Annotated in this window: 98 protein-coding genes (1 of these 98 running past the window's edge); 49 read left to right on the plus strand and 49 right to left on the minus strand. The window is 39.0% G+C overall.

Going from position 1 to position 115,343, the window contains the following annotated elements:
* The first annotated feature begins 1,611 nt into the window (after positions 1–1,611).
* The 9 genes from ND2E_RS12665 (at position 1,612) to ND2E_RS12625 (ending at position 8,693) form a co-directional block, all read left to right on the plus strand.
* Positions 1,612–1,935: an ATP synthase subunit I gene (locus ND2E_RS12665; protein ID WP_033093528.1), complete on the plus strand. Its 324-nt coding sequence runs from the start codon at positions 1,612–1,614 to the stop codon at positions 1,933–1,935.
* Positions 1,936–1,984: 49 nt separating this feature from the next.
* Positions 1,985–2,770 carry a F0F1 ATP synthase subunit A gene (gene atpB / locus ND2E_RS12660; RefSeq protein ID WP_033093529.1) on the plus strand — a complete coding sequence of 262 codons (786 nt, stop codon included), beginning with the start codon at positions 1,985–1,987 and terminating at the stop codon, positions 2,768–2,770.
* Between the two features lie 210 nt (positions 2,771–2,980).
* Positions 2,981–3,208 (plus strand): F0F1 ATP synthase subunit C, encoded by a 228-nt coding sequence (gene atpE / locus ND2E_RS12655; protein WP_033093530.1) that lies wholly within the window; start codon positions 2,981–2,983, stop codon positions 3,206–3,208.
* A gap of 43 nt (positions 3,209–3,251) precedes the next feature.
* Complete coding sequence (gene atpF, locus ND2E_RS12650; protein WP_033093531.1) at positions 3,252–3,722, plus strand: F0F1 ATP synthase subunit B; 471 nt, start codon at positions 3,252–3,254, stop codon at positions 3,720–3,722.
* A gap of 12 nt (positions 3,723–3,734) precedes the next feature.
* A complete protein-coding gene (atpH, locus tag ND2E_RS12645) occupies positions 3,735–4,268 on the plus strand; it encodes a F0F1 ATP synthase subunit delta (protein WP_033093532.1) in 534 nt (177 codons plus the stop codon).
* Between the two features lie 15 nt (positions 4,269–4,283).
* Positions 4,284–5,825: a F0F1 ATP synthase subunit alpha gene (atpA, locus tag ND2E_RS12640; RefSeq protein WP_033093533.1), complete on the plus strand. Its 1,542-nt coding sequence runs from the start codon at positions 4,284–4,286 to the stop codon at positions 5,823–5,825.
* A 37-nt stretch (positions 5,826–5,862) separates the two neighbouring features.
* Positions 5,863–6,726, plus strand: coding sequence for a F0F1 ATP synthase subunit gamma (gene atpG / locus ND2E_RS12635; RefSeq protein ID WP_033093534.1), 864 nt, complete (start codon positions 5,863–5,865; stop codon positions 6,724–6,726).
* A 99-nt stretch (positions 6,727–6,825) separates the two neighbouring features.
* A complete protein-coding gene (gene atpD, locus ND2E_RS12630) occupies positions 6,826–8,211 on the plus strand; it encodes a F0F1 ATP synthase subunit beta (protein WP_033093535.1) in 1,386 nt (461 codons plus the stop codon).
* A gap of 59 nt (positions 8,212–8,270) precedes the next feature.
* Positions 8,271–8,693: a F0F1 ATP synthase subunit epsilon gene (locus tag ND2E_RS12625; RefSeq protein WP_033093536.1), complete on the plus strand. Its 423-nt coding sequence runs from the start codon at positions 8,271–8,273 to the stop codon at positions 8,691–8,693.
* Between the two features lie 146 nt (positions 8,694–8,839).
* Here the strand turns inward: ND2E_RS12625 and ND2E_RS12620 are convergent, their stop codons facing one another.
* The 4 genes from ND2E_RS12620 to ND2E_RS12605 all read right to left on the minus strand — a co-directional run bounded on the left by ND2E_RS12620 (position 8,840) and on the right by ND2E_RS12605 (position 12,908).
* Positions 8,840–9,664 carry a phosphotransferase gene (locus tag ND2E_RS12620; protein ID WP_190277822.1) on the minus strand — a complete coding sequence of 275 codons (825 nt, stop codon included), beginning with the start codon at positions 9,662–9,664 and terminating at the stop codon, positions 8,840–8,842.
* 94 nt (positions 9,665–9,758) lie between these two features.
* The gene (pnuC, locus tag ND2E_RS12615; RefSeq protein ID WP_033093538.1) at positions 9,759–10,409 is read right to left on the minus strand and encodes a nicotinamide riboside transporter PnuC; all 651 of its coding nucleotides are present in this window, start codon (positions 10,407–10,409) and stop codon (positions 9,759–9,761) included.
* The gene (locus ND2E_RS12610) at positions 10,409–10,675 is read right to left on the minus strand and encodes a hypothetical protein (protein ID WP_033093539.1); all 267 of its coding nucleotides are present in this window, start codon (positions 10,673–10,675) and stop codon (positions 10,409–10,411) included. Before ND2E_RS12610 ends, pnuC begins: the two co-directional genes overlap by 1 nt.
* Positions 10,676–10,727: 52 nt before the next feature.
* Complete coding sequence (locus ND2E_RS12605) at positions 10,728–12,908, minus strand: TonB-dependent receptor (protein ID WP_033093540.1); 2,181 nt, start codon at positions 12,906–12,908, stop codon at positions 10,728–10,730.
* Between the two features lie 341 nt (positions 12,909–13,249).
* Here ND2E_RS12605 and ND2E_RS12600 point away from each other — a divergent pair, with 341 nt between their 5' ends.
* The 3 genes from ND2E_RS12600 (at position 13,250) to ND2E_RS12590 (ending at position 18,772) form a co-directional block, all read left to right on the plus strand.
* Positions 13,250–16,717: a hybrid sensor histidine kinase/response regulator gene (locus ND2E_RS12600; protein WP_033093541.1), complete on the plus strand. Its 3,468-nt coding sequence runs from the start codon at positions 13,250–13,252 to the stop codon at positions 16,715–16,717.
* 257 nt (positions 16,718–16,974) lie between these two features.
* Positions 16,975–18,498 carry an FG-GAP repeat domain-containing protein gene (locus ND2E_RS12595; protein ID WP_223303582.1) on the plus strand — a complete coding sequence of 508 codons (1,524 nt, stop codon included), beginning with the start codon at positions 16,975–16,977 and terminating at the stop codon, positions 18,496–18,498.
* A 67-nt stretch (positions 18,499–18,565) separates the two neighbouring features.
* Entirely contained in the window at positions 18,566–18,772 is a 207-nt protein-coding gene (locus tag ND2E_RS12590) for a DUF3565 domain-containing protein (RefSeq protein WP_033093543.1), read from the plus strand.
* Between the two features lie 65 nt (positions 18,773–18,837).
* On the opposite strand, the gene ND2E_RS12585 is transcribed toward ND2E_RS12590, so the two are convergent.
* The 5 genes from ND2E_RS12585 to cyaY all read right to left on the minus strand — a co-directional run bounded on the left by ND2E_RS12585 (position 18,838) and on the right by cyaY (position 23,767).
* Complete coding sequence (locus ND2E_RS12585; protein WP_033093544.1) at positions 18,838–20,049, minus strand: heme biosynthesis protein HemY; 1,212 nt, start codon at positions 20,047–20,049, stop codon at positions 18,838–18,840.
* Positions 20,046–21,443 carry a uroporphyrinogen-III C-methyltransferase gene (locus tag ND2E_RS12580; protein WP_223303583.1) on the minus strand — a complete coding sequence of 466 codons (1,398 nt, stop codon included), beginning with the start codon at positions 21,441–21,443 and terminating at the stop codon, positions 20,046–20,048. The genes ND2E_RS12585 and ND2E_RS12580 overlap by 4 nt, the downstream gene beginning before the upstream one ends.
* 39 nt (positions 21,444–21,482) lie before the next feature.
* Positions 21,483–22,328 (minus strand): uroporphyrinogen-III synthase, encoded by an 846-nt coding sequence (locus ND2E_RS12575; RefSeq protein ID WP_081962017.1) that lies wholly within the window; start codon positions 22,326–22,328, stop codon positions 21,483–21,485.
* Positions 22,309–23,262 (minus strand): hydroxymethylbilane synthase, encoded by a 954-nt coding sequence (hemC, locus tag ND2E_RS12570; protein ID WP_033093546.1) that lies wholly within the window; start codon positions 23,260–23,262, stop codon positions 22,309–22,311. Before hemC ends, ND2E_RS12575 begins: the two co-directional genes overlap by 20 nt.
* Positions 23,263–23,446: 184 nt before the next feature.
* Positions 23,447–23,767, minus strand: coding sequence for an iron donor protein CyaY (gene cyaY, locus ND2E_RS12565; RefSeq protein WP_033093547.1), 321 nt, complete (start codon positions 23,765–23,767; stop codon positions 23,447–23,449).
* Positions 23,768–24,184: 417 nt separating this feature from the next.
* Here cyaY and lptM point away from each other — a divergent pair, with 417 nt between their 5' ends.
* From lptM to ND2E_RS12535, 6 genes are all read left to right on the plus strand, one after another.
* A complete protein-coding gene (gene lptM, locus ND2E_RS12560) occupies positions 24,185–24,517 on the plus strand; it encodes an LPS translocon maturation chaperone LptM (protein ID WP_033093548.1) in 333 nt (110 codons plus the stop codon).
* The gene (gene dapF, locus ND2E_RS12555; protein WP_033093549.1) at positions 24,517–25,347 is read left to right on the plus strand and encodes a diaminopimelate epimerase; all 831 of its coding nucleotides are present in this window, start codon (positions 24,517–24,519) and stop codon (positions 25,345–25,347) included. Before lptM ends, dapF begins: the two co-directional genes overlap by 1 nt.
* Positions 25,348–25,386: 39 nt before the next feature.
* Entirely contained in the window at positions 25,387–26,100 is a 714-nt protein-coding gene (locus ND2E_RS12550) for a DUF484 family protein (protein ID WP_223303584.1), read from the plus strand.
* Positions 26,101–26,201: 101 nt separating this feature from the next.
* Positions 26,202–26,975: an HAD-IA family hydrolase gene (locus ND2E_RS12545; protein ID WP_033093550.1), complete on the plus strand. Its 774-nt coding sequence runs from the start codon at positions 26,202–26,204 to the stop codon at positions 26,973–26,975.
* 152 nt (positions 26,976–27,127) lie between these two features.
* Positions 27,128–29,302, plus strand: a complete 2,175-nt coding sequence (gene uvrD / locus ND2E_RS12540) for a DNA helicase II (protein ID WP_033093551.1) — start codon at positions 27,128–27,130, stop codon at positions 29,300–29,302.
* 109 nt (positions 29,303–29,411) lie between these two features.
* Positions 29,412–30,671 carry a diguanylate cyclase gene (locus ND2E_RS12535; RefSeq protein ID WP_033093552.1) on the plus strand — a complete coding sequence of 420 codons (1,260 nt, stop codon included), beginning with the start codon at positions 29,412–29,414 and terminating at the stop codon, positions 30,669–30,671.
* Positions 30,672–30,753: 82 nt separating this feature from the next.
* Here the strand turns inward: ND2E_RS12535 and rarD are convergent, their stop codons facing one another.
* A complete protein-coding gene (rarD, locus tag ND2E_RS12530) occupies positions 30,754–31,656 on the minus strand; it encodes an EamA family transporter RarD (protein ID WP_033093553.1) in 903 nt (300 codons plus the stop codon).
* A gap of 245 nt (positions 31,657–31,901) precedes the next feature.
* On the opposite strand from rarD, the gene recQ reads away from it, so the two are divergent.
* On the plus strand, positions 31,902–33,737 hold the full coding sequence (gene recQ, locus ND2E_RS12525; protein WP_223303585.1) for a DNA helicase RecQ: 1,836 nt from the start codon (positions 31,902–31,904) through the stop codon (positions 33,735–33,737).
* A 324-nt stretch (positions 33,738–34,061) separates the two neighbouring features.
* Here the strand turns inward: recQ and ND2E_RS12520 are convergent, their stop codons facing one another.
* From ND2E_RS12520 to ND2E_RS12500, 5 genes are all read right to left on the minus strand, one after another.
* Positions 34,062–36,233 (minus strand): prolyl oligopeptidase family serine peptidase, encoded by a 2,172-nt coding sequence (locus ND2E_RS12520; protein WP_033093554.1) that lies wholly within the window; start codon positions 36,231–36,233, stop codon positions 34,062–34,064.
* 188 nt (positions 36,234–36,421) lie between these two features.
* Complete coding sequence (locus tag ND2E_RS12515; protein WP_033093555.1) at positions 36,422–38,809, minus strand: fatty acid cis/trans isomerase; 2,388 nt, start codon at positions 38,807–38,809, stop codon at positions 36,422–36,424.
* 120 nt (positions 38,810–38,929) lie between these two features.
* Positions 38,930–39,346, minus strand: coding sequence for a VOC family protein (locus tag ND2E_RS12510; protein ID WP_033093556.1), 417 nt, complete (start codon positions 39,344–39,346; stop codon positions 38,930–38,932).
* Between the two features lie 51 nt (positions 39,347–39,397).
* Positions 39,398–39,808 carry a VOC family protein gene (locus tag ND2E_RS12505; RefSeq protein WP_033093557.1) on the minus strand — a complete coding sequence of 137 codons (411 nt, stop codon included), beginning with the start codon at positions 39,806–39,808 and terminating at the stop codon, positions 39,398–39,400.
* A 68-nt stretch (positions 39,809–39,876) separates the two neighbouring features.
* The gene (locus ND2E_RS12500) at positions 39,877–40,509 is read right to left on the minus strand and encodes an NAD(P)H-dependent oxidoreductase (RefSeq protein WP_033093558.1); all 633 of its coding nucleotides are present in this window, start codon (positions 40,507–40,509) and stop codon (positions 39,877–39,879) included.
* A 180-nt stretch (positions 40,510–40,689) separates the two neighbouring features.
* Between ND2E_RS12500 and ND2E_RS12495 the strand changes: the two genes are divergently transcribed.
* Positions 40,690–41,307, plus strand: a complete 618-nt coding sequence (locus ND2E_RS12495) for a helix-turn-helix transcriptional regulator (protein WP_033093559.1) — start codon at positions 40,690–40,692, stop codon at positions 41,305–41,307.
* A gap of 29 nt (positions 41,308–41,336) precedes the next feature.
* Here the strand turns inward: ND2E_RS12495 and nrdD are convergent, their stop codons facing one another.
* The 8 genes from nrdD to ND2E_RS12455 form a co-directional block, all read right to left on the minus strand.
* Positions 41,337–43,118 (minus strand): anaerobic ribonucleoside-triphosphate reductase, encoded by a 1,782-nt coding sequence (nrdD, locus tag ND2E_RS12490; RefSeq protein WP_033093560.1) that lies wholly within the window; start codon positions 43,116–43,118, stop codon positions 41,337–41,339.
* Positions 43,105–43,737 carry an anaerobic ribonucleoside-triphosphate reductase activating protein gene (gene nrdG / locus ND2E_RS12485; RefSeq protein WP_033093561.1) on the minus strand — a complete coding sequence of 211 codons (633 nt, stop codon included), beginning with the start codon at positions 43,735–43,737 and terminating at the stop codon, positions 43,105–43,107. The genes nrdD and nrdG overlap by 14 nt, the downstream gene beginning before the upstream one ends.
* 251 nt (positions 43,738–43,988) lie before the next feature.
* Positions 43,989–44,957, minus strand: coding sequence for a DMT family transporter (locus ND2E_RS12480; RefSeq protein WP_033093562.1), 969 nt, complete (start codon positions 44,955–44,957; stop codon positions 43,989–43,991).
* Between the two features lie 333 nt (positions 44,958–45,290).
* Positions 45,291–46,703 carry an NAD(P)/FAD-dependent oxidoreductase gene (locus ND2E_RS12475; protein ID WP_052056438.1) on the minus strand — a complete coding sequence of 471 codons (1,413 nt, stop codon included), beginning with the start codon at positions 46,701–46,703 and terminating at the stop codon, positions 45,291–45,293.
* A 46-nt stretch (positions 46,704–46,749) separates the two neighbouring features.
* Positions 46,750–48,225 carry an aldehyde dehydrogenase family protein gene (locus tag ND2E_RS12470; protein ID WP_033093564.1) on the minus strand — a complete coding sequence of 492 codons (1,476 nt, stop codon included), beginning with the start codon at positions 48,223–48,225 and terminating at the stop codon, positions 46,750–46,752.
* Positions 48,226–48,280: 55 nt separating this feature from the next.
* Complete coding sequence (locus ND2E_RS12465) at positions 48,281–49,057, minus strand: cupin domain-containing protein (RefSeq protein ID WP_033093565.1); 777 nt, start codon at positions 49,055–49,057, stop codon at positions 48,281–48,283.
* Positions 49,058–49,140: 83 nt separating this feature from the next.
* Positions 49,141–50,631 (minus strand): CoA-acylating methylmalonate-semialdehyde dehydrogenase, encoded by a 1,491-nt coding sequence (locus ND2E_RS12460; RefSeq protein ID WP_033093735.1) that lies wholly within the window; start codon positions 50,629–50,631, stop codon positions 49,141–49,143.
* Between the two features lie 65 nt (positions 50,632–50,696).
* A complete protein-coding gene (locus ND2E_RS12455; protein WP_033093566.1) occupies positions 50,697–52,031 on the minus strand; it encodes an aspartate aminotransferase family protein in 1,335 nt (444 codons plus the stop codon).
* A 119-nt stretch (positions 52,032–52,150) separates the two neighbouring features.
* On the opposite strand from ND2E_RS12455, the gene ND2E_RS12450 reads away from it, so the two are divergent.
* Entirely contained in the window at positions 52,151–53,071 is a 921-nt protein-coding gene (locus tag ND2E_RS12450; RefSeq protein WP_033093567.1) for a LysR family transcriptional regulator, read from the plus strand.
* A 309-nt stretch (positions 53,072–53,380) separates the two neighbouring features.
* Positions 53,381–54,493, plus strand: a complete 1,113-nt coding sequence (locus ND2E_RS12445) for a polyamine ABC transporter substrate-binding protein (RefSeq protein WP_033093568.1) — start codon at positions 53,381–53,383, stop codon at positions 54,491–54,493.
* 65 nt (positions 54,494–54,558) lie between these two features.
* Here the strand turns inward: ND2E_RS12445 and ND2E_RS12440 are convergent, their stop codons facing one another.
* The 8 genes from ND2E_RS12440 to ND2E_RS12410 all read right to left on the minus strand — a co-directional run bounded on the left by ND2E_RS12440 (position 54,559) and on the right by ND2E_RS12410 (position 62,822).
* Positions 54,559–55,488, minus strand: a complete 930-nt coding sequence (locus ND2E_RS12440; RefSeq protein WP_081962018.1) for a mechanosensitive ion channel family protein — start codon at positions 55,486–55,488, stop codon at positions 54,559–54,561.
* 51 nt (positions 55,489–55,539) lie between these two features.
* Complete coding sequence (locus ND2E_RS12435; RefSeq protein ID WP_033093569.1) at positions 55,540–56,709, minus strand: hypothetical protein; 1,170 nt, start codon at positions 56,707–56,709, stop codon at positions 55,540–55,542.
* Positions 56,710–56,827: 118 nt separating this feature from the next.
* A complete protein-coding gene (locus ND2E_RS12430; protein ID WP_081962019.1) occupies positions 56,828–57,493 on the minus strand; it encodes a YceH family protein in 666 nt (221 codons plus the stop codon).
* 148 nt (positions 57,494–57,641) lie between these two features.
* On the minus strand, positions 57,642–58,505 hold the full coding sequence (locus ND2E_RS12425; RefSeq protein WP_033093571.1) for a YicC/YloC family endoribonuclease: 864 nt from the start codon (positions 58,503–58,505) through the stop codon (positions 57,642–57,644).
* Between the two features lie 112 nt (positions 58,506–58,617).
* Positions 58,618–59,547, minus strand: a complete 930-nt coding sequence (locus ND2E_RS22380) for a DM13 domain-containing protein (protein ID WP_052056440.1) — start codon at positions 59,545–59,547, stop codon at positions 58,618–58,620.
* A gap of 131 nt (positions 59,548–59,678) precedes the next feature.
* The gene (locus tag ND2E_RS12420) at positions 59,679–61,400 is read right to left on the minus strand and encodes a GMC family oxidoreductase (RefSeq protein ID WP_033093572.1); all 1,722 of its coding nucleotides are present in this window, start codon (positions 61,398–61,400) and stop codon (positions 59,679–59,681) included.
* 96 nt (positions 61,401–61,496) lie between these two features.
* Positions 61,497–62,231: a gluconate 2-dehydrogenase subunit 3 family protein gene (locus tag ND2E_RS12415; RefSeq protein ID WP_033093573.1), complete on the minus strand. Its 735-nt coding sequence runs from the start codon at positions 62,229–62,231 to the stop codon at positions 61,497–61,499.
* A 51-nt stretch (positions 62,232–62,282) separates the two neighbouring features.
* Complete coding sequence (locus ND2E_RS12410; protein WP_033093574.1) at positions 62,283–62,822, minus strand: thioredoxin family protein; 540 nt, start codon at positions 62,820–62,822, stop codon at positions 62,283–62,285.
* A gap of 134 nt (positions 62,823–62,956) precedes the next feature.
* Here ND2E_RS12410 and rph point away from each other — a divergent pair, with 134 nt between their 5' ends.
* The 3 genes from rph (at position 62,957) to ND2E_RS12395 (ending at position 65,909) form a co-directional block, all read left to right on the plus strand.
* Positions 62,957–63,670, plus strand: a complete 714-nt coding sequence (rph, locus tag ND2E_RS12405; protein WP_033093575.1) for a ribonuclease PH — start codon at positions 62,957–62,959, stop codon at positions 63,668–63,670.
* Positions 63,671–63,703: 33 nt separating this feature from the next.
* Positions 63,704–64,357, plus strand: a complete 654-nt coding sequence (pyrE, locus tag ND2E_RS12400; protein WP_033093576.1) for an orotate phosphoribosyltransferase — start codon at positions 63,704–63,706, stop codon at positions 64,355–64,357.
* 175 nt (positions 64,358–64,532) lie between these two features.
* Entirely contained in the window at positions 64,533–65,909 is a 1,377-nt protein-coding gene (locus ND2E_RS12395; RefSeq protein ID WP_223303586.1) for an alpha/beta hydrolase, read from the plus strand.
* A 14-nt stretch (positions 65,910–65,923) separates the two neighbouring features.
* Here ND2E_RS12395 and ND2E_RS12390 read toward each other — a convergent pair whose 3' ends face one another.
* The 4 genes from ND2E_RS12390 to ND2E_RS12375 all read right to left on the minus strand — a co-directional run bounded on the left by ND2E_RS12390 (position 65,924) and on the right by ND2E_RS12375 (position 69,104).
* Positions 65,924–66,244 (minus strand): hypothetical protein, encoded by a 321-nt coding sequence (locus ND2E_RS12390; RefSeq protein ID WP_033093578.1) that lies wholly within the window; start codon positions 66,242–66,244, stop codon positions 65,924–65,926.
* Positions 66,244–67,032: a 3-deoxy-D-manno-octulosonic acid kinase gene (locus ND2E_RS12385; protein ID WP_033093579.1), complete on the minus strand. Its 789-nt coding sequence runs from the start codon at positions 67,030–67,032 to the stop codon at positions 66,244–66,246. Before ND2E_RS12385 ends, ND2E_RS12390 begins: the two co-directional genes overlap by 1 nt.
* Positions 67,029–68,399 (minus strand): lipid IV(A) 3-deoxy-D-manno-octulosonic acid transferase, encoded by a 1,371-nt coding sequence (waaA, locus tag ND2E_RS12380; protein WP_223303587.1) that lies wholly within the window; start codon positions 68,397–68,399, stop codon positions 67,029–67,031. The genes ND2E_RS12385 and waaA overlap by 4 nt, the downstream gene beginning before the upstream one ends.
* 276 nt (positions 68,400–68,675) lie before the next feature.
* Complete coding sequence (locus tag ND2E_RS12375) at positions 68,676–69,104, minus strand: Lrp/AsnC family transcriptional regulator (protein ID WP_033093580.1); 429 nt, start codon at positions 69,102–69,104, stop codon at positions 68,676–68,678.
* Between the two features lie 174 nt (positions 69,105–69,278).
* Between ND2E_RS12375 and ND2E_RS12370 the strand changes: the two genes are divergently transcribed.
* The 4 genes from ND2E_RS12370 to glpG all read left to right on the plus strand — a co-directional run bounded on the left by ND2E_RS12370 (position 69,279) and on the right by glpG (position 72,925).
* Entirely contained in the window at positions 69,279–70,487 is a 1,209-nt protein-coding gene (locus tag ND2E_RS12370; protein WP_033093581.1) for a glycine C-acetyltransferase, read from the plus strand.
* 42 nt (positions 70,488–70,529) lie between these two features.
* Positions 70,530–71,555: an L-threonine 3-dehydrogenase gene (gene tdh, locus ND2E_RS12365; RefSeq protein ID WP_033093582.1), complete on the plus strand. Its 1,026-nt coding sequence runs from the start codon at positions 70,530–70,532 to the stop codon at positions 71,553–71,555.
* Between the two features lie 146 nt (positions 71,556–71,701).
* Positions 71,702–72,028 carry a thiosulfate sulfurtransferase GlpE gene (gene glpE, locus ND2E_RS12360; RefSeq protein WP_033093583.1) on the plus strand — a complete coding sequence of 109 codons (327 nt, stop codon included), beginning with the start codon at positions 71,702–71,704 and terminating at the stop codon, positions 72,026–72,028.
* 6 nt (positions 72,029–72,034) lie between these two features.
* Entirely contained in the window at positions 72,035–72,925 is an 891-nt protein-coding gene (glpG, locus tag ND2E_RS12355; RefSeq protein WP_081962020.1) for a rhomboid family intramembrane serine protease GlpG, read from the plus strand.
* A 46-nt stretch (positions 72,926–72,971) separates the two neighbouring features.
* Here glpG and ND2E_RS12350 read toward each other — a convergent pair whose 3' ends face one another.
* Positions 72,972–73,361, minus strand: a complete 390-nt coding sequence (locus ND2E_RS12350) for a flagellar basal body-associated protein FliL (RefSeq protein ID WP_033093584.1) — start codon at positions 73,359–73,361, stop codon at positions 72,972–72,974.
* A 320-nt stretch (positions 73,362–73,681) separates the two neighbouring features.
* Here ND2E_RS12350 and ND2E_RS12345 point away from each other — a divergent pair, with 320 nt between their 5' ends.
* Positions 73,682–74,302, plus strand: coding sequence for a chorismate--pyruvate lyase family protein (locus tag ND2E_RS12345; RefSeq protein WP_033093585.1), 621 nt, complete (start codon positions 73,682–73,684; stop codon positions 74,300–74,302).
* Between the two features lie 21 nt (positions 74,303–74,323).
* The gene (gene ubiA / locus ND2E_RS12340; RefSeq protein WP_033093586.1) at positions 74,324–75,187 is read left to right on the plus strand and encodes a 4-hydroxybenzoate octaprenyltransferase; all 864 of its coding nucleotides are present in this window, start codon (positions 74,324–74,326) and stop codon (positions 75,185–75,187) included.
* A 12-nt stretch (positions 75,188–75,199) separates the two neighbouring features.
* Here the strand turns inward: ubiA and ND2E_RS0121425 are convergent, their stop codons facing one another.
* Both ND2E_RS0121425 and ND2E_RS12335 read right to left on the minus strand, forming a co-directional pair.
* Positions 75,200–77,011, minus strand: coding sequence for a putative bifunctional diguanylate cyclase/phosphodiesterase (locus tag ND2E_RS0121425; protein ID WP_052056442.1), 1,812 nt, complete (start codon positions 77,009–77,011; stop codon positions 75,200–75,202).
* 13 nt (positions 77,012–77,024) lie between these two features.
* Positions 77,025–78,164: an FIST signal transduction protein gene (locus ND2E_RS12335; protein WP_033093587.1), complete on the minus strand. Its 1,140-nt coding sequence runs from the start codon at positions 78,162–78,164 to the stop codon at positions 77,025–77,027.
* A gap of 271 nt (positions 78,165–78,435) precedes the next feature.
* Here ND2E_RS12335 and ND2E_RS12330 point away from each other — a divergent pair, with 271 nt between their 5' ends.
* The 3 genes from ND2E_RS12330 (at position 78,436) to ND2E_RS12320 (ending at position 81,456) form a co-directional block, all read left to right on the plus strand.
* Positions 78,436–79,524, plus strand: coding sequence for a TRAP transporter substrate-binding protein (locus ND2E_RS12330; RefSeq protein WP_033093588.1), 1,089 nt, complete (start codon positions 78,436–78,438; stop codon positions 79,522–79,524).
* A 130-nt stretch (positions 79,525–79,654) separates the two neighbouring features.
* Entirely contained in the window at positions 79,655–80,179 is a 525-nt protein-coding gene (locus ND2E_RS12325; protein WP_081962021.1) for a TRAP transporter small permease subunit, read from the plus strand.
* The gene (locus tag ND2E_RS12320; protein WP_033093589.1) at positions 80,176–81,456 is read left to right on the plus strand and encodes a TRAP transporter large permease; all 1,281 of its coding nucleotides are present in this window, start codon (positions 80,176–80,178) and stop codon (positions 81,454–81,456) included. Before ND2E_RS12325 ends, ND2E_RS12320 begins: the two co-directional genes overlap by 4 nt.
* Positions 81,457–81,521: 65 nt before the next feature.
* On the opposite strand, the gene ND2E_RS12315 is transcribed toward ND2E_RS12320, so the two are convergent.
* Both ND2E_RS12315 and plsB read right to left on the minus strand, forming a co-directional pair.
* Positions 81,522–82,298 carry a hypothetical protein gene (locus ND2E_RS12315; RefSeq protein ID WP_033093590.1) on the minus strand — a complete coding sequence of 259 codons (777 nt, stop codon included), beginning with the start codon at positions 82,296–82,298 and terminating at the stop codon, positions 81,522–81,524.
* Positions 82,299–82,405: 107 nt separating this feature from the next.
* Positions 82,406–84,841 carry a glycerol-3-phosphate 1-O-acyltransferase PlsB gene (gene plsB / locus ND2E_RS12310; protein ID WP_033093591.1) on the minus strand — a complete coding sequence of 812 codons (2,436 nt, stop codon included), beginning with the start codon at positions 84,839–84,841 and terminating at the stop codon, positions 82,406–82,408.
* Positions 84,842–84,980: 139 nt separating this feature from the next.
* On the opposite strand from plsB, the gene ND2E_RS12305 reads away from it, so the two are divergent.
* Complete coding sequence (locus ND2E_RS12305; protein WP_033093592.1) at positions 84,981–85,454, plus strand: NYN domain-containing protein; 474 nt, start codon at positions 84,981–84,983, stop codon at positions 85,452–85,454.
* Positions 85,455–85,476: 22 nt separating this feature from the next.
* Here ND2E_RS12305 and ND2E_RS12300 read toward each other — a convergent pair whose 3' ends face one another.
* The 3 genes from ND2E_RS12300 to ND2E_RS12290 all read right to left on the minus strand — a co-directional run bounded on the left by ND2E_RS12300 (position 85,477) and on the right by ND2E_RS12290 (position 89,344).
* Positions 85,477–86,175, minus strand: a complete 699-nt coding sequence (locus ND2E_RS12300; protein ID WP_223303588.1) for a TVP38/TMEM64 family protein — start codon at positions 86,173–86,175, stop codon at positions 85,477–85,479.
* Positions 86,176–86,438: 263 nt separating this feature from the next.
* On the minus strand, positions 86,439–88,592 hold the full coding sequence (locus ND2E_RS12295) for an SHOCT domain-containing protein (protein ID WP_033093594.1): 2,154 nt from the start codon (positions 88,590–88,592) through the stop codon (positions 86,439–86,441).
* 53 nt (positions 88,593–88,645) lie between these two features.
* Positions 88,646–89,344, minus strand: coding sequence for a single-stranded DNA-binding protein (locus ND2E_RS12290; RefSeq protein WP_033093595.1), 699 nt, complete (start codon positions 89,342–89,344; stop codon positions 88,646–88,648).
* Between the two features lie 274 nt (positions 89,345–89,618).
* Between ND2E_RS12290 and ND2E_RS12285 the strand changes: the two genes are divergently transcribed.
* The 4 genes from ND2E_RS12285 to ftnA all read left to right on the plus strand — a co-directional run bounded on the left by ND2E_RS12285 (position 89,619) and on the right by ftnA (position 93,854).
* A complete protein-coding gene (locus tag ND2E_RS12285) occupies positions 89,619–90,437 on the plus strand; it encodes a class I SAM-dependent methyltransferase (RefSeq protein WP_033093596.1) in 819 nt (272 codons plus the stop codon).
* Positions 90,438–90,540: 103 nt separating this feature from the next.
* Positions 90,541–92,490 carry a methyl-accepting chemotaxis protein gene (locus ND2E_RS12280; protein WP_033093597.1) on the plus strand — a complete coding sequence of 650 codons (1,950 nt, stop codon included), beginning with the start codon at positions 90,541–90,543 and terminating at the stop codon, positions 92,488–92,490.
* A 170-nt stretch (positions 92,491–92,660) separates the two neighbouring features.
* The gene (locus ND2E_RS12275; protein WP_223303598.1) at positions 92,661–93,113 is read left to right on the plus strand and encodes a peroxiredoxin; all 453 of its coding nucleotides are present in this window, start codon (positions 92,661–92,663) and stop codon (positions 93,111–93,113) included.
* Between the two features lie 213 nt (positions 93,114–93,326).
* Positions 93,327–93,854, plus strand: a complete 528-nt coding sequence (gene ftnA / locus ND2E_RS12270; protein WP_033093599.1) for a non-heme ferritin — start codon at positions 93,327–93,329, stop codon at positions 93,852–93,854.
* Between the two features lie 74 nt (positions 93,855–93,928).
* On the opposite strand, the gene ND2E_RS23585 is transcribed toward ftnA, so the two are convergent.
* Genes ND2E_RS23585 through ND2E_RS12260 form a run of 3 tightly spaced genes read right to left on the minus strand, consistent with a single transcriptional unit; the run spans position 93,929 to position 95,809 of the window.
* Positions 93,929–94,045, minus strand: coding sequence for a winged helix-turn-helix domain-containing protein (locus tag ND2E_RS23585; protein ID WP_081962022.1), 117 nt, complete (start codon positions 94,043–94,045; stop codon positions 93,929–93,931).
* Positions 94,046–94,052: 7 nt separating this feature from the next.
* Positions 94,053–94,283: a helix-turn-helix domain-containing protein gene (locus tag ND2E_RS12265; protein WP_033093600.1), complete on the minus strand. Its 231-nt coding sequence runs from the start codon at positions 94,281–94,283 to the stop codon at positions 94,053–94,055.
* Positions 94,284–94,288: 5 nt separating this feature from the next.
* Positions 94,289–95,809 (minus strand): hypothetical protein, encoded by a 1,521-nt coding sequence (locus ND2E_RS12260; RefSeq protein WP_052056444.1) that lies wholly within the window; start codon positions 95,807–95,809, stop codon positions 94,289–94,291.
* 289 nt (positions 95,810–96,098) lie between these two features.
* On the opposite strand from ND2E_RS12260, the gene ND2E_RS12255 reads away from it, so the two are divergent.
* The 4 genes from ND2E_RS12255 (at position 96,099) to ND2E_RS12240 (ending at position 99,449) form a co-directional block, all read left to right on the plus strand.
* Positions 96,099–97,283: a BaiN/RdsA family NAD(P)/FAD-dependent oxidoreductase gene (locus ND2E_RS12255; protein ID WP_033093601.1), complete on the plus strand. Its 1,185-nt coding sequence runs from the start codon at positions 96,099–96,101 to the stop codon at positions 97,281–97,283.
* Between the two features lie 219 nt (positions 97,284–97,502).
* Positions 97,503–98,066 carry a Crp/Fnr family transcriptional regulator gene (locus ND2E_RS12250; protein ID WP_033093602.1) on the plus strand — a complete coding sequence of 188 codons (564 nt, stop codon included), beginning with the start codon at positions 97,503–97,505 and terminating at the stop codon, positions 98,064–98,066.
* Between the two features lie 70 nt (positions 98,067–98,136).
* The gene (locus ND2E_RS12245) at positions 98,137–98,595 is read left to right on the plus strand and encodes a GNAT family N-acetyltransferase (protein WP_033093743.1); all 459 of its coding nucleotides are present in this window, start codon (positions 98,137–98,139) and stop codon (positions 98,593–98,595) included.
* A complete protein-coding gene (locus ND2E_RS12240; RefSeq protein ID WP_033093603.1) occupies positions 98,589–99,449 on the plus strand; it encodes a DMT family transporter in 861 nt (286 codons plus the stop codon). The genes ND2E_RS12245 and ND2E_RS12240 overlap by 7 nt, the downstream gene beginning before the upstream one ends.
* Positions 99,450–99,526: 77 nt before the next feature.
* Here ND2E_RS12240 and ND2E_RS12235 read toward each other — a convergent pair whose 3' ends face one another.
* From ND2E_RS12235 to ND2E_RS12225, 3 genes are all read right to left on the minus strand, one after another.
* Complete coding sequence (locus tag ND2E_RS12235; RefSeq protein WP_033093604.1) at positions 99,527–100,168, minus strand: LysE family translocator; 642 nt, start codon at positions 100,166–100,168, stop codon at positions 99,527–99,529.
* 123 nt (positions 100,169–100,291) lie between these two features.
* The gene (locus ND2E_RS12230) at positions 100,292–101,119 is read right to left on the minus strand and encodes a helix-turn-helix transcriptional regulator (RefSeq protein WP_033093605.1); all 828 of its coding nucleotides are present in this window, start codon (positions 101,117–101,119) and stop codon (positions 100,292–100,294) included.
* Between the two features lie 405 nt (positions 101,120–101,524).
* Complete coding sequence (locus ND2E_RS12225) at positions 101,525–101,836, minus strand: hypothetical protein (RefSeq protein WP_052056445.1); 312 nt, start codon at positions 101,834–101,836, stop codon at positions 101,525–101,527.
* A 541-nt stretch (positions 101,837–102,377) separates the two neighbouring features.
* On the opposite strand from ND2E_RS12225, the gene ND2E_RS12220 reads away from it, so the two are divergent.
* From ND2E_RS12220 to ND2E_RS22385, 6 genes are all read left to right on the plus strand, one after another.
* A complete protein-coding gene (locus tag ND2E_RS12220) occupies positions 102,378–105,254 on the plus strand; it encodes a TonB-dependent receptor (protein ID WP_081962023.1) in 2,877 nt (958 codons plus the stop codon).
* 334 nt (positions 105,255–105,588) lie between these two features.
* Positions 105,589–107,118 carry a sulfatase-like hydrolase/transferase gene (locus ND2E_RS12215; protein ID WP_081962024.1) on the plus strand — a complete coding sequence of 510 codons (1,530 nt, stop codon included), beginning with the start codon at positions 105,589–105,591 and terminating at the stop codon, positions 107,116–107,118.
* A gap of 78 nt (positions 107,119–107,196) precedes the next feature.
* Positions 107,197–108,852 (plus strand): sulfatase family protein, encoded by a 1,656-nt coding sequence (locus ND2E_RS12210; protein WP_223303589.1) that lies wholly within the window; start codon positions 107,197–107,199, stop codon positions 108,850–108,852.
* A 3-nt stretch (positions 108,853–108,855) separates the two neighbouring features.
* Complete coding sequence (locus ND2E_RS12205) at positions 108,856–111,054, plus strand: right-handed parallel beta-helix repeat-containing protein (protein WP_033093607.1); 2,199 nt, start codon at positions 108,856–108,858, stop codon at positions 111,052–111,054.
* A gap of 76 nt (positions 111,055–111,130) precedes the next feature.
* Entirely contained in the window at positions 111,131–113,458 is a 2,328-nt protein-coding gene (locus ND2E_RS12200; RefSeq protein ID WP_033093608.1) for a right-handed parallel beta-helix repeat-containing protein, read from the plus strand.
* A 429-nt stretch (positions 113,459–113,887) separates the two neighbouring features.
* On the plus strand, positions 113,888–115,343 hold the 5' portion of the coding sequence (locus ND2E_RS22385) for an alpha-L-fucosidase (RefSeq protein ID WP_052056449.1). 404 nt of this gene lie beyond the right edge of the window; only the first 1,456 of its 1,860 coding nucleotides appear in the window; its start codon is at positions 113,888–113,890; its stop codon lies beyond the right edge, outside the window.

The following is a 115,343-nucleotide window of genomic DNA, read 5'->3' on the forward strand; positions in this document are numbered from 1 at the left end:
CAGAAGTGAAACGCAGTTGCGCCGATGGTAGTGTGGGAGTTCCCATGTGAGAGTAGGACATTGCTAAACTTCTAATTAAAGAAACCCGTAGCTTACGCTACGGGTTTTTTGCTTTCTGACTTTCTAACACCTTGTGAGTGAATCGCAGATGCGCGAAGGGTAGTGTGACTTGTATTAGACATGCCCATGTGAGCGTAGGGCATTGCTAAACTTCACTCTCTACTAAATAATGAGAAGCCCGATTCGAAAGAGTCGGGCTTTTTGCTGTCTGGGATTTAAAACAATAACGAATAAGCGCGAATAAATTCCCGCCTACAGTAGGCGGGATTTCAATCGCGCAAGGTAATAGTGCTGTAATAAGCGTGTGGGTGTTTTCGCTTTATGTCAGAGCAGCGTTGATACGCGTGGGAAGTGTGACTCATGTTAGTTAAGCCCATGTGAGCGTATGACATTGTTAAACTTCACTCTCTAATAAATAATAAGAAACTCGTCGCTAACGCGACTTGTTTTTTGCTTTCTAGCATTTAACAAATTGCATGAGTCAAACGCATAAGCGTAATGGCCAGTGTGACTTATGTCGCACTAGTTGCTGTTAGAGTCAGATATTACAAGATTTTATTCCCGGTCAAATGATATGGCCCCCTTAATTATACGATGCTTTTTTGTTTTCTAGTATTTCAAAGTCTAGTGAGTGAAACATGCTTGAACTGTTGGAAGCGTGATTTGTATTAGGTGTGGCCATGCGAGGGTTGGAAACAGCTAAATTTTTTTTCTGGATAAATGATAAGAAACTCGTCGATTATGTGACAGTTTTTTCTTTATGGTATTTCAAAACGTCCTGATTAAAATATTCTTGTGCTGAAGGAAATGTGATTTATGTCGCAGCAGAGCTGATGTTCGATTGAGGCATTGTTATACTTCCAATTTCTCTAGACTACTGAAAAGCTAATCCCATAATGGACTGTTTTTTTGTCCTCATTGTTAAAAATTCTGAGCAAAGCTGTTTATTAAGCCAGTATTTATTCACTGTAATTATTACTGAAAGATGCTTTTAGTTTTCTTGTAAATGCAAACGGCTATTCAATAAAGATCTTGGATATTGTATTGAATTTCATTTTTTGTTTTGAGTGATAAGAGAATTACTCTTGAGTGTCAGGTTTATGAAAGAGATAAGTTTAGTCAGTTTGTAGAAATGATAATTTGATAGAAATGTGAATGAAGGTAGCATATTTTTGTCATTCACGTATAAGTGCCTCTAGGGGGCTTTTAATGAGAGATAATTTATATGAATGCCTAGGCTATATTAAATAAGTTTGACTGTCTTATTAATCAATTAAGCGGCTTATATAGATTAGCTTGATTTATAGTTATATAAATCAGTATTTCTTTGGTGAATATGAAATATTCGCACAAAAATAGTGCGCGTATTGCCCTTATATCTTGCAAAATAAGACAAGTTAAGTATACTTGCGCAAACTTTTTGAAGTTAAAGTTTTTACTTTAAAAAATCAGTGAGTCATACGAATAACGTCGTATAAGAAAACGTATTAAAATATGAGAAACGAACTTACAAAGCTAGGGCGAAAATATGCCTACCGACAAAGTGCTTTGATGGCTTTTATTGTTACTTTTACTACACTGATTATTTATTTTATTTGGGGTTATGAACCTGCAAAATCAGCTGCTTTAGGCGGTGTGATAGGGGTAATACCTAATATACTTTTCGCTTATAAAGCATTCAAGTTTGCTGGAGCGAGTGCATCGAAGAAAGTTGTAGAATCTTTCTTTAGTGGTGTGAAATTAAAAATGGCGTTAACGGCGTTTCTGTTTGCCTTAGCATTTAAGTTTGTTGTGCTAATTCCGTTACCATTTTTTGGCATGTTTTGTTTAGTTATGGCTCTGCCGTTAATAACTCCGTTTATTATCAAGCAGTAGCGGTAATTCATTATTTTTATTTTTAAACTTTAATCATTGGGAAATTAATATGTCTTCAGGCGCTGAGTTAACCAGCCAAGAATATATTGTTCACCATCTTGCCAACTTGAAAGTAGGTGAAGGCTTTATGGCCGTTCATTTAGATTCATTGGGATGGTCAATATTTTTAGGTTTGGTATTTTTAACCATCTTTCGTTCCGTAGCTAAAAAAGCAACATCTGGCGTGCCAGGCAAGTTGCAGTGTGCAGTTGAAATGGTCGTTGGTTTTGTTGATGAAAGTGTGAAAAGCACATTCCACGGCAAAAACGCGTTAATCGCACCTTTAAGTTTAACAATCTTTGTTTGGGTTCTATTATTGAACTCTATGGATTGGGTTCCGGTTGACCTTTTACCACACTTGATTCATTGGGTTTCAGGTATTCCGTTAGGTGATATCTACATGAAACCAGTGCCAACAGCAGATCCAAACATTACTTTTGGTTTAGCTTTAGGTGTGTTCATTCTAATCATTTACTATTCGATCAAAGTAAAAGGTATGGGTGGATTCATGAAAGAATTAACGACTCAACCTTTCGGTCATTGGTCTTTATACCCGGTAAACTTTATTCTTGAGACTGTAACAATGCTTGCGCGTCCGTTATCTCTTGCTTTACGTTTATTTGGTAACTTATATGCAGGTGAGTTGATTTTCTTACTTATCGCAACAATTGGTTTATTCCAATTACCAGTTCACTTTTTATGGGCAGCGTTCCACTTGTTGGTAATCCCATTACAAGCGTTCATTTTCATGATGTTAACTATCGTTTACCTTAGTTTAGCTCACGAAGATCACTAATTTGTCTAGAACAAGTTAGAACAGCCGTTGGCTGGCCCACTAGGGCAAAGGACAGGAGGTCCGAAGTACTAATTTCTAGAACACAAATTAGAACAGATTTATTTAGCTCTTTAGGGCTAAGGACAGGAAGTCCAAAAGGAATAGGGCAAGAAGCCCACAGAACAATTTTTTTATAACTTTAAACTTAACTTTAAATAATCGGAGAAAAATATGATTGCTATCGCAGTTGCTCTACTAATTGGTTTAGGTGCTCTTGGTACCGCTATTGGTTTTGGTCTTTTAGGTGGTAAATTCTTAGAATCTGCTGCTCGTCAACCAGAACTAGCGCCACAACTTCAAGTTAAAATGTTCATCGTAGCAGGTCTTATCGATGCTATCGCGATGATCGGTGTTGCTATTGGTTTATACCTATTATTCGTTAATGGCCTTACTCACTAATAAGCCATTTTTTTCTAACGAATCTTAATAGGAGGTACGCACAATGGACATTAATATGACCCTAATCGGACAGTTAATCGCTTTTGTCGTATTTGTAATATTCTGTATGAAGTATGTATGGCCACCAATTATTGGTGCCATCGAAGAACGCCAAGCTACTATTGCTGACGGACTTGCTGCTTCAGACCGTGCTGCTAAAGATCTTGAGTTAGCTCAAGAGAAGGCTAAATCACAACTTAAAGAAGCTAAAGTTCAAGCTGCATCTATTGTTGATGCTGCTAAAAAACATGAAGCTAAAATTGTTGAAGAAGCTGCTGGTAAAGCACAAGCTGAGAAAGATCGTATCTTAGCTGCAGGTCACGCAGAAATTGAAACTGAACGTAACCGAGCTAAAGAAGAACTACGTGCACAAGTTGCCGTTCTTGCTGTTGCCGGTGCCGAGAAAATTCTTGAGCGTTCAATTGATGCCGCAGCACATAGCGACATCTTAGATAAACTCGTCGCTGAACTTTAAGAGGAAAGAGCTATGTCTGAATTGACAACTGTCGCTCGTCCTTACGCTAAAGCAGCGTTCGACTTTGCTGTTGAAGCTAAAGCAATGGATAACTGGTTAGCCCAGTTAGCCTTTGCTGCTGAAGTTGCTCAAGATGAAACCATTATTGGTTACATCTCTGGTGGGGCTTCAGTAGAGCAAGCACAAACATTATTTTTAAATGTTTGTGGTGAGCAAGTAGACAGTCAAGGCCAAAACTTTTTAAAAGTAATGGCAAAAAACGAACGTTTGTTGGTGCTACCACAAGTTCTTGAACAATTCATCGAGTTAAAAGCTGAATTTGAACAAGAAGTCACTGTGGATGTAACCTCTGCTGTTGAAGTAACTGCAGAGCAAAAAACAACATTAAGCGCCGCGCTTGAAAAGCGCTTGGCACGTAAAGTAAAGCTTAATTGTTTTGTTGATGTGAGTATCGTTTCTGGCTTAGTAATAAAAGCTGGTGACATGGTAATTGACGGTTCTGTAAAAGGTAAATTGAACCGCTTAGCAACAACATTACAATCTTAGATAAGGGAACAGAGCATGCAACTGAATTCCACTGAAATCGCTGAACTGATCAAGAATCGTATTGAACAGTTTGACGTTGTCAGCGAAGCTCGCAACGAAGGTACTATCGTTTCTGTAACAGATGGTATTATTCGTATCAATGGCCTTGCCGATGTAATGCAAGGTGAAATGATCGAACTTCCTGGTAGCCGTTTTGCTATCGCGTTAAACCTAGACCGTGATTCGGTAGGTGCGGTAGTAATGGGCCCTTACGCTGATTTAGCGGAAGGCCAAAAAGTTAAAGGTACTGGTCGTATTTTAGAAGTACCAGTAGGTCGTGGTCTATTAGGCCGTGTAGTAAACACTTTAGGTGAACCAATTGATGGCAAAGGCCCAATTGAAAACGATGGCTTCTCTCCAGTAGAAGTTGTTGCACCAGGTGTTATCGACCGTAAATCAGTAGACCAACCAGTTCAAACTGGTATTAAGTCTATTGACTCTATGATTCCAATTGGTCGTGGCCAGCGTGAATTAATCATTGGTGACCGTCAAATCGGTAAATCAGCGATTGCACTTGACGCTATCATTAACCAAAAGAACACCGGTATTAAATGTGTATACGTAGCGATTGGCCAAAAAGCGTCTACAGTAGCGAACCTTGTTCGTAACTTAGAAGAGCACGGCGCGTTATCTAACACTATCGTAGTTGTTGCCTCAGCTTCTGAAGCTGCTGCACTACAATACCTAGCACCATACTCTGGTTGTTCTATGGGTGAATACTTCCGTGACCGCGGTGAAGACTCACTAATCGTATATGATGATTTGTCTAAGCAAGCTGTTGCTTACCGTCAAATTTCATTACTTTTACGTCGTCCGCCAGGTCGTGAAGCATACCCAGGTGACGTTTTCTATCTTCACAGTCGTTTATTAGAACGTGCTGCTCGTGTAAACGAAGCATACGTTGAAAAATTCACAAACGGTGAAGTTAAAGGTCAAACAGGTTCATTAACTGCTCTACCAATTATTGAAACGCAAGCGGGTGATGTATCTGCTTTCGTACCAACAAACGTAATCTCAATTACCGATGGTCAGATTTTCTTAGAATCTAACTTATTTAACTCTGGCATCCGTCCAGCAGTTAACGCCGGTATTTCAGTATCTCGTGTTGGTGGTGCTGCACAAACGAAGATCATCAAGAAACTTGGTGGTGGTATCCGTTTAGCACTAGCTCAATACGCAGAATTAGCAGCATTTGCTCAGTTCGCATCAGATTTAGATGACGCGACTCGTGCTCAATTAGAGCATGGTCAACGTGTTACTGAATTGATGAAGCAGAAGCAATACAGCCCATTATCAATTGCTGAAACAGCAGTATCGTTATTTGCTGCTGAAAAAGGTTTCTTAAACGACATTGCTATTAACAAAGTTGTTGATTTCGAAGAAGCTTTACATGCATACATGAGCAATGAGCAAGCTGCGTTGATGGCTACTATCGACGAAAGCGGTGACTACAATAAAGACATCGAAGCTGGTTTGAATAAAGCACTTGAAACTTTCAAGTCTACTCAAACTTGGTAATCGAGTTTTAATTAAGTAACCTTTTCGGAGAAGAGTCATGGCCGTTGGTAAAGAAATAAAAACCAAGATTTCGAGTGTTAAAAACACTCAAAAGATCACAAACGCTATGGAAATGGTAGCAGCTAGTAAAATGCGTAAAGCGCAGGATACAATGGCTGCCTCTCGTCCATATGCGACAAATATACGAAATGTGATCGGTCATATTGCGCTTGGTAACTTAGAATATCGTCATCCTTATATGGAAGAACGTGAAGCTAAGCGTGTTGGCTATATTGTCGTCTCAACCGACCGTGGTTTGTGTGGTGGCTTAAATATTAACTTATTTAAGAAAGTACTTGCTGATGCTGCTGAAAAGCAAGCATCAGGTGCTGAAGTTGAATTTGGTGTAATTGGCTCAAAAGCCACATCATTTTTTAACAATATGGGCGCTAAAGTAACTGCACAAGTTTCAGGCTTAGGTGATAGCCCTTCACTAACTGACTTAGTTGGTAGTGTTAAAGTTATGCTTAAAGCTTATGATGACGGTGAAATTGATAAGCTATACGTTGTGTATAACAAATTTGTTAATACCATGACGCAAGAAGCGACAATCGATCAATTGTTACCTCTACCTAAATCAGATGACGAAGAAATTAGTCATCGTTGGGATTATATTTACGAACCTGACGCTAACGCTTTGTTAGATCAATTATTAGTTCGTTACATTGAATCTCAAGTGTACCAAGGTGTTGTTGAAAACATCGCTTGTGAGCAAGCATCACGTATGGTTGCGATGAAAGCCGCAACTGATAATGCGGGTGAGCTTATCAAGGATCTTCAACTGGTATACAACAAAGCGCGTCAAGCGGCAATCACCCAAGAATTGGGTGAAATTGTTGCAGGTGCAGCTGCGGTAGGGTAAGCAGATAGTTCGCTAAGAATTAATCTGATAACAATTTTCGTAATTTAACGAAAAGTTAGCTAAGCAAGGCTTAGCTAACTTAAATTAAGAGGAATAAACATGAGTACAGGTAAAGTCGTCCAAATCATTGGCGCAGTTGTGGATGTTGAATTTCCACAAGATGCCGTACCTCAGGTATATGACGCATTAAATGTAACCGAAGGTGACCTAAACGGTTTAGTACTTGAAGTACAACAGCAGCTTGGTGGCGGCGTTGTGCGTACTATCGCAATGGGTACCTCAGACGGTTTGCGTCGTGGTCTGAATGTAGAAAACACAGGTAATGGTATCAAAGTACCAGTTGGTGTTGAGACCTTAGGTCGCATCATGAACGTACTTGGTGAGCCAATCGATGAAGCGGGCCCTATCGGCGAGCAAGATCGTTGGGCCATTCACCGTGAAGCACCAGCCTACGCTGAACAATCAATGTCTAACGAATTGTTAGAAACTGGTATCAAAGTAATCGATTTAGTTTGTCCATTCGCTAAGGGTGGTAAAGTTGGTCTTTTCGGTGGTGCTGGTGTTGGTAAAACAGTAAACATGATGGAACTTATCCGTAACATCGCAATCGAGCACAGTGGTTACTCAGTATTTGCTGGTGTTGGTGAGCGTACACGTGAAGGTAACGATTTCTATCACGAAATGAACGATTCTAACGTACTTGATAAAGTATCGTTAGTTTACGGTCAAATGAACGAGCCTCCTGGAAACCGTTTACGTGTTGCCATGACTGGTTTGACTATGGCAGAAAAATTCCGTGACGAAGGTCGTGACGTATTATTCTTCGTAGATAACATTTACCGTTATACTCTTGCGGGTACTGAAGTATCAGCACTACTTGGTCGTATGCCATCAGCGGTTGGTTACCAACCAACTCTTGCTGAAGAAATGGGTGTATTACAAGAGCGTATTACTTCAACAAACAAAGGTTCAATCACTTCAATCCAAGCGGTATACGTACCTGCGGATGATTTAACTGACCCTAGCCCTGCAACTACCTTTGCTCACTTAGATGCAACAGTTGTACTAAGTCGTGATATTGCTTCACAAGGTATCTACCCGGCTATCGATCCACTTGACTCAACTTCGCGTCAATTAGATCCGTTAATCGTTGGTACAGAGCATTACGAAACGGCTCAAAGTGTTAAATCAACACTTCAACGTTACAAAGAACTTAAAGATATCATCGCCATCTTAGGTATGGATGAGTTATCTGAAGAAGATAAGCAAACTGTATCTCGCGCACGTAAGATTCAACGTTACTTATCTCAACCGTTCTTCGTTGCTGAAGTATTTACTGGTTCTCCAGGTAAATACGTTTCATTGAAAGACACCATTGCTGGCTTTAAAGGCATTTTAGCAGGTGAATTTGATGATATGCCTGAGCAAGCATTCTACATGGTTGGTTCTATTGAAGAAGCCGTAGAGAAAGCGAACAAGATGTAATCATCTAGTAAGTATCTAGATAATAATCTAGATACTTACGCTAATAGAGGTCGAGTCAAATGGCATTATTTACTGTAAATCTAAATGTTGTTAGTGCTGAGGAAAGTTTATTTTCTGGTAGCATTAAATCATTACAGATCACAGGTAGTGAAGGTGAGTTAGGTATTATGCCTGGTCATGCACCTTTATTGACCTCACTAAAACCTGGTATGGCATTAATCACCAAAGAAGACGGTACTGAAGAAGTTATCTATCTTTCAGGTGGAATGTTAGAAGTTCAACCAAATAACGTAATCGTGTTAGCAGATGTTGCTACACGTGCTGCTGATTTGGATGAACAAGCTGCTCTTGAAGCTAAGAAACGTGCAGAAGAAAACATGAACGCTCATGGCGGTGATGTTGATTATGCAATCGTTGCAGCTGAATTAGCTCGTGCTGAAGCACAATTACGTGTTATTCAAGCGACTAGCAAGAAAGGCTAATATTTAGTTAACTAAATATAGCTCAGGTTTAGTGACTTCTGCTAAAGAAGTGAACACAGATACTGATTTTGAAAGCCACTTTATTATTTAATAAAGTGGCTTTTTTTTGTCTGTTACCTAAAACAAAAGGATATATCAGAAAGAGGTTAGATTAATAAAGGCTGCAATTTTGGTAGATTTAAAAGACTCTCTATTGCGAAATTATCGAAAGCAGACCACTGTTCAATAGCAAGTGATTTCATAGGATCTTTAGCTTCAGAATCCTTGGCATTGTCTAAATACCATAAGCCATTAATAAAAAAGCTATAAAGAAGGTAGTAAGTTAATAACGTTTTATTAGGCCGGAAATTTGGCACTAAAACCATATAGCTAGCTACTATTTCATTTATACGATGAGTGGGGATATTATTGACAGCAATGAACATGGATAGATCAAATTCTACTGGTGCCAGATGGCTGCACTCGAAGTCAATAAGCCAAGCTTGATTTGCCTTATCGAGAAGAATATTGCTGTAATTCATATCGCCATGACTAAGCACGTTAACTACGCCAGAGGACTTCTGTTCAGCCTCTATCATAAAAGTCAGTCTGTCTGTGATTAGCGCTAAGACACGTCGTTGTACTCTTGTTAAGGTAGTAGGGGTAGTGCATAAGCGTTGGACTGACTTTACTGTATTTAAATAGGGAATATCTTCCATTATCAGTTGAGGTAATAACTGATGTAATTTAGCCATAAGTGTTAAGCCGGTTTTAATACATTTATCTGCACTAATTTCCGCTTTATTTACTGTGATACTGTCGATAAATTCAGTCACTAACCAAGAATCATCATGATAGATTATGCATGGACTGAGGCCATGCTGACTCGCAAATCGGCAAGCAACAACCTCTTCCTTAGCTGTCTCACTATTTAATTTCTTAACAAAGTAAACCTGTGAGATTGTTGTTACTTTAAAGCAAGTATGACTCATGCCGTCAACTAACATTGAAATGTCTATGACCTCTTTGAAGCATGATAAAGAGCTTAGTGTGATAAGGTCTGTAGAGATAATTGACATGATATTATCAAGGATTAGTCGTAGCTGAAGATTGTAGGTTTACTGAAGACTTTTGATAAAGTTTTAACCATTTGTGATAACCGTAACCCGCAACAACAACAAATATAACAAATAAAATGGTCGTTGGAATGAGACCTTTTTCAATATATAAATAGATAGAAGCTAAATCGATTACGATCCAATACAGCCAGTTCTCTAAGACTTTTTTGGCCACTAAATAGGTAGCAAAGACCGCGTAAACCGTGGTAAAAGTGTCTAAATAAGGGAAGTGTGCTGGGGAGTAGTTATCCATAAGGTAACCTAAGCCGAAAGCAAGTAGTGCCAAGGCAAAACAAACCTTAATATGCCATGTAAGTTGCCAAGTAACTATGGTTAATTGCACGTTTTCACTTTGATTATTATTCGCTTGTTTAGACCATTGCCAATAGCCATAAACTGCCATAAACAAGTAATAAGCATTTAAGGCACTATCCATTAATAATAAAACATCATAAAAGATAACTGTGTATAAGGCGGTACTGATAAAGGCTGCAGGCCAGCACCATCGTGAGCCTTTAGCCGCTAGCATTACATAGGCTATTGAAAGCAGCATTGCTATGAGCTCTAGCCAGGGGAGTTGCTGAAAATATGCTAATACGCTGTGTAGTATATCTGACATTAACTTTCTGCTTCAACTTGTGAACGATCACCATTAATAAATTTACAAACAAAAACCGCTGCGCCAGTTGTTGTGTGAACGTGTTTAATTTCCGCCATGACATGGTTTACAGCAAGATCATAATCACCAAATACTTGCGTGCTCATACCATTGGTAATTACTTGTAAACCTTCTACACCTCGAAGTCGTTTTATAAACGCCCAAATTTCAGTTTTATATTGCTCTTCTGCTAGGGGGTATAAGCTCAGTTCGATTGATATTTTCATAAGATTCCTCTTTAACTAAAAGGGGAATTACTCCCCTTGAAGCAAATATAAATTAAAATTGGTAGTCGAAGCTAGCACCAAACACTAATGGCTCAGCAAGCTGGCTATATTGCTTCGGGGTATAGCCGTCACGCGGGTCATTACCAAAGTAAAAACCACGGTTATCATATTCTTTATCGGTAAGGTTTCTACCCCAAAGCTTAATTTGCCAGTTATCTTGTAAGTAGCTAATCGAAGCGTTAAGTAAAACAATGGCTTCAGATTTAATATCTGCTTCAGGAATTGGGCTGAAAACACCTTCTTGATATTCATAATAGCGAGTATCAGAGAAGTAGTACTCATCCTTTCCATTAACAGATAGATTAAATAGCCACTCTTCAGTTGGCTGGTAGTTTATGCCGACGTTAAATTGGTAGCTAGGTGCGTGTGCTTGCTCAGCTCCTGATAAAGAGTTGCCATCATCATCAACAAACTCATCAAATTTAGTCTCAAGCAAACCCAATGAACCATAAAGGTTAATCGAGTCATTCAGCTGCCAAGCCGATTCAATTTCAATACCATAATTACTGCCTGAGGTAGCATTTCCAAGGTAGCTAATGAATTCAGAGCTATTATCCTCACGTTCGATAGTTTTTGACGTTTTTACCTGGATATCAGTTCTATCCATATAAAATACAGCCGTTCTGATAAAAGCACTATTATCGAGTAAGGCAACCTTGTAGCCCACCTCATAGTTAGTCAAGTATTCAGGATCAAAGCTGCGCAAATCTTCTGGTAAGGTACCGTCAGTGTTATGTCCACCAGCTTTATAACCACGATTGATTGAACCATACCAAAAGCTATCAGCTGTTTGTTGGAAACCAAGTACTAGTTTTCCGCCTACCATGGTGTCGCTGATATCATCATTAAATTGGTTTGAATTGATGTAGTCAGCGCTATAATTTTCAATACGTAGACCAGAAGTTAATGACCAGCGCTCGCTTAACTGAGTATCTAATTGAGCATAAGCAGCAATGCTTGTGCTTTTGTTAATTGAAGTAAAGTCAGAATCGGCATAAGTATATTGGCGTAATAAGTCTTCATCATCTTGTTTGTAGAAAAGACCCGTAACCCAGGCTGTTGTGCCGTTAAATATTTCTTCACCCTGATTTGATATTGCGCGTAATTCCGCGGTAAGTACTTCTTTTTCGCGATAATAATGATCAGTAGAGTTATATTCCCAGTAGGCATAATCAGGATCAATATCGGGGTTGATAGTTGGATCTGAAATTCCAGCATACGCCCAGTCTTCATCATAACCATAAGCTAAGTCAGAATCGGCATTACTAATAATGGCTAACACTGTGGCACTGTCAAAGCCTTGATACGTAAATTTAGCAGAGAAAGCGGCAGTTTCTTGTTGGTCAAAGCCTGGTTGGTCCGAGTAGGTTTCTCTGGTGTTATCTAATGAGAAAGCATCATAGCCATTATCAAAATCGAAATAAAAACCTGCAAGGTCAATTGTTAGATCCTTGCTGGCCTCAATTGCTAATTTACCACGGATAGTTAACTCGTCACGGTTATTCGTATCATCACGCGGTAAATGAACATTATCTATAAAGCCATCACTCGTTAGTTGGTTCACGGCAAAGCGGTAGTTTACTGTGTCACTAGCTGAGCCTGATAAGGCAACGCCTAGGTCGTAGCTACCGTAATTGCCAACGCCTAATTGCAATGCACCTTCAAAATCTTCAGTTGGCTCATTGGTGGTGATATTCAACATGCCGGCAATGGCATTGACACCAAAACGAGTACCTTGAGGGCCACGAAAAATTTCTGCTTGTTGAACATCAAAAAGCGAAGCAACGCTACCAATACCAGTAAAATCGACATCGTCAATAATTACGCCAACAGACGGATTGATTGGCTCTTGAAATTGGCTACGCTCACCAATACCACGAATTTGGTAATATCTTGCACGTTGTGAGCCGCTAGCAAAGTTAACATTAGGGCTAACCGCAACTAATTCCTCAAGGTGTTTTGCATTACGTTGTTTGATTTCAATATCGGTTAACACTGACAATGAAGCTGGAGTACTTTGTAAGTTCTGTTGTCGAAAATCACTGGTGACAGTAATGGTCTCAAGGTTGTCTATGTTGTTAGTGTCGTTACTCGTTTGCTCTTCTGCTGAAGTAGCAACGTTAAATAGACATGCAGTGATAGCTATACAAATAGTAGATTTGGAGAAAGTCATAAAGTCTCATCAAAAAAATAAAAAGTAAGAGCGTGTGCAAGGAGGATAATTTCGATGAATTTGAAGATTTATCTATAACCATCCCTATGCCAAAAAATTATGAAAATTAATTTTCTGCCCAGGTTCAAAGAGTATATTTCTCAGCGACTAATCAGTTAAAAAAGATTAAATGACAGCGCACCCCTTGGTTCGCCGCCATTCTAGCAAATAATTTCACTATAATCTTTTTATTATTAGGTACCTTAGGTATATTGGGGAATCCACATTGTGGTAACGTCATATAATACCAATAGAACTCATTTATAAATCCATTTGGTATATAACAAAAGTAGTGAGTGTTTATGTTTCCTAATTGGCAATTAGTGTTGTTAAGTTTGGCTTATATCAGCCTATTGTTTTTAATTGCTTTTCTAGGTGACCGATACCGACATCAGTTGGCGAGAAAGGGACAGAGTATTATTTATGCGCTGACCTTAGGCGTTTATTGTACCTCTTGGAGTTTTTTAGGCACAACTGGGCAAGCATCAACTAGTTTACTGTCTCATTTACCTATTTATTTAGGGCCTATTCTATTATTTGTTTTTGCTTGGCCCTTTATTCAACGTATTATTCGCGTGAGTTTAAAGCTTCATTTAACTTCGATTGCGGATCTATTGGCGGCTAGATTTGGCAAGTCGCATAACCTTGCTATTATGGTCACCATAGTTGCACTCGTTGGCACCATGCCTTATATCGCGCTGCAACTAAAAGCAATGGTGTACTCCTTTCAACAACTTCAAATAGATCAAAGTTTAAATAGTTGGCACATAGGTTTAGTTGTTAGTCTTGTTTTAGCGTTCTTTACGGTGTTATTCGGTATTAGACATATAGATGTTACTGAGCGACATCCAGGTGTGATGTTAGCAATTGCCTTTGAGTCTTTAGTAAAGATATCCGCTTTTTTAGCCGTAGGTATTTTTGTTTGTTTTGTTTTATACGACTCACCAGCTGATATTTGGCAACAGGCCAATGCTAATGAATTACTCGAGCAGCAATTAACGATAGATAATGTTACCTCGATGTTTGCTTTGTTGGTGATTGTCATGGCGGCATTTTTGTCTTTACCGAGGCAATTTCAAGTCATGGTCGTTGAACTCAAAGATCAAAGAGATACTTGGTTAAGTCGTCGAGTTTTTCCAATTTATATCTTAATTTTTGCCTTTTTTGCAGTACCTCTCGGTTTGGCTGGTCAAATGCTACTTGGCAATACTGTGCCTTCTGATACCTATGTACTCTTTTTACCTGATGTTACTCAGCAAACGTGGTTGACCTTATTTGCCTTTTTAGGTGCTGTCTCAGCGGCTAGTTCTATGGTTGTTATTTCGTCGATTGCTTTAAGTACTATGCTAAGTAACGAAATCGTTTTTCCACTACTTTATCGTCGCCAAAAAGTAGCACAAACCGATTATGATAATTTTCGCAATCGTTTGTTGAATATAAGAAAATTCTTGGCTTTGTTTGTCATCTTATTGGGGTATGGTGTTTTCATCATGGCTTCTCCAGATACACTCTCTTCATTAGGTGAAGTGGCTTTTGGCGCATTCGCTCAATTAACCCCTGCTTTAATCGCAGCTTTTTATTGGCGTCGGGCCAGTTTAATGGGCGTTTATGCAGGAATCTTAGTTGGCTTTATTCTCTGGTTAAGCCTTAACTTTTTACCGCAGTTTGGTTTATACGCTTCGCCTTTTGCAGAAGGCTTTTTACCTGTTAAAACCACAGCTACCCTATTTAGTTTAGGCGCCAATATTATTGTCATGTGGGCCTTGTCGCAAATTAGTAGACAAAGTGTACAAGAGCGTGTTCAAGCATCATTGTTTTTAGAGTGGCAATCGCCTAAGTTATTAAAAGTAGAGAAAAAAAGACAACTTGATGTCAGTGAGTTAGAGTTATTAGCGTCGCGTTTTGTTGGTTTAGAAAAAGCGCATGCAAATTTTAATTCTTTTTTATCAACGCATGATAAAAAAGAGTTAGGTAATGTCATTTATAACCAACAGCTTATTCAGCATACTGAGAATACCTTAGCCACTGTTATGGGGTCATCTTCAGCACGATTAGTACTTTCTTCTGCTTTAGATGGCCGTGATCTTGCACTTGAAGAGCTGGCGGTACTTGTTGAAGATGCATCAAGTCAGCGGCAAGAGTTTTCTCAAAATTTACTGCAAAGTGCTATTGAAAATGCCAGTGAAGGCATTTCGATTGTTGATGATGAGCTACGATTAGTTGCTTGGAATAAAAAATACTTAGATTTATTCGAATACCCTGCAGAATTGGTTTATATGGGAAGTCCTATATCAGCACTTATACGCCATAATGTGCAACGAGGGTTATGTGGCTCGGGCGATATAGATTCACAGGTAGAGCGTCGTTTAGATTTTTTACGTAAAGGCAGTCCACATAGCTCAGAGCGTCAACAAGTCAGTGGTCAAACTATTCGTATTGAAGGTAACCCACTGCCAGGTGGTGGCTTTGTCATGTTGTTTTCTGATATCACTGCTTATAGGCAAGCAGAGCAAGTACTCAAAGAAGCAAACCTTGATCTTGAAACTCGTGTTTATGAGCGTACGTTAACGCTAGCGAAAACAAATGAAGCGCTGGCGAAAGCACATGAGAAAGCAGAGCAAGCGCATTTGAAAAAAAGCCAGTACTTAAATGCCTGTAGCCATGATTTAATGCAACCGCTAGAAGCGGCAAGATTATTTACTTCGGCATTATCAGAGCAAAATAATTTAACCTCAGATCAACAACGGCAAGTCGAGAATATTGATCGCTCGCTCAAAGCGGCTAATGATTTATTAGCCGATTTAGCTGAAATTGCTCGATTAGAAAGTGGCAATATCAAGGCTAACATTCAAGCTTTTGCCCTGAATGAATTATTTGAAGACTTAGCACAAGAATTTTCTGCGCTTGCTATTGAGAAGTCAGTAGAGTTCCGTTTGGCTGTGAGTAAGGTGTGGGTGAAGTCAGATCGTCACTTATTAAGACGTATCATTCAAAATTTAGTTGGTAATGCCTTTAGGTATGCAAGTCCTGGTAAAGTATTATTGGGCGCTCGAGTCTTTAATAACCAAGTGATTATTCAGATTTTAGATAATGGGCCAGGTATTCCAGTAGAGAAACAGGTCGTGGTATTTGAGCAATTTACTCAACTGAATACACCGAATAATCAAGCTGGAAGAGGCTTAGGTTTAGGATTGAATATCACGCAAAGTTTAGCGCAGTTATTGGGGCACACCTTAAGTTTGCAATCAAAAGCAATGCAAGGCTGTAAATTTTCTGTGCAGGTAGAACAAGCTGAACCGGTAATACAAAGTAGTAATAGTAGTCCAAGCTTTAATGTAGCGCTAAAAGACATTACCGTCTTATGTATTGATAATGATCCGGATGTCCTTAGTGGTATGGTTGAGTTACTCTCAGCATGGCAATGCAATATTCTTGCGGCGGATTCTCGAGAAACAGCTTTAGAAGAGTTTGCGAATCATAGTCAAGAAATAGATATTTTATTAGTGGATTATCAATTGGGTTATCAAGCAGATGACCCCACAGGTGAGCAAGTTGATGGTCTAACATTAATCAGTGATTTACGTAGTCAATGTCATCATTCATTACCCGCTATATTAATCACAGCGACAACAGAATTAGGCATTGAAGAAAAGGCTCAAAGTATGGATGTGGGATATATGAGAAAGCTAGTTAAACCCGCAGCGTTAAGGGCAATGATGAGTGCTATGCTCGCTAAAAAATTACAAGCGGATTATGTCGGTTACAGTTAGGCTAACACCGTTGATAATATAATATTATCAACGGTATTTTCGGTATAACAAAGAGTGCAAAATTAAAGCTGTTACATATTATGTAACAGCTTTTTTACTGCGTTATAACTTCGCTATGTGCTATATATTGAGGAACGTTAGGGAACTCTAATGGTAATTAGAGTTCTATATAACCGTTCCTTAACGTCAACACGCTGAAATTGACACCTTATTGGGAACGGCTGTAGATTGTCATTCTTATCATATGGAGCTTACTTTTGTTGTATAACAATAGAACCTTGTTTACCTTACTTGCTGCTTTGAGTTGTGTAACCTCTTCACTAGCAGTAGCAAGCAATTCAAAAGCGGTTGAGTTTAATGAAATTATTATTAATTCACCGTACAAACTTACTCAAGAAATTATTGCAGCAGATGTTCTCCCAAATGATGGAACTGAACTGATAACTTTTTCTGTTGATGAAGAAAGCAATCGTTGGTTAATGGTATATCAGTTAGATCATACGGCTAAACAATTTGTTATTGCAGAAAAAGTGATTGTACCTACCGAGTTTTATCGCTTTGATCTGAGTAAGCAAAACGCTGAGGATAAGCAAAGATTATATTTCCTTTCTACCGATTCTTTATTCCAGTACCAAGATAATAAGTTTAAGCGACTGGCAAAAATTGACTCGCTCTATATTAAAGAACAGGCTGACTTTATTAGTCGAGGCAACTTTATTCAAAACTTAAACAATGATGATTTTGATGATGTCATTATTGCTGACTTTAATAAGACGCATGTATTTATAGGGCAAGGATTAAATACCTTTGCTAAGCAAACATTGCCAATAAAACCTAGTGTCCGTGTTTTATCTGCAGGAGCAAGTTACACCGAAACTCAGTTATATTTTAGTGATGTGAACTTTGATGGTAAAACGGATATTTTAGTGGTGGGGGATGGTGAAATGCTTGTTTACTCACAATACGGAACGAGCCATTTTACTAAAGAAGCGACACGTATAGCGATTAATAAAGCAATCAGTGGCACTGAATGGTGGAATAAGCGAGATGAAAGCGGTGAACAATTAGATCAAAGTGATTTGGAATATAGGAAAATTGAAGAACTGCGAGATGTGAATGGTGATGGTATGACTGATATGGTTGTGCGTTATACTAAAACTTCTGGTGTACTTGATCGTGTAAATGATTATGAAATATTTCTCGGAAATCAAAAGCAAGCTGCTTTAAGTTATGCAAATGAGGCTGATAGTGTTATTCACGCAGAAGGTACATTAACCGGTTTTGAGTTTGTTGATATTAATAATGATGACAAACTTGAGGTGTTGCTTGCGGGTTTTGATATTGGTCTATCGCAAATAATTGGAGCTTTAGTTACTGGGGGGATTGATCAAGATGTTTACGTTTTCAAAATGAACAAAGATGACAAGTTTCCAACCCGACCGGCAATTAAAAAAGGCGTGGAATTGACTTTTAGCTTAACCTCAGGGCAAAGTGGTAGCCCAATTGTTGAGTTAGCAGACTTAAATGGCGATGGACTGAAAGAACTTGTTCTATCGAATGACGATGATGAATTGAAAATATATCTAGGTATAAAACCCAATAAGAAGAAAAAATCATTTAAAAAACGTAGTGTCAGTTACGATACTACCCTTCCTAAAGATGGCAGTTTAGTGATGGTGAAAGATTTAAATGGTGATGGTAAAGATGATTTATTGATGAAGTTCTCTCGTCTTGATGGTGAAGATAAAGCTAAGCAGTTTAAGGTGCTCTTTTCTCAATAAATTTGTAAGCTTGCTATCATTCCGTAAAATAACCGCAAACCAGCGATGCTAGCGTAGTTTATTAATTATGAAACAAGTCATTTGTGGTTATCATCAAGATGAAGAAAATCATTGGGTGGCTCAACTTGCCTGTGGTCATTTTCAACATGTGAGACATAATCCCCCTTTTATCAATCGCCCTTGGGTAATTTCGCTCGAGGGGCGTCAGGGCATGTTAGGTCATTTGTTACAATGTAAGAAGTGTGATGAGTCAGCACCTAAGGATAAGCTTTAACCTAGTGTCAGGTTCTTGTTGAGCATTTGCTTAGTAATAGCAACTTAGCAAGAACCTGTTGTTATTTATAAGGTGTTTGCTTTTGACCACATAGCATCAGCTGCTTGAAATTGCCCTTGTTTACTATGTACTTGTGCAAATGCTTGTAAATCTTGACGGTCGTACTGCACTCCGTATTCTTCATGTTCTAGCTTTAATAAGCTACCAAATGCTTTTTCTGCCATAGAATATTGGTCACTTTTCATCGCTAAATGGCCTAAACAACTCAGCCATTTACCGCTATGGATATCCTTATGAAGTTGTTTTTGTACTATGGCAATTAACTCATCAGCTCGCTTAATGGGTAAGTTACGGATTTGTTTTAAAAAGTCGCTACTGGGGGACTTTTTAAAAAGTGGTACCAATAACTTATTTAAAGGTTCGATGATTTCGTTCTCGGCTAATACTTTGCAGTAAGCAAATAATACCGCTTCTCGCTGTTTAACTTTACGGCTGAGACCACTCCAATTATCATGCAAAGTTTTGCTATCATGCAGCTTGATACTTTCATTAAAGCTGCCGTAATAGGCGACTCGCTCCCAACTATGAACGGTATCATCGGTAATCGTTTTTTCTTTGCGCGCTGCTGGCATGTAGTGCAAGGCCTTTGCATAGCGTTGCTCAATGATACATAAGTCAATTTCAAGCGCTAATAAGCGAGCATCATGGCCAATTTGTTTGTGGTTTTCATCGATTAATGCACGGGCTTTAGCGTAGGTTTCAGACTTATCTTGGTTCATCAATAGCTTAATATTAATAATGATACTTTCTAAACCAACATCCTTAAGTTTAACGGTTTCTTTTTCAAGTAAAGCTAAATAGTGATTGGTGTTACTGCTTAGATCTAACTTAGCTGATGCTGATGCAGCAAGTAGATAAGCGCTCTGCTTTCTTTTTGATGGAATTGCACTTTTAGCAAATAATGCTTCTGCTTGGCTATAATCCTCTAGCATATACGCAGCTAAACCTTTATTGAAGTTAGCAATACCGCGGCGTTGTCCGGCGAAAGCTATCTTATTCCAAGTACCAAAGCTAAAGTTTAAGCCGCCACGTAATATTTTTAAGCTGAAGATAAGCGCAATGAAAAGTAGCGTCAGCATAATAGCAGCTGATAATACGGTTAATTCAATGGTGGTATTACCCATAGCAATAAGAATGTAACCCTTTTCATCAATTAAAAAAGGGCTTATTGCCATCACACTGAAAAAGATAATCAAGGCAATAATAATGCGGATCATAACTGACCTCCGCTCTCTTCTTCGCTTTCAAGGTTAGCTTTGGCTTCGGATGAAGGCTCTATAATTTTTTCTACGGGCTGCTTTTTAGCTGGCTTTACGGTAGCTTTTGCTGATTTAGGTTTTTCCGGTCGCGCTCCTTGTTTTGACTCTTGCAGTAAACGCTTAATGGCTGCTAACGAACGTAAATCACTCGGGTAGTCATAATAAATGATTTGTTGCTTGAGTTGCTCAACTGATTGATAGAATCTTTCGTTTACTGGTAAGTTCATATCGAAGAACTCATTTAACCATTGCTGAATATCAAGCAATGTTTGTTGATAAATTTCTTCTTTTTGTTCGCTCGCCGCCCATTGGGCAAGCTGTACTTTTAGACTCAAATTTTGCTTTAAATGTTGCTGTTGATCAGGTGCCATTAAAGGCTCAACCATGCCGGTTCTTCTACGTACAGTGATGAAATCTTTGAGAAATTGATTCCAAGTTTTGGCTAAATTTTCTTGCCAATCACCGATATTATCAGACAAAGCAAGTTCTTCTTCCGTTTGATCTAGGGCTTCAGCTAAATTTACCCCTGCGAGCATTAAGGTGGGTACTTGTTTGTTAAGAGCCATCAAGGTCAAAATAGCTTCTTGATTTTGCAAGGTTGGCATTAACGCTAAGCTTTCAATATCTTCATTAATTAATGCCCGTACAGGTAAAAATTTAGGCTGATTTAATGCTTTTAGACGATTGTCGGCATCACGCAGTAAGTTGATTGCGGCTTTTGTATCTCGCTCTAACCACATAGTTCGAGCGGCTACGCGAACTAGGTATTCAGCTTCATGTATTAACCAATCATTAGGCTGACGTAAGCTCATTTTTCGCTCTAATTGACCGAATTGAGCCGTTAATTGCTGTAGTTGAGAGTTACTATCAGAATGTGCCTTTTTAGCGTTTATCTGCGATTGACTGGTCGCTCTATTCTGTTGCTGTAATTGGCGGTTAAATTCAGCCGTTAAATTACTTTTTAGTTGCGCCTGACCTTGTTCTATTGCGCGTTGGTTTTGTTGATTCAGTGTTAAAAGTTGTGCACTAGTTTGTTGCTGCTGCCAAAGATAATGACCAACAGACGCAAAAATGCTAATGATGGCAACGACTAAGGCAATAGTCGCCGTTTTATTAGAAGGTTTGTCTGCTGAAACTTTAGTGCTTGATGGGGAAGGTTTCTTCGTCGCGGTATTGGTCGTTGATTGTTTAGGCTCAGGTTTTGTAATAGCGGCCTTTTTAGTCTCAGCATTTTTATTGTCTGTTGCTGAAGTTTTAGTGGTACTGGTACCAGATGAGAGTGTAGCGGCCTCTTTTTTCTCGGTGTCGCTATTATCCGATCGTTTATTGTTAGAGACTTCATTATCCGACATAATTCTATATTCCATCGTTGTTTACTAGTGTAAATAGGCTTACGAACCAGAAAGTGCTTGTAACGTATTACAGAGTATTTGAGAGTTAGCACTATGGGTATTAACGACCCGTGTTAAACCTAAAGCTTTGGCATTATTTTCAATACGATCACTGACCACTAGCCATAAACATTGTGATTGCCAATAATCATCTATGTCATTAGTTGCAGTGGTTAGGTACTTTAGTAATGCTATTAATATATCGTTACTGGTAATGACAATACAGTTAATTTTTTGTGCTCGCCATTGCTCAGCGATATTTCTCGTTAATGTTCGCCATACACGTTGGTAACTTTCTATATATTGAACCTCTGCACCGCGCAGCGTTAAACTGTTAGCAATATGTTCTCGTCCACCATTGCCACGAAAAATGATTATCCTTTTACCTATAACTTTAGACAATTGTGGCAGTTTAAGTAAACCTTCACTGTGCTCTTGTTGAGGAGGTGGTGATAAAATGGTGCTAATACCTATTGCTTGCAGTGCTTTTTTGGTGGCATTGCCAACAGCAAAAATGGTTTGAGATAAGTCATTAGACAGCGGATAGCTGGCGTGAGTATATTCAACGGCGGCAACGCTCACAAAGATCAGTATCTCTGCATGGTCTATTGCTTTAGCTATATCGTGAGCGCTGGCGTTACGTTGATAATCAAATAGAGATTGACTGGTATTAATGATGCCTTGTTGAGTAAGTAACAAGGCAAGTTGCTGAGCTTTAGCTTTAGGTCTGGTAATTAAGACCCTCAGTGGTTTACTTGGTGCAAGTAAAGCCTGCTCGTTTATCGATGTCTCAAGCGATGTTACTTGAGACAATTTTTTAGCAGAATTATCTGTTTTCGATATCATTTTCTGAATAAACTTGCTGTAAAATTTTATCGGCACCTCGGCTCAGTAATTCTTGTGCGAGCTTATTGCCGAGTGCTTCACCTTCTTCAACAGGGCCAGTGATTTCACTTTCAATCATCTCACTGCCATCGACTGCGCCAACCAAGCCACGTAGGTGAATGTTTTTGCCATCAGCAGAAATAACGCCATAACTACCAATAGGTACCTGACAACCGCCTTCAAGCGCTTTATTCATTGCACGTTCTGCCAGAACACGGATACGTGTAGTGCCACATTCTAATGGCGCTAAAAGTGCTTTAATTCTTTCATCATCATTACGACATTCAATGCCAACAGCACCTTGGCCGTTTGCAGGAAGCATATCTTCAGGTTCGATGAACTGCGCAATACGTTCGCTCATTTTTAAACGAATTAAGCCAGCAGAAGCTAAGATAATGGCGTCGTATTCACCTTCATCTAATTTTCTTAAGCGGGTGTTTACGTTACCGCGTAGATCACGAATGTCTAAATCAGGACGGCTTGCTTTTAATTGACACTGGCGGCGTAAACTTGACGTACCAACAATAGCGCCTTGTGGTAAATCGCCTAATGATTTGATGGTATTAGAAACAAAAGCATCGCGGGGGTCTTCACGAGGACAAATGACTTCTAACCCTAAACCTTCAGGAAAATCAACAGGAACATCTTTCATTGAATGAACAGCAATATCGGCACGGCCTTCAAGCATTGCGACTTCAAGTTCTTTAACAAATAAACCCTTACCACCGACTTTAGCTAAAGGCGTATCTAAAATAATATCGCCTTTCGTTGTCATAGGAACTAATTCAACGTTAATATCGTTATGAAAGTGCTCAAGCTGCGCTTTAACATATTCTGCTTGCCATAAGGCGAGGGCGCTTTTACGTGTGGCAATTCGTACTGTAGTGTTATTCATTCGATTTATCCAAATATATAATGTTTATACCAATAAAATTAACTATGTGATTTATTTAAATGATCTAAATAGTCAATAACATCGTTGCTTTCAATCCCAATAGCCAGCTATTACTCAATTAAGCGCCTTGTTCTTGAAAATTTATTTTAATTAAAATTTAACCTCTTAATTAATCTCATTGGTATTACTGCGCTGAAAGTGTCAATTCAGTTTCAGCTTGTGTGCTTACGGCATTTGATAAAAACTGCCAAAACTCCTCACCACTGCGTTTATCTGTCCAAATATCATTATTACAGACAAAATGGTGACCGTTGAATTTTGTCGCTACCCATATTTCATGCAAGGGTGCTTGTTTGTTAATTATCACTTTACTGCTATTTTTAAAAGTTAGCGTTAATAATCCACCAACTCCTTCGTAATCTATGTCGACACCAGAGTCTTCAATCGCCTCTTCTATAGCGAGAAGGAGTTCGTCGGCAATCAAGTTGTATTGGCTATCGTTCATTGCTTATCCTTTAAATACATTATTTGTCTAAGTGAGTAGATACCAAGTCTATTCAGTTAGTTCTCTTTCAGGGCTTGTCAGCGTTGTGAAAATAAACAGAATTTTTTGTATATAGTTATTCTATATTAAAAATGTTCTGTGCGATTATCTTAACGCTGAAAAACTCCCAAAGGGCGAGTTTAAAAGGCTTATATACCGCGTTATTAATTTCAATAATAAAATGATTATTATCCTCAATCAATGCCTTGCCTCTAAGCCTTTTAAGTCTCGCTGAGTGAGAATAAACTTATTAGAATTGGTATATATGTTGATAAGCATGTGAGTATAATAGCAATCAGACAAAATAAATATAGATACAGAGCGGTTAAGTTACGCTAAAAAGCTTGATTTAAACGACTTTCATGGCAAAAAAGCATCATGTGTACCAATAGACTTCATAACTTACAGCAAAAGCTAGAGCAAAAATTACAGCTTAAATCAATTTTACTGGCCTGTGTTGCCATCACTTTTTTATCTGCCTGTGGTATTAAAGGGGATTTATATCAAACACCTGAACAAGCCGTTTCTCCAAAAAATGAAGTGGCAACGCAAGGTGTTGAAAAACAAAATGAAAGCACAGGTGTGGATATTGAATCGCAACCCGTGACAACGCTTAATGATTCCCCAAAGAAACAAGCAGTTCAACAGTCAGTTGAGCAAACAGAAGCAGCCACAAGCCAGTCAACAGATCCAGTTAAAGAGTCACAATAATGTTAGTCAATTTTTCCAAAATGCACGGCTTAGGTAATGACTTTTTAGTGCTAGATAATGTCACGCAAAATGTTTTTTTATCGCCCGAACAAATTACTAAATTTGCCAATAGAAATTTTGGCGTAGGTTTTGATCAGTTATTAGTTGTTGAGCCGCCTTATGATCCCGACTTAGACTTTCATTACCGTATTTATAATGCTGACGGTAGTGAGGTAGGGCAGTGTGGCAATGGCGCTCGCTGTTTTGCCAAGTTTGTCCGTATGAAAGGTTTATGTAATAAGCATAAAATAAAAGTTTCGACCAGTACGGGGAAAATGAATTTACACATAGAGCGTGATGGCAATATTTCAGTTACTATGCCAGTGCCACAATTTGAACCGAAAAAAATTCCTTTTACCGCGCAAAAAACTGAAGGCACCTATATTCTACGTAGTGAAAGCGAAACCGTATTATGTGGCGCTGTATCAATGGGTAACCCTCATTGTGTTGTGACCGTAGACAGTGTTGCTGAAGCGAATGTCGAAACCCTCGGGCAAGAATTATCGATACATGAGCGCTTCCCAGAAGATGCCAATGTTGGTTTTATGGAAATCGTAAGCCCTAATTATATTAAATTAAGAGTCTATGAGCGTGGCGCAGCAGAAACCCTAGCTTGTGGTAGTGGCGCTTGTGCAGCGGTTGTTGTCGGTTATATGCAGAAAAAACTTGCTAAACAAGTTACCGTAGAACTGCCAGGTGGCAAACTCCGTATATTTTGGCAAGGACCAGGTCATCCCGTGAAAATGTCTGGACCTGCAACACACGTATTTGATGGTCAAATATCCATTTAAGCCTAATCGGCTATTTTTCCCAATTATATTAGCGACCACATGAAAGAAGAACCTAGCAAGATGAATGACGTACAACAAGCTATTAATAGTGATGATATTCCATTAACGGATGAGTTAGTGGTCAGTTACTTACAAGACAACCCTGAATTTTTTAATCGCAATAATGCTTTGATGACCGGCTTACGGCTCAATGATGAGCAACGTGGTACTGTTTCGTTAGTCGAACGTCAGCAACAACAGCTTCGTCAAAAAGTGTATGTGTTAGAAGATGAAATCACCCAGTTAATGTCGGTAGCCAACCATAACGAGCAGTTATTTGTACTTTATAGTGATTTGTATTTACGTTTACTTGATTGCCAATCAGCGGAAGAGTTACTCGATTGTTTACATCAAGCGACAACGGAACTACTATCGTTATCTTCGTTCAAATTGTGGTTAGTTCCTGGCAATAACACTGAAGTTGCTCACCACAGTTTGTCGACTAATGATTGTGCTGGTGTGATGCAAAATCGCTTAACTAACGACGAGTATTATTTTGGCCGCTTGCAAGAAAGTGAACAAAATCTTATTTTTGCTAAGCCATGTTCTGGCTCAGTTGTGTTAATTAAGCTAGTGCATAATGAAAAAACGGTTGGCTTTTTAGCTATTGGTAGCGAAGATGCTCACCACTTTGATCCGCGTATGGATACCTTGTTACTTAACCAATTTAAACGTTTGGTCGCTAAGTTATTGCACCAACAGCTATCGATATAACTTTTTTGAAGAGTTAATCTACTTACAGCAGAAAAGACTAAGCCACTCAATAATTACCGCAACACCCAGCGTTGTAATAATTCTAAGGATTATGTGAAACTATGCAATTTTACCGACGTTTAACCACGATTAAAGCCATCAGTTTTGATTTAGATGACACCTTATACAATAACCGCCCTATCATGCAGGCGGTTGAAAACAAGATGACGGACTATTTCACGGAAAAGTTTGCAATTTGGTCACCTAAACTTTTATCTGAGCCAAAGCAGGTTTTTAATCGACGCTTTTGGGCGCCATATCGCCAACAAGCAATAAAAGCACAACCGAATATTTCTCATGATGTGGTAAGACTACGGTTTGAAAGTTATCGTTTAGGTTTGTTAGTGCATGGTCTTTCTGGAGACGAGGCAATAACCGAAGCACAAGCAGGTGTAGACTATTTTATTAACTTGCGCAGTGACTTCACCGTACCTAAAGCAAGCCATGAGCTTTTAGCTAGATTAGGCCGAGTGTTTCCGTTGGTTTCAATCAGTAATGGTAATGTAGATACTAAAACTTTGGGTATTGATCATTATTTTCAGCATATTTACCATGCCGGCTTTCAACAAGCTACGCATGATAAAAATGAACATTTGTTAAAACAAAAACCTGAAACTGATATGTTTTCTTTAGTTTGCCAGCAACTTGATATTTTACCTGAACAATTATTGCATGTTGGCGACTGTGGTTTTGCTGATATTCATGGTGCGTTAAATGCTGGCTGCCAAACTGCTTGGTTACCACAATACGGTGTAGGTAAAAATTTGCAGCAAATACCTCATGTTGAGTTAGCCCAAGTGAGTGACTTATCACAGCTACTCTCCCAAAAAACTTAAGTATTTAGTAGGTTAAGACCATTGAATGGGGCACTGTAAAAAAACACAGTAAAGCGCAGCGCCTTCTCTCAATTGGTGATATACTTTTGCTTTTTATTTAGCACTGCGATCTACATCAATAGACTACGCCCCCCTCATTAAAGGTTACTCCTATGGACGTTTCAGAATTACTCGACTCTCTTAACGATAAACAGCGTGAGGTTGTTGCAGCCCCCAAACAAAATATGCTTATTTTAGCGGGCGCGGGCAGTGGAAAAACTCGAGTATTAGTACAACGTATTGCTTGGTTGATGCAAGTTGAAGGAATTTCATCGCACAGTATCTTAGCAGTAACTTTTACTAACAAAGCAGCGGCAGAAATGCGTGCTCGTGTAGAACAAGTGACCAATGGTAATACCCACGGCATGTGGATCGGTACATTTCATGGCTTGGCACATCGTTTATTAAGAATGCATTTTCAAGAAGCTAATTTACCGCAAAGCTTTCAAGTGCTTGATAGTGATGATCAATTACGGCTAATCAAACGAATTGTTAGATCGCTAGAACTTGATGAGAAAAAATGGCCACCTAAGCAATTTGTTTGGTATATCAATGGTAAAAAAGATGAAGGTTTACGCCCTCAACATATTGATGCTCAGTTCGACCCAACGGAAGAATTGTTTGTTAAAGTCTATAAAGCCTACCAAGAAACTTGTGACAGAGCCGGTTTAGTTGATTTTGCTGAACTGCTTTTACGTGCTCATGAACTATGGCTGAAAAACCCCGCATTATTAGATCATTATCAGCAACGTTTTGCTCATATACTTGTAGACGAATTTCAAGATACCAATGCTATTCAATATGCTTGGCTGACTATGCTGGGTAAAGCTCGTAGCAAGGTGATGATTGTTGGTGATGATGACCAATCTATCTATGGCTGGCGTGGTGCTAAAATTGAGAACATTGAACGTTTTTTGCAAGAATACGATGAGGCTAAAACGATTCGCCTTGAGCAAAACTATCGTTCAACCGCTAATATCTTGAAATCTGCTAACCAATTAATTTGCAATAATAACAATCGCATGGGTAAAGAGCTGTGGACGGAGGGTGAAGCAGGCGAGAAAATCTCCATTTATACTGCGTTTAATGAAATTGATGAAGCGCGTTTTATCGCAGGTCGCATCAAACAATGGCGTGATGATGGCGGTAAACTTGATGAAGTTGCCATATTGTATCGCTCAAATGCACAATCACGCTTACTCGAAGAAGCATTATTGCAGGGGCAATTACCTTATCGAATTTATGGTGGTCAACGCTTCTTCGAACGACAAGAAATAAAAGATGCGCTTGCTTACATGCGCCTTATTAATAATCGTGACGATGATGCTGCCTTTGAACGTGTTATTAATACCCCGACGCGTGGTATTGGTAACCAAACATTATCACTGGTAAGAGATGCAGCGCGTGGCTCAGAAGTCACGCTTTGGCAAGCTTGTCAGCAAATGATACAAGCAGAGCAATTAAAGGGCCGAGGCGCTAAAACTATCACGGCTTTTATTCAACTTATTGAACAATTAGAAGATGATACCGCCAACTTAGATTTAGATCAGCAGGCGAATTTCATTATCAGCCACAGTGGTTTGAAGGCGATGTATCAGGCTGAAAAAGGCGAGCGTGCAGCGCAGCGTATAGAAAACTTAAATGAGCTAGTCACCGCATGTCAAACCTTTGAAAGCGATCCCGAATTAGCAGAAGAACAAACACCGTTAACGGCATTTTTAACCCATGCGGCATTAGAATCAGGTGAGTCTCAAGCAGATGAGTTTGAAGCGGCAGTACAGTTAATGACAATGCATTCAGCTAAAGGCTTAGAGTTTCCTTTAGTTTTTATCGCGGGTCTGGAAGAAGGTATGTTCCCTTCGCAACAGTCGGTTGAAGAGATTGGCCGCTTAGAAGAAGAACGTCGCTTGTGTTATGTTGGCATGACCAGAGCAATGAGCAAACTCTATTTATGTCATGCAGAAAGTCGCCGTTTATATGGACAAGAAAAATTCCATAAAGCGAGTCGATTCTTACGTGAATTACCCGAAGAGTGCATCGAAGAAATTCGTATGCAATCTCAAGTAACACGCCCTAGCAAAGTCGGCAAATTTTCAAATACCTTTACACTTGAAACCTTTGAAAATACAGGTTTTAAGTTGGGGCAGCAGGTTAAACATGCTAAGTTTGGTGAAGGTGTGGTACTCAACTACGAAGGTAGTGGTGCTCAATCACGAATTCAGGTAAATTTCGCCGATGTTGGTAGTAAGTGGCTCGTGGTGGAATACGCCAATTTACAAGCAATGTAACTGTTTAGCGATTTTATCAAGAACTCATTTATTGAGTACTTGTTGAGTATTGAAGCTACCAGCCAAAAATTAGCACGATTGATAAAAATTAAAATCAGAAGGTAGTGAGATGTCTCAAAGATTATTAATAGTAGAAGACAGTAAACCTATAGCAACCGTTATCAAACAGATAGCGCGTTCGTTAAAGTTTGATGTGGTCATTGCTACTGATTTAGCGCAGGTAGAAAATATCTTATCAACAGATGCCGATTTTTTTGCGGCGACTATTGATTACGCTTTACCAGACGCGCTTGATGGTGAAGCAATCGCCTGTGTTTTGTCTCATGGCATTCCAAGTATTGTTATGACCGGGAAAATGGATGATGAGACGCGACAGAAAATCTTGTCACAACCCGTTATTGATTATATTCCAAAAGAAAATAGCCAAGCCTTTTTGTATTTAAAGCGAGTATTACATTGGCAGCAAACTAACAATCAAAATACTATTTTAGTGGTTGATGACTCCTCTTCAGCACGAAATCATGTGGTGGAGTTATTAAAGCGCCGAAATTTTAATGTTATTACCGCTAACAATGGGGTGCAAGCGCTAGAGAAGCTTGCCCAACATAAAAATATTAAAATGATCATTACGGATTTAGAAATGCCGGTAATGGACGGCATTGAGTTAACCAATGAAGTTCGCCGTATTTATACGCGAGAACAATTAGCCGTGATAGGTATTTCAGGTGCAAACAATGGTATTCATTCAGCACGTTTTATAAAAAATGGTGCCGATGATTTTTTACGGAAACCTTTTTGTCCTGAAGAATTTTATTGTCGTATTACACAAAACATTGAAAGTTTAAATAACATCGCTAAAATTCAGCATGCAGCGAATACCGATTATTTAACGGATCTTGCTAACCGTCGCGCATTTTTCCGCAATGCAGAGACGCGCATTAAAGAATATACCAATAAAAATGTTCCTTACTGTTTAGCGATGATAGATATTGATTTCTTTAAGAAGGTAAACGATACCTATGGCCATGATATGGGTGATCAGGTCTTAAAAGTGATTGCACTGTATATGCGTAAGCATTTTGGCTCAGGGCTTACTGCACGTTTAGGTGGTGAGGAATTTGCAGTACTGTTACATGGCTTAGATGCAGATAATTTGTATACCAAATTAGATGACTTTAGGCGTGAAATTGCAGTGTCATCTATTCCTCTTGGCGAGACAAGCATATCCATAACGTTAAGCTTGGGTGTGATTTTTGATAGCCAAGATGAATTTTCTAAGCAAATGAATCAAGCCGACAATGCCTTATATGCAGCAAAAGAAAATGGTCGAAACCAAATAGTTGTTTTTGGTGCAGACTTAGAAGATTAACTAGTTTGAAATGGTTAAAACAATGAGTAAACAATAGCGCTTTTAACAAGCGCTATTTTTTTGCAAGTGCCTCAGTCGCTACTTATTTACGTTTTTTAAATGAGTCAAGGCTATAAAGCGCTAGCGCCGCCCAAATGAAGATAAAGGTGATTAACTCAGCACTTTTCATGGTTTCTTGATAATAAAATGTCGCCAGTAAAAACATAATACTGGGTCCCAAGTACTGAAAAAAGCCTAAGGTAGATAGGGTTAATCGTTTAGCGGCCGCAGTAAAAAACAGTAAAGGTGCAGTTGTTACTATACCTGCCATGATCAAGGTAACGTTTAAGCTGGCGGCATTTACTGTCAGATCACTGGTACTACTTTCCACAAAGAAAAACCAATAAATGAGAGCTAGGGGTAACATTAGCATCGATTCGATGAATAAACCGATAAATGAATTGATTGGGAGTTTCTTTCTAATTAAGCCATAGATGGCGAAGGTACTTGCTAAAGCAATTGAGATGATTGGCAAAGTCCCTAAAGTGATGAGTTGAATCATTACACCAACAAAAGCTAAAGCAACAGCTATTAGTTGGTTACGGCGTAAGCGTTCATTAAAAAATATCATACCTAACACCACATTAAAAAGTGGGTTGATATAGTAGCCTAAGCTGGCATCAAGTAAGTGGTTATTATTTACAGCCCAGATAAATAAAAACCAATTCACCGCGAGAAAACTCGCCGATAAAGACAATTGCAATAATAGCTTAGGTTGTTTGAAAATAGCGACTAGTTGAGGCCACATCTTCATCACGATAATCGTCACCAACAAAAATACCGTTGACCAAATCACTCGATGCATCATTATTTCTCCGGGATCAATATCCGAGAGTAATTTAAAATATATTGGAGCAAAACCCCATAAAAGGTAGGCACTTAGTGCACTTAACGCGCCATTGCGGCTGCTGTTTTCTTCAAGTTGATTGGTGGCTGATGCACTCATGATTAATTGGTTAATTGTTTAAGATGTAAAAAGAGCGAGGATGATAACACGTCATTAAGGAGTACAAAGATTTAAAGCGAAGAGATAATGTTTCACCGCGTAAACTTGTCAGTACTATCCTTTTTTTAGTTAAGTAACGTAATGATTTTTAGATAGTTATAAAAAAAAATTTCTCTACTAGGTGTTAGCGGCTTCGCTGAGTTAAAATAGCTCCATTACTCATATGAAAATTAGTCGACACCTTCTTGAATTCCTCCGTAGCCACAGTAAAAGCCGAAACCGACATTAGTAAAGAAAATAGTGAATTACTGCTAGAGACCTTAAAGCATCATTTTGGCTATGAAAGTTTTCGTGATGGACAAGCTAAAATTATCAATAGTTTGTTGCAAGGGCAAGACTCATTGGTGTTAATGCCAACGGGTGGTGGTAAATCGTTGTGCTATCAGTTACCGGCGGTATTATTGCCCGGTGTGACCGTGGTAGTATCTCCCCTGATTGCCCTGATGAAGGACCAAGTCGACGGTTTGACTAGACAAGGTATCTCAGCCGCTTTTATTAATTCAAGTCTTGAACAAAGCGAAATTAATGATATTTTTTCACGTTTAGCCCGTGGTGAAATTAAACTGTTATATGTTGCCCCTGAGCGACTGACTAATTATTACTTCCTACAAAGTTTAAGCCAACTGCAGTTAAGCTTATTCGCTATTGATGAAGCACACTGTATATCTCAATGGGGCCATGATTTCAGACCTGCCTATACCAAATTGCAATGTTTAAAACAAAATTTTCCTACTGTCCCGGTGATGGCGTTAACGGCAACCGCTGATGTGACAACACGTAAAGATATTTTGAACCAACTTGCACTACCAAACCCATATATTCACCTTGATAGCTTTGATCGACCCAATATTCGTTTTACCTTAGCGCCAAAATATAATGGCGAAAAGCAGCTGTTGGGTTATATCAGAAAAAAGGGTGAAGATAGCGGTATTATTTATTGTAATAGTCGTTGGCAAGTGGAAAAGCTAGCAAAATATTTGGCAGCCAGTGGCATCAATTGCGCTGCCTATCATGCAGGGTTAGAAAATGAAATTCGCTCAATTGTACAAGAAGACTTTACCAAAGATAATATTCAAATTGTGGTTGCCACGGTTGCATTTGGCTTAGGTATTAATAAACCTAATGTGCGTTATGTTATACATTTTGAACCACCAAGAACTTTAGAGTCATATTATCAAGAAATTGGCCGCGCGGGCCGTGATGGTTTAAACGCAGAAGCTTTATTCCTCGTTGATGAAAAAGATGTGAATCGCATTAAAAAACGCATTAGTGAGGGTGATAATCCACAGCGAGTGAATGTCGAGATGCAGCGTTTTGCTGCCATGGATGCTTTTATTGATGCACAAACTTGTCGCAGGCGAGTTGTACTGAATTATTTTGCCGAATATACCGAAAAAGGTTGTGGAAATTGTGACATTTGCTTGGATCCACCAAGTCAATTTGATGGTACTGTAGAAGCACAGAAAGTACTATCGTGCGTTTATCGTATTGAACAACAAGGCGATATTAATCATGTTATTGCGGTATTACGCGGCGAGCTCACCGACAATATCAAACAACTTGAGCACGATAAAGTCTCTACCTTTGGCATTGGTAAGGGAAAAACAGTGGGTTACTGGTTCTCAATTATTGGCCAGCTGATTCACTTAGGTTATTTACAACAAGATATCGAACAACAATCTACTCTATGTTTAACGCAAGCTTCAAGTGTAGTATTAAAAGCGCCTGAACCTTTGATGTTAGCCAGTCCCCGACTGCAAAAAGCTAGTTATTGGCAAGAGAAAAGCCCACAAAAAAGCTATGATAGGGTTTTATTTGCAAAATTACGCGAACTACGAAAAGGTATTGCTGATGGCGAAGATATTGCACCGTTTATTGTTTTTAACGATGCGACCTTATCTGAATTGGCACGAATAAAACCTAAAACATCACGTGAAATGCTGAGCATCAGTGGTATTGGAGACGTGAAGTTAGCCCGTTATGGACAACCTTTCCTAGCATTAATTAAAGAGCATGCGTAGAACTAATAACTGTTGTTTTGCAAAAAAAATGCCGATCAACTAACTAGGATAGTTGATCGGCATTTGTACAAACGACAGTTGAAAGAGAGTTAATTACTCTTTTTCAGCAGTTTCAGTTTGTTCAGTTGATTTATCTTGAGCTTGTTCTTGCTCTTTTTTCTCGTCGTGACCTTCGCCACCACAACCACCACAACAACCCATAAATTACTCCAGATAGTTAAATTGAAATTAGTAAACTTGATGAAATAGTACCTGAGTAATTTACTCAGGTACTTGATCGAGATCAGCTTTTTTCAGATAACATCGAAAATAATTAGCGTATAGTTACTTCGGTAATGCAGTAAATCCCATGTTGAACAAGGTAAAGGCATAGATGTCAGCATACTGTTCAATAGTTTTTGACACAGGCGTACCGGCACCATGACCTGCATTGGTTTCAATACGAATGAGTGTTGGTGCATTGCCTGCTTGTTTAGCTTGTAACTCAGCAGCAAACTTAAATGAATGTGCTGGCACAACACGGTCATCATGATCACCTGTAGTAATCATAGTGGCCGGATAACTTACACCGGCTTTTACATTGTGAACAGGTGAATAACCTTTTAAGTATTTGAACATTTCTTCACTTTGCTCAGCGGTACCGTAATCGTACGCCCAGCCTGCACCAGCAGTGAAAGTGTGATATCTAAGCATATCTAATACACCGACAGCAGGTAAAGCAACCTGCATTAGATCAGGACGCTGAGTCATCACTGCGCCGACTAATAAACCACCGTTAGAGCCACCGTTAATCGCTAAGTAGTCACTAGAGGTATAATCTTGCTTAATTAAGTATTCACCGGCAGCAACAAAGTCATCAAAAACATTTTGTTTTTCTAATTGAGTCCCCGCTTTGTGCCATTTTTTACCGTATTCACCACCGCCACGTAAATTAGCAACAGCATAAATACCGCCTTGCTCTAACCATACCGCACGAGAAACACTAAACCTTGGTGTTAAGCTGATATTGAAACCGCCGTAACCATATAAAATAGTGGGGTTTTTACCGTTTAGTTCAATACCTTTTTTGTAGGTAATGATCATAGGTACTTTGGTGCCATCTTTTGATGGATAAAAAACTTGTTTTGATTCATATGCATCGCTATCAAACTTAGCACCAGACTTACGGTAAACGTCACTGTTTCCTTTATCTATGTTGTAGCTATAGATGGTGCCTGGTGTTTTGTAGTTGCTAAATGAATAATACAAAGTAGCTTCGTCTTTATCGCCTTCTAAGGCTGAAGCACTACCAACTCCTGGTAAATTAACTTCACGTATTTTTTTACCTTGATAATCATATTGGTACACTTTAGAAATGGCATCAACCATGTACTCAGTAAAGAAGAAGCCGCCGCCAGTTGACGCGCTCAATACGTAATTTGTTTCAGCAATAAAGTCAGTCCAGTTTTTACTTGCTGGTGCTTTGGCATTTACCGTCACAATCTTCTTATTTGGCGCACCTAAGTTAGTCACTAAAAATAATTTGTCACCTTGATTTTCAATGACGTAGGTATCGGCATCGAAGTTATCGGTAATTGTCACGAGTGGGCTATTGGGTTGAGTTAAATCTTTTAAATAAAGGTCATTACCTGATGTAGAAATGGCGCCTGAAATAAGTAAATAGCGGTTATCTTCAGTGACATTGCCACCAACATAACGACGTTTTTGCTCTGCGGTATTACCAAAAATAACTTTATCGTCTTTTTGTGGTTGACCTAATACATGGTAATAAAGTTTATGTTGATCAGTTTTTGCCGATAACTCACTACCTTCTGGTTTGTCATAACTTGAGTAGTAAAATCCTTCATTTTTAAACCACGAAATACCAGAAAACTTAACATCTATTAGCGGAGTCTCTAGAACTTTCTTTGTTTCTACATCGATAACGATAATTTTACGCCAATCACTACCACCTTCAGAAATTGCATAAGCAGCAATAGAACCATCTTTTGAAAAGCTTAACTGTCCCAGTGAAGTGGTGCCATCTTCACTAAAGGTATTTGGATCTAAAAAGACTTCAGCAGTGCCACCGTCTTTTTGACGATAAACGACATATTGATTTTGTAGGCCATCATTTTTGTAGAAATAGGAATAATCACCCTTTTTAAAAGGAGCACCTACTTTTTCATAATTCCATAATTCAGCTAAACGAGACTTAAGCTGTGCACGGTATGGGATCTGCGACAAGTAATCGAATGTCACCTTGTTTTCTGCCTTAACCCAAGCGCCTGTTTCTGCGCTACGATCATCTTCTAACCAACGGTAAGGATCGGCTACGTCAGTGCCAAAGAAATTATCAACCACATCACCTTTTTGTGTCACAGGATAATTAATTTTTTGTGTCTGCTTTTGTACAGAAGCAACGGTATCTGATGTTTGCTCAACACTGTTACCAGTACAACCGGCTAATACGCTAGTGACCAAGATACTGGTCAAGAAAAGGCTTTGTTTCTTCATTTGAGTCTCGCTTGTTGAAGTGACTGTTAGGTTAGTAAATGAATGTCGAATTATTTACATTTATTTTACAAATCGTATAGCAGTGTAGCAGAAGAGGCTTTAGCAAGACTATGGCTTGCCTCATTGAGTATTGAGACAAGCGGCAGTATTTTGTTACAGGGTATTACTAATGAGTTTTAGATTACCAGTTAGCGATTTTCCAAGCGATTGAAATCAAGTAAACCCGCCGATTTCGGTTGGTTGCTTTTATACCAAGCGTGTAATTCATCGGCAAAAGCCCAGAAGTTAGGATTTGTTCGGCGAATAGCAAATTGGTCTTTAAATTGACGGTAATCTTGTTCGCTTTTAATGGCATTAAAAGTACGGACAAATTCACTAAGCTGGGTGTGCTCTACTTTAAAAAAGGCGTTGGGGTATGTACCTACCACACCTCGTAAAATGGCTAAATCATCTTCTGCGGGCAGACGACGATCAGCTTCAGAAAATAAATGAGCAACATTACTGTGCGCGGAATTATTGATAACACTATAGACTTGTTTTTTATCGCCATTGGCTACCATGACATAACTCACCTGGGGTAATAGCGCTACGCTTTCATTAGGCAATTGACTCAAATTGGCTATAATTTTATCGCTACCGCTTTGTGCTAATGCAGAAAGGTTAAACTGGCTGACATCAGTATTTTGAGTGTGCTTAGCAATCAATTGAAACAGCTCTTCTTGATGGTTACTGGTTTGATAGTTAATGCCTGTTTCCGGTAACTGAGCAAAATCATCGGAGAAAATATAGTCTTTAATATCGTCACTGGTATCACGATACCAATATTCATGTACTGCCTTACGCTCAGCTTTTGGTAAAAAACTAATGAAATTACTTTCAGCTTCCATGCGTAAAAAATCCATATACAAGCGAGTTTTTAGTTGATGGCTAACACTGCCATACACGTCGAATCCAGCGACCAATAAATAATGAATTCGTTCTAATAATGGGTAACTAATTAACCAAGCTGTTTTCGGGGTTGGGCCGATAAAGCCTTGTAATACAGAAGCACTGTCAAAGTGTCTGAAAACGGTTAGGCTGGCATTGGGATTTCCTTTACCTGACCATATCAAATCAAGGTTCAGTTGGTTTGGTTGTAAGTTAAGCGCTTTTACATAAGCTAATTTATTTTTTACATATTCCTGCTGACTTTTAGCATATTGTCGCCAGTAAAGTAATGACATGGCTTTATCACTGGTACCGGCTGGTAATTGTAATAACTCGGTATTCGCTTCAATGAACTGTTTGCTGGGGTAATGGTCAAAATTATCAGGACTGAGGAAAAACACCCAAAAATTATCTTCAATGACATTGAGCGCAATTTGTCCACGGCAAACAGGTCCTTTGATAAAGTTCATAATAGAGAATTGTGCTTGGTCTAATAAAAATTGATAGCGTGATTTATCTGGGATCGCTTGAAATGTTTTAAAGGGATTAGAAGCGTTAGCTAATTGGTAATCAGGTAGTGTAGTTACTGGATAATCAGGGTGGTAGAAAAGAGCTTTAAGACGCGCCATTTTGGCTTCACCAAATGGGTAGGGCATATGACGCTTGGCAATAATGGTGTCGTTATGTTTGATCAGTCGGTAATACACTTGCGGTTTATTGATAGTAGCTTTGGGACTGCCATCAGCATAGGGTGAATCAAAGGGACGGCGGGTAGTAATAACGGCTACTTTTTCATCACTGGGTGTGCTCGAACGAACAAGCTTAAAATAACTAGATTGTGATTTGTCGAAGTATAAATTAGCTAAATATAAATGTTCAAATAAATAACGAGCAATTAACTGTTCTTTAGCAGAGTTACCATTGAGTAAACTCTCCCAGCGATTGATCATTTGTTGTTCTTTAGCATTGGGTGGTACGGCATCAGGCATGATCGCGCCACGAGCTAACCAACCAGTTAATTGATCATGCTCTGGAGTTGATAGTGCTGGTAGCGCATAAGGCATACCGCCTTGTGGATACTTATTTTTATAATGCTCAAACTCTTCTATTGTTGGGCATTGCTGGCTTCTATTGAGTGAGACATCAAAGCTATCATTAAGTATTGGCTCATCGGGTAAAGGGTGTTGCTTTTTCAGTTGTAACATTTGATAGAATAAGCTGGCTTGGGTGTTCGCTTGCTCTGTTTGTTGTCGTTCATTAAGTACCGGAAAAAAGCCCTGTTGGCGAAGAGGCTCTAAGTTTTCAGTTTTCAACTCAGTTAATTTACTAAGGCTATCGCTTACTTTAGCAGTCAGTAAGCGCTCACCATTATATACCATGGTTTTATTGGCACCACGTTCAATACCCGCACGACTTTCCATTTTTAACTGGCAAGGCGCATCGTAACAGCCATGACAAACAACACAGCGATTTTCGATAATGGGTTGTATATTTTTGTGAAAATGAGAGGTTTGTGCGGTGGTCGGTTTATCTTGAACTAGCCTATTATCAACATTGCTTGGACCATACAGCTTGTCGAATTCCATAACGCCTAATGTGGCACAACCTGAGAGAAATAGAAAAATAAATAGCCATTGAAACTTGCGCATGAGGACCCTTAGGTAGCTGAATATTATTGAGCTAAGTTTAAGCTATGTTGATGAATACTGTAAAGTTACCATATGTTTTAGTCAGTATTCGTCAGCATTGCAGTGCCTTCTTATCGTTCACTAATATCGATTTCTTAGTTCAGGTAAGTCGCTATGGTATTGAACAAACTCCACTTCATAACCATCAGCATCAAGAAAGTAGATATTTTCTCTATATTTATCAGGTGTGCCATCTTTATGAATGGCGAAACCTGCTTTTTCTATGCGTGCTATGGTGCCTTTAAGATCACTGGTGACATAGGCAAAGTGTGCCAAACCTACTTGGTGGCCTGTTAAATCTCTATTTTCACCGACGCCATTATCGGCAAAGGCGATATACTGATAGTCATCACCAAAATGTAACCAGTTTCTCGGTTTTCCAGACCATTCACCTTTATCACCGCCGCGTACATGCCAGTGTGGAAAAGCCGCGCGGTAAAATTTCAAGCTTTTTTCTATGTCAGTGACGACTAAGTTAATGTGTTCTAAAGTAATCATAAGTGCTCTCCTGTACGTATAAAAACGCATCTATCAATAGTGTAGTTTCTTTTACATTGAATATTTTTTTTCAACTCGCCAAGGCGGATGTAAGCGATTTTCTCCGGCCCAATAGAGCTTTATCTTGTTGCCACTAGGATCTGATAATATTGCTTCACGCCATAAGTATGACTGTGAAATAGGTAGTTGTTCAAATTCAATGCCACGGCTTTGTATTGTTGTTACCCATTCATCTAATTTTTCATGTTCAAAATAAATAGTTGTGCCAGAGCTCAGTTTATTTGATTTGTTAGTCAGCGAGTCTGTTTCAGCTAAGCTTAATGAAAATGTTGCTCCCTCATCTGGGCAAGCAAAGCGTGCATAATGTGGTGTATCGACAATATGTAAAAATCCTAAACGGCGATAAAAGTCTGTACTTTCTTCCATGTTAAGGACGGTAAGGGTAACTTGATTTAAATTCATAATATTGCCTCGTTAACTTGATTTTATTTTATTTAGTGCAATTTCGTTCAATTCATTTTTCGATGAGCTTACATGCCGTATTGATATAAGTGTTCATTGTCATAAGTGTCGGTTTGCAAGGTTTGACGTAAAGATTTCATTGCTTGGCTGTAATGCAATAAGGTATGTAAACTATAACCAATGCGATGACGAATACGCTTATCACGACCCGTTAAAGCAGTACCTTGTTGAAGATTGCTTTCATCAAATGTATTTAGAATCTCTTCAACATTTCTGATAATGAGGTGGTCGGGTATAGCGACTAATTTGTTATTAGAAAAGGCATTCATTCTTAACTCTGCTATAGGGTAAGCACCGCTAATGCCATTAACCACAGAAATCAAAAGCACGGGTTTGTGACCAATATCTATCGCGTCGGCCATCATTAATAAATTTTTCAATAGCGGTGAAGCGGTGCCGCCCCATTCTGGTGTAATAAGAACTAACGCATCCATTGTTTGTAATTGGCTATTAATGGCCAACCAGTCGCTATCATCATTTTGCTTGCTAGTTTCTTCGCCATCCCATAGTGGTATACGCTGTTTGCACAATTCAATATGACGAACTTTGCTAAATTGTGTGCTGTTATTAAGTAAATATTCAGCAACTTTTGCACTTTGTGATTCAGTTCGTTGGCTAGCACTGATAATCAATAAATTCATAACAATCCCGTCGTTTTCTTTAGTAAAGTATTTTATTTACTTAATAAGGTAAACGCTTTACTAAATAAGGTCAAGTTAAATGTAAACAAAAAACCTTACTAAATATTGAGCTAAGCAATGAAATTATGATAAAAATACGTAATAATAATGAGGTAGCATCATCCTTCTGACGGAGACTTAATGAAAACACATGAAAAAATAATTCAGTTATTAAAGACTCAAGGGCCTTTAACAGCAAAGATATTAGCAAGTGAATTGGGCCTTACTACCATGGGCATCCGTCAGCATGTACAAGGATTGGAAGATTCTGGTGATGTGATTTTTAAGGATGAAAAAGCGGCTCGAGGCAGACCTACCCGCTATTGGTCACTTACTGATAAAGGCAATAGCCGTTTTGCTGATCGTCATGATGAATTAACTGTACAGTTACTCGACTCAGTAATTACTCTCTTTGGTGACGATGGCATGGAAAAGCTGATCAGTCACCGAGAAGAAACAGCGATGACCAACTATAGCTTAGCGTTAGCCGATCGTTTTGGTGTGGAAGAAAAACTACAAACCTTAGCTCAATTACGTAGCGATGAAGGTTATATGGCAAGTGTTGAAAAGCATGATGGCATTTATTGGTTAATGGAAAATCATTGCCCTATTTGTGCCGCAGCTAGTAAATGTTTAAGCTTTTGTCGCTCAGAGTTACAAATGTTTCAAACACTAATGAAGGATGTTGCCGTGGTAACTAGAGAAGAGCATATTATTGAAGGAGCAAGGCGTTGTGCTTATAAAGTAACACCAGTTTAAGGCTGGTGTTACCTCAGAGTTAATGTCGATTAAGCGCTTTCTTTATGGTAGTGACGCAGGGCATGTTCTTTTTGGCGGCCCTGACTAAAGGCAGTTACACGCTTTAAATAGCCAATAACGCGTGTGCCATGATCGATGTTTTCACTGCCGCAACTCGAGCAGAGATGTAAAGTGCGTTTGTCTATTTTTTCACATTCATTGCAAATAGTAATCTTCACATTGATGCAAAAGTAATTACAGCCAGTCGCTGCAGCGACATTAAACAGTTTTAAGTAAGCATCAGTAGAGAGTGACTCATCTAAATTTAAATGCAGTGCCGAACCACCATCAAGATATTGTGTCATTTCTTGACCGTGCATGACAAACTTATCAATATGATTGGTATCTTCGTCTTCAACAACATAAAAGTATGAGTTATAACATTCGCGGCTTACTTGGTAACCGTCTTTGCTGTCCCATTTAGCATTTTTAACACCAAGATTTTCAGCAGGTACGAATTCGGTGTTAAACATGTAGCCAAACTCTTTTTTAGCAGCTTGGTTCGCTTGGTAAATAACCTTTAACTGCTTGCTAACAAATTGCTTATATTCCTCATTGTTACCGACTTTAATTTGAGAGTATTCAGCCGCTTCGGCCATACCGTTAATACCAATGGTGAGGAATTGCTTATCAAGGGAGATAAACCCTGCATCGTAAACGGATAATGCACCTTGCGCTTGATATTCCTCCATCAATTTTCGATAAGCAACCTGATATTTTTGTATTTTTTCAATTTCAGTTTGTAAATCTCGCCCATCTTGCACTAATCGGTTCATATTCACGGTAATGACATTAATGGATCCCGTGGCTACACCACCTGCGCCCAAGGTATAAGAAAAAGTATTATCAGAAATCTCATTACGTAATCGACAGCAAGAGGCCAGTGAGTCTGCACTGTCAGACAAATAGATAAAGAATGAATTTCCTTCAGCTTTTTGCTCAGCGAGCTTTCGGGCAAACTCTTGGTCTTTACATTGACCATTTTCAGTCAACATTGCTGCAGTGACTACCGGGAAGGTGAGCACTGCTTTTTCACGCTCTTGATTAAGCCAACCAAGGAAAAATTGTTGTAACTGATCAACAGTCTGCCAATTTGGCTTGCTAAAATCAGGGAAAACAAAGTCGCCAAACATAGAAGCAAAGTAATGCTGATCAAATAGGGAAATGTTCCAAAATACACTTTGGTATCCACGAGCGGCCGCTGGTTGATTGATGGCATAAACCACATGCTGTAAGTGATTTTCTATCTCAGACTTATGCGTACTGAGATAGTCATTGCCATATTCAAGGCGAGCAAAATAGTCAAAGTAGGCAAGAAACTCAACCGTTGCAACCGCACCAGCAAATTGCGCGGAAATAGCAAAAATAAGGTTAACAAAAGAGCCACAGAAAGATTCTAAATGCTTGGGTGCTTTAGACTCGCCGCCTAGTTTAGTTAAGCCATCTAACAAAAAGGGGTACATGCTAATTGAGGTACAATATGGCTTTAAACTGGTCTCATCGTGTACGTAAATTTCATGATCTTCAATTTGACGTAAGTATTCTTTGGCTAAATCAGCATCAAAGGTATCACGTATTTTGTCATGAACTAACGCGCGATTAATTTGTACAAAACAATCCTTTAATAACTCGGCTTCTAAGGTCGCAATGTTTTTATGGCTAACGTTGGCATTGGCATCCATTTTTGAGCCATCTGCCGCATTTTTTGCTGAAAAATAGTGTTGGATAAAATCTTTTTTATTGGTAATTTGTTCTTCGTTAAGCCGCAACATTGTTAGCTCCTTGGGTAAATTGATAAGGTTCGAAAGTACTATTCTCAAAAGTACTCATTTCTAAAGCATTAGCCTTTATAGAATTCTTGAAAGAATTAGTGTCTAAAAGTGTCGTTTGGGAATGATTAGCATCGTCGGTGTTAGTATTGAAGGTATTCACATCGATAGTTTTGATAAATAGATGGTTTAATTTTTCACCTGAAATAACATCACGAAATACTTGATTGCTAGTTGGACTATCTAGGCCACCTAAAGCTTCTTGCCAAGCTCCTGTCTTTAAAAAACTTAGGTGCTGAGAAATATTTATATCAATGTGCTTTTCGCCTGAATAAAGGCACGTTTTAAGACCATGACTTTTAGCAATCAGCAGTTTGTCAATTAAAGCATTAGGCTGCCATTCACCACCAAAAAACACCACACAACTGATCAAGCCTTGATACTTCTTAAGCCACTGGATGAAGTTTGTATTAGTGAGCGATAAGCCATTATCTTCATGCCATAACTCTGTACTGTGACAGCCTTTGCAGCCGATCTTACAACCGGTAATACTAAAGCACAGGCTAATTTCATTAGGCACTTCTTGAAAGACCACACTCGGAGTAATGCAATTAAAAGCCATTATTAACCTATATATAGATGTTATTATTTTAATAAGCACAATATATAGTATTTTAGGGGGGTGCTTTGTTGATTTAGATCACAATAATTTGTGGTAGTGAAATAATTAAGCACAATATATAGTGCTTATCTTTAACTATAGATCAATATATAGTGTTTGAAGTGGTGTGCCGCGCAGTGCAGAGCTAGTGAATAGGTATGAAAAAGAGTTTTTCAGTACCCATTCACCGTATTTATTGGCAGCAGAGCTATCTATTTTAGTGCTGATGTCTGATCAAGCGGTCTGAGTTCCACTTGTTGCTTCCGATCACCTAATTCTGAAACGAGCATGCCGGCAAGAATCAATCCCGCACCGATTATGCCTTTTTCACCCAGCACTTCGTCGAGGAATATCCAAGCAGTAATGCAAGCGAAGACCGGCTCTGCAGCGAATATTAGTGCTACTTTGTGAGGTTTTAGCAATGTCTGACTTACTGATTGAGCCCAGAAAGCATAAGCAGTGCCTAAGATCCCTGACACCAAAATGGCAAATATCATCAAGGGGGTAAATAATTGTTGATGCCAACTCACCGGCTCCGCATCATGGTAATAAAAGGCAGGATCAGGACCAATGAATATCGCTATAGTACTGTAAAGAGAGACAGCAAAAATTTGCACAATACTTAATGGAATAATGGGAAAGTTATCGACTAAGCGATCAGTCATAATAATATGGCCAGCAAAACCAAAGGCGCAGATTAACACTAAAATATCACCTTTATTAAAAACTAACTTGTCTCCAATGGTTAATAAATAGAGTCCAGCTGTTGCGGTAATAACACCTATCCAGACTGACTTAGGAACAACATTGCGAAAGATTAAAAAACCTAATACAGGCACAAGAGGAACGCACAACCCGGTAATAAAACCAGCATTAGTTACTGTGGTAAAACGCATTCCTTCTGTCTGGGTATAAAAACCAATAAAGAGGAAAAATCCCAACAACATACCCGACCTTATTAATAAAACATAATTGATAGGTTTGTCGTTGTCTTTATTTTTTTTCTGCACAATCCACAGTAGTGGCAGCATTGAAAGTGTTGCAACAGCAAATCGGATGGCGTTGAAAGTATTTGTTGGCATCACTTCAATGGCAAGATCAATGGGAACAAACTCCACCCCCCAAATAAAGCAGACGATAAGTAGCAACATGGTTGCAATGCGAGGTGAAGTAACTGTCATAGATAAGCTCTTTTTGCTCCTTTTTAGGAGCGATAAATTGAGGACCGTATATTATACAAAACAGCTATTTATACCAAGTCCATTAAGTTATTTTCCACTCAGCGAGAATTAAAAGGCTTAGAGGCAAGGCATTGATTGAAGAGAATGGTTATTCCCTTATCAAAATAAATAACACAGCATGTAAGCCTTTTAAACTCGCCCCTGGGAGCTTGTCAGAAAAGCAATAACGGCACAAATTTGTGAGGTATAGAATGACTATATCAGCAAAAATTTTGTTTGTTATGACTCTTCTGTCATAGCTCTGAGGTGGGAATAAATTTAATGGAATTGGTATTAACAAGTAAAGCCTAGGTTAAGCATATCTAAAAATTTAAGCCATAACCCACGTTTCCCGCCATTAGCATCGGCTTTTTCTAGCGCTTTGTGAGTTAGATATACCCCTATCCAACGAAGCGGCTCTGGTGCCCAAGGTATCGGTTTCTTTTTCACAAATTGCATGTCGAGAATTTCACTTGGCTCATAGCCTAGTAGTTCGATGCCTATTCTGGCACCAAATCGAGAAGCGCCAACCCCCAAACCGGTGTAACCTATAGCCCATGCAACGCGCCCATCATAAGCAAGCCCTGGTACCACACAAAAACGGGTGGAAGTAGCAATAATACCACTCCAACGATGGCTGAATTTAACGCCTTTGAGTTGAGGAAATGTTTCAAAGAATTCTTGAGATAACTGCGCAAAGCGTTCAGGAATGTCTGCATAACTTTGATCTATGCCGTTATTAAAATAATAACGAACAGCGCCTCCGCCTCCCCAAGTAATACGATTATCTTTAGTGAAACGATAATAATGGAACATGTTAGCATGGTTAGAAAGCGCATGACGTGACTTATGCCAGCCAATTGAGTCTAGCTGTGCTTGACTTAGTGGCTCGGTTGCAATTTGATAATCCCATACAGGAATAATGGACCGACGTGCTTGGCCTATTGGATTACGATAAGCATTGGTCGCCATTAATACTTTATCGGCGATAATCATGACGTCAGAGCAGGTGACTGCCATTTTATCGTGACCTAATTTTTTCAGGCTTGTTAGTGGCGTTTCTTCATAAATACGTACACCAAGCTCCAAAATTACGCGTTTTAATCCCCAGCACAGTCGGGCCGGGTCAACCACGCCATCTTGACCGCTGCGATACCATAAACCCGCTAAATAGGTGGGTGAATTGACTTGCGCCTGCATTTCATCTTGATTAAACCAGACAACATCCTCGCCTTTGGCTTTTTCAGACTCGTAGATTGCACGCAGTGCATCTACAGATTCTTGGTCAGTTGCGATAGAAGTCTCACCAACTTTTTCATAGCGGGCATCAATATTGTAACGTGCAAGTGTCTCGATAAATTCTTTTAGGTTTTGTTGTCCCAATTGATGAAGTTTATCTGCCTCACCAGGAAATTGATGATCGGTATTGGTTTCTCCATGCGCTAAACTTGAACTTAAGAAGCCACCATTTCGCCCTGAAGCACCGTCAGATATAGTTGTTTTCTCAATCAAGATAATGTCGGCATTAGGCTGGCGCTCTTTTGCTTGAAGGGCGGCCCAAAGGCCGGTAAAACCACCACCAACAATCAATAGCTCACAGTCTGTATCTGTTGACAAAACTGGTAAAGTTTCTGGTCGAATATCCTGATCATGCCAAAGAGGGCAATATTTCGAATCTTTTAATGCTTCTAGGTGCTGTTTCATCATTTACTCTCATAAGAATTTTGTTATATTTCAGAGTCTGCTGTTCAAATTATTTGATATACCAGCCCCAAGGGTCGCTACTGTCAAAACGGGTGATTTGTTTGGTTTCAAGATAGTTATTTAATCCCCATTGCCCGAGCTCTCGACCTATACCTGATTGTTTATAACCGCCCCATGGTGCTTCAACAAAAGTAGGCTGTGAGCAGTTAATCCAAACAATGCCAGCTCGAAAAGCTCTTGCAACTCGCTCACAACGCTCATCATCTTTAGACATTACGGCTGCAGCGAGTCCAAAGCGTGAATTATTGGCTAACTGAATAGCCTCGTTTTCTGACTGAAATGGCTTAATACAGACAACCGGTCCAAAAATTTCCTCGTTCCATACCCAGCTATTTTCATCAACACCAGTCAATATTGTAGGCTCAAGGAAATATCCGACACTTAGATCAGGAGGGCGCTGCCCACCTGTCGCAATTGTTGCTCCATCATTAACGCCACGTTCAATTGCCGCGAGTACCTTGTTGTATTGATCGCTATTGACCAGGGGCCCCAGTAATACGCCATCTTGCTCTCCTGAGCCGATAGTGATTTTTTTGGTTTCTTCAATCAAACGTGCCAGTAAAGCAGGGTAAATTTCTTCGGCAACTAAAACCCGCGAAGTAGCCGAACACACTTGGCCTTGGTTCCAGAAAATACCGAACATGATCCATTCTACGGCTTTTTCAATATCACTATCTTCAAAAATAACAAAAGGTGATTTACCGCCAAGTTCAAGGCTAATATTCTTGATATCTTTAGCGGCCGTCGCCATGATTTTTGACCCTGTAGGTATTGAACCAGTAAAGGCTAACTTATCAACATCAGCATGCTCTACTAATGCCTGTCCGGCATCTTTCCCTAAACCAGTCACTATATTTAATACACCAGCAGGGAGTTTTGCTTCATCTGCTATCTCTGCCAGTGCTATTGCGGTGAGTGGCGTTATTTCTGAAGGTTTTAGAATGATTGAGCAACCTGCCGCCAAAGCTGGAGCAACTTTCCATGCAGCCATCAGCATGGGAAAATTCCAAGGAATGATCGCTCCTGCCACGCCAAGTGGTTCTTTTATTGCTTTTGAGCTAAAGCCCGGCTCTGCTAATTCAATGGCTTGCTCTGATGTGTTATCAAGTTCTTCGGCTAAACCAGCATAAAACTCAAACGTCGCGGCAGTATCTTCAATATCCCATTTGGCTTCAGGGTAGGGTTTACCATTATCAAGTACTTCCAGTTTTGCTAGCTCATCTAAACGTCTGGTAATAATATTAGCCATTTTTCGCAAGTATACTGCGCGTTCAGCACCACTTAAACGAGGCCATGGTCCTTGATCGAATGCTGTTCGTGCTGCATTTACCGCAGCATTAATATCGACACTGTTACCTGCTGGAATTTCAGCAATGATTGCTTCAGTGGCTGGATTAAGCACAGAAAATGTTTCACTTGTCGCCGATGAAACCCATGTCCCATTGATATAATGTTTATTTTTCATGATTGAAATACACCTTACTGGCTAAATAGTTAATATGTGATACGTCGGGTTAGTATTAGCTTGATTGCAAAATGGTATAAAATGCCCGAACGTTACCTGTTGCTCTCCAACTACATATAGCGCCCTGAGGGACAAAAAAAGCATCGCCGGCGGTAAAAAAATGCTCTTGACCTTCTGGTTCTGTAATGACAAGTGAGCCTGATTGTAAATAAACGAACTCGTTGCGAGGGAAGGGCTGCATTTTTGTAATAAATGCTTCGCTTTGCCAAGTGCCAGCCATGAACTTACCCGTATGATCTATATAATCATGTTGATATTTTTGCTCTGCTGCTTTTCCTTTGATCACAAAAGGTGTTTGTTCGATTCCGCCCCTAGTAGCATCTTGAATGGCTAACCGGTTTGAGTGATTAGCTTGAAGCTTAATAATGGACTCAACGACAGGTGTTGCGGGAATTCCTTCTTCTGGATGTTCTGAAATAACAAAAAATTTGCGTAAATAACCTGTTTGATGCCACTGACAATCGTAACCCTTTGGAATAACAAATGCCTCACCTGCTTGCACTTTTTCCATCGAACCTGTTTTACCATGCTTTATTTCTACTTCACCTTCAAGTAAATACATAAACTCGTCGCAAGCATAAGGCGCGGCGGCTTCAACCATAGTTGAAGTATCCCAGACGCCAATATAAAGGCCTAGGTTATCATCTTCATAATAAACATGAGTATGTTGAACTGGCAATTCTGACGCGAACAGTTGCGGATCTAATTCATCACGCACATCGCCAAAATTTTGAGGGGTAGGGCTTAATTTAATAATTTTATGGTCCAACATAGCTTGTGCTCTCTTGTTGCTGTATTGCAAAGGGCGACGCTGATATAGCGCGCCGCACTTTGTTCTATATTTCCTGTGCCAAATTAACTTGGGAATGCAAAAGTAGCGCCTTCACGCACGCCACTGGAAGGCCAGCGTTGGGTGATGGTTTTACGTTTAGTGTAAAAGCGAACGCCATCAGGGCCATAAGCATGTAGATCACCAAATAATGAACGCTTCCAACCACCGAAACTGTGATAAGCAACAGGTACGGGCAGTGGTACATTAATACCGACCATACCCACCTGAATGTTATCTGAAAAATAACGTGCCGCTTCACCATCACGAGTAAAGATACAGGTGCCATTGCCGTATTCATGGTCGTTAATTAACTGCATTGCTTCTTGCATGGTTTTAACGCGCATGACTTGTAATACCGGGCCAAAGATTTCAGCAAGGTAGCTTTCCATGCCAGCCGTGACACCGTCAATTAAGGTGGCGCCAACAAAGAAACCCTCTTCATAGCCTTTTACCTGAGGCTGGCGACCGTCAACCACAATTGTTGCGCCCTGATTTTGGGCACTGGTGATATAGCCTTCTACTTTGTCTTTGTGTGCTTGGGTAATGACCGGACCAAAATCATTACTGGCATTGTCATGAGCACCAACACTTAAGTTTTTCATCGCACCCGTCATTTTCTCAACTAAGGCATCTGCCGCTTCATCACCGACGGCAACGGCTACCGATAACGCCATACAACGCTCTCCTGATGAGCCAAAGGCCGCACCGAGTAATTGATTTACTGCATTGTCCATGTCGGCGTCGGGCATAATGATGGCATGATTTTTCGCGCCGCCCAATGCCTGACAGCGTTTACCATTGGCATTTGCGGTGGCGTAAATGTATTTAGCAATCGGTGTTGAACCAACAAAACTCACCGCTTTAATGCGTTCATCAGTTAATAACACATCGACAGCTTCTTTATCACCGTTAACCACGTTCATTACGCCATCAGGTAAACCTGCTTCTTTTAATAACTGCGCGATATATACAGTTGAACTTGGATCGCGCTCTGACGGTTTTAAGATAAAACAATTACCGCAGACAATGGCCAATGGGAACATCCACATAGGTACCATGGCAGGGAAGTTAAACGGCGTGATACCGGCAACTACGCCTAACGGCTGAAATTCACTCCAGCTATCGATATTTGGGCCAACATTTTTGCTGTGTTCGCCTTTTAGTAATTCAGGTGCGCCACAAGCGTATTCTACATTTTCAATGCCGCGTTGCAGTTCGCCCGCTGCATCATGTGATATTTTTCCGTGCTCTTCACCAATTAATCGGCAGATTGTGTCTGTATTTTGTTCTAACAACTCTTTGAAGCGAAACATCACCCGCGCACGTTTTATTGCTGGGGTATTGCGCCATTCGGGAAAAGCAGCCTGAGCGGCGGAAATAGCCTGTTCAACGGTTTGCTTTGACGCTAACGCGACTTTCTTTTCTGCCACTCCGGTTGCAGGGTTAAATACTGCTTGAGTGCGTACGTCATCATTGACCATTTCACCATTAATTAAATGGCCTACTACATTCACTTCGTTCATCACATTCTCCGAGGAGGGCCGATAACCAGATTGGTATCAAGCCCATAGTTTATTGTTTACGCTATTTCGTTAAAGGTTTCGCCCAGCGCACTGAGCAATGAGTCTATTTCTGCGCGCTCACTGGTAAAGGGCAGACCAAGCTGGATGGTCGCGCCGCCATAACGGACATAAAATCCTTTTTGCCACATTTTCATCGCAATTTGATAAGGGCGTAATGCCGGCTCACCAGGTACGGGATCAATAGTAAAACCGGCGGCAAACCCATAGCTGCGAATATCAGTCACGTGCTTACACCCTTTTAGGTTATGAACAGATTCTTCAAAATACGGACTATGATCTTTTACACGTTCAATAAGGTTGTCTTGTTGCAAAACTTCTAAGGCGGCCAGCCCGGCTGCACAGGCAACAGGGTGCGCGGAGTAGGTATAACCATGGGGAAATTCCACCATATAGTCAGGACCACCTTGTTCCATAAAGGTATCGTAAATTTCCTGTTTAGCAATGACAGCGCCCATAGGAATAGTGCCATTGGTCATCTGTTTAGCGATGTTAATCATATCTGGGGTGACGCCGAAAGCTTCGGCCCCAGTATTGGCTCCCATACGCCCGAAGGCACAAATCACTTCGTCAAAAATCAACAGAATATTGTGTTGATCGCAAATCTCACGTAAGCGGTTTAAGTAACCTACCGGCGGCGGGATGACACCTGCAGAGCCTGCCATGGGCTCAACGATCACCGCCGCAATATTTGACGCATCGTGTAGCGCAACTAACTCAAGTAGTTCGTTCGCTAGTTCAACGCCAGTTTTGGGTTGACCCTTAACAAATTTATTTTCATCTAACATGGTGTGGCGTAAATGATCAGCATCTACGGCTGTGCCGAATAATGCGCGATTAGGTCCGATACCGCCGACCGAAATACCGCCAAAATTAACGCCGTGATAGCCCAAACCGCGACCAATCAATTTGGTTTTGCTCGCCAAACCTTTTTTTCGCCAATAGGCACGTGCCATTTTAAGTGAGGTTTCAGCTGATTCAGAGCCAGAGCCAGTATAAAAAACGCGGTTTATTCCTTTGGGCATAAATTCAACGATTTTCTCGGCTAGCTGAAAAGCTTTAGGGTGAGAAAATTGAAAAGCGGGTGCATAATCCAGTTGTTTTATTTGCTTACTCACCGCTTCGGTAATTTCAGGACGGCTATGACCAGCGCCGCAACACCAAAGACCAGATAAGCCATCAAATATTTTTCGACCATCAGCATCAGTGTAATAATTTCCCTCTGCAGAGGTTATGATGCGTGGATCTTTTTTAAATTCACGGTTTCCAGTAAATGCCATCCAGTGCGCATCAAGTTGTGCCTGACTTATGCCGTGGTTGCTTTGGTTGTTCATATTTGACCTCAATTGGCTAAGGTTAGGATTAAGTTGACTCTATTATCACCATCCTGTTAAATTATTAAATACCTCTTTTTTTAACGATAGTTATCTAATAGGTTACTTATTGGAGATTAATGAATAAAATAAAAAACATTCTGCCTCACCGACTTGGTGACTCTCATATTCGGATCTTACGTATTTTTAAAGCGGTTATTGAATCTGGAGGATTTGCTGCTGCAGAGGCCGAACTTAACATCAGTCGTCCTGCGATTAGTAACGCAATGTCTGAATTAGAATCGCTATTGAACATGCGCCTGTGCCATCGCGGAAGAACAGGGTTTTCTATTACCGAGCAAGGTGAACATGTTTATAACGCGACCTTGCAGCTATTAGGCAGTTTAGATACGTTCAAGTCACAAATTAATGCTATCAACACTAAGTTGGTTGGAGATTTAAATATTGGTATTACCGATAACTTGGTTACCAATCCACAAATGCGTATTACCAGATCGCTTAGTGCGTTTAAGCACCGTGCACCTGAAGTGATCTTTAATATTCAGATGATGCCGCCTTACGACATCGAAAATGCCGTATTAGAAGGACAACTTCATATCGGCGTAGTGCCCGACTTACGTGCTTTATCAGGGCTAAATTATCTTCCTTTATACAAAGAAAAATCCTTATTATATTGCAGTGCTCAGCACCCATTATTTAATCAAGATCTTAATACCATTAGTGACTATGCTCTGGAAAAGTATGACGCAGTGTTGCCTTGTTACCCACAGCCGGCCGAAATTAAACAACAACAGAAAAGGTTTAAAGCCTCGGCTACATCTACCGATCGAGAAGGCATTGCATTTCTCATTCTTACAGGACGTTTTATAGGTTTCTTACCCACTCACTTTGCTGAACGCTGGGTGGTCCAAGATTTGTTGCGCGCTATAGAACCTCACAAACGTAATTTCTATACTAATTTTTCGGCCATCACTCGAAAGGGCGCTCGCCCCAATTTAATTACTGAAGCTTATTTAGAAGAATTACACAAAACAGCCTAGTCAACTCTACTCTCGGTTTAGCAGCGTTGCAAAATAATAGGGTTTAAGATTTGTGTATTTTATTTTCTTCAGTAAATGAGGATAAGTAACCAATACTGTAACTAACGTTTAAAAAAATGGTATTTATTAAAATATAAAGGGGGTCAATACTCTATCAAAGGGGACAAATATAGTGTCAATTGTAAATAACCAAGCAAAGCACGACTTAATACCCTCTTGATGTAGCGTATAAAAAACTAGGTATGTTTGAACGTTTGGTTTTTTGTTTCGCTTGTTTAGTTAATCCATGATGCAACGAAAGGATAAATAATGAGACTTTTTAAGAAAGCAACAGTAACAGCAATGGCATTGTTAAGTGCCGGAATATTTGTAAGTAGCGTTAGTGCTAGTGAAGAACAAGTAGTCAAAATGTACAACTGGTCCGATTATGTTGCCGAAGATACATTAGAAAATTTTAGAAAAGAAACCGGAATTCGGGTCATTTATGATGTATTCGATAGTAATGAAGTACTCGAAGCCAAACTACTCTCGGGCCGATCTGGTTATGATATTGTAGTGCCGTCAAACAGCTTTTTAACCAAACAAATTAAAGCGGGTGTATATAGTAAATTAAGCCGTGATAAGTTAACTAATCATAATAATTTAGACCCTGAACTAATGAGCAAGTTGCAAACAGCCGATCCAGGTAATGAACATTCAGTCCCTTATTTATGGGGCACTAACGGCATTGGTTATAATGTTGCGCAAGTAAAAGCTGCACTAGGTGATGATGCACCGACTGACTCACTAGAACTTATTTTTAACCCTGAATATGCTGAAAAATTAGGGAAATGTGGCTTAGCCGTCCTTGATTCGCCAGATGAAATGATCCCACAGGCGTTGTTGTATTTAGGGCTTAACCCAAACAGTCACAAGGCTAGCGACTATAAAGCCGCGGGTAAATTGTTAGCTAAAATACGCCCTCATATTACTTACTTCCATTCTTCACGTTACATTTCAGATTTAGCTAATGGTGATATCTGTGTTGCTTATGGATTCTCAGGCGATGTATTCCAAGCTAAAGCCCGTGCAGAAGAAGCCGGAAACGGACAAATAATTGAATACAAAATTCCAAAAGAAGGGGCAAATCTTTGGTTTGATATGCTGGCAATCCCTAAAGATGCCCCCAACAAAGAAAATGCTCATAAGTTTGTTAATTATCTATTACGACCAGATGTTATTGCTGGCATAACTAACTATGTTGCTTATGCAAATGGTAATTTGGCTTCGACTAAGTTAATCGATAAAGAAGTTCGAGAAAACCCAGCCATTTACCCTAATGATGAGGTAATTAATAATCTATATGTCCAACAAGTTCGCCCGTTGAAAGCGCAACGTTCTATGACCCGTATATGGACGGCAGTAAAGACAGGTCGAAAATAAACTCAATGGGCAAGTCATGGCTTGCCCACTTAATGTAATCTTGATGTCTTAAATAAGCTTCTACCTTAAGCTTGTTTAAGACCTTTTGGCTCAATAAGGTGAATATCTTGTTGTGGGAATGGGATAGTAATTTTTTCTTGTTCGAAGGCTAAATAAATCGCTTTATAGGCACTATATTTTGCAGCGTATAAGTTTGTCGTAGGTATCCAAAGTCTAATACCAATGTTAATAGCGCTGTCAGCAAACGCATCGATACCTACCTGCATACGTACTTCGTCAGTATAGACATCAAGTTTGGCTAAGGTACGTTCAATAAGCGCGACAACCTCAAGTGGGTTGTCTTGATACGAGATACCAACAGAGAGTTTTAATAAAGTATCTTTTCTCGAGTTAAGTACCACTTCACCGACAATATGCTTATTAGGAATGGTGATCTCAGCACAGTCTTCATCTTGGATAATGGTGTAAGCTAGTTGTACCTCTTTAACTATGCCTGTAACGCCCTGTACTTCAATAGTATCTCCTACAACAAAAGGGCGAATAATAATGATATTAAAGCCTGCAGCGTAATTGGCTAATAAACCTTGTAAGGCTAAACCAGCACCTAATGAAATGGCGCCAAGGGCGGCAATAAATGGCGTAACACTAATGCCTATTTTACTTAATGCCATGATACTTATCATCACCATCACTACCATTCGGGAGGTACTGGCGATAAAGCGGCTTAACGTTACATCGAGTTTTTTCTTTTCACAGAGGCGTAATATTGCTCTCGATATTTTACCCGCGACAATATAACCCAATATAAATATTATTAAGGCGCCAATTAGTTGAAAACTATAGTTGGTAAAAAAATCGATAATGATGTTATAAATTTGTGAGGCTTGTTCAATTTCATGACGTAATAATTCAGCAGGCAGATCGACGGCTTGCTGCGCTGTATCGGATATGCTGTTGCTCAGGCTTCCAGTATTCTCTGTTTTTGGGTCTGTCATAATGTTATCCATTGAAATATAGCTGTGGTAGTTAATTCAGAATAAGGTTGATTAAAAACGGTAACCTAGTTGCATCATAAACTGTTGTCGATCACTAAAGGCTAAGTTGGTTTCGGCAATAATTGCCCATTCTTCGGTAATATTCCATTGTGCACCAATAAGGTAATTCCACGGTGAACTGGCATGCTGATCTATAAGAACTGCAACTTTATTACCCGGCGTTGAGATCGCCAATTGTTGTTTGATGTCTTGTTTCATGGCGCCAAGCCAAATCTGTCCTTGATAGATGCCAATACTGCCATTCCATCCTAAACGAGTGGAATATACTGTTTGTGTTGATTTTTCGATGGCGATATTAATGTCGGCTTCGGTGTAGTTTACATCAAACATGCCAAAAAAGTCACCGTAACCACCCGCGATGGTTGTACCATAACCTAACACTGTGCCATGAAAATCTAATTTTGTTGGAATACCTTCAGCGCTGACTAAACAATGACCTGGCGCTGGACCTTGAAAGGGTAAGTTAATACTGGTGCAACGCTTATCATTCAACCCATTGCCAATGCCTGCTGAAGCTAACAATAATGTTGGTAGTTCAAGCTCTACATCTAATTCAAGCTCTGCTGTGCCCTTTGTTTTACCCACTATGCCGTAAACATTCCAAAAGGGTAGGATCCAGGCATCAAAACGTAAGTTATAGGTAGTGTCGGAGACTTTTAAATTTTTCGCGCTAATGGAATTATCAATAAAGTCATTTATGATCTCGCTTTGCTGGCCATCAATTTCTAAGCCAATTTCAGATACTGTGAAAGGTTGTTCTTGCGTTAAGCCTACTAGTGAAATACCAAAAGGCAATGGTAATAAATAACCCGCTTCACGGGCTTCTTTACCTAAAATAGGAAGGAAATCTGACCAGCGATTTCTAGGCGGTAAGGCCTCTGGTATCACTAATTCATAACCAACACTTGAGTTAGGGTTTTGTCTGTCACTGACTTGTTGCTTGTAACTTTCATTGATTTTGGCTTCACTGCAGTATTGCGCGCATTGACTTTTCTGTTGCTCTGAGAGTCTGATGGCTGATTCGTTGTTGGACTGAGCCTCTGTGCTGTTTTTATCTACAGTTGCTAAAGCTTCAGTGTTAGTTTCTGGCTCAGTAGCTTGTGTAGATAAGCTAAGCAAAGCGCAAAATAAAAAACTAATGAATAATAAATAGTTAGCCATGAAGAATATTTTCCATAATATGTGTGGTTACTTGTTTATTTTATACCGTTCTTTCTTAATCCGCACAGATCTAATGCTGAGAGAAAATTAGTGCGGTGATTCTGGCTTAACATTCCCTTTAATCATCAGTTAACAATTCAGTGATGCAATTAATTTGCTCTGTTAATGACGCAACTTGCTGTTCTAACTCGTTTACTCTTTGTGCGAGAGACGTTTGCTCTGCTGCCGGCATTACTTCAGTTTGAGCACTGCTCACTTGAGCAAAACTGGTCTCGTCTACATCTGAAAGCAAATGCACATAACGTGACTCTCGTTTACCAGGCTCACGTTCAAGTTTTCTGACCAAAACTTGACCATTTAACGCTTGTAATTGATTTAAGGTATTTTCCACCTCACTCACGTCTGCAAAGTCAGCCAATCTATTGGTGCGCGTCCTTAATTCACCAGGCGTTTGCGGGCCTCTTAACAATAAAACACAGATCACGGCGCGTTGTTGCGGCGTAAATTTTAAATTGCCAAATTCGGTATCACAAAAACGGTGAAAGTATTTATTCACGCGAGTTGATGCTTTTTGGTCGACCATTAATTGATTCATTTGCACCAGTTCATCGACAATGTTTTGCACATCGCTTTCCGATAGTGACATTACCGGCTCACGATTACTTTTTTGATTACAGCCGGTGGTAATACCATTTAATGAGAGAGGATATTGCTCAGGTGTGGTGGTTTCTTTTTCAAGCATTACGCCAATAATGCGGCATTGTTCTGCGGAAAGTGTAATCATGATGAAGGTACCTTTATGAAATAGCTACTAATGTTATAGCAAGCTATATGCTTCATTACTATATTGACGCGTTTGATTGCTCACAAAAAAGCCATAGTTAAGGGATTACTTAACTATGGCTTATTAATAATGAAAATTTGCTTGATGTTTATTCTATGTTCGCGATCTGCTCACGCATTTGTTCAATCAATACTTTTAACTCAACCGCGCTAGCGGTGATGTCGGTATTAATGGATTTTGAGCCTAGGGTATTGGCTTCGCGGTTAAACTCTTGCATCATGAAGTCTAAACGACGACCTTGTGCGCCACCTTTATTTAAGATTTTCTTGGTTTCAGTGACATGGCTGTTTAAGCGATCAAGTTCTTCGGCAACATCCATTTTTTGTGCTAGTAACACTAACTCTTGCTCAACACGGCCTGAGTCTAAATCAATTTTAGCATCGGTGAATTTTTCGATGATGCGATTACGTTGCCAAGCAATGACGTCTGGCATATGGGCTGCAACCTTATCAGCTTCGTTCGCTATTGCATCAAGGCGTTGTTCAATCATCGCTTTAAGGTTTTCACCTTCGCTGGCGCGAGCGGCAATGAAGTCTTTTAAGGCTTGGTCAAAAGCGGCAAGTAATTCAGCTTGAATAGCAGACATATCATTTTCTGGTGCTTCCATCACACCAGGCCAGCGCATCACTTCTAAAGGGTTAACTTGGCTGTTTAGTGTTTGCTCATTAACCCAATTAGCATGTTGAATAAGTTGTAATGCTAACTTTTCATTTAGGGCTAATTCGCTTTTGTTTGCTGGGTTAGCATTAAAACGTAAGTTACACTCTACTTTTCCGCGATTAAGTTGCTTACGAAAGCGTTCACGTAAAACCGGCTCTATGCCTCGAAATTGCTCAGGTAAACGGAAATAGGTTTCTAGAAACCTTTGATTAACCGAACGAATTTCCCAAACGGCGTTGCCCCAATCACCTTTAATTTCGATGCGAGAGAATGCGGTCATGCTGTAGATCATGTTAAATCCTAATAATAATGTCACTTAATTATTAGAATTATGCCTGAGCTTGATCCATCTATCCAGATATTCACGGTTAAATGGCAAGCCAGCTGATATTTTAACGTTACCGTTACGGAGTAAACTCCACTTGGCCAAAGTTCGCCTCAAACTCTGTACACCATACACTCAAGCCAGTAAGGTCATCTAAACTTTTATTTTGCGGCAACTTAATAAATATTCTGGCGTTATTGTAAATTTTACCATTCAGTTTTTGTCCCATGGGGAACGCATCAACGCTGGTATATTCATGGTCTATAGCGCCATAAAAATAGACATCGGGCCCGCCACCATCATAGCTAAACTGACTGATTTCTATCGTACAGTCATCAATGATGGTGGCCTTGCCTGAAACATTATGGGCAAAAGTACTGAAGAAACCGGTATGGCCAATTTTTTCGTGTTCTTTTGTGCAGCTTGATAGGTTATTTTGGCCAATTTCATTAAGTGTTAGCTTAAAGTGGTCTGTCGCCATAGTTGCGGAAATAAGTGTTTGATTCACTGCACCACTTTGATTCACAAGGTCGGCAACTTGCTGATCAAAATCACTGGCTGAAAAATCAATAGTTAGATTGGCGGCTAATTGATGGATTGATTCGTCAATTTCGATGCCATTGCTGGCATCGCCATCAGTATCAAGGCTTTGCAAAAGTCGTAATAAGTTCACGACTTCAATTTGATTGCTATCTTGCGTTTGATATATATCTAATGGTGTTAACAGGGTATTTGCAACCGTACTGGGAAGCGCGATACCACCAATCGAAAAGATAATGCTTTCTTTGGCTTGAAACTGAAACTCTCCAAGTTGGTTGGTTTGTCCGCTTTGACTGGTAGTTTTATAATTGAGTCCTGCAACGGCAGAATCAAAAAATTGGCCCGTGTAGATTGATACTTCAGGAAGCACAGGCTCTGCAGTCATTGGTGCTTCACTCGAACCGCTATCAGAGCCACATGCGGATAAACATAACGCTAATGTGCTAGAGATTAATAATTTATAGGCCATATAAGGTCACCAGTATTAATAAGTTGTATACCCTACCTACCTGAAGCGCGCATCTTCACGTGGTTTGGCTATATACGATGACCTTATAGTGACACCATATGTTCACAAAAGTATCACAGCCCTGTTTTTTATTAGCTGTTCAGGGTTAACCAGTGTGCTTTTATTTTGTCGGCAACCCGAAAGGCATTAGCGTAAATGGTAAAAGTGTACGGTACGCTGCCGCCTGTTGGCATAAATGAGCCATCGGTAACATATAAGTTATCAACTTCATGAGCTTGGCAATTTTTATTGAGCACAGAGGTTTTAGGATCATTGCCAAAGCGACAACCACCCGCCATTAAATTTGTTGAAGGGTAACCACTTACAGAGGAAGAGACATTTTTTGCCCCTAAGGCTTCAAGTAGTTTTTCTGCTTTCTCAGATAGGTATTCGCCCACTTCGAGATCATGATCATGATAACCAATGCGGACTTTGGCTACTGGATCGCCCCATTGATCGGTTACCTCACTATCTAAGCTGACAAAACAATCGTCCGTTGGTAGCCAATCGTTAAACACCTCAAAGCGTAGTGTTTTATAACTGGTAAACTCAGTTTTCATACTTTGTTTTAAGTCTTCACCCCAGAGTAACTGTTCGTTATCATTTTCGTCATAACCCCATTGAGTGCCGCGTGCTCTAGCGATGGGGTTTTGGTGGAATAAAAAGTCGATAGTGCCGCCTTTAGCTTGTCCTTTAGCATTGGCACCGACAAAGCTTTTATCGGCGATTTGATACCAGTCTTGCAGGGCGCGGTTGATAAAAGGGCCGACTTGTTTTAATTCATTCACTTGTTCTTCTGATAAATCAGCGTAGTTAAAGTCACCTTGGCCAGTACCGCCGCCACTAAAGAGTAAGTTTTTACCAACTTGGCCACTATTGTTGGCCAGACCGTGTGGAAATTTTTCACCTGTCGAAGCCAGTAATAAACGGGATGTTTCAACGGCTTGGCAAGCTACCACATATATTTTGGCGCTCACTGATTTTTTACGGCCTATTTTATCGTAATAGTGCACGCCGGTGATTTTACCGTGTTTATCAGAGGCAATTTTATAAACTTTTGCATTGGCTTTAATGGTGCAATTACCTGACGCTACAGCATTATTTAATAATGCGGCTCGGCCACTACCTTTAGCGCCTGAGGCACAACCATAACTGCTGCAGTAACCAGAGTATTCGCAACTACGTCTGCCCATCGCGGGTTTTGACAGGATTGCTCTGGGTACGGGAATGGCATGATAACCAATTTTTTTCGCCGCTTTATCTATCCAAGAAGACATCGGTAGCTCGGCAATAGGCGGGTAGGGAAAGTCTGTTGAGCGCGGCTCTTGATGTGGGTGTTCGACCACACGACCCGATACCCCCACTTCACGTTCTACTTTGGCATAATAAGGTTCGAGTTCGTCGTAACTAATCGGCCAATCTTCTACATTTGCGCCACTGATAGCACCAAACTCAGATTTTAAGCGAAAATCTATGGGTTTTAAGCGATGAAAGTAACCACTCATGAAATTTGATGAGCCGCCAACCACATTGCCATTCCACCAACTCCAGCCAGAGTCACTGGTTTTTTCACCTTGCCAGAAAGGTTTATCGTTTTCATCGATGTACTCTTCTTCAATGACATGTTGCTCATCAGTTAGCTTAGGATTGTAAGCATCATGAATACTGATGGTCAGTTCATCTTTGAAGAATTCTTTTTCAGTTAACCAAGGGCCTTTTTCGAGCACTAAGACTTTAGCACCTGCTTTTGATAACTGATGGGCAATAGGGGAGGCACCAGCACCGCTGCCAATGATGCAAATATCATAAGTCATTGATTACCCCAAATGCAGGCGAAGTTAAAATATTTTTATGATTAAAAGCGTACTGGCAGCCGCTACCAGCAATATATGTAAGGCATAGGTCATAACTCATGATTTTTTAGTTCCTTGGTGCAATTTATTTCGGCTTGATGTTAAGCGTTTAGCGTCATAGTCAACTCGACTGATCAGGTCAATACGGGCTCTGGTAGGTAATTCAAAATAACGTTGACCTTTTTCAGGCAGTGGGAAACCTGCTTGATGTTCTAACCATGACCAACCAATGCCATTAGGGTTACCACCGTAACTCGGGGGCGAAAGCATGGCTTGAAAAATATAACCGAGTAAGGTGTTTAACCAGTTTTGTCCCGCGGTAGAGCGGCTAATACCGCGAAGTAACTGCTCTTTGTCGGCAAAATTTAACTGGGCAAAATCGGCAGACTTTTCACTGTTGGCATAACCATTTAACCAACCAACACCTTTTAGAATAAAGTCTTTTTCGTCTTGCTCTGTCGGTTGCACAGTCATGACTTGGTGCAAATAAGCGGTTGCTCTGATTTCACTTGCGCTAGGACCTGTAGGTGAACTGGGTAATAAGTGATTCAAGGTAGCATCAAGTGTCAACCAAGGATCTGTTTTAACTAAGGTGTTAAGTAATTCATTCTGTGATAGTTGCGCTTTTGCGCTCACACTAAGTGCCGGCAAGCTGGCTAATGCGCCCATACCTGCGGCTGATTTAAGGAAGCGACGTCGACCCTGCTGCGCTTGCTTTTGTTTATTTTTGATGAACTCAGGCGTTTGGTAATTTTTATCAAAAAAAGACCTACATGTATCTTCATTAATCACGAAGTTGCTCCTATAAACTGGGGGGCTACCGATAATCTGCGCTATTATTCATTAGTCTACAGAGGCTGTTGTTGATAACTGTGCTTGCGCTTTGGTAGCACTAACAGACCAGTTACTTAAAAAGCTTAACCATTGTGATCTTGAATAATTATCGCCAGCCAATAGTTCCGCAGTATCTTTAGATAAAATCATTTTGCCTTGTGCAGTAGACACATACATATGCGGGTAACCCAATACTGGCGGCAGTGATTTCATGAAGTCATTATTTTCATTACTGTCACTGACACTTATTTTTAATAATACGTATTGGCTATGTAATGCTTGGTAGATGTCAGGATTTTTAGCAAGAAAGGCGTCCATTTTATGACACCAGCTACACCAGTTTCCGCCTATTTCAATCAATACTTGGCGATTGGTTTCTGTTGCTAAAGTTAGTGCCGCAGCGGCATCTTTGAATGGGTCACGTTGATCATCATATATTTTACTGTAAGGGGGTAAGTCAAGGGTTACACCTGAGGAAACAGTATTTGCCGCGGCAATACTGCTTAGTAATAAACCTAAACTGATAATAAATGTGGTGATAATTCTCATGAAGCTCTCTGATAATATTTATTGCTCGGACAATTAACATGACCTTGCTTTGGTGAACTATATTTCAAAAATGTCTGATAAGCATTATAATAGCCGGAATTAATTTATCCGTCTTTTATTTAAAGGAACACACTATGCGTCCAAGCGGCAGAACATTAGGGCAAATTCGCCCCGTTACGATTACTCGTCAATATACTACTCATGCAGAAGGCTCAGTACTTATTGAGTTTGGCGATACTAAAGTAATTTGTACTGCTACCGTTGAAGTAGGTGTACCACGCTTTTTAAAAGGGCAAGGTAAAGGTTGGGTTACTGCTGAATACGGTATGTTACCTCGCTCAACTCATACCCGTATGCGTCGTGAAGCTGCGTCAGGTAAACAAAGTGGTCGTACGTTAGAGATTTCTCGTTTAATTGCTCGTGCATTACGTGCGGCAGTAGATTTAAAAGCCTTAGGCGAAAATACTATTTCAGTTGATTGTGATGTCATCCAAGCGGATGGCGGTACACGTACTGCTTCTATTACCGGTGCTTGTGTTGCGTTAGTCGATGCACTTAACTACATGCGCGCTAAAGACATTATCAAAACTAACCCACTTAAGCATATGATTGCTGCAGTATCCGTTGGTATTTATAAAGGCGAAGCCGTAGCCGATTTAGATTACCCTGAAGATTCAGCCGCCGATACCGATTTGAATGTTGTAATGACAGATACGGGTAAGCTGATTGAAGTACAAGGTACAGCTGAAGAAGAACCATTTAGCTTTGAAGAAATGCAAGCGATGCTTGAATTAGCTAAAAACGGTATTAACGAATTATTCGATCTACAAAAAGCAGCATTAAGCTAAGCTACGTTCAGTTAAGTAAACAGGAAAATAACCATGAAAGATTATCAACGCGAGTTTATTGAATTTGCGATAGAAAAACAGGTACTACGTTTTGGTGAGTTCACTTTAAAATCTGGTCGAGTGAGCCCGTACTTTTTTAATGCAGGAATGTTCAAAACCGGTGGTGACTTAGCACGTTTGGGGCGTTTTTATGCGGCAACGCTAATGGATTCAAAAATTGATTTTGATCTAGTATTTGGCCCTGCGTATAAAGGCATTCCAATTGCCACTACAACGACAGTTGCGCTGTACGATCACCACCATACCGATGTGCCCTATTGCTTTAACCGTAAAGAAGCAAAAACCCATGGTGAGGGTGGTTCATTAGTGGGCGCTGAACTTGAAGGTAAAATCATGTTAGTGGATGATGTTATTACTGCAGGCACTGCTATTCGTGAATCAATGGAAATCATTAAAGCACATGGTGCTCAGCTATCAGGAGTATTAATTGCGCTTGATCGCCAAGAAAAAGGCCAAGGTGAACTGTCAGCAATTCAAGAAGTTGAGCGTGATTTTGGTACGCAAGTTGCGGCAATTGTTACCTTAGGTGATGTAGTGACTTTCTTAGAAGAAAAAGTCGCAAGCCAACCTGAATTAGCAGAAAACTTAGCAAGTATTAAAGAATATCGTTTAAATTACGGTATCTAATACACTAACGACTGTTGGTGAGTAGTGTTTAGTTACTTACCTATGAGCAATAACGCCTTTGAAGCATAATGTTTCAAAGGCGTTATTTTTTGTCTAGTATATTACCTCAATTGATATACTTTCTAAGTGCTAATCGTAAATTGATATGTAAAACAGAAATCTTAAACAGGAAATCATGATGAAAAGTGTTAATCAGTACCTGATATTACTACTGTGGCTGGTAAGTTCTTTGTCATTTGCCCAAGCACAAGAAGATTGCTTGAGCATTCAAGATGATTACGTATCTCTCATTGAGTCGGGCAAGTTTCGCTTCGCAAATACCCAAGCTAATAATGCGAATGGTGAGCCTTTAGCTAGCATTAATTTTGATAAACTATCTAGTTACCAAGCCTACCTTGACGGTGCTTATCAAGTTGTTGTTAATAAGAACCCTAGAGCAAATATGCCATGCCCGGTTGTGACTAAAACTTATCAACAATTAGCAATAAAAAATCAATGGTCAAAAACACCTAAGATAAGCCAGCTGGTCGCTCCCTTTGAATTAGCACAAGAAAATAACGATAAAGCTATTTTACTTATTCATGGTTTAACGGATTCACCTTTTTCTTTTCACGACCTTAGCCAGTTTTTTTATCAACAGGGATTTACGGTACGTACCTTGTTACTGCCAGGTCATGGCGTAGCACCTTCAGAGTTACTTAACACAGACTATGAAAATTGGCAGCAAGCGGCGACCTTTGCTATTGACCAAACATTAAATGACTACCAACAGGTTTATCTTGGCGGTTTATCTACGGGTGGGGCACTTATTTTTAATTACTTAATGCAGCAACAGCAGGTTGATGAAAAAATTAAAGGACTCTTTATGTGGTCACCTGCCTCAAAGGCAAAAAGTGACTTAGCCTGGTTAGCGCAATATATTGATGGTATTCCTTTTGTTGACTGGATTGATTTAGATGCCGATATTGATTTTGCTAAGTATGAGTCATTTCCGTATAACGCGGCAGCACAGGTTCATGCCTTAATGAACCTTGTTGTGGGGGAAGGGGCGAATGCGAGTCGGCAAATGCATGATATTCCTCTGTTTGTAGTAGCGAGTGAGCATGACCAAACCATAGACACTGCACATACATTACAGCTCGTTCAGCAGTGGCAGTTAGCATCTCCGATAGAGCAGATGAAGAAAAGTATGTTGATTTATTATGGTGACAACAACAAGCTGCCATCAAAATTAGTGGATGTGATGAAAGTGATTGTGCCTGAGTGTTCAGCTGAAAGTCTGTGTAGTGAAATTTTTGATGTTGCTCACATTGCGACAACGAATTCACCTAACAATCCACATTACGGCGTTAATGGCCAATATCGAAACTGTGGTCATTATGTTACTGATGCCCCGCGTTATAAAGCATGCAAACATAATAAGCAGGTTATTAAAGGAGAAGTTACCGCAATGAATCTTACGCGTGATCTGCCGATGCAACGATTAACTTACAATCCGTATTATCAAGAAATGTTGGAAGCGATGACCGTATTTTTAACAAATACTGATTAGTTACTCGTTAGCAATTAACGGGCGTATTTTAACCACAGTTTATAAAAAACCGCATTACAGGTTTTATTATCATCCATTACACCGTCCCTATCACAATCAGAGCCGGTCAACGTTTTTGCAATGTGTTGACCATATTCGTCGATATCAGCCTTGGAGGGCATGACGGTAATAGTTACTTTTGGCGATTGCTCAATAAAGTCGGCGACATCGTGATAGCTGATAAAGACTTCTTTGGAAATTAAATGACTAATATCCCCTGCGATTGGTTTGTTTGCGTTCGAAGAATATGAAGCTAAAGTAAGGCCAATGATTAATATCGCGATGCTATAATGCATTATGAGCTTTGCCTTTCAGCATCGGAAGTGTTTCCATCCTGATAACCAGCCATCAAAGCTTGCCAGTTTTTTTCGGTATAATTAAATTCAGCGAGTTTATTTAATTCTTTTAAGAACGAGCGTTGTAAACGAGCCATATTGGCTTGTTTCCAGGTAGTATTGACTGGATTAGTACGCAGTTCACCACGATCAAAGTCGATCAGAAACACCTGATTTTTGTCATTGAGTAAAATGTTATGGCTATTTAAATCATGATGATAAATACCGTGATGGTGAAAGCGTTGAATAGTTGTGCCTATATTGTGCCATACATCATCCGTTAATGCCTTTTCACTTAAAATAGCGACTAAATCTTGTGCATGATGAATGCGACTGGAAAGCAAGTCTGCTTGATAGTAAAAGCCATGTTGAGTAACACGATAAGCGATTGGCTCTGGTGCAGGAAGTTGCAGCGTATTTATGTGACGTAAAAGAGCAAACTCAGAAGCTGCACGGGTTTTTGTTACGCCGCTAAACCAATAAGAGTCTCTTATAAGTTTGCCGATTAAACCCCCACGGTAATAATGGCGTAATACCCAATCATGCTTAATATCGCCGTTATCTTTATACTCGACAAACCACGTGGTACCACGACCTTGCGCTGAGCCTGTTACCGCATTATTTTGTTGCCAATAGCTTGGATTAAGCATTTCTGTGTCGAAATTTGTGATCAGCGTTTGATTGTAAACACAGGTCAGGTTCCCTTGTTCGACTTTAGAGAATTGTGCGCTGGTTGTCGTTTGATTCACGAGTTATCTCCTAATGGCTTACTATTGGTAATATTAGCTCTATTAGGCAAAAGCTGCGCTACTTGCGCCAGAGTTTTTTCACTAGCACCTTGGTTTTTTAATACGACGTTGAGCGCATTTTCGCCAAGCGTTTGTTGCCTTTTGGGGTGTTGCATTAAAGCATCAACTTCATTGGCAAGCTGTCTGCTAGATTCATTTGCCGGTGTGCTACCAGCGAGTTCAATAATGGCATGCTCTTGCCTTAGTTGTTGCATTATCTCGTTGAAATTACTCATGTTATGCCCAACAATTACGGGTTTATTAAATAATGCAGGTTCTAACGGATTATGGCCGCCAATTTCACTGAAACTTCCACCCATAGTGACAATGTCACTTAACGCAAAGGCAGCCATTAACTCGCCAAGACTATCGAGTAACCATACTTGCTCGTCATTAATTATCGTATTTTCACTGCGTTTTGCCAGCGTTAATTGTTGCTCAAGGCAAAGATTAGCAACGTGCTCAAAACGTTCTGGATGTCGCGGTACAAGGACCAAAAGCAACGCAGGGTACTGTCGTAACAGTGTTTTAAAGGCGGCTAAGGCAATAGCTTCATCACCTTCATGAGTACTGGCTACTAACCATATTGTTCTCTTAGGCAGAGAGTCTTCAGCAATAAGCAATTTCGCTAATTCAGCTTTTTTATTGAGCACTTGTTCGTTAACGCTTATATCAAACTTTAAATTACCGCTATTTTCACAGCGGTTTTTAAGCGCGCCGAGTTGCAAAAAATGGCTTAAGTTTTCTTGGCTTTGTGTAAGTATTTTATCAAAGCGATTTAAACAAGGCTTGATAAGGGCGCTAATTTTTTGGTAACTGGTTAAGGATTTTTTTGATAATCGACCGTTAATTAACAATAATTTCACCTGTTGTCGGGCGCATTGCGAAATTAGGTTAGGCCATAACTCCGTTTCCATAAAAATCATCATTTTAGGTTTAAGTCGATGCAGAAATAGTGCTGTGCAGGGAAATATATCTAAGGGTAAATAACCATGTTGAACACGCTGACCAAAGAGTTTAGTTATTTGCGCTGAGCCAGTCGGAGTAAAGGAAGTAATGGTGATAGGTAAATCGGGATAGTTGACTAATAGCTTTTCGATAAAGCTTTTTAGCGCGATGACTTCTCCGACACTGGCAGCGTGCACAACAATACCTCCCTGTGTAGAAGGTTTCGGAAAAAAGCCCAAGCGTTCAAATAAACGGTGGCGGTACTCAGGGTGATTAACAGAGCGAATCAATAGCACAAGCAAAAGTATTGGGGTGAGCAATAAAAGTAATACACGGTAAAAAAATAAAGCTAAAACATATCGCACTAAAATTGACTCCATATCAAGTGTCTACAGTAATTATACCTTTATACCCGTGGCCATTCCAAATGCATATTTCAGTGGGAGAAAAAGCGCTTGAGCAACATCACTACATCGTTACACCTTCTTGTAAGGGAATAACCATGACTACAAAGGTACGCCTTGTATTGAAATTGCTCAAGCACTCTGAATCGAGCATTATTGAATGATTACGGGTATAACCCATCAAGTTGCTATAACTTCATTGGATGGGTAGGGGTAATAACCCATAGAGATCATATTTGAAAAATGCCAATGTTAGCGCTCAAAAATGGTATCAAGAATAATGGCAGAGTTGGTTCTTTCTACGCCTTCCGTTGAACAGACCATATTGAGTACTTCGCTCAATTTTTCTAAGGTACTGGCTTGTATGGAAACCAGTAAATCATATTCGCCACTGATTGAGTGAATATGACTTATTTGGTGGACTTTTCTTAAGGCAATACAAATGGTTTGTCGTAAATTGGGTTTTACTTTTAACGAAACGTTAGCTGAAATTAAACCACTGGTATAGGCGCTGTCGAGTACAACACTGTAAGCTTTAATGACGTTATTATTTTCAAGCTTATTAAGTCGGTTTTGTATTGCTGTTCTAGAAACGCCTGTTGCCCTGGCGATATCTGACACACTTGCTCTAGCATTGATTCGTAAAATTGATAGCAATTCTTCATCTTTTTCGGTTAACAAACTACACTCCTCATTACAGCCTATTTTCAAATTATAGTGGTTAACTTACATTTTGACAGCTTAATATGTCAATTTAACTATGAAAAAGGTCATATCATCAAGTAGTGCCACTATTATTGCACTAAGGTCTGCGCGGATAATATGACCATTGAAATTATTTTTTAAGGAATTCACATGACTGGTTCTGTATCTACAAAAGGTTTTTACACGCATTTAACTACACAAATTGGGCAAGTAAAAGAAGATGGTTTATACAAAGCTGAGCGTGTTATTACCACTGCCCAGCAGCCACAAATAGCCGTTAATACTGGTGAAGACGTAGTCAATTTTTGTGCAAATAACTATTTAGGCTTGGCAAATCATCCCGAATTAATAACTGCGGCAAAAACAGGCTTAGATGAACATGGCTTTGGAATGGCATCGGTTCGCTTTATCTGTGGTACGCAAGATATACATAAAACGTTAGAGCAGGGGATCAGTAAGTTTTTAGGTATGGAAGATACCATTTTGTATTCTTCTTGTTTTGATGCTAATGCCGGCTTGTTTGAAACCTTATTAGGGCCAGATGATGCCATCATTAGTGATGCACTCAATCACGCCTCCATTATTGATGGTGTACGTTTATGTAAAGCTAAACGTTTCCGTTATGCTAATAATGATATGGCTGCCTTAGAGCAGAGTTTAATTGAAGCTGATGCAGCTGGCGCACGTTTTAAATTGATTGCTACCGATGGTGTTTTCTCAATGGACGGTGTTATCGCTAACTTAAAGGGCGTTTGTGATTTAGCTGATAAATACGATGCTATGGTTATGGTTGATGATTCACATGCGGTAGGTTTTGTTGGTGAACAAGGTCGTGGTAGCCATGAATACTGTGAAGTTATGGGTCGTGTAGACATTATCACTGGCACTTTGGGTAAAGCAATGGGCGGCGCTTCAGGCGGTTTTACTTCGGCGAAAAAAGAAGTGGTTGAATGGTTACGTCAACGTTCGCGTCCTTACTTATTTTCTAATTCATTAGCACCAGCAATCGTTAATGCCTCTTTGAAAGTGCTTGAGTTATTAGCGCAAGGCGATGCTTTACGCACAACCTTAAAAGATAATGCAGCTTATTTTCGTAACAGCATGGAAGCCGCAGGTTTTACCTGTGCGGGCGCCGATCATGCGATTGTGCCCGTAATGTTAGGTGACGCAAAAGTTGCCAGTGCTATGGCTGACCGCTTATTAGCGGAAGGTATTTATGTTATTGGTTTCTCTTTCCCTGTAGTACCTAAAGGGCAAGCACGTATACGTACTCAAATTTCTGCGGCGCATACCAAAGCGCAGTTAGATCATGCAATTGAAGCCTTTATCCGTATTGGTAAAGAGATGGCAGTAATTTAACTACTTGTACTCAATTGAAAATTAATAAGGCAGAGAGTGGCAATGAAATCATTATCTAAATTAAAAGCAGAACCGGGCATTTGGTTGACGCGCACTGAAAAACCAAAGCTTGGTCATAATGACCTGCTGATAAAAATTAACAAAACGGCCATTTGTGGTACAGATATTCATATTTATAATTGGGATGAATGGGCACAAAAAACGGTACCTACGCCTATGGTTGTCGGGCACGAATACGCAGGTGAAGTCGTCGGTATTGGTCAAGAAGTTAAGGGTTTTACTTTAGGTGACCGAGTTTCCGGTGAAGGTCACATTACTTGTGGTCATTGTCGTAATTGTCGTGGTGGCAGAACTCACCTATGTCGCAATACTGTTGGAGTTGGGGTGAATCGTGCCGGTTCGTTTGCTGAATATCTGGTGATACCTGCTTATAATGCTTTTAAGTTACCTGATGAAATCTCTGATGATTTAGCAGCCATTTTCGACCCTTTTGGTAATGCAGTGCATACGGCATTATCTTTTGATTTGGTTGGCGAAGATGTACTGATTACAGGTGCTGGTCCTATTGGTATTATGGCTGCAGCCGTTGCTAAACATGTAGGTGCTCGTCATGTTGTTATTACCGATATTAATGAATACCGTCTTGATCTCGCAAAGAAAATGGGTGCAACGCGCGCTGTAGATGTGAGTAAAGAAAACTTAAACGATGTCATGAAAGATTTAGGCATGACAGAGGGATTTGATGTTGGTTTAGAGATGTCAGGTGTTCCTATAGCATTCACTAGCATGTTAGAAAATATGAATAATGGTGGAAAAATTGCCATGTTAGGTATTCCTGGCAGCGATATGGCTATTGATTGGAGCCAAGTTATCTTTAAAGGACTTACCATTAAAGGTATTTATGGTCGTGAAATGTTTGAAACTTGGTATAAAATGGCAAGTTTGATTCAATCTGGCTTAGACCTTAGCCCAATTATTACGCACCACTACAATATCGACGACTTTCAGCAAGGTTTTGATATGATGCGCTCTGGTCAATCTGGCAAGGTCATTTTAGATTGGACCTAAATTCGTTATACTAGTGGTCGATAGACGTGATCTACTGATACTTTTAACTAACATTTTATGTTTGTATTAATAGATCACGTATTCATTTAAACTAAAATATAACGAACTTACTGCCAATCAGGCAGTAATAAAATAAGGAATGCAAAGTGTCAGAGAATAGTTTTAAACATATGTCAGTGACTGACTTACAAGCAGTGATGGCAAATAAATCACATGTTGTTGTAGATATTCGAGATGCTAATTCTTTTGCAAATGGTCGAATTGCAGAATCAATTCATTTAACCAATGAGTCACTTCCTGATTTTTTACGTGAAGCTGATCTAGATGCCCCTGTGGTTGTTTGTTGTTATCACGGAATTTCTAGTCAACAAGCGGCAGAGTTTTTAATAAGCCAAGATTTCACCGAGGTCTACTCTCTTGATGGGGGCTTTACTCAATGGCAAACACAATTTCCTGATGATATAGAGCGATAATGACTGATGGCAAGTGAGTCTGCTGAGAATATGGATACGTTACAGCCTCTGGTTCAACTTAAAGATCACAATATTGCGTTATTATTTAGTAACTATTTACAATCAATAGGTATTCAAGCACAGCTCAAATCAAGCCGAGAAGACGGCCATGTCATCTATTGTCCCGAAGATAAAATAGTACAAGCAAAAGTAGAATTCGATGCGTTTATTTTGAAGCCTTATGACAAAAAATATCAGCAAGCAGCATGGGATAGGGGGGAAACGGTCAGCTTACATGCAAGCGACTTCAGTTTGATGCGCAGTTTTCAAGAAAATTTTTTAGCCCATGCGGGCATTGTAACATTGTTAGTGTTTACTCTTTGTTGGTTAGTTTTTCTTTTCAGTGAGCTTGGTTGGGCGCAACAGCTTTTTTATGCCTTACAATTTTACCCACAACTATCAATTGATGCTTTATTAGCTGATCCAATACGTTTGCTTGGCCCTGCATTTTTTCACTTTTCTTGGCTACATATTATCTTTAACACTATGTGGTGGTGGCAATTGGGCGGCAGTATTGAAAAAATATTAGGTAAATCAACACTCATTAACCTCCTGCTGCTCTCTGCTATTGTGTCTAATGTTGGGCAATATTTGGTATCAGGTTCGAATTTTGGCGGTTTATCTGGCGTGGTATATGCGTTAGTTGGCTTTATTTGGTGGTTTGGTTATTTAGCTCCAGAGCGTGGTTTATTTCTTGCAAAACCATTGATTGGCTTTTTACTGTTCTGGTTAGTACTTGGCTTTGTTGATTTATTACCAGTGAATGTGGCTAATACCGCACATTTACTCGGCTTATTGTCGGGATGCTTCCTGGCTGTGTTCACTGTAAAGGTGATTGGCGTTAACAATAAAACATAGACTTAAGAAGAGTAGCAAGTAACGAGTCTTTAATATCAGTTGCTTGCTAGTTATCTAACCATTGAGTAAACAATAGTTTTTTGATGAGTGGTTCGCCAGTTTCTTGGATTAATAGCTCTTTTACTTGCTCTTCACACAGTAATTGAATTTCTGCACGACCCTTCATTGATTTTATTTTAGCTTCAGATTGTTGGCCAATAATATCAATAATGGCGTCTCGTAATAAAGGTGAGTGATGTTCAACTATTGTTAAATTGTCGCCTTCAACCATTAATTCAACCGTTAAACGTACATAGCCCATTTTCTTTTTTACCGCGACATAATTAGTGATAATGTCAGGTTCAAAACCAAAGTAAGCATAGTTACTCGCTTTTACCTGTGAAACATTCGCACTTAAGGTAAGTAAAAAGGAAAAGAGAAATAGGTACTTAAACATAAAATAATAGTCGATTAGTGATGATTAAACTTATCCATATCATAACCTGATTTTAGTATTCTGCTCGATTATTTTTGTTAAATAGCCATTTTTCTCACAATAAGGTTTTTTTGATGACCAAAAAAATATTTAGATTGATGAAATTGGCTGAATAAAGTCCACTAGTTAGCCTTAAAAAGTAAAAATATTCGTACAGAATTACGCTAAATTCTACACACATTGAAATTTTTGCAATAGCTTGGTTGAGATAAATGAGTTTACTAACTAGGTCTGCTACTATAGCGACGATTTTACACCCCAATATTCTTTTAAGTAGATTTATGAAGCAGAAAATAGTGAACTTTCCTATCAATTTTCCAATCACTTTGTCGGGCCAGTGGCTGTCACCTGACGAAGAGGCCTGCTCTTCATTGCCTACCTTACTCAGAGATTGGCTGCTCGATGAAGGCTCACTTACGGCACGCTTGAAGAATCAAAGTGGCCACTTTATGGTCAAGGTTATTGGTGAGCAAAAACAACCTTGTTCAGCAGCTGAAGCGTGTGATTTCATTAAGGTTGGAGAACCTGTGTTAGTGCGTGAAGTCCTTTTGTATTGTGATAATGTGCCGCAAGTTTTTGCTCGGAGTTTATTACCGCTGGCGAGCTTAACAGGTGCAGAGCAAGTGCTTGCCAATTTAGGTGAGCAACCATTAGGACAGGTTTTGTTTAATAATTCGTCACTACAGCGTTTACGCCTAGAGCTATCTTCTTTTGCTGCTGATTCTAGTGTGGTGAAGTTAGCCAAAGCATTAGCCGGCAAGGATGCAAATAGTAATGCGCTTGTAAATACAGCAAAAATACCCAAGCAAGCACTTTGGGGCCGTCGCTCGATATTTATGCTGGAGAATAAACCTTTGATGGTGGCTGAAGTTTTTTTACCTGATGCTTTTGCTTATCAATAAACACTTAAAAGAAACAAATAAATGCTGAAAAAAGTTCAACAAAAATGGTTAGCAATTAAGCTCATTACTCGTATGGATAAGCCTATTGGCACTTATCTTTTATTATGGCCAACGTACTGGGCATTGTGGATTGCGAGTGATGGTTGGCCAAACTTGCGCATATTGTTAATTTTTAGTTTAGGTGTTTTTATCATGCGCAGTGCTGGTTGTGTGATAAATGACTTTGCGGACAGAAAAGTTGATGGTGAAGTTGAGCGCACTAAAAATAGACCGCTTGTTAATGGCATGATGACCCCCGTTGAAGCTATTAATTTGTTTGGGTTATTAATTGGTATGGCACTTGGCTTGGTACTACTGCTGAGTTGGCCAACTATATACCTCTCTGTTGTCGCAGTTTTTCTGGCGGCGATTTATCCTTTTATGAAACGTTATACCCAATTGCCGCAACTATTTTTAGGCGCTGCTTTTAGTTGGGGTATGATAATGGCTTTCTCTGAAGCGCAAGGTGAAATACCGCTAGTTGCTTGGTTGCTCTTTAGCGCGAACCTATGCTGGACGGTTGCTTACGATACTATGTACGCAATGGTTGATAGAGATGATGATGTCAAAATAGGGGTGAAATCTACCGCTATTTTATTTGCTGAAAACGATAAGCGCGTTATTGGATTTTTACAGCTAACCACCTTGGCTTTATTATGGACAGTGGGTGATATTTTAGCCTTTGGTTGGCCGTATCAATTATGTCTTATAGGCGCTGCTGGTTTATTTAGCTATCAACAGTTGTTAATTGTTAATAGAGAAAGGGGCGCATGTTTTAAAGCGTTTTTACATAATCATTGGGTTGGTTTAATTGTCTTTGTTGGTATTGCCATTGAGTACTTATAGACCTTTTCTCAATTATTTAAATAATTGAGAAAACTGCTCAAAGGGTAGTGGACCGCTAAAGTAGAAACCTTGGTAATGAAAACAGCCAAGTTCTTTCAAACAATTAAGTTCTTCTTGTGTTTCAACTCCTTCTGCCAATATGTCCATATTAAGGGTTTTACCTAAACTGATGATCATACTGGCGATAGCTGCGCTCTCACTACTTTGTGCTATGTTAGTCACAAAAGAGCGATCTATTTTTAAAACGCTTGCAGGTATACGTTTTAAGTAGGTAAGAGAAGAATAACCCGTACCAAAATCATCAATAGCACAATCAATTTCGTTCTCTTTTAATGAGGCAATTAATTTAATTGAATCTTCAATGTTCTCTACCAAGAGATTCTCTGTTAATTCTAATGCCAAGCGGTTAGCGGGAATATCGTTTTGTGTAATAGCTTCGAGCACACTTACTTGAAAGTCATGCTGAATTAATTGTTTAGCGCTGATATTAATCGCTATTTTATTAAAGCTTTTCGGCAGTGATAATTGTTCTAGTTTTTTGATGTCGCGACATGCTTGTTCTAAGACCCACTGACCAATGGAAAGAATGAGATCGCTTTCTTCTGCGATAGGAATGTAGAGTGCAGGTGATTCTTTTCCATGAATAGGGTGTTGCCAGCGCAATAGTGCCTCAGCACCAATAATGTCACCATAATGATTATATTGAGCTTGATAATATAGTTTAAAGTCACCTTGTTCTAGGCCTTGCTTCATGTCATCAATATAAGCTAGACGTTTTTTTATTTTGTCTGACATGGCTCTTTGATATTGCTTACCCTGTTGAGTTTTAGCTCTTTTAGCTTCGTACATGGCAATATCAGCAAATTTAATAAGATTAGTAACCGTGCTACTTTGCAGTGGGAAAAATGCATAGCCGATACTGCAAGTGAGTTTGTATGAGTTAGTGTCGATAATAAAAGGCGCGACAAGTAATTGATTAATCTGTGCAATAAGTTGATCAATTGTGGTTTGATAATCACCTTTGAGGTTTTTTAGCAGGATAATAAATTGATCTCCGCCAAAGCGGCCAATATCGATATTTTCGTTACTCAATGCCTGTAATCTATGGGCTAATGTGAGCAGTATTTTGTCACCGACGGTATGGCCCATAGCATCATTTATTGGCTTGAAGCGGTTGAGATCAACAAAAACGACACTACCCGTTTTTTCATAAGTGCGAGCATCTTCTAAGGCATTGCCCAGTAAAAGGTTTATATGCTGGCGGTTGAATAAGCCCGTTAGACCATCGTGCTGCGCTTGGAAGGCAACCTTTTCTTCAATAAGTTGTCTAGAGTGAACCTCTTTTACAAGGGAAGCATGCACTATTGAGGTATAACAGCTGGTGGCTAATTTTTGCAAAATAGGTTGTAGTGCCTTTTGCACCTCTTCGGCTAATTCATAGTGAGTTTCAAAGGTGAGTAAGCCATACTCAGGGATAATAAAACCAGATAAATATTGGCCATTATCACATCGAAATGAAATATTTTTTTGCCGGCTATTAAGTTGTCTTGCAAAGTTCGTAAGTATGGTACTTTTTGACCAAGATTGGCCGCGCTTGTTTTTTGGGATACTTAAAAAATGCTTATAACTAGTGCCTTTTAGAGGTAATGATTTGCTTGGCATACCAGACTGATCACAATAGACATAGATGTGTGCACTGGTTAAGTCGAGACGATTGAAACAGACTTTTAAAAAAACCTTTAACATGGCCTTTAAATCAAGTTTATTGCCGATAGCCATGGCGAGCTCATGTTGTAGAGAAATAAGAAACAGTGCTTTATTCATACCTGCCTAGTTGCTACCAAGAGCTAATTACGATTGATTTATTGAGAAGACGAATAGCGCCACTTTGACTATTGGCTATCTCCCCAAGCGAAAGTACTCCGAATAATGTACCTGAACGACATTGTTCAGCGATGACATTGAGCTCTTTTTCAAACTCATCTTCCATAAATAATGCCCGACTAATGCAATCGAATATCATAGTAGTTGGAATCGTTGTTTTAGTGAGATTAGAAAATAGCGTGGCCGCCGCTTTCTCTGTCGAAGCCACTAAGGTATCTATCTTGCCTTCAAGTAAATATACCATTGAATTTATTGGGATATTTCCAAAACATTGCAATTGATTGTTTTTAGCTAAAATAGGATCTCGAACAATGATATTATTATTAATGTCCTTAATACCTAATGGAAAATGCTTAGCAATTTCAAAAAAGTCGGTATCTTTAAAAGTGTATTCAGTGGCATTTTCTATTGTTTGGCAATAAACCTCATAAGCGGGTTGATAATTTAAACTTTGAACGGTTTGGCCTTGTGCTTCGGACACTAAAAAGGGTTCATCAAATGTCTTCCAACCATGCGCTACACTGGTATGGAGTGCCCGTGGAAGAGCTACTAATAAAATAGCATCGCTATGTATACCTGAATTGGTAAAAACGCACTGACGTTGAATAAAGTCTAAATTGCCAGCGCCGCCACCAGCGATTTTTATACCGTGATCTAAACACTCGAAAAGACAATCAATGAAGCCTTCAATATTGCTGATGAGCGCATCATAAAACATTAAAAAGTTATCTTGACCGCGGAAATTTTGTTTTTCTTGTAGGGTTGAGGTAATGAAATCTTCTAGGCTGTTTTCGGTTGTAACATGATTAAGTTGGGTGAAGAGTGTTACATCAAAGGTTTCTTTAAAACCAATAATCAAAGCACCCTGTTTAATTAAGTCGCCCTGTAGTGTGAGCATTGGGTAAATGCCACCAAAAAGTTTTAGTGGGCACGCAGTGAATAGCGCGTTGAGTTCTTCCTCTGGGTAATTGTTTAGACTGCAAGTAAGAACCAATAAGCTTTCAGCACCACTTTCTTGAGCGAGACTTAAACCGCTTTTAAAATCATTTAAAGTATCGCTTACTGTATACCAAGTGAATAGTTCAGTTGCCATCTTATTGTATCTCTTGGTTTTTTTTATTTTTATTATTTAATGCCCTTGGCATAATGCCTAAGTTATTTATAGAAAACTAGTGTTAATTAGTGTAATTATCTTGAGGTGCTTGTTTATTTGCTAATAGTCGTTAGGCTAGACAATGGATGATGTAACGACTATATAGTTAGTTATACTGTTTACTAAAAGTACAGTGCAAGCTTAAGATCTGATGTAAAAGTGAGTTCTCATATAAAAATAAATAATGACAATAAGTTAAAGGGAAGGACAGATGAAAAAATCAATTTTCGTAAAAGCTGCACTCGTGGTGTCGCTCGGATTATCTTCGCTGGGATTTTCAGCTTTAGCTCATGCTGACGATGATAAAAAGTACCGTTGGCGTTTAGCTGAAACTTGGGGGCCTAATTTTCCTATTTTTGGTGATGCCACTAAAAATATGGCTAAAATGGTAAAAGAAATGTCAAATGGTCGTTTGACCATTCGCATTGATTCTTCGAATAAGCATAAATCTGCATTAGGCATTTTTGATTTTGTAAAAAGTGGTCAATACCAGATGGGGCATTCAGCTTCTTATTACTGGAAAGGCAAAAACTTTAATACGATGTTTTTTACTACCGTTCCTTTCGGCATGATTGCTTCTGAGCAACATGCTTGGTTCTACTACGGTGGCGGCATGGAATTAATGAAAAAGGTCTATGATCAATATGGCATTATGTCGTTCCCTGGTGGTAATACCGGTAACCAAATGGGTGGCTGGTTCAAAAAAGAGATTAATAGCGTTGAAGACCTCAAAGGTTTGAAAATGCGTATACCAGGGTTTGCTGGCGAAGTATTAGCAAAGTTAGGTGCTAAGCCAACTAATATCCCATCAGGTGAGCTTTATACTGCATTAGAGCGAAATACTATTGATGCATTAGAGTGGGTTGGACCTTCTTTAGATTTACGAATGGGCTTTCATAAAATAGCGCCGTACTACTATACCGGTTGGCATGAGCCAGGGACTGAGTTGCAATTTATGGTTAATCAAAAAGCATATAATAGCCTGCCAAAAGACTTGCAAAAAATTCTCACGGTCGCCATGAAAACGGCTGCTTATGACATGTACTCACAATCCATGCATGCAAGTGGTGTGAACTTAGCTTCACTGAAAAAAGATTACCCAAATGTACAGATGCGCTCATTTCCTAAACCGGTAATGCAAGCGATTGTGCAAGCAAATGATGAATTATTAAAAGAATTTGCTGCTAAAGATCCTATGACAGCAGAAATTCTTAAATCATTAAATGATTATAAACACCAAGTACGAGCGTGGACGAACTTATCAGATAGAGCTTATCTGGATAATTTTGATGGCAAGTAATATTGTTTGTTAGTTTAAAGGTAAATAATGTTATGAAATCAGTAGGTAAATAATACCTACTGATTTTTGTTTCCAATGTGTGTGCTGCTAAGTTGCATTGGTAAAGTGGTATTACTAACTGAGAAATTAAATGGATACAGTGTTAAAGGTTTTGGGAAAAATCATTGATGCCTTAGGCAACTTTTGCAGTGTGCTTATGCTATTAATGATTATCAATGTTTTTTATGACGTAATCATGCGCTACTTTTTTAATGATGTCAGTATTGGTATGCAAGAGTTAGAATGGCACTTGTTTGCAGCGATGTTTATGTTCGGCATTGCATACACTCTAAAAGAAGATGGTCATGTGCGGGTCGATATCTTTTACGAGGCCATGTCCGCAAAAAGTCAGGCATTAATCAATATCTTTGGTTCGTTGTTATTAGCATTACCTATCACGATACTTATACTGTATTACAGCTGGGACTATACACTTGAAGCTTACCAAATGGGTGAGGGTAGTGGTGATCCTGGTGGTTTACCTCATCGCTGGATAGTACGCAGCGTTATTCCACTTTCTTCTATTTTCTTGATTCTTGCGATTTTCCATGTGTTGGTTTCACAGCTAAAAGTCCTTATTACACCAACTCAGTCTGAATCAGGAGAGCAATTATGACAGGTATTGTACTATTCGCTATTGCGCTTGTGTGTTTATTTCTTGGTTATTCTGTCGCGTTTACCTTTGCTGGTGTTTCATTGATTGTTGGTTCACTTGTTCTAGGACCAGACTTATTTGCCTTTATGCCTTATCGCATTATGAGCATTATGGAGAATACTATTTTAATGGCGGTTCCCATGTTCATTTTTATGGGGATAGTGTTACAGAAAACCGGGTTAGCGGAGCGGTTATTGGAGTCAGCGGCTAAACTCTTTGGTGGTATTGCTGGAGGTGTTGCGATTTCTACCATTGTTGTTGGTGCTTTATTAGCCGCATCAACTGGTGTTGTAGGGGCCAGTGTTGTTGCAATGGGAGTTATTTCTTTACCTGTCATGTTAAAAAATAACTACCACCAACCTACGGCAACTGGCGTTATTTGTGCTTCTGGTACCCTAGGACAAATTATCCCACCTTCGATAATTTTAATTATTCTAGGTGATGTAATGGGCGTGCCCGTTGGTGATTTATTCCGAGCCGCTATTGTGCCAGGAATGCTGCTGGTTGTTATTTATGCCATTTACATCTTGGTTTTAGGAAGAATTAAACCTGAATTTGTACCACCGTTAGTGGTTACTGAGAACAAACGTGAATTGCTCATACAAGCTCTTAAAGATATTGTCCCGCCTTTAGTATTAATTTTAACGGTCCTCGGTTCTATTTTTGCGGGTATTGCGACACCAACAGAATCAGCAGCTATTGGTGCTGTTGGCGCCGTTATTTTATCGATATTTTATCGTAGTTTTTCTGTTAGCAAAATGCATGAAATCTCCAAAGAAACCGTAAAGGTTACCTCAATGGTTTTTGCGGTACTCATTGGCGCAACAGCGTTCTCTATGGTGTTTAGTTATTCAGGTAGTGAATATATTATTGAAGAGTTTTTTATGGAATTACCCGGCGGTAAATGGACGTTTATTGCCTTAGCTATGTTCGCTATATTGATACTGGGCTTCTTTATTGACTTTATTGAAATTGCGTTTTTAGTGGTGCCGATTTTATTACCTGTTGCCATAGCGTTAGATATTAATTTAGTGTGGTTTGCCATTTTAATTTCAATGAACTTACAAACATCGTTTTTAACACCACCTTTTGGATTTAGTCTTTTTTACCTTAAAGGTGTGGCACCAAAATACCTGAAAACTACTACGATATATAAGGGAGTCATCCCCTTTATTTTGATGCAAATAGCTGTGTTATTATTAGTGGTCTTTTTTCCAGATCAATTGATTATCACTTAGCTAAAACATCTACTTTACAGCACGGAAATAATGCTTCATACCAGCAACTTGTTGGTATGAAATTATTATTTATTGGTCACTTTAAATTTAACTTGTACCTTCTCCATGTGCTCTCTAAAGTTTTTATCAAACTTACTTTCACCACAGGCAAAAGAAGCTGTAGTTGCATGTACAGGGCTTCCTAATATTTGTTCACGATAAATGGTGCAAGTGCCGTTATCATTTTTGGTGATAGAGCCGACATGGGAGTTGCTCGTATTGAGCTTCTGCTGTTGCTCTATTGTGAGTGGCACTATAGTTTTTGGTACCGGAAATGGCTCTGCATCCATTACAGAACTAGATCGTGGTTGCGTTATTTCAGTAAAAGCTTGCTCTCGTTGCTGATTACCCAGTTTTTCTCTTAACCTCGATAAACGATCATAGCTCGAAAACTTTCCTCTATTCGCCCCTGATACTTTATTTTTAGTAGTCACTGTTTCACTTTTAACGGCATTAGTCACCTGTGAAGAAATTGGCTTCGAAGCTGGTTTACTGATTGGCTTAGTAGGAGATAGGTTTATATTTTTTGGGGGAACTTCAATGTTAACAGTTGTGTTAGCAGCTGTATGTGTCTGCTGAGCCTTTAGTGGTGTTTTATTATCATTTGTCGTTGTTGGAGTCGTTGCTGGCTTACGCACTATTTTTTTAGGTGCAGAATATAAAAAACTTTTAATTGATTTAATCTTAGGTTTATCTTGTTTGATCATTTTGGGTTGTTGTGTCGCACCATAGATCAATATAAGCACAAGTAATAAATGCAGTAATACAGATAAAATAATGGCAGTGTAAGGTCCTTTTAACACAGTATATTCAGTTCTTATAAAGTTAATGAATGATGTTTTAGACCAAAAAAAACACCACAGGTTCAATACGCTATGGTGCTTTTTTAGTGGTTAAAATAACAAACCTCTTAACGTGCGATACTTTGCAGTACTTCAATATCAACTAAATTGATAACCGTCGCTTTGATATCAGGCATGCTTGAACTGGCAACGAGTAAGCCATCATCATTGATGTCAATATAGCCTTGTTCGCGGATTGTAGCGATTAACGTTGATTGAGCGCGCTTGTCAATAAATTCAGGTGCATTGATATTGTTTAGCACAGATAGACGCTTAGCAATCGACACAACTTTAGTCTCTAAGTCTCGCTTGCTTAATGGCGCCAAACGACTGGTGAGCGAAGTGATAATTGCTAGGCGTTGCAAACTCTCATCGATACACTCAGCCATAGCATGAACTTGACTAAGTAAGCTCATATCGTCGGTAAGTGACCAAAATCCGGCTTTACTTTGCTTAGCAATCTCCATCTCTTTGAGTACAGTAAGGGCCTGCAAGGCTTGCTGTTCAACCTGATTAGTATCTTGATATAGATATAAATCTTCTTTGAGTAATGCCGTTAATTGCTGGACTTTTATGACTAATTCGTCTTGATTAATCTTGCTGTGTTTATCAAGTAAACGACAAACCAAGGCAGGTACTACGTAGGTATGCAAAATATTATTACGGTAATAGCGCATCTCGGTATTAGCGGTTTCAGAGAGTGAAATTAAGCTACCAAAACTATCTTCAGTAATCGTTACTTTATTGAGAGAAATTACATGGGTGAGTAGCTCCGCACCCGTTTCTTCTGGAATAGTGAGCTGTTCACTAAATGGTGCTTGACGCTGAACATTCAAGAAAAAATCAAGCTGTGTTTCTAATTCGAGTTTTGATAAGGCTTTATTCTTGCTGGCATGCAGGATTAAGGCAATTAAAGCAACGCCGTTTAATGCAGCACTCTTATTGATATTCTCCATTACTTGGTCAGCAAGCACATTCACTGTAGGTGTTAACCATGAAGGTTTTTGCGGATCAATAGGGTCAATAGACGCTTTCCAATCAGGCACTTGTTTGCTTAAAAACTCATTTATGTTCATTGGCTCACCAAAATTGACATAACCGTTTCCATAGTTACGTAAGCTCTTGATGGCTTTCAAAACGCCAAACATGGATTCACTTTTTTTCTCGCTACCACTTAATTCCTTGTGGTAAGTGCCTACTTCCATAACATGTTCATAACCTAAATAAACGGGAACTAAGGTCAGGGGGCGATCAATACCTCGTAATAAACTTTGAATCGTCATCGCGAGCATACCTGTTTTCGGTGCTAACACTCTACCCGTTCGGCTACGACCACCTTCAGTGTAATATTTAACACCGTAACCACGTTCAAATAAAAGACCTAAATACTCGCGAAAAATAGTAGAGTATAAACGGTTACCACCAAAGCTACGGCGAATAAAAAATGCGCCACCTTTTCTAAAGATGGTACCTGCTGGCCAGAAGTTTAAGTTAATGCCTGCAGCAATGCGTGGCATAACTAAACCTTCTTGTAAAATGACATAAGAAAGTAATAAGTAATCCATGTGGCTACGATGACAGGGTACATAAATAATTTCATGGCCATCTTGTGCTAACTTACGTAATACCTTGGCGTTACTGACATTAATGGCGCTGTACAAGCGTTTCCATAACCAATGCAAAATGATCTCGCCAAAACGTAACCAAGAAACACTGTAGTCTCCTGCAATTTCATTCATGATGGCTAATGCATTTTTCTTCATCTCAGCTTCTGAAACTTTTTTATTCTTTGCTTCATCGCTAATAATCCGTTTGACTGACGGGTTGGCAAATAATGCGGTGAACATTTGCTTACGATGCATTAATCTAGGGCCTTTAGCGGCAATAGTCTGACGATGAAAGTGGAAGCGAGCAACGCGTAAAAATTTATGGGCGGCGGCTTCATCACTGCCGTGATTGTCAGAGATGTTACGCAAAGAAAATGCTTCGCTAAAGCGTACTAAGGTATCACGGCCTAAAAAGAGAACTATGAAGAATTTTCTTAGCCAATTGGGGGACTCTTGATCGGCAAGCAAGGTACCTATGTTGAGATTTTTACGTTCCTTGGTAGGGGTTTTCCCCCAAATTAAATTGGCTGGAATTAGTTGAGCATCTAGATTTTCGTCAATAACATGCTGATTTAATAAAGCTAAACCTTGTGCCGTTGCTGTTGTTTTACTACTTTTTCGCCATGAACAAAGTGGTGTCGATTTTGCCAAGCACAAGGTACGGTTAAAGCTTTTGCCTTTGATAATAACTTTGCCGAGGGGATCTGGCAGATTCTGTTTTTTACATGCACTTTGTAATGCTAAAAGATCAGAGGCAGATTGATGACGGACAATGTAAAAAATTGGCTGACTTGGCTGTTCGGTAATATTTTGGCTGTCAGTGATAATTTTACAACGAACCAGTAACTTAAGAGGGAATTTTAGTAATAAATAGAAAAAAGAACGTAAAGCTAACATGTTGTATCGCTCGGATTAGTCATTAACAGCTACAAAAATTGAATTTTAACATCATTAGTTAATATTGTCTTGGTTTGTGGGTAAACTGTTAGCACAATACTATCAGTAAGTTAAACGCCTTTTATTTAGGGAGCTCCCATTGAAAAAAATTGCTGTGTTTGTCGATGTACAGAATATTTATTACACCACGCGAGATACGTTTGCGAAGCAATTTAATTATCGATTGTTATGGCAAGAACTGATGGCACAGGGCGAGATTACAATTGCTAATGCTTATGCTATCCAACGTAGTGATGATCAACAGCATAAATTCCAAAAAGCACTGAAGCATATTGGCTTTGACGTCAAACTAAAACCTTATATTCAACGGCGTGATGGCTCTGCTAAAGGAGATTGGGATGTGGGTATTACGATTGACTTGATGGAAGCAGCAGCAGAAGTAGATACTGTGATATTGCTTTCAGGCGATGGTGATTTTGATTTATTACTACGAAAAGTAAGAGAAAAGTACGGGGTGACGACCGAGGTGTATAGCGTTGAGCATTTAACTGCAAAATCATTAGTGGAGGCTGCAGATATTCACCATAAAATTGAGCAAAGCTTACTTTTATAATCTTATTAGGCTCAGTAATATATTATGTTAAAGGTGTAGTCTTAATTTTTTGCTTATGTTTTTTCACGAGATAACCCGTTAATAACATCGCAATAATAAATAATATAACGCTAGCAATTAATTCATTTTGTGCCCCTAAACGGATACCACTGCCGGCAAGTGAAAAAATGGTCATTTGTGGAATAAAGCCAACAAAAGAACCACCGACATAAGCGGGCATTGATACCTTACTCACCCCGGCAATAATATTGGTAAGGAAATTACTTCCTAAAGGTAATATGCGAAAAACGATGGCTTTTAAAAAGGTTTGCTCCGCAAGGAATTCGGATAATTTTGCAAGTTTACTTGGGTATTTATGGGTAATACTATCCCTAAAGAAATATCGAGCGACACTAAACGTGATGAGGCATCCAAGGGTTGCAGCCACTGTGGCAACAATTAAACCGATGAAAGCGCCTAAATTAATACCAGCGACTAAAGCGGCAATTTGTCGAGGCAAACCTACACTGGTTGCTAATGATAAAAATACAAAAAGTAATGTCGCATTTAACAAAATGGAGCTGTTGTCTTGTTGCCAGTTAAATTTTTCAACCAAGTTGATAGTCCAGTCGCTTAGACTAAAGCCACTCTCTGTTGTGGTTGATATTGCGCCATGAGTAGAGGTAAATATTGGCGTAATTATTAGCCATTGATATAAAGCTATGCCGATAATAACTAGCATGATAACACTCGCTAGTATTTTTATTGTTGAGGTACGAGCAGAAAATAAAAGAAGTTTGGAAAGCATGGTTATATCAAGTTAAATTAATCAAAGGTTCAACGCCAGTGCAAAATAAACTATTAGAGTACAAAGTGTCCGATTGGTATCATATCACATAGCCAAAGGTCCAGCGACGTTTCTACAAGGGGAGAAAAACATCGTATTGCCATATGTCTATGTATTCCCAGACTTGAATTTTTTTACAGCGCTTTTAACATCGAAACTTAATTAAAGTGATAAAGCTTAGCTTTTGCTTGTTTAAATTCATCCTCAGTTAAAAAACCTTGTTGTCGGAGCTTAACTAATTTTTCTAATGCGTTCACTAGCTCTGTTTCTACTTTAACTGATTTGGTTGCTGTCGGCTCAGGCTTATCTACTAAAGCGACATCATCGTTATTTTGTTCTAAGAAAGTGGTTTTCACCTCCTTTTCAGGCTCTAGGGCATCTACTCTTGGAAGAGCTACCGGACGAATAATCGCAGCTTGCTTATGCAGTGGGGTATGGTCATGGGCTTTATGATCAGTATGCCCTTTATCTGCGATGGACTTAGGGTTGAAAGAGCGTTTACCTGTCTGCTTGCTATTGATATTCTCGGCAATGAGCCAACACCAATCGATAGTCTCATCAACGACAGTAAAGTATCCTTTTTTGGTTATTCTATCGCTACCTTTGCGTAAATATAAACAAATGACGTGCCGCTTTTTAGCTTCGGTACTAAGCGCTAAATTAATACGGCGAACTTTTCCATCAGTCATTTTAGCAATTTGTTCTACATGAAATATTTCGCGTAACGCTTGCTCTTGTTCTGCGTTAAAACCGTGCCCCAAGGTAGTATTAATTGTCGCAATGACTAAATCACCAAGTAAAATTTGACACTGTTTAATATCTGATAAAGCGATAACTTTTTCTGCTTCTTTCTCATGGCGTTTGAAAAGTTCAATCGACATCTTATCTTCACTGAGTTTTACGTTTGAAAATTCTCGACGAACAAAGGCTTTAGCCGATTTATGCTGTATCTTCACCTGAAATAAAACATAACCAATAAGTAAAATCAGTATGAGAATAAATAAGAATGTTATCCAGCTGAAGCCACTTTCTTCACTTTCATTAATGTCTAAGCTTATGTCTTGTTGGAATAATTGATAAATAGAACCCGAATCTTCATTGAAAAAAAGGAGTTCTCCTCGATTATCCCGATAGAGAGTTAAGCTATTGGTTTGCAATGCTTGTTGTTTTAATTGCCATTCGATTGATGGGGCTGGCAGTATCTTTTTTTGCGTTATAGATTGCTTATTTTCAAGTGATATTTCTGGGGAAGCGTCATGTGAAAGTGAATTGACTTGCCATCTTTTGTTATCTTTAACTAATAATAATAATTTGTTGCGTAAGGCGGGCGCATTTTGACCTCGATATACTAATAGACTATTGGCCGATAAGCTCTTCGTGCTTTGATAAATAAAATTTGTAGGTGCTTTTTTGCGCCAATCTTCACCGCCATTACTATATGATAGCCAATGTCTCATCGTATCATTCAAGTGATACCGATGTGATATGAGGATCTTATTAGCGTATCTATCTGGCCAGATAAATTGATTTATGCTGCCAGCACCAAATAAATACAAGGTTTTTTCAAAATTTTCATTAGCATAGTAAGGGTTATCTAGAGGTATACTATAACTGTTGAATCCGCTGCGTTGTGGGTGAATACGTAAGATAGCACCCGAGTAAAGTGGATGTTGTTTTAGTTCAGGACTTTGAGAAAGTGATATATATAGCTGAGCAAAGTTATCATGCCATGATTTGCTATAAGGGTTAAAATCCAATTGCCTTATTCCGTTGACCAAAGTGGGGACGGCTATCCTTAATACCTCTCGTTGGCTTGATTTATCGACTTGCTTATTCGCATCTAATTGCCACTCGGTCACTATGGCATCAAAAGGAAGTGTTTTAGTGACAGACGAGTCTTTTAGTCGGTTTCTTTTTCTATTGCTCGTTACCTTTTCAACGTGAGCAGTATAGAAAGTGCCAAAACCTATTTGATCACGTAAAGAGAAATTAGGGTGCAAGGTGAAAGCGGTTAATTGCAGCATGGAGTCTTTAGTAGAAAAACGCTGTAAATCGAGCAGTAAATCCGTGTTGTCGGCACCATCTTGTTCTAACTGATAAATTTGACCCTTTTTATTTGCAAGGTAATAGTATTGACTATTCCCAGGTTGTTCTAGCAGTAACAACCACTGTTTTTCGGGGCTATCTAACGCTGGAGCTTGTGCTATTTTTTGCAATAAATATTTGTTTTCTTTACTAGCACCATTGGCACCACTAATGAAAAGCAAACATAGTGAAAAAATTAAAAAGGTTATGTATTTTGCGTTAAGCATTAAATCGAGTCATCCATAGTTCAGTATTTTGTTAACGAATTTTAATATTGTTATTAAGTACCTTTAAATAAATGTACATTTTTTACTTCAATAAATTGATCTTTATTAACACCACTGGTGTAACTTAATTTTCCTTCTAACATTAACTCATTGCCAATGTCGCCATGTTCTGCGAGATATTGTGCTTGTTTCCCCCAAACATGAATGGCGCGTTCTACTGAAAGTGTTTGCCACTTCTGCTTGTCGGTATTGTAATTATGCTGATTAATTACAATGTTTGCCTGAGTTATATGCTTATTATGCTCAGTTAGCATAAGTTTGGGTTTTGAGGTTAATTGAGCGCTACAATGAATCTGATTGATCGCTTGTGTATAACCTTTGTCGAACTTTTGCACGAAATTAGCGTGCACAATACCCAAGTGAATAGCATTTTTATCGGTTGTTTTTGGTTTGATATTACTTAAATAGCCATGCAACAAAATAATATCACCCTTATTGGCGTGTAGTAATGCCTGCTCAACCAATTCTCCTTCTACCTTTACATGGTGATAGCTAGTCCATTCTTTGTATTTATTGGTGCTTTTATCTAACCATTTACTGGATGTAGCTAAAATAATTTCAGTCACTGCCGTCGCAGGGTTAGCACGGTAACGAATATCAGGGGTTGCTACTAAATTACCTAATAAAGTGACTGCACAAAGCTGTGGATTTGGACTTTTTGGGTGTTTATTAACAGCATCTGATAATGACAAAAGCTTTCCTGTGAGATTAAAGTAAACCAATGACTCAGTCACTTATTATCTATTTGTATGAATAAAGAGCAAGGAATTTTATTTTAATATAAATTCAATGACATTGTTAATAGGTGGCAAGGAAAAACTGATAAGAAAACTCATTTTAAGTCACTTTAGTCACAATTAACTAACCATTTGAGTGGTTAGTAAAAGACAAAGCTTTATAATGAAGAAAATATTGTAGAATTAAATCAACGAACTTGCCTTCAATAGGCAAACATATAGGAAGCTCATGAGCCCGACTATTGTCAGCGAATATGTAAGCAACATCGCCCTTGGTTACGTCGATAGTGTTGATAGCGAACACGCGAAACGCCTTGCCAAAAAATGGCAGTTTAACTATTTAGGCGATGTTGCTGCTGCGAATAAACAGCCAAAACTTGAATTTCTGTTGCAATTGCATCATCACGCTCTAGAGCTATGCAAGCTGGATGAACCTAAGCTAGGTGCTATCAAAGTCGACTTTGTCGAAGGGGCAGTCGCTCATCGACGTAAATTTGGTGGTGGCCGTGGCCAAGATATTGCTAAAGCAGTCGGCTTAAAACACGGTTTTACTCCACATGTGTTAGACGCTACCGCGGGACTTGGCAGAGATGCCTTTGTCTTAGCGAGTTTAGGTTGTAAGCTCACCTTATTGGAGCGTATGCCTGTTGTGGCCGCACTGTTGGACGACGGTATAGAACGTGCCAAACTTAACCATGAGATTGCTCCCATTGCCAATAACATGCAATTAATTCATGGCTCTTCTTTAGAAGAAATGAATTTAGCGTCAGAGCCAGATGTGGTATATCTTGACCCTATGTTTCCGCACCGAGAAAAATCTGCAGCGGTAAAAAAAGAAATGCGTATTTTCCAATCCCTCGTTGGAGAAGACCTTGATGCTGATGGCTTGCTTGAGCCTGCACTTGCGTTAGCTAAATACCGTGTTGTGGTAAAACGTCCAAGTTATGCACCACCACTGGCAGATAAAAAGCCATCAATGAGCATCAAGATGAAAAAAAATCGCTTTGATGTTTATGTTAAACAAGCCATTCCCAAGCCAACGATTTAATCCATTTAGCTGTAGGTTACATAAATACGTCACATTTATGTAACCTAACTGTCATACAAATAAATGATCATTACCTTTATTTCATCATGAAGGTGCTTCCGCTATGCGTGTTTCTAGTTTTTCTCGTTTGTCGGCTACAGCAATCAGTCTTTTTGCTGTGATCTATCTAGTAACCATGTATCACGTAGGTGAGTCTTTAAGTAAAAGCCAGGCACAATATAAGAGCTATCAAGCCCTTATCTCTTTAACAACGGTTAAGTTTAATCGCACTATTGTTGAATATTTGCAAACGGGAGATGTGTCGCTATTAAGTCGCGCGCAAAAGCAACTCACATTAATCGTAGAACAAGCACAGCGCTTAAATATTGATGAACTTTCCAATCAGATAGATGCTCAGGCTAAGTCTCTTGCTGATAATATCGACACTAAATTTCGTGGCATGGGAAAGCTCAGTGGTGATCCGTTGGTATTGTTACGTAATGGTGAACATGAAATGATCGCGATCAACAATGAATTAGCTAATTATGTGCAAAATACAAAAGCACTGTCGTTGAAACAGCAGTTTGATTACCTAATAAAAACACAGGCTATTGGTAAGTTACTGGCTGACTTAGTGAGCGCCAGAGAAGCTATCTTCACCCAGCAGCAGCCAAATATCCATTCGATAAGCCCATTATTAAAAGAGCTACAAAATTTAGGGCGTTTTTTAACCCGCCAACCTGCCTTAGCTATTTATGCTGACAATGATGATGTCCTCGATGATAGTGAGGATTTACTTAGTGACAATGAAGAAAGACAAGATTTAAGCCTTGAAGCCATTAATGAATTACAGTCGTTATTCAATCGCTATCGACGGGAAGTAGAAAGCACCATTGCTCAACAGCAACAACGCCAAATAGGTTTAAAGCTATTGGCAAAACAAGTGGGGAATATTGAAAAGTCAATTATTCAAGGTGAGGTGAATATTTCACAGCGACAAACAAAGATTAACGAGCAACTTAATGTTGTCGTTATCGGACTACTTATCTTTTTAGTGATATTCCTATTAGCGAATTACTGGTTGCAGCATAGTGTCATTCTTAAACCGTTACGCAATCTACGAGATAGTTTTATGCAATTAATGGCACAAGGTAAAGTAGATAATATTAGCAATATTGATAAAAAAACCGAGTTTGGTGAAATATCCACTAGTTTTAATCATATGGTTAATAAGTTAGCACAAGATGATAAAGATAAAGCCCTGCAATTGGATTTAGTCGCTAAAGCATTAACGACAATGGAAAGCCAAGTGCAAAGTATTTACCAGTCATCGCATACCACCAGTGAGCATGTTCAAGGGGCGAGACAAATTATGGAGGCGCTAGGCGAAGCCACTGAAACAGTGAATACTCTCTCAGGACAAGTGGTGAACAATGCTCAAGCAACGAAGAAAGCAATGGAAGTGAGTCAACATCATGTTTCACAAGTCTTAGCGGCAAGTGAATCCACTAACTTGGCCGCGAAGGAGAGTAAAGAAGCCATTACCTCATTATTTCATTCAGTTGAATCGGTTACTTCTATCGTTGATGTGATTAGCGCTATTGCCGATCAAACGAACTTGCTGGCATTAAATGCTGCCATTGAAGCTGCAAGAGCTGGCGAACATGGCCGTGGTTTTTCTGTGGTTGCTGATGAAGTTCGCCAATTGGCAGGTAAAACACAAGCATCGCTTAAACAAATTTCCGCACGATTAAATCAACTGCAAGGTGCTAGTAATTCGATTGAAGGCATTATTAATGATATTGAAAAAGCGTCTCATAATCAGCGTGTTATTGCCGATGAATTGCAAGAGACGTCATTAGCCGTAACCGGACAAGCACAGGTCTCTGCAACGGTTGCTCAAGATACGCTTGAACAAATAACCTTACAACGCACGCACTTTATTGCCTTTGAGCAAGCGATGGCGAATGTTGATAAAGAAGTTAATGATTCACAGCAATTATCAAATGTAATTTCGGTCGATGTGAGTAATCAGGTCAATGATATTGGACTGACACTAAAAAAAGCATCTTAATATATTAAGACTACCTGAAACAGACATCTTCAAGTGACTGGGATATAAGTTAGTAGGTTAACTTTATTAAGCTAGGTATAATTGATTTTTACGGGGTAAGTCACAGCAAGGCTTATGTAAGTCATTAATAAACTCAAAAAGGTGTTTTCATGATCCAACAGAATAGTTTAATGCCAGTAGGCGAGCTGCAAGAATTAAAAAATGGCGAAATGATCACGCATAATACGGCAGAACTTTTTGCCGCTAAAAAAGTCGTTTTATTCGCTGTACCAGGTGCCTTCACACCAACGTGCTCTGCGGCACATCTACCAGGATATGTAGTATCGGCAGATGAATTAAAGGCGAAAGGTGTTGATGCAATAATATGTTTATCAGTCAACGATGCTTTTGTGATGAATGCTTGGGGTGAGTCACAAAATGCTGAAAATATCATGATGCTAGCCGATGGTGATGGTAGCTATACCAAAGCATTAGGTTTGAGTATGGATACGGCTTCTTTTGGCGGTGTACGATCTCAGCGTTATGCCATGATTATTGATAATGGTGAAGTAGTTAACCTACAGATAGAGCAACCAAAATCGTTTGAAGTCAGTAAAGCTGAAGTGATTCTTGAGCAGCTTTAGGGCTCAACAGCGACTAACCTACTAAATTTTCTTATTTAAACAACGATTAAAAGCAAGTAGCAAAATAATACAAACAAGAATGATTAACCTTATTAACCACTTGGTTAATAAGGTTTTTTTATATTTGTTAAATTGAAAGGATTCGATTTATTACTTGAATAGATACTGATTAAAAGGCAAAATCCATGCAATTAAAATCTTTAAGGCAAAATTATGTTAAAAGCTGAAATGGTAGAAAAATTAAATCAACAACTTAATTTAGAGTTTTACTCTTCAAACTTATACTTACAAATGAGTGCATGGTGTGAAGAAAAAGGTTTTGCTGGTGGTGCAGAGTTTTTACGTAAGCATGCTAATGAAGAAATTCAGCACATGAATCGATTATTTACTTATGTCAGTGAAACGGGAGCTTTGCCTATTATTGGTGCTATTGATGCGCCGCCACATGAATTTGAAAGCTTAGGTCAGTTATTTGAACTAACATACGAGCATGAGTGTTTAATCACTGAACGTATTAATTCACTTGCTCATGAAGCCTTTACTAATCAAGATTACTCGACGTTTAACTTCTTACAATGGTATGTTGCTGAGCAACATGAAGAAGAGACATTATTTAAAGGTATTTTAGATAAGATAAATTTAGTCGGTGATGATGGTCACGCTTTATTCTTCGTTGATAAAGACTTAGCTGAATTGGCTAAAAATGGCAGCTCTAGTATCATGACAGATGCTGGCGCCTAATCAGCCTCTTTAGTGAGCTTGAATAAGCAAATGTCCCCGTAAGAGTCGTAACACTTTTAAGGGGACATTTTTGTTTAAGCGCTATTATTCATAGCAGAAGAAGACGTTAAGAAGATATACCCCTGTCCTTTAACTGTTTTAATCATGGAACGAGAAGAGATCGCTTGCAGTTTCTTTCTTAAATTGGCCATGTGGCTATTAATACTCTATATTACAATGCGCTAGCTTACGTTGAAAAATGTGCTGAGCAATAAGCTCTCTGGAAACCAAAGACCCTGCATCAGCCATAAGCAAAGCCAGTAAATTAAACTCTAATCCGGTCGTAAAAACTGATTTTCCAAAAAACAGTACAGAACGATTTAAAAAATTTAATTCTACTTGGGCAATAACCAGTTTGTCAGGTAGTGAATGTTCTTCTGTTATTAACATACTGTTTAATCGGACTCTTGAGCAGATGTTTGTGTAAACATTGTTGTTTTATAACCCGTAGCTGAACGTTCACTGGTTTCAAGTATTAAAAACTGTTCTGTAGATTGTTCATTTAGAATTAATTCAAATGAGTTCAATATGATTGAGCTACCATTATCCTCTGCAACAACGAAAACTTGATAACTGTTATTCTTTAAGAGAATTGGACTGGAGTTTTTGTAATTAATCTCACGGTAATAGCTAGCAGAGTTGATGGTTTCATCTTGTCTGACAAAGAAAACAGATACTTGAGAAAAATCATCAGATTGTATTAAGTTAACTATTTCAACTTCATGTTCGTAAATACTGGTTAGTGGACTGTTTTCAACCATTAAAGAGAATAAGTTAATGTCAATTTCATCAATGATGCCATCACCGTTTTCATCAATATTTCCGTCGTTATCCGAATCGACATACTCTTGTTCAGCATAGAAAAACAGTGTTTTATTGGTATTTTCAACTAAAGATAATAAATGATTGCTTAATAACGGCGTATTATCCTCAATGTTGGTAAGATCTACACTGTAGTCGCCGCTTGCTAAGACGATGGCATTACTGACTTCACCATAGGGTAGAAAAGCGATGATAGGGGTATCATCAACTCCGTTAAGATGCAGCGCAAAAGCTTCTTGGTAATTACTTAACAGCTCATGATTAGCAACGGCATTATAAGCGCTAAATTGCGCCTCAGCCTCATTGTCTACATAGTTAATTACTGTGGAGTCTGACATTATATCTAACACATAGGGTGATGTACCCGCACCGGTGTTTTCTCTTACGATCATGATGTTTTGAGAGCTATAGGCAAAAGGTATGCTACTTGAAGTGAACAGTACTTCATCACTACCTGCTTTTGTTATATAAAAAACATAGTCATCTTGGTCAAGCTTTTGATTATCGGATAGTTGTTGGTAAACATATTGGCCAATTAAAACGGCTTCATTAATGCTCTCATTGCCTTTAGAAAGGTAAAAATCAACAGCTTGTTGGTTTGAGTGCATATTTAGCACTCTTAAATTAAACAGATCGTTGCTGCTATCATCGTCATCATCAATAACAGGAATACTGTGCACCATAACTTGTGGAGATAAAATACTATCGCTAAGTACTATCATATGAATAGTGTCTTCAGTTAACGCAATACTATTTTTATAAATAACGGATAGATCATCGGTTGCAGAGCTGTCATCATCTTGCCAAGCTAATTGATAATAATAATCTTGGCTTGTTACGCTAATATTGCTATGAGCACTACCGTAGGAAATAGCTGAAAAGGTTTGTTCAAAATGGTCATCATCATCGTTATCTTCCGTAAGGTCTTCATCTAGAGTTAAATGAATACTGGGTGAATCTTTTGATAAATTATAAAGTTTAACGTAGCCCTCTCCGCTACCATCGTCACTAGAATCACAGCCCAGTAAGATAAATAGCAAGATGCCTGCAGCAAGACAGCTTTTTAAAGCTTGTAGGGTTTTAAGTGTCATCATCTGTTTTCCATAATATAAAGTTGCAACAATTTGTTGGCGAATGTTATGCAGCTGTAGATAGCCACTTTAGGGAAGAGTTCCTAGCTTTACACAATCTTTACTTTTCTTTATTTTAGGATGAACATTACGAGGCACTTACGCGCTTTATCAGTAATAAAGTCTTTTCATCAAGCTTTTTGTATACGCATTATTTGCATAACGATTATAATAGGGCCGAAATGTTATAGCCTACTTCTAATTGGCTGCCCAATAAGCTTTCTTATTCGGTTATTTACTTTAAGGTATTATAGTGATCACAACAGACGTATTAGTAATTGGTGCCGGCGCGGCAGGCTTAATGTGTGCAGCACAAGCAGGTTATCGAGGTAAAAGCGTTGTGGTGGTTGATATGGGCAAAAAGCCTGCTCGTAAAATACTAATCAGTGGTGGCGGTCGCTGTAATTTTACCAATGAAAATACCAGCCCAGAAAACTATCTTTGTCAAAACCCACACTTTGCCAAATCAGCATTAAGTCGTTATAGCGCGCAAGACTTTATTGATTTAGTGGACCGTCATGGTTTGCAATATCATCATAAAACACTAGGGCAATTATTTTGTGATAACAGCGCTCAAGACCTCGTTGATATTTTGATGACCGAATGCGATTGGGCAGGGGTAACACTCGAGCTGCGCAGCGAAGTGTTGTCGGTCACCAAAATTGATGATGGTTACAGCGTGATAACAAATGCCAAAAGTTATCAATGTAAATCATTAGTTGTCGCCTCTGGCGGTTTAACTATGCCTAAATTAGGTGCAACAGCTATCGGTTATAAAATTGCCGAACAATTTAATTTAAATGTACTAGAAACTCTAGCAGCATTGGTACCATTCACCTTGCATGATCATGACAAACAGCGCTTTGATGGTTTGTCAGGGATCAGTTTATTAACTGAAGTGACAAGTGAAACTGGCACGCGTTTTAAAGAGAATATTTTATTTACTCACCGTGGTTTATCAGGACCGGCGATATTACAGATATCGTCTTTTTGGCGAGCAGGGCAGGCCGTTACTATTAACCTGTTACCGGAACATGATCTTAGTGAAACCTTAGGTCAGTGGCAACGTGAGCAAGGGCAGAAATCGGTAAAAAACCTGCTAGCAACTTTGTTACCTAAACGTTTTGTTGAGGTATTAGTTAAAGATGGGGTAATCGCTGATAAGCCAATAAAACAACTCAATCACCAGGATATTGCTGTATTAAGTGACTATTTACATGCCTGGCAGATAAAGCCAAATGGTACTGAAGGTTACCGCACAGCAGAGGTGACCTTAGGTGGTGTTGATACCGATGAACTTTCTTCAAAAACTTTTGAAAGTAAAAAGCAACAAGGATTGTTTTTTATCGGTGAAGTGATTGATGTTACGGGTTGGTTAGGGGGCTATAACTTCCAGTTTTGCTGGGCTAGTGGCTATGCTTGTGGTCAAGCGGTTTAACTTTATTTACGATGACGAATCAATTCATCTTGCAGTAATTGCTTTGTCTAAATCGGTTAAGTGCTCTTTGTAGCTGACAAGATAAAGAGTTTTACCTATTGTCCTTGCTTTTGAAAAGTTGAATTTGATTTTCAATTTGTCCGACAGCTTGATGGCTTAAGGCCATTTAGATGTATAATAATTAACACCCTAATAGCTTTACCTGATTTTCTAATTAATATGAACCGAATTTTTATTGATTTTCTACAGCAAAACGGATTTCTTCCGGAGCGAGCTAGACTACTCAGTCAAAAATCAGAGTTTTTAAACTTGCCGGCTAAAATAATATTAGCCCATCAAGGTGATTCAGTTGAGCACTTATATTTTATAATCGAAGGTTTGTGCCATGCCTATTATCTGACTTCTGATGGAAAGAAGTTTAGTAAAGAATTTTTTTGGTCTAAAGACTGTATAGTTAATTTCGAAAGCTTAATAGGAAAGTCATCAGCACCTTATTCGATTGAAACTTTAGCACCTTGTCAGTTAATTAAGATGCCCATCAACGAACTTCAGCAATGGCGAGAGCAATGCCATCCTTTTTACTTAAAGCTACTTGAAAACCAGTTATTACATAAAGAAAATAAAGAGCGTTTCATGCTATTAAATAGCCCAGAAGAGCGGTATATCTTATTTTCTGAAAGATTTCCTGATTTACACTCGCGTATATCGGACTATCAAATTGCTTCGTATATTGGAATAACTCCAATCAGTTTAAGTCGAATAAAAAAACGTTTAGGATCTTAACAAAGGTTAACGGCATACAAACTTATTCAGGCTAAAGTTACAGCATAATTCTCTTTTAATGGTGTTGCTAATAATGAACTGGATGTGCCTTAACTTTTCCGAATTGAGTACCGAACAACTCTACGATATTTTAAAACTTAGAGTTGATGTCTTCGTAGTCGAACAAACTTGCCCATACCCCGAACTGGATAATAAAGACCGAGCAGAAGGCGTATTTCATCTACTTGGGTACCAGCAGGGCAAGTTACTTGCCTATTCACGTTTACTTAGTCCAGGCATATCTTATAAAAATGTGAGCTTTGGTCGAGTTGTTATTGATAAACAGGGGCGTGGCTTAGGATTAGGTCAAGCATTAATATCTAAAGCTTTAGAACACTGTCAGCAGTTATGGCCGAATCAGGATATTGATATCGGAGCACAAGAATATTTACTGAGATTTTATGGAAAATATGACTTTAAAGCTATCTCTGAAACATATTTAGAAGATGATATTCCCCATATTGATATGCGACTTAGCAAGTTATGCTGAAACAGTTAACAGCGGTTAAAATCGGTATTGTGTTATTGATTTTGGGCAATTTGTCCGCTTCTTTATCCGATGTTGCCGTAAAGCTGTTAAACGGGGGGATTTCTCCGTTTCAATATATGTTTATTCGTCAATTAATTTGTGTTTTATTGTTACTGCCTTTCTGGCTTAAAGCCTCAGTAAAAGAACGACAACTAGGAAGTATAAAGGTCACGCTGGTTAGAGCTCACTTGATGTTAGCGGGAAGTGGTTTTTTGATGATAGCACTTACGTATTTGCCTCTAACAACAGCCAATGCGGTGTTTTACACGGCACCACTTATCATGTTGCCACTTTCTGTCTGCTTGTTGAACGAAAAAGCGCCTGTTAGTAAAATTATTGCCTCTATGATTGGTTTTATTGGTGTTTTAGTCATTTTACGGCCATCGCAATTTCATTGGGCAGCTATATTTGCGCTGGCTTGTGCTATTACACTGGCACTTTATAACGTGCTAGTAAAAAAATTACCTCCGGGTCAGCCAGTCACTATTACCCTTTTTTGGACAAGTTTCATATCCTTACCGCTTGCAGGCATACTTGCCGTATTATTTTGGCAACCATTGTCTTTATTTGAGTTAATATTAATTGCTAGCAGTGCTTTATTTACGATGGGATATCATGCCAGTGCTATATCTGCCTATAAGCAGGCTGTTACATCACACATCGCTTTGGCTGAGTATTCAGGGCTTATTTTTGTCACCTTTTTTGGGGTGATCTGGTTTAATGAATCACCTGACGGGCTTACGCTGCTTGGTATTTTGTTAATAACATTACCTATGGCTCCTCTTCGTCTAAGAAAAAACACCAAGTTAGTTTAGGGAGATAATTTTAAGGCTAACTCCCTAATTTTTAGTTCGATAGCACCTGTTATGACTTTATAATGATATTAAGTGAGTTAAAAAAATAACCTACTCGCTATCACAAGCGCTACATTGACAAATAATATCCCCGTCATTAAGTTAATTATGGGTGTGGCGTTTCTCACTTTCTGTTGAACGTTAGGTTTTGACAAAATCAAAGCAATAAACACAAACCAGAGCAAAGACAGTGATAAGAAAATTACTGCAATAGCAACCTTGGTTGAAGTCGTTTCTTCTGGTGAAATTATTACTGAAATCAAGGTAATAAAGAAAACCATTGCTTTAGGGTTTAATAAATTAGTATAGAAGCCCTGCATAAACCCTTGTTTTACACTTACGTCATGGCTTGAATTTTCTGATAATGTACCTCTATATTTATCACGCCAATGTTTTAGTGCGGATTTTATTGCCCCAACTCCTATCCATGCTAAATAACCACTACCCAATAGTTGCACAATAAAAAATAATGTTTGCGAACTTTCAATAACTAAACTAACCCCCGTTAAACTCAAGACCGTATGCACAAGAATAGAAAAGGCTATGCCGCATGCCGCTGCAATAGCAACTTGTCGCGATTCTTGGCTTGCTAATTTTACCACGAGAGCAAAGTCGGGCCCTGGGCTTGCCAAAGCGACTGTGTGCATCAATGCGGATGTTATTAATAATTCAATATTCATTGGTTTTACTCTGCTGCAATGAGCAAAGAAGCTCGCTCATTAGATGATTACATAGCTAACACAATGACTTAGTCACACAAGTACAGATAGGAAAAAATTGCAGAGTGAGTAACAAATGAAAAATTATATACAGCGTTGCTGAAAATGTTTTGGTGTGACGAGATAAGCTTGTTTAAACGCTTTATTTAAATGACTTTGATCAAAGAAACCCACTTGATAAGCGACATCAGAAATATCACTGCCTTTACTTAGTGCTCTTTTAGCATATTCCAAACGTATTCGTTTAAAATAAGCATGCGGTGTTATCCCCATAGATTGTTTAAATTGACGGAGAAATTGAAATTTACTCAAGCCCAAAGGCTCTGATAATTCTTGTAGTTGAAAAGATTGACTCGGATCAGCATGAAACAGATCCTTAATGTGATTTAATTGCCTACGAGATAAACGACTCACATGCTCACCAACGTCAAAAGATACCCCACCATAACGCTGTACTAGCTCTGATGCAAAAGCGAGCATAACCGTTTCTAACTGCAGATGTTGTGCTTCATAAGGATGTGAAATAGCAATGTTATGCAAATACATAAATGCGTTATACAAATAAGGGTCGTCGATTAAAGACTTTGAAAAGAAAGCTTCCGGTTGTTTAAAATTTTGACTAATTAGATTAATAAATGTCGGTGGAATGGCCATAAAGTGGCCTGTATAACCATTCACACTTTTAGAAGCTCCCGTATGTACTTCATCAGGGTTGATAATCGAGAGCAGACCTGTGCCCATGGTATAACTGCGGCCATGATGTAAGTATTGTAAGCAACCGCTCGATACTGATCCAATATGATAATCAAGGTGAATATGGCGATCGAACTCAAACTCCTTAACACTGGCTAAAGTCAGTTCAATATTAGGTAGAGCAGGATTCAAAAAATACTCAAGTTTATCTTTCTTCATCTCATCCTCCACTGGTTTTTTATTATCTATGATAGTGAACACGTGATTATAACAGCAGTAAAAAATCAACTTATAGTAAATAATTGCAGATGAGATTGTGAAGTGGTATTAATCGATTGTCTGTTTTAGGTTATGAGTGTGTTTTCCTGAAAAACATGACTTTTCAATCATTGCCTTCTCTCTAAAGCTTTTCATTCTCGCTGAGTAAAAATAACGTAATGGAATGAATATTCTTTTCTATATTAAAGAAAGTAATGATTATTTTGTCATAGATAAAATTTAATGGGGTTAACGATAGAATTGAACTATGTTAACCGTTTTTGCACAATTATTTGGTGCGATGTGACGAGGTTAAAAGCTACTTTATCGCGATGTCAGAGCAATAAAGTAGCGTGGCATAATTACTTAGTCTGTCAATATGCCGTATTGAGCAATCTCTTGTGCTGTCATCCAGTGTATATTTTCAGCTGATGCAGCCTCTAGGGTATACCAATAAAAGTCAGCAGGAATCCCCATGACGCTATAATAATCTAAGTATTTAATATGCTCTTGATGATCTCTTGGGTAATCAAGTGCAACTTTGCCGCTACCGTCACTCCAGGAGTGAACACCTAATCTAGCCCCTGCTTCGATGGTACGATTAACACCAGCTAAAAACATATCAGTACCGCCTGAGGCTACCATGCCATCAGTAGAAGTATTTTGAATATAGTGCAAGCTAATTAATAAATTCTATCGCGATAACGTTGTTATCCAATTTATCAACATTACCTTTACATAATTTATCGATGATTTTACATCTAGGTGTATGAACACCAAATTAATCTTGATCAAATTCTTTCATTGTAAGCTGATGCTCAAGTAGCTTTTGCATAGTGACATATCGGCTAACTCTAACTTTATGGTAGCAATGTCAGCAATTTTGCTGAATATAACAGGGTTATTATTTAACGGGCTGCCAGAATATTTTTTTGTATTAACCTCTTTATTTGATCTTTATTAATAAAATACTGTGCTTTTTCTTTACAAAGGACATTTGTTGCTTTACATTTATTTACAAGCAGGAAGTAAATACAAAGAACTATTTACGAAGCTTAGAAAGATAAATATAAATTTCTTACCGCTTTATAAAACACAGAATCAAAGTCAAACGGTGAGAGTAGCCAGAAATATGGAAGTTCTTGTGCTTATTTACTTGTTTGAATATTAATTATAAATACATAATAAACGCGGAAACTGTTTCGCTGGGGGAAGCAAGATGTCACAACAATTTAGGAAAACAAAAATAGCAACATATGTTTGCATGGCACTACCGTTAGCTGTTAGTACAAATGTATTAGCTTTTGAAGAGATCGCTGAAAATACAGTTGAAAATGTGGAAGTTATAGAAGTAACTGGCGTTCGCTCTAGTTTAACTTCTGCTCTAAATGCTAAAAAAAATTCTGATACCATATCTGATTCCATCATTGCCGAAGATATAGGCAAATCTTCTGATGAAAGTATTGGTGAAGCCCTTTCAAGAGTTGCTGGCGTTTCACTCAACAGGGGTGGTAATACTCAAACAGTAACCGTTCGAGGTATTCAGGCCTCATTAAATGATATAAAGCTCAACGGTGTTTCAATGACAAGTAACACTAATAGTCAAGCTGTTGATTTAATTTTGTTTTCAGCAGATATTTTAAGCCGAATTGATGTAGTTAAATCTCCTAATGCCAGTCAAGAAGAAGGCTCACTAGGTGCTTCTATTGAGCTTCAAACAGTTGCACCACTTTCAGTTCAGGAGAATACAAATGTTTTTAGTGCTGAAGCTCGATATAATGATTTAAGCGAAGAAACTTCGCCGAGATTTTCATACAGTTTTGTCAATAATTTGAGTGATCAAATAGGTTTCGCAGGCTCTCTTTTCTATGACAACCAAAATGAACGTAAAGATGAATTCAATACATTTAATGCCAACATACGAAAATATAAAGATGCAATCGATGCTGATACTGGCGAAGTAATTCCAGGCGATACTTGGGCTGTTCAACCTAACTTCTTTGTAAATAGGGTTTTGCTAGATGATAAAACTAAAATGGGCGGAACAGGAACATTTCAATACCGCCCTAATGATGATACCGATATTCGTTTAGATGGCACTTTTTCAAGACAAGAAATTGATCATGATCGTTCCATGACTCGAATTCACAATATTCACCGTCAACCTCATGTTATTACAATCGACCGCAATACCGGTGGTTCAAATAGTGTGGTTGAAGCAGAAGCAGCACGTATTGGTGGCTTGAATCAATCTGCAACTTGGTTAAATACGACAGATACACTGATCTTGGGTGCTGAAGTTGAGCATGCGTTGAATGACTTATGGTTACTGTCAGGTAGGGTTGGCTATTCATCGACCTCACAAGAATATACGAAGAATAATAAAGTTAATTGGACTCCTGCATTTACCCAGAACTTAGGTGCTGATGAACCTTGGTGTGGAATAAATTATGAGTATGGGCCTGAAGGGGACTATTTACCTGAATTAAATTTCTGTCGTGCCTATGATTCTATGGATGCCTCTACCATGAGAATGGATCAGTTGCGCTCTGATGTTCGAGAAGTTGAAGATGATAAACTTAGTCTCTATTTTGATGCCAATAGAGCGATAGACAATGATAATTTTACCACGTTAAGTTTTGGTATTAAATATACAGATAGAACAAAAGATGTATTAGCAGAAGAGGTACAAATAAAGAAAAATTCTTTTGAAAATCAAACGCCTATTTTAATGAGTGATGTAGATACATCTAACTTAACTGATGGCCATTATCTCTCTGGTATAGCGCCTTCAGGAACGGTACAAAATTGGCTTTACCCTGATATTAACCAAGCTATTAATTTAGCATTTCCAAATGGTATAGGTCCTGGCACGGATTATGAGTTTCAATCAAACCCGCTTAAAGCGTGGGAAGTGAATGAAAAAACTTACGGTGCTTATGTCCAGTTAGATTTCGAATTTTTAAATGGCGATATAACCGGTAACTTTGGTGTGAGGTACGCTAAAACAGAAGTAGAAGGTAATGGTTACTCTGGAGTGCGTTATGATGACAGATTAGCCTTCGTAGAAGGTGGTGACGGTTACGTTGTTGATCCAGTTTCAGATGAACATGATTACGACAATTGGTTACCAAGCGCCACTGTTAACTGGGCTTTAGAGGATGATCTCATACTTCGATTATCGGCTGCTCGCGTTTTAGCAAGACCTAGTATTGATAGTTTACGACCAAATAGTGATATTAAAGCACAAAACCTGAATGAAACACCTAATGGCTCTGGTGGTAATACTCAATTAGACCCTTTTCTTGCTGATCAGTTTGATTTGTCAATCGAATGGTACTTTAATGAATCATCTTTATTATCTGCAGCGTATTTTTATAAAGACTTCACTAGCTATACTTATGAAACGACAACAGAAAGACAATTTGAAAACACACTTACAGGTACCTGTATTATAGATCGCAGTGGTTATGTTGAAGAAGAACAATTAGATGCAACAGCGCCTTGTGCTAATATTGGTTATAATACAACCGTAAATGGTGGTAGTGCATCCATACAAGGACTTGAATTCGGTTATCAACAAAACTTTGACTTCTTACCAGGGGCATTTAAATACTTAGGTACACAGATTAACTATACCTATGCAGATAGTGAACAAATCGTTGATCCTGAAAACCCTGAGAATGTATTTAACGGACTGCCATTTTTAAATACTTCTGAGCACTCTGCTAATATTACAGCCTTTTGGGAAAATGAAAATATGAGTTACCGTTTAGCGTACTCATATAGAAGTGAGGCTGTACAGAAGACTTCAGATAGAAATAGTACCTTTATTCGTGATGCTCGTGGGGTCTTAGATTTTTCAGCTAATTTCAATGTTACGGATGATCTAACGCTAACATTTTCTGCAAATAATTTAACGGATACCTATGACACTACTTATAATGCAATCACTAACCCGGTAACGGGAGGTGTTCAGCATGAAGGTATTGTTCCAGAGTTTAATGGTGATTTGAATAATTTCTATGATAATAGAATTGGCTCATTACTTTATACAGGCAGAAGCTATCGATTAGCAGTTCGCTATACTTTCTAATTGAAACTAGTGAGTACAGATAAATGAATAAAAGGGCAGTTGATACTGCCCTTTTTTATGCTCCTTAGATAGCCACCTATAGCTTACAGTTCACTTTTTCGCTTCATATTCATCGGCAACGATCTTTCTCTTTCTCAATGTCGTGCAGTTGTTAGTTTATTTTCACTTTTAATTTTTGACCAATACATTTTTTCATTACATCACTTGGTGTTTATTCTTTACAAAGGTCACTTTTTGGGTTAATTTGTTTTAATTGGTATATTTCATCTTGTAACGATGAATTACTTAGACAAGCATCATTTAGCAATCTCTACAATTGACAAAGGCAGCCTTAATGAATTTTTTTAGTACTAGTAAAGAAAACCAACAAACTGGCAAGTCACCTTACTTTAGCTTTTCAGTATTAATGCCTGTGATCTTTTTGGCTTTTATTGGTGGGTGCAGTGAACAAAAAACTGATGAAGGCAAGTTAGTAGAAGCAAAACCGCTAAATGTACTTTTTATTTTAACTGATGATCAAGCCCCAGATACTGTGGCAGCTTTTGGTAATAAAAATATTAATACCCCAAGTTTAGATGCGCTTGCCAGCCAAGGTATGCGATTTAGCCATGTTTTTAATCAAGGAGCTTGGTCTGGCGCAGTGTGTTTGCCGAGTCGTCAAATGATTAATACTGGCAGACATTTGTATCGTACAGGTTTAGATGCGCGTGGTGTAAATGATGCAAGCTTTGCTGCTAAACATGAAACCTTTGGCGAAACCTTCAAAAAGTCTGGTTACGATACTTTTCAAACAGGAAAATGGCACCTTTCTATGGAGGTGTGGCGTCGGAGTTTTACTCATGGTAAAGCAATCCATAAAAATGGTATGTCTCGTCATGAAAAAGGCGGACATTGGGATGCAGAATTTACCGATTTTGATAGTACAAAACAGGGTGAACAGGCATTCGTTGATTACAAAGGTGGTAAACATACTAGTGAAGTAGTTGCTGATGCTGCAGTTAATTTTCTTACTCAACGTAATGATAGTAGCAATCCCTTTATGATGTATGTTGGCTTTTTAGCCCCACATGACCCATTACATGCACCTGATGAATATCTAGCTCGTTACCCTGAAAAAGACATACAACTACCAAAAAACTTTGAAAAATATCATCCATTTGATCAAGGTGATTATTACCTTCGTGATGAAGTTTTAGCTGGCTTTCCTCGTTCACCTAAAGAGATACAAAGCAAGATCAGTAAATATTACGCCATGATAGAGCATACCGATGCACAAATTGGTCGCATACTAAAGCAGCTTGAGGTGTCTGGTCAGGCTGAGAATACGGTTATTATCTACACTTCCGATCACGGCTTAGCAATGGGTCGTCATGGCTTAATGGGTAAACAAAACCAATATGATCACAGTGTACGCGCACCGTATATTGTAAAAGGTCCAAATATACCTGCAGGTAAAACAGCTCCTGGCATGTTTTATTTAAACAGTGTTTACCCTACGGCGGCAGAGCTAGCTGGTTTACCTATTCCTGCAAGCGTTGATGCGCCCAGTATAGTGCCTCTAATCAACGGTGATAAAGAGGTAGCCTTTGATACCGTATTTGGTGCTTATCGTCATTTTCAACGTATGGTTCGTAGCCAAAATTACAAGCTTATTTATTACCCTATGATTAAACGAACCCAGTTATTTAATATGAAGTCTGATCCCTTAGAGATGCATGATTTAAGTGCTAACCCTGAGTATGAACAACGCATTGCTAATATGATGTCGGAATTAGCCCGTTGGCAAAAAGTAGTTGATGATCCACTTGATTTCTCTGAACCAGAAGCTAGTTACGATGAATTTTTGCAACTAACTTGGGACTAACTTGAGATGATTTTTACTATAAAAACAAAAATGAATATCGTTAAACGATCAAGTAATCAAAAAGTCGAGGCAGCAAATATGCAAAAGAAAAAAGCCCAATCAAAGCTATCTAAACAGTTAACATTCTTAGCACTATTGCCAATGATATCTGTAGGCTCCAGTGTTGGTAAAGTTTACGCTGCCCAATCAGCAAATGAAGCACTTGATACTAATCAGCCTAATATTGTTTTTATTATGTCAGACGATCATGCTGCCAATGCGATATCAAGTTATCAGGGCAGACTATCATCGGTTTTTAAAACCCCTAATATCGATAGGTTAGCTACTAATGGTGTGCGTTTTAACGGCATGTATGCCAATAACGCTATTTGTTCACCAAGCCGTGCGGCTATCTTAACGGGTCAGTACAGCCATACCAATGGTGTGAAAACGCTAGCTGATCCACTTGATCGTGACAAAGATAATGTTGCTAAACAGTTACAATCTGCAGGTTATCAAACGGCCATTGTCGGTAAATGGCATTTAAAAACACAGCCTGCAGGTTTTGACTACTATAACGTCTTGCCAAATCAAGGTGAGTATTTTGATCCCAAATTAAAAGAAATAGGTCAGAAATGGCAAGATGGTAAAAAAGGCGGTGAAGTTCACCCTGGTTATGTTACTGATGTTATTACCGATGTTAGCTTAAATTGGTTGAACAATCGTGATGAAGATAAACCGTTCATGTTAATGATCAACCACAAAGCACCACATGGCTTATGGCAGCCAGCAAAGCGTCACGAAAACTTTTTGGCGGATGTTAAAATTCCTGAGCCGGATAGTTTATATCATCGTGGTAAGCATGGGCCAACGGATGCGGTAATTATTGACGGTAAAGCAGGACAGCAGTTTGGCTCGTCTGTTTCTCGTCGCATGGAAGGCCGTGGTCTCGTAACACGTATGTTAGATAAGAACTGGCCAACAGGCCCACTCGAGCTTGAAAGTTACGATTGGAATACTGTTGTTTCTGCAGCATATCAAAAATATTTGAAGGATTATTTACGCACTATCAAAGCAGTTGATGAAAATGTTGGCCGAGTATTAGATTACCTTGATGCAAATGGCTTAACAGAAAACACTCTGATTATTTATACCTCTGATCAAGGCATGATGTTAGGAGAACATGATTATTATGATAAGCGCTGGATTTATGAAGAATCAATTCAGATGCCATTTTTAGTTCAAGCTCCTAAGTCATATTCCACAAAAGAAAAAGCGATAGGGAAAACATCAGAGGCATTATTCTTAAATATTGACATAGCGCCAACGTTACTTGATTTGGCAGGCGTGAATAAACCAATTGCTATGCAAGGACAAAGTTTTAAAGCTGTACTCACGCAGCCAGAAATGGCCCATGGCAGGGATGCTATCTATTACCGTTATTGGCTACATATGGCACATCATACTATTCCCGCGCATTATGGTATTCGTACTAAAACTCATAAACTTGCTTTTTTCTATGGTTTACCATTGGATGCCAATGGCGCTATGCCTGCAACTACGCCGCCATATTGGGAGCTCTATGACTTAGAAAACGATCCCAAAGAGATGAATAATTTATACCCTAGTAAGCAAAGCTCAGGAATAAAAGTAAAATTAAAAGCGCAATTGAGCCAGATAAAAATTGATATCGGAGATACTGATGAGCAGTATCCGAGCTTGATGGCAGTTAAAGCTCAGCATTGGGGTAAGTAACTCATGACAACCTCAGGAAAATTGAAAGTTAAATTATTGCTAACAGCGGTTGGTTTAATTGCAGGTCTTAGCCTAGTAGCTCCAGTTATAGCGGTCGACTATTATGTTGCGACTAATGGTAATGACAATAATCAAGGAACTATAGACAAGCCACTTAAGAGTATTCAAGCGGCTGCAGATAAGATGAAAGCTGGCGATATTACTTATATCCGTAAAGGCCAATATTTTGAGCAAGTTAATCTGTCTGGAGTAGAGGGTAATAAAGAAAAACCTTTTGTATTTAAAGCTTACCAAGGTGAAAAAGTTACTTTAGATGGCACTATTGCTATCAAAAACAAGTGGCAAAAGCACAGCGGCCATATTTATAAAACAACCTTAGCTGAACCTGTTTGGCAGTTGTTTGTTAATGAAAAAAGTATGACATCAGCACGATGGCCAAACGGCAATTGGTATGATGGCTCGGTTTGGAATAAAAAACGCTCGATGATGTGGCCTGAAAAAGGTAAAGGAAAATTTGGTACCTTATATAATAAAGCGTTGAGTGATTTAGCCGTTGATTTAACGGGTGCGACTATCGTGGTTAATTCAGGCTCATTTAAAACCTACCAGAAAAAGATAACCGAACACAGAAAAGGGCAAGATCATTTTTCATATGACACCACTCAGACCAAAGTGCACTTTAGTTATAAAAACAAAATACATAAACATGGTTACTTTTTAGAGGGCAAATTAGCCTTACTCGACGAAGAAAATGAATGGTTTTATGATGTAAAAAGCAAGCAGCTTTATTTGTGGGCGGAGCAGGGTGTCAATCCTGAAATACTAAATATACGCGGCAAGGTGCAAAGTTACGCTTTGACCGTTAGACATTCAAAACATATCAATTTTCAAGGTATAAATTTTTTCGCTACGACTTTTAATATGACTCAAAGCAGTTTTATTAACGTGGAAGATAGCGAGCTAATGTACCCTTCTTATTCTAAACGAATGTTAGGGGATAATTCACCGATTGAAGTCACTAAGATGCTGGTTCAAAAAGAGCACAGTCTTAGCAACAATCAATTAAAAAACTGTAAAATTGCCTATACGGATGGTCCTGCTATTGAGATGAACGGCACAGGTAATCGGGTAGAAAACTGTTATATGCATAACATTGATTACAGTTGTACTTATAAAGGCGGCTACACCTTAAATATGGTTGATGCTAAAGAGTTAATATTTAGACGAAACACTATTCATACCACGGGCTGTTCAGAGCTATTTAAAGCTGGCGTAAGAAATCATATTGAGTTGAATGACTTATCTGATTCAGGGCACATACAAAATGATGGCTCAATGATTCAGTTAAGTGTCAAACAACAAGATAATGGCATAGTTCGCTATAACTGGGTTCATGACAGCATTAAACAAGGCATTCGCTTTGATAATATGAACATACCTAATTCACCATACGGCAGAAATGGTCAAGTTTCTCATAATGTGTCTTGGCAGACCGATCGTATGTTTTTTAAGGGTGATAACCATTTTGTCTTTAATAACTTAAGCTTTGATAGTCATCAAAATGACTTAATTGTCAGCAGTAATAAGGCAATTCAAGGACATAATCATAAAACAATCACTCGCAACAATATTAGTAATAAATTTTCAGGTCACAGAACTAAGCCTCGCCAAAACTATCCTGTACCGGGCATTGTTGATCATAACTGGGATGGTGTATCGCTAGGTCTAGATGTTCGCTCACAATTACGTGATGTTGATAATTTAGATTTTCGCCCAAAAGCAAATTCATCTTTGATTGATGCGGGAGCAAATATTAAAGGAAAAACGGGTGTCTTTCTTGGCAAAGCACCTGATATTGGACCTTATGAGTTTGGCGCTTTAGATTACTGGATTCCGGGATTTCAAGACAGAAAAACCTCAAAACCTGTGCCTCCAATTTTAGCTACTAACGTTAAGCTAGATGCTGATTTAATGTGGTTAAATGCTTATAAATCAGCATCTCAACAAGTCTATTTTGGTGAGGATTTCAGTGCCGTTAAGCAAGCAAACAATAAATCACCGCAATATCAGGGGGAATTTCAACACAATATTTTTACCCCAAAAGCACTCAAAGCCGGAAAAACTTATTATTGGCGAGTTGATGCTTTACGCGAAGGTAAAATGATTAAAGGTGAAGTTTGGTCGTTTACGGTCATGCAATAAAAACTAAGAAAAATAATTGTCCGCAGCACAGTAACAAGTGTTGAGAATTTTAATTAATTAAGTAATTGGAAGTATTATGATAAAGAAACTGTTTTCACCTGCAATACTGGTTACGGTATGTACAAGTGCTTTGCTGGCGGCTTGTAATCAAACCCCTGAAGAAAGCGAGCAATCTTCCCGCGGTCTTGAGTTATATGTTTCACCGCAAGGGCAGCAAGGTGCTTTGGGTACGCAAGCAGCACCTTTTAAAACCATTGCTGGCGCTAGAGATGCTATTCGTCAATTAGACGATCTTCAACGACAACAAGACATAACCGTTTGGCTTCGTGGTGGCACCTATACGTTGAATGAAACCTTAGTGCTAAATCGACAAGATGGTGGTCAAGGTGATAATTTTGTAAATTATCGAGCCTACCCTGAAGAAACAGCTATTATCTCCAGTGGTAAAGCTGTAGTAGGTTGGAGCAAGCTATCAACGGAAGTTGAAGGTTTACCAGAAATTGCCAAAAATAAAGTGTGGGTTGCCGATGTTACTCGAGCAGAGTTTGGTCGTTTTACGGCCTTATTTACAGGTGACAAACGTTTACCACGTGCTCGCAGTGATCGTTTTGATGGTATAAAACCTACTGGCTATGAAATAGCTGACTCGCGCAATGTTATGCATAAGAAAGACCGTCACCTTTTAAAAGAAATCCGATATGTTGAAGGAGCTCCTATTCGTGATTGGAAAAACCTTGATGATATCGAAGTCTTTTTCAACCCAGTTCCTTGGGCATTAAATTTTATCCCCTTAGAAGCAATTGACTTAAAACAGCAACTACTAACGCTTAAGTATGAAGCTAATGCGCCAGCATTTTCACAAAATAGCCCATGGGCAATTATTGAAAATGCGGTTGATTTTATCGATGAAGCAGGGGAGTGGGCGCATAATAGTCTCACAGGAAAGTTGTATTACTGGCCACATGATAATAAAAAGCCCAGTGATATTACTATTCCTCAGTTAAAGGAACTCGTTCGCGTTGAAGGTGACATTGACTATGATGGCCCCGTTGATCAGCCGGTTAAAAATATTAGCTTTGAAGGGCTTACTTTTACACAAGCTAAACGTTCAACTTGGTCCAAAGATCATAAGGGGTGGGGCATACAGCATGACTGGGACACTTTTGATACAGGTAATGCCATGTTACGCTTTCGTGGTGCAGAGAATATGCAAGTACTTGCTAACCATTTTACTAATTCTGCCGGTTCAGCTATTCGTTTAGATTTACATGCACAAAACATCACTATTAAAGATAACTTAATTGATTATGTTGGTCACATGGGGGTTCTACTTGCAGGTTACGGTCCTGGTATTAAGGATGTAAATCACCACAATACTATTACTAATAATATTATCCATCATGTTGGTGAAATTATTTGGCATGGTCATGCTATTTTTGCATGGCAAAGTGGGAGTAATGTCATTTCGAATAACTGGATTCATCATGTACCACGCAAGGCTGTAGGTGTTGCTGGCCCGCGCGTGCAAATATTAATGAAGAAAAATGAAGACTTTGATGAAGCAGCGAAAACTATTCGTTGGAATGAAATTGATTTAGATGTTGAATATAGTGATGATACCCAAGCTCATTTTATGCCGTATTTACATGCTAAAAATAACATTATTGAAAATAACAAAGTAACTAAAACCTTATTACAATTACATGATGGCGCATCTATTAATGTTTCTGGTGCAGGTGAAGGCAATATCATCCGTCATAACTATATATACGATGTTGATTATATTGGTGCGCGTACCGATGATTGGCAACGTGGTACAGTTACTACACAAAATATTTTTGAAAATGCCGGCACAGGAATTGTGCATAAAGATTATAACCACATTACTAATAACATATTCATCAATACTAATGGTGAAGCAATTCGAATGCGTGCTTTCCCACGCCAATACTTTAAGCCGGATTCTGTTATTCAACATAACATTTTCACCCAAGGTCGAAGACCACCTTATGGTGCGCGTGACTTGTGGAATACCACGGAATTTTTTGCGACTAAACGAGGTACTAAACCAATACCATACGAGTATTCATTAGATTTTAATACTTATGCATTTAGTGGTGCAGATAAGTTTTTGCAAAGTCATAAACAAAATGGAGTAGAAGCAAATTCCATTGCTACTGAACAGCAGCAGTTTATAGATGTTGAAAACAAAGACTATCGATTAGTAACAGGTGCGAAAGCATTAGAAACAGGTTTTAAACCCTTTGATGTTTCTATGGACTCTTTTGGTGTAACTAAGGACTATCCTAAGCATTTATTAGCATTAGATCGTGACACCATGCAATGGGGTGGTGAAACAATTCTTCATGGTGGTTTAGAAGGTGTGCAAAAAAACGTGCATTAAAGCCTAGGCATTAGCTGATAATTTATATCATTTGTCAGTTAATAAGGCTGATGTCTACTCAGCGCTTTTATTTACAGCAGACTCATTTTGCTACAGGAGTAAAATGAGTCAACTCAAACTTGCTTAGAAGACCTGCAAAAGAAGTATATATCTTAAATTTTCAATCATATGACTTGGCAATAACAATCTTATTGAAAGAATTTATTCTGAAACCAGATACTAGATACAAGATCGTCACTGCCTCTTTCATTTAGTATTGAATACTTTGGTGTGTTCGGTGGTGTTTGAACAATCTCAGTAGTCTAGCTACTTGTGATAGAAATATAAGTATAACACTCTATTATTTAACTTGTTCAAGATGTTTTTTTTATATAAAAAGCTGATTTTGTTTCTTTGATGTAACTGTGTTATTCAATTGAGGATTAATAAATGTTTAGGTTATTCAAAACTGCTTTACTCGCGAGTCTTTTAAGTTTTTTGTCGATACCAATATTTGCTGTTGAGACAAATCAGATGCGTCCAACTATTGCTGAAAAAATGCAAAAAGTTGAAATAGAGTCTGCGATCAAAAAATGGCAAGCCATGCGTTTTGGCTTATTTATTCATTTTGGTGCATACGCTGATTTGGGCGGTATTTGGCAAGGGAGGCAAATAGAAAAACTAGGTGAACAAATTCAGCGCCATGCTGATATTTCTCAGCATGATTATCAAAAAGTGGTTAAAAACTTTAACCCAAGTAATTTTGATGCTGATGCCATTGTGAAACTCGCTAAACATGCTGGCATGCGTTATATCGTATTAACTACCAAGCATCATGACGGTTTCTCCATGTTTGAGTCCCAACATACCGATTTTGATATTGTTGATTATACCCCTTATAAAAAAGACTTATTAAAAGCGTTAGCTGAGGCGACTAAACGACATGGTTTAAAACTTGGCTTATATTATTCAACACCCGACTGGCATTTTAATGGACCATACCCTGAACGTAACCCTAGTGATGGCAAGATCAGTGTCTTTGGTAAAGTATCAAAAGCAAATGAAGACTTCCAAGTAGCGCAGCTTGAAGAGTTAATGACTAATTACGGTGATATTGTTGAAGTGTTTTTTGATATGGGGGAGCCTACACTGGAGCAGAGCAAACGTTTTCGAGAGGTAGTGAAAAAGTATCAACCTAATGCACTCATCAATGGTCGAATTATGAATAATCAAGGAGACTTTTTGACCATGCCGGACAACCATGTGCCAGATTCTCCTATTACGGATTATCCATGGGAAACTCCGGGCACTTTCTATCATACATGGGGTTATAAGTCTTGGGTCAAAGGGTTACCCCTAGAAACTCAGATTACTGCTCAAGTACGTAAATTATCCGATATTGCTAGTATGGGAGGAAATTTTCTACTCAATATTGGTCCTAAAGGAGATGGCAGTATTTTAGCGTACGAACAAGATGTTTTAGTTGGCATTGGAAAATGGTTAGATAAAAACAGTGCCGCGATTTTTGATACTGGCTTAAATCCTTTTCTGAAATTGGACTGGGGACAAGTGTCAACAAAAAACAAGTCGCTTTATTTGCACATCCACCATTGGCCATTAGGCAATAAATTAGTATTGCCTGGTTTGGTAAATAAGGTGAAACAAGTCAGCTTGCTAACTGATAGTAATAATAAATTATTATTCACTCAGCAACAGGATGACGTCATTATTGATTTAACGTCTAGCAAACAAGACCCTTATTTAACTATCTTAAAGTTAGATTATCATGGCGGTTTGAAAATAGTGCCTAGACATAGCTCAGTCAATGAAAAGGGTATTATTATCTTGACCGGAGAACAAGCAACTAAGCAAGAAAAGTTTGGTAAGGAAAGTTACCGATCTATGC

Origin of the sequence: Colwellia psychrerythraea (assembly GCF_000764225.1) — a bacterium.
GTDB classification, from domain to species: Bacteria; Pseudomonadota; Gammaproteobacteria; order Enterobacterales; family Alteromonadaceae; genus Colwellia; species Colwellia psychrerythraea_D.

Excerpts from the sequence above, each read along its gene's own strand:
- ND2E_RS12665 (WP_033093528.1), top strand. The coding sequence starts at position 1,612 with ATGGCTTTTATTGTTACTTTTACTACACTGATTATTTATTTTATTTGG.
- atpB (WP_033093529.1), top strand. The coding sequence starts at position 1,985 with ATGTCTTCAGGCGCTGAGTTAACCAGCCAAGAATATATTGTTCACCAT.
- atpE (WP_033093530.1), top strand. The coding sequence starts at position 2,981 with ATGATTGCTATCGCAGTTGCTCTACTAATTGGTTTAGGTGCTCTTGGT.
- atpF (WP_033093531.1), top strand. The coding sequence starts at position 3,252 with ATGGACATTAATATGACCCTAATCGGACAGTTAATCGCTTTTGTCGTA.
- atpH (WP_033093532.1), top strand. The coding sequence starts at position 3,735 with ATGTCTGAATTGACAACTGTCGCTCGTCCTTACGCTAAAGCAGCGTTC.
- atpA (WP_033093533.1), top strand. The coding sequence starts at position 4,284 with ATGCAACTGAATTCCACTGAAATCGCTGAACTGATCAAGAATCGTATT.
- atpG (WP_033093534.1), top strand. The coding sequence starts at position 5,863 with ATGGCCGTTGGTAAAGAAATAAAAACCAAGATTTCGAGTGTTAAAAAC.
- atpD (WP_033093535.1), top strand. The coding sequence starts at position 6,826 with ATGAGTACAGGTAAAGTCGTCCAAATCATTGGCGCAGTTGTGGATGTT.
- ND2E_RS12625 (WP_033093536.1), top strand. The coding sequence starts at position 8,271 with ATGGCATTATTTACTGTAAATCTAAATGTTGTTAGTGCTGAGGAAAGT.
- ND2E_RS12620 (WP_190277822.1), bottom strand. The coding sequence starts at position 9,664 with ATGAGTCATACTTGCTTTAAAGTAACAACAATCTCACAGGTTTACTTT.
- pnuC (WP_033093538.1), bottom strand. The coding sequence starts at position 10,409 with ATGTCAGATATACTACACAGCGTATTAGCATATTTTCAGCAACTCCCC.
- ND2E_RS12610 (WP_033093539.1), bottom strand. The coding sequence starts at position 10,675 with ATGAAAATATCAATCGAACTGAGCTTATACCCCCTAGCAGAAGAGCAA.
- ND2E_RS12605 (WP_033093540.1), bottom strand. The coding sequence starts at position 12,908 with ATGACTTTCTCCAAATCTACTATTTGTATAGCTATCACTGCATGTCTA.
- ND2E_RS12600 (WP_033093541.1), top strand. The coding sequence starts at position 13,250 with ATGTTTCCTAATTGGCAATTAGTGTTGTTAAGTTTGGCTTATATCAGC.
- ND2E_RS12590 (WP_033093543.1), top strand. The coding sequence starts at position 18,566 with ATGAAACAAGTCATTTGTGGTTATCATCAAGATGAAGAAAATCATTGG.
- ND2E_RS12585 (WP_033093544.1), bottom strand. The coding sequence starts at position 20,049 with ATGATCCGCATTATTATTGCCTTGATTATCTTTTTCAGTGTGATGGCA.
- ND2E_RS12580 (WP_223303583.1), bottom strand. The coding sequence starts at position 21,443 with ATGTCGGATAATGAAGTCTCTAACAATAAACGATCGGATAATAGCGAC.
- ND2E_RS12575 (WP_081962017.1), bottom strand. The coding sequence starts at position 22,328 with ATGATATCGAAAACAGATAATTCTGCTAAAAAATTGTCTCAAGTAACA.
- hemC (WP_033093546.1), bottom strand. The coding sequence starts at position 23,262 with ATGAATAACACTACAGTACGAATTGCCACACGTAAAAGCGCCCTCGCC.
- cyaY (WP_033093547.1), bottom strand. The coding sequence starts at position 23,767 with ATGAACGATAGCCAATACAACTTGATTGCCGACGAACTCCTTCTCGCT.
- lptM (WP_033093548.1), top strand. The coding sequence starts at position 24,185 with ATGTGTACCAATAGACTTCATAACTTACAGCAAAAGCTAGAGCAAAAA.
- dapF (WP_033093549.1), top strand. The coding sequence starts at position 24,517 with ATGTTAGTCAATTTTTCCAAAATGCACGGCTTAGGTAATGACTTTTTA.
- ND2E_RS12550 (WP_223303584.1), top strand. The coding sequence starts at position 25,387 with ATGAAAGAAGAACCTAGCAAGATGAATGACGTACAACAAGCTATTAAT.
- ND2E_RS12545 (WP_033093550.1), top strand. The coding sequence starts at position 26,202 with ATGCAATTTTACCGACGTTTAACCACGATTAAAGCCATCAGTTTTGAT.
- uvrD (WP_033093551.1), top strand. The coding sequence starts at position 27,128 with ATGGACGTTTCAGAATTACTCGACTCTCTTAACGATAAACAGCGTGAG.
- ND2E_RS12535 (WP_033093552.1), top strand. The coding sequence starts at position 29,412 with ATGTCTCAAAGATTATTAATAGTAGAAGACAGTAAACCTATAGCAACC.
- rarD (WP_033093553.1), bottom strand. The coding sequence starts at position 31,656 with ATGAGTGCATCAGCCACCAATCAACTTGAAGAAAACAGCAGCCGCAAT.
- ND2E_RS12520 (WP_033093554.1), bottom strand. The coding sequence starts at position 36,233 with ATGAAGAAACAAAGCCTTTTCTTGACCAGTATCTTGGTCACTAGCGTA.
- ND2E_RS12515 (WP_033093555.1), bottom strand. The coding sequence starts at position 38,809 with ATGCGCAAGTTTCAATGGCTATTTATTTTTCTATTTCTCTCAGGTTGT.
- ND2E_RS12510 (WP_033093556.1), bottom strand. The coding sequence starts at position 39,346 with ATGATTACTTTAGAACACATTAACTTAGTCGTCACTGACATAGAAAAA.
- ND2E_RS12505 (WP_033093557.1), bottom strand. The coding sequence starts at position 39,808 with ATGAATTTAAATCAAGTTACCCTTACCGTCCTTAACATGGAAGAAAGT.
- ND2E_RS12500 (WP_033093558.1), bottom strand. The coding sequence starts at position 40,509 with ATGAATTTATTGATTATCAGTGCTAGCCAACGAACTGAATCACAAAGT.
- ND2E_RS12495 (WP_033093559.1), top strand. The coding sequence starts at position 40,690 with ATGAAAACACATGAAAAAATAATTCAGTTATTAAAGACTCAAGGGCCT.
- nrdD (WP_033093560.1), bottom strand. The coding sequence starts at position 43,118 with ATGTTGCGGCTTAACGAAGAACAAATTACCAATAAAAAAGATTTTATC.
- nrdG (WP_033093561.1), bottom strand. The coding sequence starts at position 43,737 with ATGGCTTTTAATTGCATTACTCCGAGTGTGGTCTTTCAAGAAGTGCCT.
- ND2E_RS12480 (WP_033093562.1), bottom strand. The coding sequence starts at position 44,957 with ATGACAGTTACTTCACCTCGCATTGCAACCATGTTGCTACTTATCGTC.
- ND2E_RS12475 (WP_052056438.1), bottom strand. The coding sequence starts at position 46,703 with ATGATGAAACAGCACCTAGAAGCATTAAAAGATTCGAAATATTGCCCT.
- ND2E_RS12470 (WP_033093564.1), bottom strand. The coding sequence starts at position 48,225 with ATGAAAAATAAACATTATATCAATGGGACATGGGTTTCATCGGCGACA.
- ND2E_RS12465 (WP_033093565.1), bottom strand. The coding sequence starts at position 49,057 with ATGTTGGACCATAAAATTATTAAATTAAGCCCTACCCCTCAAAATTTT.
- ND2E_RS12455 (WP_033093566.1), bottom strand. The coding sequence starts at position 52,031 with ATGAACAACCAAAGCAACCACGGCATAAGTCAGGCACAACTTGATGCG.
- ND2E_RS12450 (WP_033093567.1), top strand. The coding sequence starts at position 52,151 with ATGAATAAAATAAAAAACATTCTGCCTCACCGACTTGGTGACTCTCAT.
- ND2E_RS12445 (WP_033093568.1), top strand. The coding sequence starts at position 53,381 with ATGAGACTTTTTAAGAAAGCAACAGTAACAGCAATGGCATTGTTAAGT.
- ND2E_RS12440 (WP_081962018.1), bottom strand. The coding sequence starts at position 55,488 with ATGACAGACCCAAAAACAGAGAATACTGGAAGCCTGAGCAACAGCATA.
- ND2E_RS12435 (WP_033093569.1), bottom strand. The coding sequence starts at position 56,709 with ATGGCTAACTATTTATTATTCATTAGTTTTTTATTTTGCGCTTTGCTT.
- ND2E_RS12430 (WP_081962019.1), bottom strand. The coding sequence starts at position 57,493 with ATGATTACACTTTCCGCAGAACAATGCCGCATTATTGGCGTAATGCTT.
- ND2E_RS12425 (WP_033093571.1), bottom strand. The coding sequence starts at position 58,505 with ATGATCTACAGCATGACCGCATTCTCTCGCATCGAAATTAAAGGTGAT.
- ND2E_RS22380 (WP_052056440.1), bottom strand. The coding sequence starts at position 59,547 with ATGGCCTATAAATTATTAATCTCTAGCACATTAGCGTTATGTTTATCC.
- ND2E_RS12420 (WP_033093572.1), bottom strand. The coding sequence starts at position 61,400 with ATGACTTATGATATTTGCATCATTGGCAGCGGTGCTGGTGCCTCCCCT.
- ND2E_RS12410 (WP_033093574.1), bottom strand. The coding sequence starts at position 62,822 with ATGAGAATTATCACCACATTTATTATCAGTTTAGGTTTATTACTAAGC.
- rph (WP_033093575.1), top strand. The coding sequence starts at position 62,957 with ATGCGTCCAAGCGGCAGAACATTAGGGCAAATTCGCCCCGTTACGATT.
- pyrE (WP_033093576.1), top strand. The coding sequence starts at position 63,704 with ATGAAAGATTATCAACGCGAGTTTATTGAATTTGCGATAGAAAAACAG.
- ND2E_RS12395 (WP_223303586.1), top strand. The coding sequence starts at position 64,533 with ATGATGAAAAGTGTTAATCAGTACCTGATATTACTACTGTGGCTGGTA.
- ND2E_RS12390 (WP_033093578.1), bottom strand. The coding sequence starts at position 66,244 with ATGCATTATAGCATCGCGATATTAATCATTGGCCTTACTTTAGCTTCA.
- waaA (WP_223303587.1), bottom strand. The coding sequence starts at position 68,399 with ATGGAGTCAATTTTAGTGCGATATGTTTTAGCTTTATTTTTTTACCGT.
- ND2E_RS12370 (WP_033093581.1), top strand. The coding sequence starts at position 69,279 with ATGACTGGTTCTGTATCTACAAAAGGTTTTTACACGCATTTAACTACA.
- tdh (WP_033093582.1), top strand. The coding sequence starts at position 70,530 with ATGAAATCATTATCTAAATTAAAAGCAGAACCGGGCATTTGGTTGACG.
- glpG (WP_081962020.1), top strand. The coding sequence starts at position 72,035 with ATGGCAAGTGAGTCTGCTGAGAATATGGATACGTTACAGCCTCTGGTT.
- ND2E_RS12350 (WP_033093584.1), bottom strand. The coding sequence starts at position 73,361 with ATGTTTAAGTACCTATTTCTCTTTTCCTTTTTACTTACCTTAAGTGCG.
- ND2E_RS12345 (WP_033093585.1), top strand. The coding sequence starts at position 73,682 with ATGAAGCAGAAAATAGTGAACTTTCCTATCAATTTTCCAATCACTTTG.
- ubiA (WP_033093586.1), top strand. The coding sequence starts at position 74,324 with ATGCTGAAAAAAGTTCAACAAAAATGGTTAGCAATTAAGCTCATTACT.
- ND2E_RS0121425 (WP_052056442.1), bottom strand. The coding sequence starts at position 77,011 with ATGAATAAAGCACTGTTTCTTATTTCTCTACAACATGAGCTCGCCATG.
- ND2E_RS12335 (WP_033093587.1), bottom strand. The coding sequence starts at position 78,164 with ATGGCAACTGAACTATTCACTTGGTATACAGTAAGCGATACTTTAAAT.
- ND2E_RS12330 (WP_033093588.1), top strand. The coding sequence starts at position 78,436 with ATGAAAAAATCAATTTTCGTAAAAGCTGCACTCGTGGTGTCGCTCGGA.
- ND2E_RS12325 (WP_081962021.1), top strand. The coding sequence starts at position 79,655 with ATGGATACAGTGTTAAAGGTTTTGGGAAAAATCATTGATGCCTTAGGC.
- ND2E_RS12320 (WP_033093589.1), top strand. The coding sequence starts at position 80,176 with ATGACAGGTATTGTACTATTCGCTATTGCGCTTGTGTGTTTATTTCTT.
- plsB (WP_033093591.1), bottom strand. The coding sequence starts at position 84,841 with ATGTTAGCTTTACGTTCTTTTTTCTATTTATTACTAAAATTCCCTCTT.
- ND2E_RS12300 (WP_223303588.1), bottom strand. The coding sequence starts at position 86,175 with ATGCTAGTTATTATCGGCATAGCTTTATATCAATGGCTAATAATTACG.
- ND2E_RS12295 (WP_033093594.1), bottom strand. The coding sequence starts at position 88,592 with ATGCTTAACGCAAAATACATAACCTTTTTAATTTTTTCACTATGTTTG.
- ND2E_RS12285 (WP_033093596.1), top strand. The coding sequence starts at position 89,619 with ATGAGCCCGACTATTGTCAGCGAATATGTAAGCAACATCGCCCTTGGT.
- ND2E_RS12280 (WP_033093597.1), top strand. The coding sequence starts at position 90,541 with ATGCGTGTTTCTAGTTTTTCTCGTTTGTCGGCTACAGCAATCAGTCTT.
- ND2E_RS12275 (WP_223303598.1), top strand. The coding sequence starts at position 92,661 with ATGCCAGTAGGCGAGCTGCAAGAATTAAAAAATGGCGAAATGATCACG.
- ftnA (WP_033093599.1), top strand. The coding sequence starts at position 93,327 with ATGTTAAAAGCTGAAATGGTAGAAAAATTAAATCAACAACTTAATTTA.
- ND2E_RS23585 (WP_081962022.1), bottom strand. The coding sequence starts at position 94,045 with ATGGCCAATTTAAGAAAGAAACTGCAAGCGATCTCTTCTCGTTCCATG.
- ND2E_RS12265 (WP_033093600.1), bottom strand. The coding sequence starts at position 94,283 with ATGTTAATAACAGAAGAACATTCACTACCTGACAAACTGGTTATTGCC.
- ND2E_RS12260 (WP_052056444.1), bottom strand. The coding sequence starts at position 95,809 with ATGATGACACTTAAAACCCTACAAGCTTTAAAAAGCTGTCTTGCTGCA.
- ND2E_RS12250 (WP_033093602.1), top strand. The coding sequence starts at position 97,503 with ATGAACCGAATTTTTATTGATTTTCTACAGCAAAACGGATTTCTTCCG.
- ND2E_RS12240 (WP_033093603.1), top strand. The coding sequence starts at position 98,589 with ATGCTGAAACAGTTAACAGCGGTTAAAATCGGTATTGTGTTATTGATT.
- ND2E_RS12235 (WP_033093604.1), bottom strand. The coding sequence starts at position 100,168 with ATGAATATTGAATTATTAATAACATCCGCATTGATGCACACAGTCGCT.
- ND2E_RS12230 (WP_033093605.1), bottom strand. The coding sequence starts at position 101,119 with ATGAAGAAAGATAAACTTGAGTATTTTTTGAATCCTGCTCTACCTAAT.
- ND2E_RS12220 (WP_081962023.1), top strand. The coding sequence starts at position 102,378 with ATGTCACAACAATTTAGGAAAACAAAAATAGCAACATATGTTTGCATG.
- ND2E_RS12215 (WP_081962024.1), top strand. The coding sequence starts at position 105,589 with ATGAATTTTTTTAGTACTAGTAAAGAAAACCAACAAACTGGCAAGTCA.
- ND2E_RS12210 (WP_223303589.1), top strand. The coding sequence starts at position 107,197 with ATGCAAAAGAAAAAAGCCCAATCAAAGCTATCTAAACAGTTAACATTC.
- ND2E_RS12205 (WP_033093607.1), top strand. The coding sequence starts at position 108,856 with ATGACAACCTCAGGAAAATTGAAAGTTAAATTATTGCTAACAGCGGTT.
- ND2E_RS12200 (WP_033093608.1), top strand. The coding sequence starts at position 111,131 with ATGATAAAGAAACTGTTTTCACCTGCAATACTGGTTACGGTATGTACA.